This is a genomic window from Photorhabdus luminescens subsp. luminescens, assembly GCF_001083805.1.
Lineage (GTDB): Bacteria > Pseudomonadota > Gammaproteobacteria > Enterobacterales > Enterobacteriaceae > Photorhabdus > Photorhabdus luminescens.
The window spans coordinates 341,428-456,770 of record NZ_JXSK01000003.1; the positions used below are offsets into that span (position 1 = coordinate 341,428).

Annotated in this window: 99 protein-coding genes, 1 tRNA gene and 2 pseudogenes (1 of these 102 running past the window's edge); 65 read left to right on the forward strand and 37 right to left on the reverse strand. The window is 41.8% G+C overall.

Features of this window, described 5'->3' with window-relative positions; all coding sequences use genetic code 11:
- Positions 1 to 101: 101 nt before the first annotated feature.
- The 3 genes from TI10_RS09800 to TI10_RS09810 are packed head-to-tail and all read right to left on the reverse strand — an operon-like array spanning position 102 to position 1,303.
- Entirely contained in the window at positions 102 to 731 is a 630-nt protein-coding gene (locus TI10_RS09800; RefSeq protein ID WP_074525026.1) for a condensation domain-containing protein, read from the reverse strand.
- 25 nt (positions 732 to 756) lie between these two features.
- Entirely contained in the window at positions 757 to 1,104 is a 348-nt protein-coding gene (locus TI10_RS09805; protein ID WP_074525025.1) for a hypothetical protein, read from the reverse strand.
- Positions 1,097 to 1,303 carry a hypothetical protein gene (locus tag TI10_RS09810; protein WP_049583125.1) on the reverse strand — a complete coding sequence of 69 codons (207 nt, stop codon included), beginning with the start codon at positions 1,301 to 1,303 and terminating at the stop codon, positions 1,097 to 1,099. The genes TI10_RS09805 and TI10_RS09810 overlap by 8 nt, the downstream gene beginning before the upstream one ends.
- Positions 1,304 to 1,440: 137 nt before the next feature.
- Here TI10_RS09810 and TI10_RS24975 point away from each other — a divergent pair, with 137 nt between their 5' ends.
- Positions 1,441 to 1,605: a hypothetical protein gene (locus tag TI10_RS24975; protein ID WP_155416474.1), complete on the forward strand. Its 165-nt coding sequence runs from the start codon at positions 1,441 to 1,443 to the stop codon at positions 1,603 to 1,605.
- 79 nt (positions 1,606 to 1,684) lie between these two features.
- Here the strand turns inward: TI10_RS24975 and TI10_RS09815 are convergent, their stop codons facing one another.
- Both TI10_RS09815 and TI10_RS09820 read right to left on the reverse strand, forming a co-directional pair.
- Positions 1,685 to 2,023 (reverse strand): helix-turn-helix domain-containing protein, encoded by a 339-nt coding sequence (locus TI10_RS09815; protein ID WP_049583127.1) that lies wholly within the window; start codon positions 2,021 to 2,023, stop codon positions 1,685 to 1,687.
- Complete coding sequence (locus TI10_RS09820) at positions 2,020 to 2,379, reverse strand: type II toxin-antitoxin system RelE/ParE family toxin (RefSeq protein ID WP_049583128.1); 360 nt, start codon at positions 2,377 to 2,379, stop codon at positions 2,020 to 2,022. Before TI10_RS09820 ends, TI10_RS09815 begins: the two co-directional genes overlap by 4 nt.
- Positions 2,380 to 2,501: 122 nt before the next feature.
- Here TI10_RS09820 and TI10_RS09825 point away from each other — a divergent pair, with 122 nt between their 5' ends.
- Positions 2,502 to 2,825 (forward strand): hypothetical protein, encoded by a 324-nt coding sequence (locus TI10_RS09825; protein WP_036843602.1) that lies wholly within the window; start codon positions 2,502 to 2,504, stop codon positions 2,823 to 2,825.
- 68 nt (positions 2,826 to 2,893) lie between these two features.
- Here the strand turns inward: TI10_RS09825 and TI10_RS09830 are convergent, their stop codons facing one another.
- The 5 genes from TI10_RS09830 to TI10_RS09845 form a co-directional block, all read right to left on the reverse strand.
- Positions 2,894 to 3,232, reverse strand: a complete 339-nt coding sequence (locus TI10_RS09830) for a helix-turn-helix domain-containing protein (protein ID WP_036843600.1) — start codon at positions 3,230 to 3,232, stop codon at positions 2,894 to 2,896.
- Between the two features lie 93 nt (positions 3,233 to 3,325).
- The gene (locus TI10_RS26610; protein ID WP_394298758.1) at positions 3,326 to 3,472 is read right to left on the reverse strand and encodes a type II toxin-antitoxin system RelE/ParE family toxin; all 147 of its coding nucleotides are present in this window, start codon (positions 3,470 to 3,472) and stop codon (positions 3,326 to 3,328) included.
- A gap of 655 nt (positions 3,473 to 4,127) precedes the next feature.
- Entirely contained in the window at positions 4,128 to 5,129 is a 1,002-nt protein-coding gene (locus TI10_RS09835; protein ID WP_049583129.1) for a beta-ketoacyl [acyl carrier protein] synthase domain-containing protein, read from the reverse strand.
- Positions 5,126 to 6,238 (reverse strand): non-ribosomal peptide synthetase, encoded by a 1,113-nt coding sequence (locus tag TI10_RS09840; protein ID WP_049583130.1) that lies wholly within the window; start codon positions 6,236 to 6,238, stop codon positions 5,126 to 5,128. Before TI10_RS09840 ends, TI10_RS09835 begins: the two co-directional genes overlap by 4 nt.
- Before the next feature lie 35 nt (positions 6,239 to 6,273).
- Complete coding sequence (locus TI10_RS09845; RefSeq protein ID WP_080985017.1) at positions 6,274 to 6,807, reverse strand: TauD/TfdA family dioxygenase; 534 nt, start codon at positions 6,805 to 6,807, stop codon at positions 6,274 to 6,276.
- Positions 6,808 to 8,042: 1,235 nt separating this feature from the next.
- Between TI10_RS09845 and TI10_RS26465 the strand changes: the two genes are divergently transcribed.
- The 3 genes from TI10_RS26465 (at position 8,043) to TI10_RS09860 (ending at position 9,305) form a co-directional block, all read left to right on the forward strand.
- Complete coding sequence (locus tag TI10_RS26465) at positions 8,043 to 8,318, forward strand: hypothetical protein (protein WP_049583131.1); 276 nt, start codon at positions 8,043 to 8,045, stop codon at positions 8,316 to 8,318.
- A gap of 389 nt (positions 8,319 to 8,707) precedes the next feature.
- Positions 8,708 to 8,914 carry a hypothetical protein gene (locus TI10_RS26470; RefSeq protein WP_049583133.1) on the forward strand — a complete coding sequence of 69 codons (207 nt, stop codon included), beginning with the start codon at positions 8,708 to 8,710 and terminating at the stop codon, positions 8,912 to 8,914.
- Complete coding sequence (locus TI10_RS09860) at positions 8,904 to 9,305, forward strand: DUF1240 domain-containing protein (RefSeq protein WP_049583134.1); 402 nt, start codon at positions 8,904 to 8,906, stop codon at positions 9,303 to 9,305. Before TI10_RS26470 ends, TI10_RS09860 begins: the two co-directional genes overlap by 11 nt.
- A gap of 249 nt (positions 9,306 to 9,554) precedes the next feature.
- Here the strand turns inward: TI10_RS09860 and nqrM are convergent, their stop codons facing one another.
- The 8 genes from nqrM to TI10_RS09900 form a co-directional block, all read right to left on the reverse strand.
- Positions 9,555 to 9,782 (reverse strand): (Na+)-NQR maturation NqrM, encoded by a 228-nt coding sequence (nqrM, locus tag TI10_RS09865; RefSeq protein WP_049583135.1) that lies wholly within the window; start codon positions 9,780 to 9,782, stop codon positions 9,555 to 9,557.
- 13 nt (positions 9,783 to 9,795) lie between these two features.
- Entirely contained in the window at positions 9,796 to 10,824 is a 1,029-nt protein-coding gene (locus tag TI10_RS09870; RefSeq protein WP_049583136.1) for an FAD:protein FMN transferase, read from the reverse strand.
- 84 nt (positions 10,825 to 10,908) lie between these two features.
- Entirely contained in the window at positions 10,909 to 12,135 is a 1,227-nt protein-coding gene (gene nqrF, locus TI10_RS09875) for an NADH:ubiquinone reductase (Na(+)-transporting) subunit F (RefSeq protein ID WP_049583137.1), read from the reverse strand.
- A gap of 15 nt (positions 12,136 to 12,150) precedes the next feature.
- The gene (gene nqrE / locus TI10_RS09880) at positions 12,151 to 12,747 is read right to left on the reverse strand and encodes an NADH:ubiquinone reductase (Na(+)-transporting) subunit E (protein WP_011145527.1); all 597 of its coding nucleotides are present in this window, start codon (positions 12,745 to 12,747) and stop codon (positions 12,151 to 12,153) included.
- Positions 12,748 to 12,755: 8 nt separating this feature from the next.
- The gene (locus tag TI10_RS09885) at positions 12,756 to 13,385 is read right to left on the reverse strand and encodes an NADH:ubiquinone reductase (Na(+)-transporting) subunit D (RefSeq protein ID WP_049583138.1); all 630 of its coding nucleotides are present in this window, start codon (positions 13,383 to 13,385) and stop codon (positions 12,756 to 12,758) included.
- Positions 13,378 to 14,175, reverse strand: coding sequence for a Na(+)-translocating NADH-quinone reductase subunit C (locus TI10_RS09890; protein ID WP_049583139.1), 798 nt, complete (start codon positions 14,173 to 14,175; stop codon positions 13,378 to 13,380). The genes TI10_RS09885 and TI10_RS09890 overlap by 8 nt, the downstream gene beginning before the upstream one ends.
- Complete coding sequence (locus tag TI10_RS09895) at positions 14,168 to 15,406, reverse strand: NADH:ubiquinone reductase (Na(+)-transporting) subunit B (RefSeq protein ID WP_049583140.1); 1,239 nt, start codon at positions 15,404 to 15,406, stop codon at positions 14,168 to 14,170. The genes TI10_RS09890 and TI10_RS09895 overlap by 8 nt, the downstream gene beginning before the upstream one ends.
- A gap of 4 nt (positions 15,407 to 15,410) precedes the next feature.
- Positions 15,411 to 16,754 carry a Na(+)-translocating NADH-quinone reductase subunit A gene (locus TI10_RS09900; RefSeq protein WP_049583141.1) on the reverse strand — a complete coding sequence of 448 codons (1,344 nt, stop codon included), beginning with the start codon at positions 16,752 to 16,754 and terminating at the stop codon, positions 15,411 to 15,413.
- Positions 16,755 to 17,171: 417 nt separating this feature from the next.
- Here TI10_RS09900 and TI10_RS09905 point away from each other — a divergent pair, with 417 nt between their 5' ends.
- Positions 17,172 to 17,906, forward strand: coding sequence for a L,D-transpeptidase family protein (locus TI10_RS09905; RefSeq protein ID WP_053093439.1), 735 nt, complete (start codon positions 17,172 to 17,174; stop codon positions 17,904 to 17,906).
- On the opposite strand, the gene TI10_RS09910 is transcribed toward TI10_RS09905, so the two are convergent.
- A complete protein-coding gene (locus TI10_RS09910; RefSeq protein WP_049583142.1) occupies positions 17,877 to 18,644 on the reverse strand; it encodes a class II glutamine amidotransferase in 768 nt (255 codons plus the stop codon). The two genes, TI10_RS09905 and TI10_RS09910, sit on opposite strands and share 30 nt — an antisense overlap.
- A 24-nt stretch (positions 18,645 to 18,668) precedes the next feature.
- A complete protein-coding gene (gene lpcA / locus TI10_RS09915; protein ID WP_049583143.1) occupies positions 18,669 to 19,250 on the reverse strand; it encodes a D-sedoheptulose 7-phosphate isomerase in 582 nt (193 codons plus the stop codon).
- Between the two features lie 259 nt (positions 19,251 to 19,509).
- Here lpcA and fadE point away from each other — a divergent pair, with 259 nt between their 5' ends.
- On the forward strand, positions 19,510 to 21,945 hold the full coding sequence (fadE, locus tag TI10_RS09920) for an acyl-CoA dehydrogenase FadE (protein ID WP_049583144.1): 2,436 nt from the start codon (positions 19,510 to 19,512) through the stop codon (positions 21,943 to 21,945).
- Positions 21,946 to 22,018: 73 nt separating this feature from the next.
- Here the strand turns inward: fadE and lysA are convergent, their stop codons facing one another.
- The gene (gene lysA / locus TI10_RS09925) at positions 22,019 to 23,305 is read right to left on the reverse strand and encodes a diaminopimelate decarboxylase (RefSeq protein ID WP_049583145.1); all 1,287 of its coding nucleotides are present in this window, start codon (positions 23,303 to 23,305) and stop codon (positions 22,019 to 22,021) included.
- 124 nt (positions 23,306 to 23,429) lie between these two features.
- On the opposite strand from lysA, the gene TI10_RS09930 reads away from it, so the two are divergent.
- Positions 23,430 to 24,365: a LysR family transcriptional regulator gene (locus tag TI10_RS09930; RefSeq protein WP_049583146.1), complete on the forward strand. Its 936-nt coding sequence runs from the start codon at positions 23,430 to 23,432 to the stop codon at positions 24,363 to 24,365.
- Here the strand turns inward: TI10_RS09930 and TI10_RS09935 are convergent.
- Complete coding sequence (locus TI10_RS09935) at positions 24,348 to 25,262, reverse strand: LysR family transcriptional regulator (protein WP_049583147.1); 915 nt, start codon at positions 25,260 to 25,262, stop codon at positions 24,348 to 24,350. The genes TI10_RS09930 and TI10_RS09935 overlap by 18 nt on opposite strands.
- Positions 25,263 to 25,368: 106 nt before the next feature.
- Between TI10_RS09935 and TI10_RS09940 the strand changes: the two genes are divergently transcribed.
- Positions 25,369 to 26,253 carry an MBL fold metallo-hydrolase gene (locus TI10_RS09940; RefSeq protein ID WP_049583149.1) on the forward strand — a complete coding sequence of 295 codons (885 nt, stop codon included), beginning with the start codon at positions 25,369 to 25,371 and terminating at the stop codon, positions 26,251 to 26,253.
- A gap of 63 nt (positions 26,254 to 26,316) precedes the next feature.
- A complete protein-coding gene (locus TI10_RS09945; protein WP_049583150.1) occupies positions 26,317 to 26,958 on the forward strand; it encodes a DsbA family protein in 642 nt (213 codons plus the stop codon).
- A 34-nt stretch (positions 26,959 to 26,992) separates the two neighbouring features.
- Here the strand turns inward: TI10_RS09945 and TI10_RS09950 are convergent, their stop codons facing one another.
- Positions 26,993 to 27,667 (reverse strand): prepilin peptidase, encoded by a 675-nt coding sequence (locus tag TI10_RS09950; RefSeq protein ID WP_080985018.1) that lies wholly within the window; start codon positions 27,665 to 27,667, stop codon positions 26,993 to 26,995.
- 415 nt (positions 27,668 to 28,082) lie between these two features.
- Here TI10_RS09950 and rsmE point away from each other — a divergent pair, with 415 nt between their 5' ends.
- The 4 genes from rsmE to ruvX all read left to right on the forward strand — a co-directional run bounded on the left by rsmE (position 28,083) and on the right by ruvX (position 30,869).
- Positions 28,083 to 28,814: a 16S rRNA (uracil(1498)-N(3))-methyltransferase gene (gene rsmE, locus TI10_RS09955; RefSeq protein ID WP_049583151.1), complete on the forward strand. Its 732-nt coding sequence runs from the start codon at positions 28,083 to 28,085 to the stop codon at positions 28,812 to 28,814.
- A 9-nt stretch (positions 28,815 to 28,823) separates the two neighbouring features.
- Positions 28,824 to 29,774, forward strand: a complete 951-nt coding sequence (gshB, locus tag TI10_RS09960; RefSeq protein WP_049583152.1) for a glutathione synthase — start codon at positions 28,824 to 28,826, stop codon at positions 29,772 to 29,774.
- Positions 29,775 to 29,882: 108 nt separating this feature from the next.
- Complete coding sequence (locus tag TI10_RS09965; protein WP_036814730.1) at positions 29,883 to 30,446, forward strand: YqgE/AlgH family protein; 564 nt, start codon at positions 29,883 to 29,885, stop codon at positions 30,444 to 30,446.
- Positions 30,447 to 30,869, forward strand: coding sequence for a Holliday junction resolvase RuvX (gene ruvX / locus TI10_RS09970; RefSeq protein WP_049583153.1), 423 nt, complete (start codon positions 30,447 to 30,449; stop codon positions 30,867 to 30,869).
- Positions 30,870 to 31,086: 217 nt separating this feature from the next.
- On the opposite strand, the gene TI10_RS09975 is transcribed toward ruvX, so the two are convergent.
- Positions 31,087 to 32,124, reverse strand: coding sequence for a type IV pilus twitching motility protein PilT (locus TI10_RS09975; protein WP_049583154.1), 1,038 nt, complete (start codon positions 32,122 to 32,124; stop codon positions 31,087 to 31,089).
- Positions 32,125 to 32,145: 21 nt separating this feature from the next.
- Between TI10_RS09975 and TI10_RS09980 the strand changes: the two genes are divergently transcribed.
- The 6 genes from TI10_RS09980 to TI10_RS10005 all read left to right on the forward strand — a co-directional run bounded on the left by TI10_RS09980 (position 32,146) and on the right by TI10_RS10005 (position 37,244).
- Entirely contained in the window at positions 32,146 to 32,841 is a 696-nt protein-coding gene (locus TI10_RS09980) for a YggS family pyridoxal phosphate-dependent enzyme (RefSeq protein ID WP_049583155.1), read from the forward strand.
- A 25-nt stretch (positions 32,842 to 32,866) separates the two neighbouring features.
- The gene (gene proC, locus TI10_RS09985; protein ID WP_049583156.1) at positions 32,867 to 33,688 is read left to right on the forward strand and encodes a pyrroline-5-carboxylate reductase; all 822 of its coding nucleotides are present in this window, start codon (positions 32,867 to 32,869) and stop codon (positions 33,686 to 33,688) included.
- Between the two features lie 18 nt (positions 33,689 to 33,706).
- Complete coding sequence (locus TI10_RS09990; RefSeq protein WP_049583157.1) at positions 33,707 to 34,255, forward strand: YggT family protein; 549 nt, start codon at positions 33,707 to 33,709, stop codon at positions 34,253 to 34,255.
- Between the two features lie 26 nt (positions 34,256 to 34,281).
- Entirely contained in the window at positions 34,282 to 34,875 is a 594-nt protein-coding gene (locus TI10_RS09995) for an XTP/dITP diphosphatase (RefSeq protein WP_049583158.1), read from the forward strand.
- Positions 34,868 to 35,998 carry a radical SAM family heme chaperone HemW gene (hemW, locus tag TI10_RS10000; RefSeq protein WP_049583159.1) on the forward strand — a complete coding sequence of 377 codons (1,131 nt, stop codon included), beginning with the start codon at positions 34,868 to 34,870 and terminating at the stop codon, positions 35,996 to 35,998. Before TI10_RS09995 ends, hemW begins: the two co-directional genes overlap by 8 nt.
- Positions 35,999 to 36,581: 583 nt before the next feature.
- Positions 36,582 to 37,244: a hypothetical protein gene (locus tag TI10_RS10005; protein ID WP_049583160.1), complete on the forward strand. Its 663-nt coding sequence runs from the start codon at positions 36,582 to 36,584 to the stop codon at positions 37,242 to 37,244.
- Positions 37,245 to 37,810: 566 nt separating this feature from the next.
- Here TI10_RS10005 and TI10_RS10010 read toward each other — a convergent pair.
- From TI10_RS10010 to trmB, 5 genes are all read right to left on the reverse strand, one after another.
- The gene (locus tag TI10_RS10010; RefSeq protein ID WP_049583161.1) at positions 37,811 to 38,776 is read right to left on the reverse strand and encodes a siderophore ABC transporter substrate-binding protein; all 966 of its coding nucleotides are present in this window, start codon (positions 38,774 to 38,776) and stop codon (positions 37,811 to 37,813) included.
- Positions 38,777 to 38,893: 117 nt separating this feature from the next.
- The gene (locus TI10_RS10015; RefSeq protein ID WP_049583162.1) at positions 38,894 to 39,616 is read right to left on the reverse strand and encodes a YggN family protein; all 723 of its coding nucleotides are present in this window, start codon (positions 39,614 to 39,616) and stop codon (positions 38,894 to 38,896) included.
- A 28-nt stretch (positions 39,617 to 39,644) separates the two neighbouring features.
- Positions 39,645 to 40,571 carry a glutaminase B gene (glsB, locus tag TI10_RS10020; RefSeq protein ID WP_049583163.1) on the reverse strand — a complete coding sequence of 309 codons (927 nt, stop codon included), beginning with the start codon at positions 40,569 to 40,571 and terminating at the stop codon, positions 39,645 to 39,647.
- A 205-nt stretch (positions 40,572 to 40,776) separates the two neighbouring features.
- Positions 40,777 to 41,103, reverse strand: coding sequence for a YggL family protein (locus TI10_RS10025; protein WP_049583164.1), 327 nt, complete (start codon positions 41,101 to 41,103; stop codon positions 40,777 to 40,779).
- Positions 41,103 to 41,822 carry a tRNA (guanosine(46)-N7)-methyltransferase TrmB gene (gene trmB, locus TI10_RS10030; RefSeq protein ID WP_049583165.1) on the reverse strand — a complete coding sequence of 240 codons (720 nt, stop codon included), beginning with the start codon at positions 41,820 to 41,822 and terminating at the stop codon, positions 41,103 to 41,105. The genes TI10_RS10025 and trmB overlap by 1 nt, the downstream gene beginning before the upstream one ends.
- Before the next feature lie 241 nt (positions 41,823 to 42,063).
- Here trmB and mutY point away from each other — a divergent pair, with 241 nt between their 5' ends.
- From mutY to TI10_RS10055, 4 genes are all read left to right on the forward strand, one after another.
- Positions 42,064 to 43,104, forward strand: a complete 1,041-nt coding sequence (gene mutY, locus TI10_RS10040; protein WP_049583167.1) for an A/G-specific adenine glycosylase — start codon at positions 42,064 to 42,066, stop codon at positions 43,102 to 43,104.
- A 30-nt stretch (positions 43,105 to 43,134) separates the two neighbouring features.
- A complete protein-coding gene (locus TI10_RS10045) occupies positions 43,135 to 43,407 on the forward strand; it encodes an oxidative damage protection protein (protein ID WP_049583168.1) in 273 nt (90 codons plus the stop codon).
- A gap of 63 nt (positions 43,408 to 43,470) precedes the next feature.
- Positions 43,471 to 44,544, forward strand: coding sequence for a membrane-bound lytic murein transglycosylase MltC (gene mltC, locus TI10_RS10050; RefSeq protein ID WP_049583169.1), 1,074 nt, complete (start codon positions 43,471 to 43,473; stop codon positions 44,542 to 44,544).
- Between the two features lie 153 nt (positions 44,545 to 44,697).
- Positions 44,698 to 44,773: transfer RNA gene (locus TI10_RS10055), tRNA-Phe, on the forward strand.
- Positions 44,774 to 45,158: 385 nt separating this feature from the next.
- Here TI10_RS10055 and TI10_RS10060 read toward each other — a convergent pair.
- Positions 45,159 to 45,377 (reverse strand): annotated as a pseudogene (locus tag TI10_RS10060) (tyrosine-type recombinase/integrase); the annotation flags it as partial.
- A gap of 322 nt (positions 45,378 to 45,699) precedes the next feature.
- On the opposite strand from TI10_RS10060, the gene TI10_RS10065 reads away from it, so the two are divergent.
- The 3 genes from TI10_RS10065 (at position 45,700) to TI10_RS10075 (ending at position 48,392) form a co-directional block, all read left to right on the forward strand.
- Entirely contained in the window at positions 45,700 to 46,236 is a 537-nt protein-coding gene (locus TI10_RS10065; protein WP_049583172.1) for a hypothetical protein, read from the forward strand.
- 318 nt (positions 46,237 to 46,554) lie between these two features.
- Positions 46,555 to 47,451 (forward strand): LysR family transcriptional regulator, encoded by an 897-nt coding sequence (locus tag TI10_RS10070; RefSeq protein ID WP_049583173.1) that lies wholly within the window; start codon positions 46,555 to 46,557, stop codon positions 47,449 to 47,451.
- Between the two features lie 203 nt (positions 47,452 to 47,654).
- Complete coding sequence (locus TI10_RS10075) at positions 47,655 to 48,392, forward strand: hypothetical protein (protein ID WP_049583174.1); 738 nt, start codon at positions 47,655 to 47,657, stop codon at positions 48,390 to 48,392.
- Positions 48,393 to 48,494: 102 nt separating this feature from the next.
- Here the strand turns inward: TI10_RS10075 and TI10_RS10080 are convergent, their stop codons facing one another.
- Complete coding sequence (locus TI10_RS10080) at positions 48,495 to 49,253, reverse strand: SDR family NAD(P)-dependent oxidoreductase (RefSeq protein ID WP_208599776.1); 759 nt, start codon at positions 49,251 to 49,253, stop codon at positions 48,495 to 48,497.
- Positions 49,254 to 50,864: 1,611 nt separating this feature from the next.
- Between TI10_RS10080 and TI10_RS10085 the strand changes: the two genes are divergently transcribed.
- From TI10_RS10085 to TI10_RS10110, 6 genes are all read left to right on the forward strand, one after another.
- Complete coding sequence (locus TI10_RS10085; RefSeq protein ID WP_049583175.1) at positions 50,865 to 51,374, forward strand: fimbrial protein; 510 nt, start codon at positions 50,865 to 50,867, stop codon at positions 51,372 to 51,374.
- A gap of 66 nt (positions 51,375 to 51,440) precedes the next feature.
- Positions 51,441 to 52,109: a fimbrial biogenesis chaperone gene (locus TI10_RS10090; RefSeq protein ID WP_049583176.1), complete on the forward strand. Its 669-nt coding sequence runs from the start codon at positions 51,441 to 51,443 to the stop codon at positions 52,107 to 52,109.
- 23 nt (positions 52,110 to 52,132) lie between these two features.
- Positions 52,133 to 54,613 carry a fimbria/pilus outer membrane usher protein gene (locus TI10_RS10095; protein ID WP_244161559.1) on the forward strand — a complete coding sequence of 827 codons (2,481 nt, stop codon included), beginning with the start codon at positions 52,133 to 52,135 and terminating at the stop codon, positions 54,611 to 54,613.
- Between the two features lie 27 nt (positions 54,614 to 54,640).
- Entirely contained in the window at positions 54,641 to 55,597 is a 957-nt protein-coding gene (locus TI10_RS10100; RefSeq protein ID WP_049583178.1) for a fimbrial protein, read from the forward strand.
- A gap of 261 nt (positions 55,598 to 55,858) precedes the next feature.
- Positions 55,859 to 56,887, forward strand: a complete 1,029-nt coding sequence (locus TI10_RS10105; RefSeq protein WP_049583179.1) for a fimbrial protein — start codon at positions 55,859 to 55,861, stop codon at positions 56,885 to 56,887.
- 45 nt (positions 56,888 to 56,932) lie between these two features.
- Complete coding sequence (locus TI10_RS10110) at positions 56,933 to 57,676, forward strand: 4'-phosphopantetheinyl transferase family protein (RefSeq protein WP_049583180.1); 744 nt, start codon at positions 56,933 to 56,935, stop codon at positions 57,674 to 57,676.
- Between the two features lie 201 nt (positions 57,677 to 57,877).
- Here the strand turns inward: TI10_RS10110 and hpaR are convergent, their stop codons facing one another.
- A complete protein-coding gene (hpaR, locus tag TI10_RS10115) occupies positions 57,878 to 58,324 on the reverse strand; it encodes a homoprotocatechuate degradation operon regulator HpaR (protein ID WP_049583181.1) in 447 nt (148 codons plus the stop codon).
- A 512-nt stretch (positions 58,325 to 58,836) separates the two neighbouring features.
- Here hpaR and TI10_RS10120 point away from each other — a divergent pair.
- From TI10_RS10120 to dtpB, 26 genes and pseudogenes are all read left to right on the forward strand, one after another.
- Positions 58,837 to 59,469, forward strand: coding sequence for a fumarylacetoacetate hydrolase family protein (locus TI10_RS10120; protein WP_049583383.1), 633 nt, complete (start codon positions 58,837 to 58,839; stop codon positions 59,467 to 59,469).
- Positions 59,466 to 60,227, forward strand: coding sequence for a fumarylacetoacetate hydrolase family protein (locus TI10_RS10125; RefSeq protein WP_049583182.1), 762 nt, complete (start codon positions 59,466 to 59,468; stop codon positions 60,225 to 60,227). Before TI10_RS10120 ends, TI10_RS10125 begins: the two co-directional genes overlap by 4 nt.
- A complete protein-coding gene (gene hpaE / locus TI10_RS10130) occupies positions 60,227 to 61,693 on the forward strand; it encodes a 5-carboxymethyl-2-hydroxymuconate semialdehyde dehydrogenase (protein WP_049583183.1) in 1,467 nt (488 codons plus the stop codon). The genes TI10_RS10125 and hpaE overlap by 1 nt, the downstream gene beginning before the upstream one ends.
- 64 nt (positions 61,694 to 61,757) lie before the next feature.
- Complete coding sequence (gene hpaD / locus TI10_RS10135) at positions 61,758 to 62,636, forward strand: 3,4-dihydroxyphenylacetate 2,3-dioxygenase (RefSeq protein ID WP_049583184.1); 879 nt, start codon at positions 61,758 to 61,760, stop codon at positions 62,634 to 62,636.
- A 13-nt stretch (positions 62,637 to 62,649) separates the two neighbouring features.
- The gene (locus tag TI10_RS10140; RefSeq protein ID WP_049583185.1) at positions 62,650 to 63,036 is read left to right on the forward strand and encodes a 5-carboxymethyl-2-hydroxymuconate Delta-isomerase; all 387 of its coding nucleotides are present in this window, start codon (positions 62,650 to 62,652) and stop codon (positions 63,034 to 63,036) included.
- A 2-nt stretch (positions 63,037 to 63,038) separates the two neighbouring features.
- Positions 63,039 to 64,268 carry a Bcr/CflA family multidrug efflux MFS transporter gene (locus TI10_RS10145; RefSeq protein ID WP_080985019.1) on the forward strand — a complete coding sequence of 410 codons (1,230 nt, stop codon included), beginning with the start codon at positions 63,039 to 63,041 and terminating at the stop codon, positions 64,266 to 64,268.
- On the forward strand, positions 64,258 to 65,748 hold the full coding sequence (locus TI10_RS10150; protein WP_049583186.1) for an NAD-dependent succinate-semialdehyde dehydrogenase: 1,491 nt from the start codon (positions 64,258 to 64,260) through the stop codon (positions 65,746 to 65,748). Before TI10_RS10145 ends, TI10_RS10150 begins: the two co-directional genes overlap by 11 nt.
- Before the next feature lie 4 nt (positions 65,749 to 65,752).
- A complete protein-coding gene (gene hpaH / locus TI10_RS10155) occupies positions 65,753 to 66,556 on the forward strand; it encodes a 2-oxo-hept-4-ene-1,7-dioate hydratase (RefSeq protein ID WP_049583187.1) in 804 nt (267 codons plus the stop codon).
- A gap of 11 nt (positions 66,557 to 66,567) precedes the next feature.
- Positions 66,568 to 67,373 (forward strand): annotated as a pseudogene (gene hpaI / locus TI10_RS10160) (4-hydroxy-2-oxoheptanedioate aldolase).
- A 96-nt stretch (positions 67,374 to 67,469) separates the two neighbouring features.
- Positions 67,470 to 68,846 (forward strand): 4-hydroxyphenylacetate permease, encoded by a 1,377-nt coding sequence (gene hpaX / locus TI10_RS10165; protein WP_049583188.1) that lies wholly within the window; start codon positions 67,470 to 67,472, stop codon positions 68,844 to 68,846.
- 24 nt (positions 68,847 to 68,870) lie between these two features.
- Positions 68,871 to 69,761: a 4-hydroxyphenylacetate catabolism regulatory protein HpaA gene (gene hpaA, locus TI10_RS10170; RefSeq protein ID WP_049583189.1), complete on the forward strand. Its 891-nt coding sequence runs from the start codon at positions 68,871 to 68,873 to the stop codon at positions 69,759 to 69,761.
- Between the two features lie 313 nt (positions 69,762 to 70,074).
- Complete coding sequence (locus TI10_RS10175) at positions 70,075 to 70,386, forward strand: YjeO family protein (RefSeq protein WP_049583190.1); 312 nt, start codon at positions 70,075 to 70,077, stop codon at positions 70,384 to 70,386.
- Between the two features lie 278 nt (positions 70,387 to 70,664).
- Complete coding sequence (locus tag TI10_RS10180; protein WP_049583191.1) at positions 70,665 to 71,144, forward strand: Hcp family type VI secretion system effector; 480 nt, start codon at positions 70,665 to 70,667, stop codon at positions 71,142 to 71,144.
- 2 nt (positions 71,145 to 71,146) lie between these two features.
- Complete coding sequence (locus TI10_RS10185; RefSeq protein WP_049583192.1) at positions 71,147 to 72,013, forward strand: RNase A-like domain-containing protein; 867 nt, start codon at positions 71,147 to 71,149, stop codon at positions 72,011 to 72,013.
- A 24-nt stretch (positions 72,014 to 72,037) separates the two neighbouring features.
- Positions 72,038 to 72,346 carry a contact-dependent growth inhibition system immunity protein gene (locus tag TI10_RS10190; protein ID WP_049583193.1) on the forward strand — a complete coding sequence of 103 codons (309 nt, stop codon included), beginning with the start codon at positions 72,038 to 72,040 and terminating at the stop codon, positions 72,344 to 72,346.
- Between the two features lie 3 nt (positions 72,347 to 72,349).
- Positions 72,350 to 72,670, forward strand: coding sequence for a contact-dependent growth inhibition system immunity protein (locus TI10_RS10195; protein ID WP_049583194.1), 321 nt, complete (start codon positions 72,350 to 72,352; stop codon positions 72,668 to 72,670).
- Positions 72,671 to 72,761: 91 nt separating this feature from the next.
- Positions 72,762 to 73,055: a contact-dependent growth inhibition system immunity protein gene (locus tag TI10_RS10200; RefSeq protein ID WP_049583195.1), complete on the forward strand. Its 294-nt coding sequence runs from the start codon at positions 72,762 to 72,764 to the stop codon at positions 73,053 to 73,055.
- Between the two features lie 123 nt (positions 73,056 to 73,178).
- Positions 73,179 to 73,487 carry a contact-dependent growth inhibition system immunity protein gene (locus TI10_RS10205; protein ID WP_049583196.1) on the forward strand — a complete coding sequence of 103 codons (309 nt, stop codon included), beginning with the start codon at positions 73,179 to 73,181 and terminating at the stop codon, positions 73,485 to 73,487.
- Between the two features lie 3 nt (positions 73,488 to 73,490).
- The gene (locus TI10_RS10210; protein ID WP_049583197.1) at positions 73,491 to 73,811 is read left to right on the forward strand and encodes a contact-dependent growth inhibition system immunity protein; all 321 of its coding nucleotides are present in this window, start codon (positions 73,491 to 73,493) and stop codon (positions 73,809 to 73,811) included.
- Between the two features lie 46 nt (positions 73,812 to 73,857).
- Entirely contained in the window at positions 73,858 to 74,100 is a 243-nt protein-coding gene (locus TI10_RS26335) for a contact-dependent growth inhibition system immunity protein (protein ID WP_049583198.1), read from the forward strand.
- Positions 74,101 to 74,336: 236 nt separating this feature from the next.
- On the forward strand, positions 74,337 to 74,651 hold the full coding sequence (locus TI10_RS10225; RefSeq protein WP_049583200.1) for a hypothetical protein: 315 nt from the start codon (positions 74,337 to 74,339) through the stop codon (positions 74,649 to 74,651).
- Positions 74,652 to 74,763: 112 nt separating this feature from the next.
- The gene (locus tag TI10_RS10230) at positions 74,764 to 75,510 is read left to right on the forward strand and encodes an SDR family oxidoreductase (RefSeq protein ID WP_049583201.1); all 747 of its coding nucleotides are present in this window, start codon (positions 74,764 to 74,766) and stop codon (positions 75,508 to 75,510) included.
- Between the two features lie 259 nt (positions 75,511 to 75,769).
- Entirely contained in the window at positions 75,770 to 78,667 is a 2,898-nt protein-coding gene (locus TI10_RS10235; protein WP_387555000.1) for an RHS repeat domain-containing protein, read from the forward strand.
- A 315-nt stretch (positions 78,668 to 78,982) separates the two neighbouring features.
- On the forward strand, positions 78,983 to 80,545 hold the full coding sequence (hpaB, locus tag TI10_RS10240; RefSeq protein WP_049583202.1) for a 4-hydroxyphenylacetate 3-monooxygenase, oxygenase component: 1,563 nt from the start codon (positions 78,983 to 78,985) through the stop codon (positions 80,543 to 80,545).
- Positions 80,546 to 80,564: 19 nt separating this feature from the next.
- Complete coding sequence (hpaC, locus tag TI10_RS10245) at positions 80,565 to 81,083, forward strand: 4-hydroxyphenylacetate 3-monooxygenase, reductase component (RefSeq protein WP_049583203.1); 519 nt, start codon at positions 80,565 to 80,567, stop codon at positions 81,081 to 81,083.
- Between the two features lie 332 nt (positions 81,084 to 81,415).
- The gene (gene dtpB, locus TI10_RS10250; RefSeq protein WP_049583204.1) at positions 81,416 to 82,885 is read left to right on the forward strand and encodes a dipeptide/tripeptide permease DtpB; all 1,470 of its coding nucleotides are present in this window, start codon (positions 81,416 to 81,418) and stop codon (positions 82,883 to 82,885) included.
- A gap of 462 nt (positions 82,886 to 83,347) precedes the next feature.
- On the opposite strand, the gene TI10_RS10255 is transcribed toward dtpB, so the two are convergent.
- Positions 83,348 to 84,067: a class I SAM-dependent methyltransferase gene (locus tag TI10_RS10255; RefSeq protein ID WP_049583205.1), complete on the reverse strand. Its 720-nt coding sequence runs from the start codon at positions 84,065 to 84,067 to the stop codon at positions 83,348 to 83,350.
- A gap of 876 nt (positions 84,068 to 84,943) precedes the next feature.
- On the opposite strand from TI10_RS10255, the gene TI10_RS24435 reads away from it, so the two are divergent.
- From TI10_RS24435 to TI10_RS10285, 5 genes are all read left to right on the forward strand, one after another.
- Entirely contained in the window at positions 84,944 to 91,852 is a 6,909-nt protein-coding gene (locus TI10_RS24435; protein WP_080985020.1) for a Tc toxin subunit A-related protein, read from the forward strand.
- Between the two features lie 480 nt (positions 91,853 to 92,332).
- Positions 92,333 to 99,826 carry a Tc toxin subunit A-related protein gene (locus tag TI10_RS10270; protein ID WP_049583207.1) on the forward strand — a complete coding sequence of 2,498 codons (7,494 nt, stop codon included), beginning with the start codon at positions 92,333 to 92,335 and terminating at the stop codon, positions 99,824 to 99,826.
- A 56-nt stretch (positions 99,827 to 99,882) separates the two neighbouring features.
- Positions 99,883 to 104,550, forward strand: a complete 4,668-nt coding sequence (locus TI10_RS10275) for a SpvB/TcaC N-terminal domain-containing protein (protein WP_049583208.1) — start codon at positions 99,883 to 99,885, stop codon at positions 104,548 to 104,550.
- Positions 104,551 to 104,615: 65 nt separating this feature from the next.
- Entirely contained in the window at positions 104,616 to 104,924 is a 309-nt protein-coding gene (locus tag TI10_RS10280; protein WP_074525063.1) for a phage holin family protein, read from the forward strand.
- Positions 104,925 to 105,087: 163 nt separating this feature from the next.
- On the forward strand, positions 105,088 to 107,952 hold the full coding sequence (locus tag TI10_RS10285) for an RHS repeat domain-containing protein (RefSeq protein WP_387554464.1): 2,865 nt from the start codon (positions 105,088 to 105,090) through the stop codon (positions 107,950 to 107,952).
- Positions 107,953 to 108,151: 199 nt separating this feature from the next.
- On the opposite strand, the gene TI10_RS10290 is transcribed toward TI10_RS10285, so the two are convergent.
- The 4 genes from TI10_RS10290 to TI10_RS10305 all read right to left on the reverse strand — a co-directional run bounded on the left by TI10_RS10290 (position 108,152) and on the right by TI10_RS10305 (position 113,003).
- Complete coding sequence (locus tag TI10_RS10290; protein WP_279615319.1) at positions 108,152 to 109,084, reverse strand: helix-turn-helix domain-containing protein; 933 nt, start codon at positions 109,082 to 109,084, stop codon at positions 108,152 to 108,154.
- 217 nt (positions 109,085 to 109,301) lie between these two features.
- Entirely contained in the window at positions 109,302 to 110,033 is a 732-nt protein-coding gene (locus tag TI10_RS10295; RefSeq protein ID WP_049583212.1) for a hypothetical protein, read from the reverse strand.
- A gap of 100 nt (positions 110,034 to 110,133) precedes the next feature.
- On the reverse strand, positions 110,134 to 110,880 hold the full coding sequence (locus TI10_RS10300) for a hypothetical protein (protein WP_049583213.1): 747 nt from the start codon (positions 110,878 to 110,880) through the stop codon (positions 110,134 to 110,136).
- Between the two features lie 1,208 nt (positions 110,881 to 112,088).
- Positions 112,089 to 113,003, reverse strand: a complete 915-nt coding sequence (locus tag TI10_RS10305) for a LysR family transcriptional regulator (protein ID WP_074525062.1) — start codon at positions 113,001 to 113,003, stop codon at positions 112,089 to 112,091.
- A gap of 702 nt (positions 113,004 to 113,705) precedes the next feature.
- Here TI10_RS10305 and TI10_RS10310 point away from each other — a divergent pair.
- Positions 113,706 to 115,343: the 5' portion of a Tc toxin subunit A-related protein gene (locus TI10_RS10310; protein WP_049583215.1), read on the forward strand. It continues 5,910 nt past the right edge of the window; 1,638 of the gene's 7,548 nt are visible here — the first part of the coding sequence; the start codon lies at positions 113,706 to 113,708; its stop codon lies off the right edge, out of view.

Consider the following 115,343-nt stretch of genomic DNA (forward strand, 5'->3'; position numbering starts at 1 on the left):
TCGTCGAATAGGTCTTCTCGACCATGCCCTCCCAACTCAATAAGGATATTGTTGGCACTGGAAGGAAAATGGCTTTCTAAAGACCGTGAAAGCAGAGTCAGTTATCGGGCAAGTACGGGAAGTTGACTGCGCTCAGATGGTTTTAAAAACTGCTGAGTCTGTACTTCATCAAATACCGTTGTTTGTTCAACCATATTCGCCTCAATGCCAATAGCATCCGTACTTACTAACTGCTGTGCCTGTTCATAAGGTTGTGAAAGCCAGTAATGAACACCAAACAACTCTGGCTCATCCTGCACCAATCGGTGTAAACGCCTAGCCCAAGCGAGATACGAAGTTGTCGGAATATCTAATTCATGGGCTTCAGCTCCTTCAAGCAACGCCGCTAAATCCTCTGTAAGTAAATCCCAGGAATAAGGATCGACCACCAAGTGATGAACTATCATCAACAACTTGTCCGGCAAATTATGAGCCGTTCGATAAAGTTGTATGCGACAGATTGGCCCATTCAGCAGATCTAACGACTCATGACCCATATTCGCTAACTCAGTAATTTTCTGCGATAAGCTATGTGGGGCTATCTGCTGCAATTCAAATTGTTCGATGGCGATACGGGCTTGCGGGTTAATTCCTTGCCACCTCCCCAATGCAGTAACCATAAAACTGACTCCCAAAATAGGGAATCGGGCTAATAGCGCTGATGCCGCCTGTTCAACAGTCGCCAATGACAAAGTGAGCGTTTAGACTATTTCAGAGTTAAAGGTTGCGTAGCTGAGTTTCTTTATTGGCTTTCTGATACAGAGTAAACAACATCGGCAATAGTGAGCTGATAGCAACCAGACAATGGCCTAACTGGCAAAGACTTTCTGGGGTGGATTCCACCACGTCATTAGCGGCAAAAGTGACAAGAGTATCTCCCAAAAAATGTAACCCGTGGCAGAGCCCAGCACTGTTAGCTTCGCAGGCTTCTTCCAGTAGTTCAATATTTTGTTCACTCATATCCGCCGTATCCAGTACTGATACAACACTCGCCATATCGGAATAGAAGATATCACAGTAGTTTTCAATATCTTCAGTACTCTTAATATTCTTAGTATTAAACATGGTTCAGTTCCCCCAGTGGTTTGCATGAGGCAAATACCAAAGGAAAGCCTGCTAGCAGAGTACAAGCTTCTATTTCCGTAGTAGCTAATATTGAAATCATGCGTAATGGGGGAAGTTTGATTATCAGTCGGTTAGAACGGGCGTTAATAAATATATAGGGCTTTAAATGTGCGCGTATGTTACTATTAGCGTTAGCCATAGCATTAGCTCCAATAATGTTGTGGTCAGAAGCCCGGTTAGTGGTGAGACACTACCGGGCTCCGTTGTTTTTGAAACCCTTTGAATATACACTGGTGTATACAATATACATTAAATCATGGGGTATATACCTTGTCAATGCCAAATAAAAGATCTCCTCAATTTCCGATGAGATTAACAGAGGAATTTCGTCTCCAGCTTGAAGCGGAAATGAGGAAAGATGGTGATACGTCTTTGGCAACATGGATAAAACGAATTTTGCGTAAAGAGCTGCTGGCACGTGGTATTGAACCGAAAGGTTGAAGCATTTTGAAATACCAAGAGGCACCCATTCTAAGTGCCTCTTATTTTAAATTATCCTAATAACTTTAATATGCGTGTCTTAACCTACCGTAATCTGAACAGGTTTCCCTATACGGGTTAACATATTAACCAATGCGTCAATGGTGAATTTATTTACTTTTTTATTCACAACATCAGATACTCTTGGACGAGAAATGTGTAACACTGTTGCTACATCAGTTTGTTTTATTTTTTCATCTACAATCCATAGGGTAATTTCTCCTATTAACCGTTCTTTGATTTGCAGTGTGTTTTCTATTTCTCGTAAAGAGGTTGTATGAAGTTGCTGAGCTTCTTGCTCAGTAAAACCTAATTCAGAAAATATATTATGTCCGGCTGGAGTTGCCCTACGAATTTCAGTGTCAATTTTAGTGGTCATTTGATATTTCTCCGTTGCTGGATAACTGCGTTGTATCGCACTTTAGCGATATCCTTGTCCTGTTTATTCGTTTGTTGAGTTTTCTTCTGAAAACTATGTAATACGTAAATAGCTTCATCAAATTTAGCAACATACATAATACGATAAATACCTGTACTGTCTCTTAGCCGTATTTCTTTTACGCCAGAACCGATGTCAGAAAAGGGTTTCCAGTCTTCAGGATCTATTCCACACTGTATTCTGTGAAGCTGATAGCCTGCGTCTTTACGTGTGTCTATAGGAAAGGCTAACAAGTCTTCATAAGAAGAACCAATCCAGGCAATTTCTTTCTCTGTACCGCTCCTGATTTTCGTCATAGTTTTCCTTCCTTATTTATTTAATTGTATGCAATGCTAAAATCATGTGTAATGGGCGAGGTTCGATTATCAATCGATAAGAAAGGTACGTTATAAATGTATAGCGTTTTGAATGCGTGCGTATGTTACTATTAGCGTTAGCCATAGCATTAGCTCCAATAATGTTGTGGTTAGAAACCCGATTAGTGGTGAGACACTACCAAGCTCCGTTGTTTTTGAAACTCTTTGAATATACACTGGTATATACAGTAGCATTAAATCATAGGGTATATACCTTGTCAATACAAAATAAAAGATCTCCTCAATTTCCTATGAGGTTAACAGAGGAATTTCGTCTCCAGCTTGAAGCAGAAATGAAGAAAGATGGTGATACATCTTTAGCAACATGGATAAAACGAATTTTGCGCAAAGAGCTGCTGGCACGTGGTATTGAACCGAAAGGTTGAATCATTTTGAAATACCAAGAGGCACCTATTCTAAGTGCCTCCTATTTTGAATTGTTAATATATGTGCTTTAACCCACCGTAATCTGAACAGGTTTCCCTATACGGATTAACATATTAACCAATGCGTCAATGGTGAATTTATTTACTTTTTTATTCACAACGTCAGACACTCTTGGACGAGAAATGTGTAACATCTCTGCTACTTCAGCTTGTTTCATTTTTTCATCCACAATCCATAAAGTAATTTCTTCCATTAACCGTTCTTTAATTTGCAGTGTGTTTTCTATTTCTTGTAAAGAAGTTGTATGAAGTTGTTGAGCCTCTTGCTCAGTAAAACCTAATTCAGAAAATATATTACGTCCGGCTGGAGTTACCCTACGAATTTCAGTGTCAATTTTAGTGGTCATTTAATATTTCCCCGATGCTAGATAACTGCGTTGTATCGCACTTTAGCGATATCCTTGTCCTGTTTATTCGTTTGTTAAGTTTTCTTCTAAAAACTATGTAATATGTAAAATAGCTTCATCAAATTTAACAACATACATAATGCGATAAATACCTGTACTGTCTCTTAGCCGCATTCCTTTTACACCAGAACCGATGCCAAAAAAGGGTTTCCAGTCTTCAGGATTTATTTCATGCTGTATTCTATGAAACTGATAGCCTGCGTCTTTACGTGCGTTCTACGTAGGAAAGGCTAACAAATCTTCAGTAAGAAGAGCCAACCCAGGCAATTTCTTTCTCTAATACCGCTCCTGATTTTTATCATAGTTTCCTTCCTTATTTGACTGTATAAAATTTTATACCATCCCGCAAAAAATTGCAAATGTAGAATTGAAGGAATTTGAAGCCTTACGAGGAAAAAATGTACGATAGGTATGTTTCAGGCCGCTGACAAGCCTCTCTATATCAAACGAAGCCCTATGTTGCCCAAGCCATACGCAGACACTATAAATAGTTCATGTCACAACAGCATGAAAGAATCGAGAGTCCAAGGCAAAGGCGGTCCAATCCAAGCATTGCAAGAACGATCAACCAAATACTGGCGAATGAAGAGCCCAAAGTTGTTACCAATCCACGGTTTCTGACATGGAGAAGCCTTGGTCGCGGTTTGAAACTGTTTTTCCTCAAACATTATGTTGAGGCGACTGGTAGTAAGTTGTGTCTCGATATCAAGTTGCCCTACAGGCTCGTACTACAGATTCAAGAGAAAAATGGGTAAACTGGATAAACTACAGTCATATCTATGACGGTTAGTTATGTAAAAACTTTTCAATAGATGAAACGCAATTACTGCTTCATTTATTGCGCGAGTGAGGGAAATTTATCGCGCGTGGCATCAATCGGATCACCAATTTTAGTCCCCGTACCATGAGCTTCTATGTAACCAATGTCAGTAGCTGTGACCCCTGCCTGATACCATGCTGCCGTAATCACCTCGGTTTGTGCGATGCTGCTAGGTGCAGTGATACCATTGCTACGGCCACCGTCATGATTAATCGCACTCCCTCGTATGACAGCATGGATAACATCATTATCTTGATGCGCACGACTCAACCGTTTAAGCAGGACAAAACCTCCTCCTTCACCAAATCCAGCACCATCAGCCATTGCGTCGAAAGGACGGCATCGATCTGTCGTTGACTCAACCCCTAACCCACCTGAGTTCTCACTACGCTGAGGCAAAGCGCCTAAAACAAGTTCACAACCTCCTACCAGAGCAAAATCAGCCTCCCCAGTCAGAATTTTGTTCCGTGCTTCATGAAGTGCGACCAAAAATGATGAACATCCCGTATCTATGGCATAAACTGGGCCACGCAGATCAAGCAAATACGCAATACGACCCGCTGAAAAAGCATGTAAGCTGCCGATAAAAGCAAACGGATTGGCTTTCCCCTGTACCGATAACGACTGAAAAAGATCTGGATGCGGCCCGCCATGCGCAGCAACAAGTACTGCTGTACGCGCATTTGATAAGTCTTTCAGAATGTATCCCGCATTAACAATCGCCTCAGTAGCCAGTTGAAGCCCTATGCGTTGTCTGGGATCGATATATTCAGCTTCACTTAGTGCAATACCAAAATAATGGTGATCGAACCCTGTAATTTCATCAAGCCATCCCCCCTCTTTTTCATTGCCTGTAAGAACCTGCCCCGTATTAGCTACCCGACTTTCAGGTATTGGGCGAATGCAGTCCCGACCGTCAACCAGAATATCAATCAACTCACACCAATTTGAACATTGTGGTAATCGAAAAGAAACGCCAATTATGGCGACCGCATCATCTGAATATAGTGTCGTCACAACTGTACCACCTTAGTTTTATTGGGAGCTGTACTCTCGCCACCGAGCATTTTGGCTAAAGACTCAATGGATGGATATTTAAATAGTTGGGCAATAGTGAGATTTGGAAAGTGGCGACGTAATCGCCCAAAAACCACTAACGACTTGAATGAATCACCTCCTAATTCTAGGAATTTAGCCTGCATATCAATATCATCACGCTTAAGCACTTCACGCCAAATATCTAAGATAAGCTTTTCTATGTCATTATGAGGAACAGTAACATCAGAAGAAATCGATTTAACAGTATTAACAGAGGCCTGCAAACGCGCTATATCAAGCTTTCCATTAGCATTAACAAGGATTTTATCAATATTGTAGATTCTGGACGGAATATGACTGGCCGGTAATCGGGTAGCTAAGTTTGCAAATAGTTCATTTTCTCTCGCAGTACCCACAACATAAGCAACCAGTTCGTCAATCTGGTGAAACTCAGATTTTACACTTGTAACAACAACCTGCTTAATCCCAGGTTCAGCAAGCAAAGCATTCTCAATCTCTTTAGGTTGGATTCGATATCCACGAATTTTGAGCTGGCGATCCACGCGCCCGATAAATAAATAGTTGCCTTGCTCGTTTTGTTTAACCAAATCACCACTGGCATAAAATCTACGCCCAGAGATATCGACAAAGTGAGTTTCTGTCAGATCTTTATCCCCATGATATTCTCTGGCCAACGCACGCCCCCCTATATATAGTTGCCCCACTTCCCCGGGGGAAACTGGTCGCTTGGTGTCGTCCAGCACAGCTATTTCAACGCCATTTAAGGGCTTACCGATTGGAATTGTGTCGTTGCCTAGGGGTGTTCCATTCAGCTGATGCATTAATACACCAATAGTCGTTTCCGAAGGACCATAGTGATTAAATATTCTCAGATTGGGGTTTGCTGCAAATAAAGTTTTAGCAAGTGCCGAAGTTAGTTCTTCCCCGCCAATAATAAGTACTTTTTCAGGTAGTAATTCCGCAAGATTACCTTCCCTGGATAACATCTCTAGTTGCGAAGGCGTGCATTTCAACATTTCAATTGAAAATTTACTTATATGCTTAGCGAGCGTGATTGGGTCCAGCATCATTTCTCGATTGATAAGCTCAAGGGTACGACCTGTTAGCAGAGCACCGAAAATAGACGTATTACCAAATTAGTCTGAAATACTTGCTGCCAAGTTAAGTCAAACCCAGTGTTATAACGTCGTTCATATAAAACGCCTTTACTTTTAAATTCTTCACGGGTTTTATTCGAGAGGCGTTGGAGCACTTTTCTATAGTCTGCCAATGTTGTCTGACCACCAGAATCAGCAGCTTTTTGTGACCACAGCCATAAATATTTTGGCCAAGTACGTCGGTAAGACATTTCATTATGCAAAGGTATTCGTTGATCAGCAGGGTACTCTGTAGAAGTGAATACCCGATCATTGACTTTAGTACGTGGTGTTGATGGTTCTTCATAATCCAATATTTCAGGAGTTGCACTTAGTGCTGCTTCTCTGAATGCAATAACATCTTCAATGTTGAACCCACGAAAAAGTAAGGCACCATGATTATTAAGCTTTTTTTTACACTCGTTCCAGTTATTACTAAGCCAGGAATGCAGTGTGATACCACTATTTGGAGAGTAAATCGTGTAAGGTAGCATTATCATATTAATCCTATTTAAAATGGATTAGCTAAACTGCCTACATCATTCATTTTCCAAAGTTATTGATTAAGTAAATTACCAAAACTAAAAAGAGCAGTAGGAATTTGAAATATATGAAACTATTTCAACATCCTTGAAATATATATCCAAATTATTTGGATATGTAGGTTTTAGAATTCGTAAACGGTTAGTAATCCCAAACGCTAGCTAGTGAACGCTAATACTCTGGTGAAATTACATTTAATAAGTTGATCCATTGCTGTTATGAATATCTTATTACATAAATCAGAAAGACTCAATACTCCAACGAAATTGAGATGGATAAAATTGCCGTTTGTCTCAGTCGCTTTATCCTGAATTTTTCTTATAAGAGTAAGTATGTTAAATTAAATAGTTAATAATCTGTATAGTTTTATAGGTTGAAAAACTATTACCGACATTATTGTCAGATTTATTTTCCATATTTTAAAAAGAGACAGCGTGACTGAAAACGTTTTTTTAGCACCTTTAATGCATTTATATAACCAACCTAACAATTTAAAACCACTAATATAAAGAGATTAAAATTTCATATAAAAGGCAGATTTAAATCAATAAATACATTTTTCAGAAAAATAGTAAATTGCATTTAATAGAAATCTCTTAAACATTAAATGAGAGTCGAGAATAAATCATAGATAAAAATAATATAATCTAAATAAGCTCATATTAAAGTGTTTTCTCGCCGTTATTTTACGAATAAAACCATGAAAAAATAGGCGTTTCTCTCCGAAAAAAGGATAAATGAAAATTTTAATGATTTTAATACTGAATTTCTTTCCTAAAACATGGGGATTTTATTTACCTGTTAGAGTTAATAGTTTCACTTATTAGAGGTGGTTGGGATGACAGAATTTAAAGCATGTATTTCTTCACTTTCACACTTATATTCATCCTCATCTTGTCAAGTTAAATCAGATTTGGGTATGGGGCTTCGTTCTGTTACTCAGTTTTAAGCATTATAAAAATCCGAGCCTTTAAAGGGCTTAAGTCTATGGTGTTATCCCATCAGAGATGATTTTAGCCATTATGATGCAGGAATATAATGGCTGATGCGTTGCTCTTATCCAACATTTTGCTATTATGCAACTGATGTGGCTTTTTTTTACACAATGATGTTATACTCAAGTTGGAAACTCTGTCCGTTAAATACCGATGTAACAATTTTTTATTTTAAGAATATTAAAGGAAATTTCACGATGACACATAAAAGATACAAGCCCTCTTGGGAAGGCTATATGGGGGATTTTCTAACAGGTAATGTTGGGATTAATCAGTTAAAATCTGAACACCAGTCCTTTGATGCTATTGGTCTTGAGAAACAGTTAAACGAGAATACAACGCATATTGCGTTACTATCCTTAGAGGAAGCGAAAAATGTTTTAGAGGATATTGATTCTCCAAAACCAAAAAGCCCATTTATAAAGGAAGTGTTTTCGATTACCGATCCTATATCTATCACCCTATGCAGGTAATATACATGATGCTTCTGACTTTATAAATGTAGTAGGAGAATTTAAAAAATTAGGGATTAAAGCCACAGAGTATGTTGGTAAAAATGGGCAAAGATATATTAAAATCTCAGGTCATTCAGGGCTTAGAAAAATCATCACCGCTTCAAGATACAGTGCTTCTAACATGAAGATGATCTCTATGGGGATAGGGCAACAGGGAATAAATAGTGGCATAGTTAAGGGAATTAAATTCAATATCTTATTCTCAGCAGCTTATCGAGCGGTTGAATATATGTTTAAGGATGAATACACACTGGCTGATTTCTTAGGCAATATTGCAGTAGATATGGCTAAGGCGGCTGGCGGCTTTTGCTTCTTGGGTTACAGGTGCTTTTCTTTCAGCTTTATTTGTGGCAGGTGCCAGTGTAATTGTTGTAGCTGGTGCAATGCTTATTGTAGGTATTTTAACGACAGACATACTTGATACGGTAGATAAAAAATTTAAAATTAGTGAAACTGTGATTAATCGGATCAAAAAAGAAATGGAGAGAAAATCAAGAACACCAGAAGCTAATTTCAATCAACTTCTTCATAACTGGGGGAGTTATGGTAAATAAAAAAAAGATTATGCACATCATCGGCGCTTTTGCTATTTTTATTTTAGCGCTATCAGGTTTCTTTTTAACTGGGGAAAATCTAATTTCTTTAATCAAAATGGATGAGAAAATAACATTCTCAGGTCCTGTTTATATAATATTTTTTTCTTTTCCTTTTCTTTCATATCTTATAGTTTCTGTTATCTTCCTTAATATAAAAAATCGTTGTCCAAAATATCACGATAATTTTATTAACTGTTTTGGGATGATAGCTATTATTTCATTTTTTTTAAGCTTCCCCCTATCTTTCTATGTGGATTATAAATTAAAAAGTGAGAATTATTTGGTATGTAAAAGAATATCCTGGACATCACCTAATACCTATGTAAAAGATATTAAGCTATGTAATTAATATTATTTTTTAATTTATTCATAACTGGGGAAATTATGGTAAACAAAAGAAGAAACTGAACACTCCAAATTAAACTTACTTTACACTGTTTTAATCGGTCTGGTTTACGAAATGTAGCCTGATACTAAAATCAATGGCAACAACCTGACAGCCCTTTGAACTGTTTGCTCTCCATCTCCCCCCAATACTAAAAGTTCTCTTTACTCTCAATTAGTATTCAGGAAGGAGAATTCCGCAGATTTGTTAAACTCAGATAATCCGATGTTTCTCTAATTGAACCTGCCGCGCAGCCTCACGAGCTATACGTCTCTTACGTGCATCACAAGGTTCTGGACAATCACATACTTTCTCCACACCAATACTGCTTAAACCACCACAGCTCCCTTGTATGCTCTTACGTTTAATCATATAGCCCAACGACATTCCCGCAAAAGCCAGCAGGAAAAAGACGAAGGCTGCAATAAATACTTTCAGCACTGTCTTCCCCTTCTCATTGATTTTTCTGTAGGTATGGCTCAAAGGCTTTACTGTAACGCTCTTCAAAACCATTTTTCGTTTTTATAATCATAAAAACCGGGATACTCAGATTTTCCGCCACTTCCATTCCTTTTTCCGGCCCTAAAACATTCAGTCCAGTAGAAAGCCCATCAGCACTCATACAAGCTGGAGCAATCACCGTAATGGAAACTAAATTATGAGAAATAGGGTTCCCCGTTTTTGGATCAATCGTATGTGAATAGCGCACACCATCTTGTTCAAAGTAATTACGGTAATCGCCAGAAGTCGCTATCGACATATTTCCAGGCATTATGACTTCTTGAGCATTTTGTGCCATGCCAGTATCAGATGGCTTTTCAATCGCAATCCGCCACGGCAGATCTTTACCATTATTACCTGATGTACGAACTTCACCGCCAATATCAACCATATAATCTCTGATATTCTGCGACTCCAGATATTCAGCAACAACATCTACGCCATAACCTTTAGCAATAGACGATAAATCGACATACAGCTCTGGAACAGTTTTAATCAGGTTATTACCTTCTACCACCAGTTTATCAATCCCAGTCCATTCACGACGTTTTTCCAGTTCACTTGCAGAAGGCGCTTTCGTCACGTGCCCCTCAGGACCAAACCCCCATAAATTAACCAATGGGCCAACCGTCACATCCAACGCGCCATCCGTCAATTTATTAATATAGATCGCCTCTTTAACTACTTTGGCTGTCGCAGGTGATACAGGGAATGGCCGATCAATTTGGCGACTTTGATTAAAACGACTCAATTCAGAATCAGGGCGATATGTGGACATCTGGTCGTTAATCTCCTCCAGCAAACGATCAATCTCTTTTTGCAGAGCTTCTGGCAAAGGAGCCGACGAACCTGTGACAAATTTAATGGAATAGTAAGTCCCCATCGTTTGCCCACGAATATTTTTCTGCTCCAGACCATCGCATGCCGCCAGCAGCAGTACTGCAAATATTAACGCTATCCAGCTACTTATCTTTTTACGCACAGTTAATTACTCTATTCCGAATTGTTAGCGCCCACAAAGTTGTGGGCGCCAGCCAGTCATTAAAATCAAACTATTTATGGCCTATCAGCCGCCGAAATCATCCAACATGATGTTTTCATCCTCAACACCAAGATCTTTCAGCATCTTGATAACCGCGGCATTCATGACCGGAGGCCCACACATGTAGAACTCACAATCTTCAGGAGCTGGATGATCCCTCAAATAGTTCTCATACAGAACATTATGGATAAAACCAGTATAACCATCCCAGTTGTCTTCAGGCAGCGCATCGGATAGGGCTACATTCCAGGTAAAGTTTTCATTTTCAGCCGCTAGCTGATCAAAATCCTCGGTATAGAACATTTCACGTTTAGAACGGGCGCCATACCAGAAGCTAATCTTACGTTTGGAATTCAATCGCTTAAGCTGGTCAAAAATATGAGAGCGCATTGGCGCCATACCTGCGCCACCACCAATGAAGATCATTTCCGCATCAGTATCTTTCGCGAAAAATTCACCGAACGGGCCAGAAATAGTCACTTTATCACCGGGTTTCAGTGACCAAATATAAGAAGACATAATTCCAGGAGGCGCTTCCGAATTTCTTGGCGGCGGCGTCGCAATACGAACGTTAAGCATGATAATACCGTGCTCTTCTGGGTAGTTCGCCATTGAGTAAGCACGAACTGTTGGCTCTTTCACCTCAGAAACAAAGCGGAATAAATTAAATTTATCCCAGTCCTCACGGTATTCCTCCGGCACATCATAATCCGCATAACGAGCAGTATGTGGCTGAGATTCAATCTGAATATAGCCGCCGGCACGGAAAGGCACGACTTCTCCATCAGGGATCTTCAATTTCAGCTCTTTAATGAAAGTTGCTTTGTTATCGTTGGAAATAACTTCACATTCCCATTTCTTAACACCGAATATCTCTTCCGGTAGCTTAATTTTCAGGTCCTGTTTTACGTTGACCTGACAAGCCAGACGGCAACCCTCTTTCGCTTCACGCTTACTAATGTGAGAAAGTTCTGTTGGCAGAATGTCGCCACCGCCATCTTTAATCTTTACGCGGCACTGACCACAAGAGCCGCCGCCGCCACAAGCAGAAGAGACAAAAATACCCTGGCTTGACAACATATTTAGTAATTTATCACCGGCAGGAGCAGTAAAGCTCTTTTCCGGATCGCCATTAACTTCAACCCTAATATCCCCAGTGTTAACTAACTTCGATTTTGCGAACAAAATCAGCGCCGTCAGTACCAACACAATTAGGGTAAACATCACTACGCCTAAAATTATTATATCCATGAACGCTTCTCGCCTTTATAACTGCACACCAGAGAAGGACATAAAGCCCAATGCCATCAAACCCGTAGTGACAAAGGTGATCCCCAATCCTTTCAGACCTGCCGGAACATCAGCATATTTCATTTTTTCACGGATAGAAGCCAGCAGAACAATTGCCAACATCCAACCTATACCTGAACCAAAACCATATACGATGGATTCGGAAAAGTTATAGTCACGCTGCGCCATGAAAGAAACGCCGCCAAAAATCGCACAGTTAACGGTAATCAATGGTAAAAAAATGCCGAGCGCGTTATAGAGTGAAGGGAAATAACGATCAAGGATCATTTCAAGAATCTGCACCAACGCAGCAATCACGCCAATAAACGTAATAAAGTTCAGGAAACTGAGATCAACCCCTTCAACCAATGCACCGTCACGCAGCACCAAGTTATACACAAGGTTATTAGCAGGAACCGAGATCCCTAAAACCACCGTGACGGCAATACCCAGACCAAACGCAGTTGTGACATTTTTCGATACTGCCAAAAAAGTGCACATACCGAGGAAGAAAGCCAACGCCATATTCTCAATAAAGACAGCGCGGACAAACAGGCTTATAAAATGTTCCATGTTGTCAGTTACTCCTTATCAACCTGCGCCGGTTTCAACGTCCTCAGACCCCAAATCAGCATACCAATAATGAAAAACGCGCTAGGTGCTAGCAGGAACAAACCATTAGGCTGATACCAACCACCATTTTGTACCGATTCCATCACAGTAATTCCGAACAGTTTGCCGGAACCAAACAACTCACGCAGGAAACCAACCATGACCAGAATAACGCCGTAACCCAGACCATTACCGATACCATCCATAAAGCTCTCAATAGGTGGAGACTTCATCGCATAGGCTTCCGCTCGCCCCATCACGATACAGTTAGTAATGATAAGGCCAACAAATACAGACAATTGCTTGGAAATTTCATAAGCATAAGCCTGCAAAATCTGATCTACCACGATAACCAGTGATGCAATAATAGCCATCTGGACAATGATTCGCACACTGCCAGGGATGTAATGACGGATCAGCGAGATAAAAAAGCTGGAAAAGGCAGTAACCAATGTTACCGCGATTGTCATTACCAATGCGGTTTCCAGCTTGGTTGTTACCGCCAATGCTGAACAGATCCCCAGAACCTGCAATGCGATCGGGTTGTTATCCAAGAGCGGCCCAAGAAGGACTCTCTTTATTTCTTTACTATCAGCCATCTTTCAACGCTCCTTCGCGTACTTTTTTCAGGAACGGACCAAAACCGTTATCCCCTAACCAGAAATTAAACATATTCTGGACACCGGCAGAGGTGAGAGTCGCACCAGACAAGCCATCAACACCATAAACGTCATCGGCAGCAGCGCCGCCACGAACAATTCTGATCGCCGGATTGCCTTCATCGTTATACAGTTTTTTACCTATCCACTTTTTACGCCATTGTGGGTTATCCACTTCTCCCCCCAACCCCGGTGTTTCACCGTGCGAATAATAAGTGATGCCACGGGCCGTTTTGCCGTCTACATCAACGGAGATGAAAGCATACATGACAGACCACAGGCCAGAACCATAAATAGGCAGCACGATTTCGCGCGTTTTACCCTGCTCATTCTTCACCAGATAGATTTCAGCCACATTGGCGCGACGGCGGATTTTCGCCAAATCCTTTTCAGGCGGTAATGCAATACTGGTATCATCACTGCGCAACGCATCGTTCAGGTTAAACTTGCCCTGACTGCTTTCAAGCGTTGCAGTATCCAGGTTCAACAACTCAGTTTTAATACGGCTTTTAAACGTTTCTTTAACTTCATCGGCACTCATCTGGGGATTGAGTAGTCCAGCAACATCGAGGATATTACGCTGTTTATCCATCAATTTTTGTTCTTGTTGCTGAGATTTCAGCCCTACCGCAGAACCTGCTACAACAATTGAACAAACCAGACATAGCACAAAAACAACGATAAATGTTCTGCCGACGCTGTCATTATTTTTGGGTTTATCATTAGCCACGGGCTTTTCTCCGCTTAATATTGGCTTGCACTACCAGATAATCAAACAATGGCGCAAACAGGTTTGCGAACAGAATCGCCAACATCATACCTTCTGGGTATGCCGGGTTAACCACCCTGATCAGAACACACATCACACCAATCAGAATGCCGTACCACCATTTACCTTTATTAGTAAATGAAGCGGATACCGGATCTGTCGCCATAAAGAGCATACCAAAAGCGAAACCACCCAGAACCATATGCCAATACCAAGGCATAGCAAACAATGGGTTAGTCGCTGAACCGATAACATTAAATAGGTAGGAAGTTGCAACCATACCCAACATTACCCCGGCGACAATGCGCCATGAAGCAATACGGGTAAACAGAATAATTGCACCACCGATGAAAATCATCAGCGTAGAGACTTCACCAATCGAACCAGGAATATTGCCAATGAAAGCATCCATCCAAGTAACAGGCTGGCCGGTAACGGTATTCACCAATCCCTGACTACCACCAGCCGCCCATTGAGACAACGGGGTCGCGCCAGAGAAGCCATCAGCCGCAGTCCATACCAAGTCACCTGAAATTTGCGCCGGATAAGCAAAGAACAGAAAAGCGCGGCCTGCCAGTGCCGGGTTCAGGAAGTTACGGCCTGTACCACCGAAAACCTCTTTCGCAATTACAACACCGAATGTAATGCCCAGCGCCGCTTGCCACAGAGGAATAGTTGGCGGAACAATCAACGCAAACAAAATAGAAGTAACAAAAAAACCTTCGTTAATTTCATGTTTACGGATAATGGCAAACAGTACTTCCCAGAAGCCGCCAACCACAAATACAACGATGTAAATAGGTAAAAAGTAAGTTGCGCCAAGCAACATTTCGCTACACCAGCTAGCGCCTGGCGTCAGTGATGCACCGAAAAACTGAGCAACACGATAGTGCCAATCAGATGCCAGAATTTGCTGTAATTCTGCGCCACTGTATAAATGGTACAACGCAGGGATCGCCTGCTGACCAACGTTATACATTCCCCAGAACATTGCCGGAAATACCGCCAGCCATACCATGATCATCATACGCTTTAGATCGATGGCATCACGGACATGGGCACGGCCGGAAGTGACTGTACCTGGTGTATAGAAAATCGTCGTTACCGCTTCGTACAGCGGATAATATTTTTCTAATTTGCCCCCAGGCTCAAAGTGGCGCTCAATTTTTTCAAAATAGTTTTTCAGGCCCATGAAATCATCCTTCCTGCTCAATCTTAGTCAGCACTTCACGCAGTACCGGACCATATTCATATTTGCCAGGACAGACATAGGTACAAAGCGCCAAGTCTTCCTCATCTAACTCCAGACAACCCAGTGCCTGAGCGCTATCGGTATCTCCCGCCAGCAGATCTCGCAGCAAATGCGTTGCCATGATGTCCAAAGGCATAACACGCTCATAGTTACCAATTGGCACCATAGAACGTTCACCGCCATTCATTGCCGTTGAAAAAGCAAAACGCTTATTTTTCAGGAAATGACCAATGGTGGTGCGGGTAATGGAAAATTTATCGATACCCGGCATAATCCAACCAAATAGCTCTTTTTCGCGACCTTCACACAAAACAGAGACCAAAGTGTGGAAACGACCAAGATAGTGATGAACTTCATCCGACTGAGTACCGCACAATACGGAACCTGAAATAATACGGTTTTCACCCTCTTTAAGCTGCTCCTGAGTTAACTCAAGCAGATCAGCCCCCAAGCAGGTACGTATAAGACGTGGTTTCTCAACCTGTGGACCGGCCAACGCAATGACCCGATCCGTATAAAGTGTACCGGTAGTGAATAATTTACCGATAGCAATCACATCCTGATATCCCAAATGCCATACCGTTTTTGTCGCACTCGCGGGTTCAATAAAGTGAATGTGAGTGCCAACTAATCCCGCAGGATGCGGACCAGAGAACTGATTATAAGTGATTTGTGCATTATTCCCGACATTCGGCAAGCTCCCTGCACTATGGCAAACATGGACTTTACCTTCGGTTAATTTAGTCAGCACATTCAGACCATCAACAAAAGCCTCCTCCTCAGTAGCAATAATAACCTGTGGATTTGCAGCCAGAGGCTGAGTATCCATAGCAGTTACAAAAATTGCTTTTGGCGAGGAGCCGGGAGCAGGACTTCGGCTGTAAGGGCGGGTACGCAGTGCAGTCCATAACCCGGAATCGATCAGATTCTTTTCCACTTGTTCTCGGGATAACTGAGAAAGTTGGGAACGATCATAACGGTCAAAATCAACCTGTTCGTCTCCCGTTATCTCAATCACAATTGACTGCAAAATACGTTGTTCACCACGATTAATCGCCACAACCTGCCCACAGGCCGGACTGGTGAAAACCACACCTGGATTCTTTTTATCTTCAAAAAGAATCTGGCCCTTCTTAACATGCTCACCTTCCTTAACCAACATAGAAGGACGCATTCCAACATACTCTTCACCCAACAATGCTACATGGCGAATCGTCGGACCGTCTTCTATTACTTGAGCAGGCGCTCCTGCAATCGGGAGGTCGAGTCCTTTTTTAATTTTAATCATAAGATTTGCACAAGTTTATCAATTAAATCATATGCTACAGATTACCTGGCGGTAACATAGCCACTCTATAAAAAAACCCTTAAGTCACGAATCGCGCCCAGGTTATAATTCTCCGATAATTGTTACGATTTTCTTTAATCTCCGAGCGGTAATTTTAACATCTCCCTTCTTGAACTGTCTGACTAATCAAGTGATTTAGTTCAAGCAAACAGGAATAATTTTGGCGCTGAACCATTAACAGTTCGCAAAAAACGAATTATTATATCACCTTTACCGACAATCGATTATATTTTAACCTAATAATCATTTTGTAGGGCAAAGTTATCATCGTCATTCTTTATTCACAAAGTCGATGACTCATGGCAATCTTAAGCTAAATTTTTAGTCAGCCCGCTACATCGCTATTATGGTAGTCACATGAAAAAAACTGCGGCTTTTCCTGCAATAATATTGTTGTTATTGAGTTCATTCACTCCTATCTATGCTCAGGATACTTTAGTTCAATTGACGCAAAATTCTCCTTCGCAGACCGGCTCTCCTGTCTTTATCCAAATATTCAAAGAAGAGCGGATACTGGAGCTTTATACTAAAAATAGTCATGGAAGCTACCAACTATCCAAAAGCTACCCCATCTGTAATTACTCTGGCGGCCTTGGTCCCAAAACCACAGAAGGCGACCTGAAAAGCCCTGAAGGCTTCTATCGTGTAAAAACCCATCAACTCAATCCAAATAGTCGGTATTACCGATCTATTAATCTCGGATTTCCAAATGAATACGATAAATTCAGAGGCTATTCCGGCAATTATTTAATGATCCACGGAGAGTGTAAGTCTGTCGGTTGCTACGCTATGACTAATGGTTACATGGATGAGATCTACTATTATGTAGAAAGTGCATTATTGCGCGGGCAATATGAAATTAATATCAGTATTTATCCATTCAAAATGACACCACAGAATATGCTACGCCACCGTTCATCCTCCCATTATATGTTTTGGCTACAATTACAACCGGCCTATGAGTATTTTGCAAAAAATCATCGGCCAGCAACGATCAACGTCATTAACGGTCAATATGTAATTAATGCTACACCTGACAAATCACCACTTTTGCAACATCAATCACAATACGCGTTCACCAAGATGAAATAGCGCATAGCAACCCGGCTCAATACGATTCCAGGCTTCATTACCAGTTAACGGTTGGGTCACAATAACAGAAACAACATCGTCCGGCTGTGTATGCTGTTGAAAATCAATTTCAACATCCTGATCCAGAAGTTTTGCTTTTCCAAACGGCGCCCGACGGGTGATCCAATAGAGGTTGGTTGAGCAATATGCCATCACAAAACGCCCATCTGACAGCAACATATTGAATACGCCTTTTTTGCTAAGTTCGTCTGCTAGTGAGGCGATAAAACGAAAAACCTGAGGCCAGTTGGAGGGAGTTCTTGGATATTTTTGTGAAAGTTGATGTAAAATCCAGCAAAAAGCATGTTCACTATCCGTTTGCCCAACGGGACGATACTGACCAGTTTCAAGCTGCCGATAGCCTCTAAGCTGCCCATTATGGGCATAAGTCCAGTTACGTCCCCACATCTCGCGAATGAAAGGATGAGTATTTTCCAACGCAACATTACCGCGGTTAGCCTGTCGAATATGAGAAACCACCACTCTGGATTTAATCGGGTACTCTTGTACGAAGCGAGCAACGGGCGAATTGTAACTTGGTTGATGATCTTTAAATGTGCGACAGCCCCGCCCCTCATAAAATGTGATCCCCCATCCATCCTTATGGGGCCCGGTATGACCACCCCGTTGAATCAGACCACCTAAACTAAAGCAGATATCTGTTGGCACATTTGCACTCATGCCAAGTAACTCACACATTGCCCACCTCTGTAGCCTATAAAATCAGGCTTTAACCATCTCTTTTTCGATAAGTTGAATCAGGATATGAATAACTTTGATATGAATTTCCTGAATACGATCTGCATAACCAAAATGCGGAACACGGATTTCCACATCAGCGGTTCCTGCCATTTTACCGCCATCCTTGCCTGTCAACGTAATAACTTTCATGCCTTTTAAACGGGCAGCTTCAACGGCTTTAATAATATTACCGGAATTACCGGAAGTAGAGAGACCCAATAATACATCTCCCTCTTTCCCAACGGCTTCCACATAACGCGAAAAAACAAATTCATACCCGAAATCATTACTGACGCAGGAAAGGTGGCTGACATCAGAAATCGCAATCGCCGGATAGCCAGGACGATTTTCGCGGTAACGGCCTGTCAATTCTTCTGCAAAATGCATCGCATCACAATGCGAACCCCCATTACCGCAGGACAGTACCTTGCCACCCGCTTTAAATGAATCAGCCAGTAATACTGCTGCTTTTTGAATTGCTTCAATATTTGCATCGTCGCTTAAAAACTTTGCCAGCGTATCCGCGGCTTCATTCAATTCACTACGGATCAGGTCTTGATACATAGGCTCCTCACTTCGGTCAGGTAATCTTTAATGTTGTGCCGGATGGCAGTTTACCGGATCAAGAGAATTGAAAGAAGACAACATCTCGTTTCTGGAGATTTAATCCGCTGCCGATCACCACGAGTTTGTGAGCTACATTGTAATTAAGATGTAAAGATATTGCTAAAAACGATTTCCTGGTCTAAAAAGAGAAGAACACCACAACAGGTCCGACCTCTGATGACTTACCTGACCCTGAGATTAACCAGGAGCTTTTATTATGACCACATTGAGTATTATTCTATTCTTAGTATTGATTGGGATACTTTGCTATCACAAAGTCAATCTCAGTCTCAGCAGCCTACTGCTCCTTGTCTATACCGTCTTGATGGGCGCTATTGATGCATGGAGCTACTGGATGTTGTTACCAATGGCCATTATTCTGTTCCCACTGAATTTTGCGCCAATGCGCCACTCCTTACTGACTGTTCCGGCCCTAAAAGCCTTCCGTAAGGTGATGCCAAGTCTATCTCGCACGGAAAAAGAAGCTCTTGACGCAGGTACTACCTGGTGGGAAGGTGAACTGTTCCGCGGTAAACCCGACTGGAAAAAACTACATGATTATCCAAAGCCTCAGTTAACCGCCGAAGAACAAGCATTTCTGGATGGCCCGGTAGAAGAAGCTTGCCGTATGACCAATGATTTCCAGATAAGCCATGAACTTGCTGATTTACCGCCTGAGTTATGGCGTTACCTGAAAGAGCACCGTTTCTTTGCCATGATCATTAAAAAAGAGTATGGCGGTCTGGAATTCTCAGCCTATGCACAGGCACGAGTGCTGCAAAAATTGGCGGGAACATCCGGCATTCTGGCAATCACCGTAGGTGTACCTAACTCTCTCGGCCCTGGTGAATTGTTACAGCATTATGGCACCGAAGAGCAGAAGAACCGCTATCTACCTGGGCTTGCCCGTGGTGAAGAGATCCCATGTTTCGCATTGACCAGCCCGGAAGCTGGCTCTGATGCCGGATCAATCCCTGATACAGGCGTAGTCTGTATGGGAGAATGGCAAGGTGAGCAAATTCTGGGTATGCGCCTGACCTGGAACAAACGCTATATCACACTTGCACCTATCGCGACCGTACTCGGTCTGGCTTTCAAACTGTCTGACCCTGACCGTTTATTGGGCGACAAAGAAGAATTGGGTATTACCTGTGCATTGATTCCAACCAATGTACCGGGAGTAGAAATTGGTCACCGTCATTTCCCACTGAACGTTCCGTTCCAGAATGGCCCAACTCGCGGTAAAGATATCTTTGTCCCCATCGACTATATCATTGGCGGGCCCAAAATGGCCGGACAAGGCTGGCGTATGCTGGTTGAGTGTCTGTCTGTCGGCCGTGGTATCACTCTGCCGTCAAATGCAACCGGCGGTTTGAAAAGTGTTGCGATGGCGATTGGCGCATACTCTTATATCCGTCGCCAATTCAAAATGCCAATCGGTAAAATGGAAGGGATTGAAGAACCGCTGGCACGCATTGCCGGTAACGCCTATTTGATGGATGCCGCTGCAACGCTTGCAACAACCGGTATTATGCTAGGTGAAAAACCCTCTGTGTTATCCGCTATCGTGAAATATCACTGTACTCACCGAGGCCAACGCTCAATTATTGACGCAATGGACATTGCCGGTGGTAAAGGTATTTGCCTTGGTCCATCCAACTTCCTTGCTCGCGCTTATCAAGGCGCGCCTATCGCTATTACCGTTGAAGGCGCCAATATTCTGACCCGTAACATGATTATCTACGGTCAGGGAGCTATCCGCTGCCATCCTTATGTCCTTGATGAAATGGCTGCGGCGGAAAATAACCGTATTAAAGACTTTGATAAGGCACTGTTTAGTCATCTTGGTCACGTCGCTAGCAACATGTTACGCAGCTTCTGGCTTGGCTTAACCAATGGCCGAACCAGCAGCACGCCGGTCAATGATGCAACACGCCGTTACTATCAGCAATTAAACCGCCTGAGTGCCAACCTTGCGCTATTATCAGATGTGGCAATGGGTGTATTAGGTGGTAGCCTGAAACGTCGTGAACGTGTCTCAGCCCGTCTTGGAGATGTTCTGAGTCAAACTTATCTGGCTTCCGCGACGTTGAAACGCTATGAAGATGAAGGTCGTCAAAAAGAAGATTTGCCGCTAGTTCAGTGGGCCGTTCAAGATAGTTTGTATCAGGCAGAGCAGGCGATAGATAATTTACTGAGTAACTTCCCGAATCGTCTGGTTGCCGGTCTGATGCGTGCTATTGTTTTCCCTCTAGGACGTGTACATTCAGCGCCATCCGACCATCTGGATCACAAACTGGCCCAGATCTTACAACAACCGTCTGCTACCCGTGATCGCATTGGCCGAGGTCAATATCTGACACCAAGCGAGCACAATCCTCACGGACTATTGGAAGAAGCGCTGCACGATATTATCGCCGCAGAACCGATCCATGCCCGTTTGAGTCGCGAAGCAGGTAAACGCCTCGGCTTTACTCGCCTAGATAAGCTGGCAGAACGCGCACTCGCAGAACGTAAGATCACGCCAGACGAGGCCGCAATTCTAAAACGCGCTGAAGCAAGCCGTCTACGTTCTATTAATGTCGATGAGTTTGAACCAGAAGCATTGGCTGTTCCTGCCCACATTGAAAAGCGGAGAACAGAAGCCGCTTAAAACTAATGATTTAAAGAGAGTTAAACACTAAATTAATCATGGGGCGATATCTTAACAAATATCGCCCCGTATTTTATGACTTAGATGTAGAAGCAAAGGATACCTCTTCCAATGCTAACAACTCTTCAATTGTTTGACGGCGGCGAATTAATTGAGGGTGACCATTAACAAACAACACTTCAGAGATCAACGGACGACTATTGTAATTGGAGGACATTGACGCACCATAGGCGCCAGTATCATGAAAAACTAAATAGTCGCCAATTTGAACAGGCGGCAACGCCCTTGGAGCAATCCCCCCGCCCTCAACCTGCGTAAAGATATCACCGGATTCACATAACGGCCCCGCAACTAACGTTTCCCGCAATGGCAATTGCTCAATCTTACGTCCATCAGCAGGCAAAACTGAGATATGGTGATAACTGCCATACATTACTGGACGCATTAGGTCATTAAACCCCGCATCCACCAGAACATAATTACGATTCCCCATCTGTTTAATCGCCCGAACTTCTGTCATCAGAACGCCAGATTCCGCCACCAAAAAACGCCCCGGCTCAATTTCTAACTCAACTTTATGACCTAAATGCTGCTCAATTCTTTTACGAGCATCATTCCACAACCCAAAATAATGAGCGATATTGATTCGCTCATCTCCCTGATGATAAGGAGTCGATAAACCACCGCCGGCTGAAATTGCCTGAATATCTTCGCCACAAAGAATAACCTGTTCAACCATCGCATTGCACACACTGGCAAGGTGATGATAATCAACACCAGAACCGATATGCATATGTAAACCAAGCAATTTCAATCCATAGTGGCGGATTTTCTCAATTGCCTGCGGCAGATCCTGATACCAAATACCATGTTTACTGTTTTCCCCTCCTGTATTCGTCTTCTGGCTATGACCATGACCAAACCCAGGATTAATCCGCAACCATACCGGATGCCCTTGTTTACATTGACCAATCTGTTCCAACATATCGATAGAACCCGCATTAACCGGAATATCCAATTCGGTTACTCTTTGCAACGTCGGCCCATCGATTAAATCAGCAGTGAAAACAATATCTGCTATTTCTTGCCCTGGACAAAATCCAGCCCGCAAAGCACGCTCAATTTCCCCGAGCGAAACGGCATCAACTTTCACACCATACTCACGCATCAGCCGCAAAATATGAATATTAGAACAAGCCTTCTGAGCAAACCTAATTACATCAAATTGATATAATGATTTGATTTTTTGAATAATTGTTTCACTATCGTAAACCCATAATGGAGTACCATATGTCTCTGGTAGGAGACTCAAATTCTCTGGTATCAAATTAGGACAATTATTGCGGGTAAAAGCGCTCATCAGGGTTCCTCTCACAAAGTCGGCAAATAACCCATTATTGGCAGTAAAAAGCAGGAATAAAAATATCCATTTCGTTATAGTCTATTCATCTGTGATATAGAATTATCATTTGAAGGAACAATTTATGTCTTCTTGTTCATGGCGCCATATTGAAATCTTCCATGCGGTAATGACGACAAAAAACCTGACAGAAGCGGCTATTTTATTACAAACATCACAACCAACCGTCAGTCGTGAATTAGCCCGATTCGAGCATCTAATAAAATTCAAACTATTTGACCGAGTAAAAGGTCGCCTACATCCGACAGCACAGGGATTGCGCCTTTTTGAAGAAGTTCAGCGCTCTTATTATGGACTTGAAAGAATAATGAATGCGGCTGATAACATACGTAAGTTTCAACATGCTCAGCTTTCCATCGCCTGCCTGCCGGTATTTTCTCAATCGCTGTTACCGAAAGTTTGCCGCCACTTCACCCGTCAATACCCTGATACTAATTTAACAATCATTCCACAGGAATCACCGCTACTGGAAGAGTGGCTCTCCGCTCAACGCCATGATCTAGGTCTAACAGAGCATTTGCAGACACCACCGGGTACACGGAGAGAAACACTAATCACGCTAAATGAAATTTGCGTATTACCCGCCGCTCATCCTCTCAGTCATAAACCGTTATTGACTCCCGAAGATTTCAGCGAACAAAACTTTATTAGCCTTTCGATAACGGATAGCTATCGTCAACTCATTGATGGAATATTCGCAGAACACCGTATTCGCCGCCGCATGATTATGGAAACTCACAGTGCGGCATCAGTATGTGCAATGGTGCGCGAAGGCATTGGTGTCTCTATTGTCAACCCACTGACCGTACTTGATTATCTGGACAGCCACGGCAAATCTGAAATATGCGCTCGCCCATTCAGTCTCAACATTCCCTTTACTGTCAGCCTGATAAAGCCCATTCACCGCCCTTCTTCTGCCCCAGTGGATACTTTTATTGAACACTTAAAAGCACAAATTGCCCTGTTTCCTCAAAAACTAAAGTCAGCTTTTCAGCATTAACGCTTGCCAGTATGGAGAAGAAGCAAACCATTGCACCAGGAAATCCAGTAATGCCCTCAGCGTTGCTGGCATATTTTGACGGCTGGCATAAATACCATAAATTCCCATAGCCTGAGGTCGATATTCTGGCAACAACTGAATCAATTTTCCTGATGCTAAGTGTGAAGCAACAGAATAATAGGGTTGCATGGCAATTCCCGCGCCTTGTAATGTTGCTTCCATTAACACCATCGATTCATTAGCACTCAAAGTACCACTAACAGGAACAGAATATTTTTCCCCTCGACGTTCGAATAACCAAAGACTTTTGCCAAAAAAGTTATAAGTCATACAGTTATGCAGGGCTAAATCAGCAGGCTTTTGAGGGAGCATTTTTCCCATCAGGTAAGAAGGGGCAGCGCAAACCACAGAATGACATGTCGATAACGGTCTGGCGATCAAATTCGGTTCTAGGTTATTCGTAATGCGTAACGCTAAATCTATCCGCTCCTCGACCAAATTTATTGCCTTATTGCTCATTTGCATATCAATGGCTATCTGAGGATAAAGCTGCATAAATTCAGGAATCGCCACAGACAATGCGCTCACCGCCAAAGATTGAGAACTGCTTATTCGCAGAAGACCACTCAGCTCCTGCGCTGCTACTGGTTGATGAACCGGAATCTCTTCCGCCAATTGCAATAATTTACGACTGCGCTGATAGGCGATCTCTCCTGCCGATGTCAGGCTGATCTTTCTCGTTGTACGATGTAACAGACGTACTCCCGCCCATTTTTCCATTTCAGCCAGATATCGGGATACCATTGCCCGCGACATATCTAACCGTTCCGATGCGGCAATCATGCTGCCTTGTTCTACAATTATAGTGAACACTTGCGCAGCAGTGACTCTATCCATCAATTAGCTCGATTTATGCAACAAATAATTGCCAATTATGCGGTTTTTTCATCGAAAAACGCAACTTATTATGAACCTTGCTATACACAACATCAGGAATTCAATCATGACTCGCAAAACAACATTAAATATTGCGCTGGCAGGTATCCTTTCCTTGGGTACTATTTCTCTGGCACAAGCCGTAAACCTAAAACTGGATGTTTTCAATCCAGGTGAAAGAAGCGTATTTCCCGTCTCTTCTGAGCTCATCATCGGTGATAGAGAAGTTGTACTGATCGATGCTCAGTTCCAAAAAAATGACGCTGAAGCACTGGCCAGAAGGATTAAGTATACCGGCAAAAAACTGACAACTATCTATATCAGTCAGTCTGATCCTGATTTCTATTTTGGCCTTGATACACTGACCAAAGCGTTCCCTAACGCAAAAGTCATTGCATCACCAGAAACCATTAAAGAAATCAAAAAGACCAAAGATGGCAAACTGGCTTATTGGGGAGGTGTTCTGAAAGAACAGGCCCCAAAAAAAGTTATCGTGCCGCAACCACTGGAATGTAACACTTTTACAGTTGACGGTGAAAAGCTGATCGTCGAAGGTCTTGATGGCCCTGCGGCTGACCGCACTTTCGTTTGGATACCTAAACTAAAAGCGGTAGTCGGCGGCGTCACTGTTTCAAGTAACATTCATGTCTGGATGGCAGATACACAATCTAAAGCATCCCGTAAAAATTGGATGCAGACATTAGATCGTATAAAAGAGCTGAAACCGACAACTGTAGTTCCGGGACATTTCATTGGTAACACCCCAATGACGTTGGAATCCGTTCATTTCACGCAAGAATACCTGACTATTTTTGAGAAAGAGCTGGCAAAAGCGAAAGATTCAAAAGCGCTAATAGCCGCAATGGAAAAGCACTATCCAAAACTTGGAGACAAATCCAGCCTTGAATTAAGTGCTAAGGTGCTGAAAGGCGAAATGAAGTGGCCCCAGTAAATAAATTAACTCTTTTTTAGGAATGAGTATTTTTAGGAACAAGTATTTTTAGGAATAAGTAATATGCCCGGAATGACTCTGCATTATATCTATGATCCACTATGTGGCTGGTGTTATGGCGTTTCCTCTCTGATACAAGCAGCAAAAGAGGTCGCAAATGTAAAAATTGAATTGCATGGCGGCGGAATGCTGACGGGAGATAACAGACGCCAAATAGACAGCACATGGCGTGATTACGTTCTTAGTCAGGATAAACGGATCGCAAGCCTTACCGGGCAAACTTTCAGTGAGCAATATGTCGCACTGTTAAATGATAAATCACTGATTATGGATTCATTGCCACCAATATCAGCCATTATTGCAGCAGAAAAATTGGCTGGTAAAAGTGTCGAAATGTTACTGGCAGTACAAAAAGCGCATTATGTTCGTGGATTAAAAATCAGCAAAACTGAAACATTATTGAATTTAGCAAATGAATTGCAGCTTGATTCAGAACTGTTTCAGCAAGAGCTGAAATTGAATAATGAATCAGAAAGTCTCCAACACATTAGGAAAAGCCGTGAACTATTGGCAGCAGTTGGCGGCTCAGGCTTCCCTACGTTTATTCTGGAAAATAACAGAAACGAGCTATCTATTATTTCTCTTGATAAATACTTGGGACAACCCAAACGTTGGCAAGATGCGTTGATTCACGATCAGTTTTAATACCACAATTTTAACTACTGGCGCCCATACATTTTCAGCTATCGGGCGCCATCCACGACACCCCATCCACTCCCAATAAATGCATATAGATCATGATGGCCGCAGAAATGGCTATATATGGGCCAAAAGCAACAGACTCTTGGTAATTTTTTCGTATTCTCCACATGCAAAAGTACCCAATCAGACCAAACAATGAGGACAAAAACATTAATAAAGGAATGGCGCCAATCCCCAACCAAGCACTAACCGCCGCCATTAACTTAAAATCACCATAGCCTAATCCTTCTTTATGACAAATTATTCTGAATAACCAATAGAGCGACCATAAAATTAAATACCCCGCAATCGCACCTGTCACAGCTTGTTCGATAGGCACAAAAGTTTGATTCAAATTCAGTAATAACCCCAACCATAAAAACAGATAATTTATTATATCTGGCAATAATTTAATTTTTATATCAATAAAAGACAATATAATTAGCATCCAAACAAATATCAAAGCAACATATAAATTAAAATTCCATGGAAAATAAATCATAAAGAAAGCCGTTGTAAACAACGTCACTAGTTCAACCTGAAAACAACTAAAAACTATTTTCTCATATCCATAAATAATTTTAATAAATACAAATATCACTTTATTCAAAGTTATTCCAGACACTATTCCAATAAAAATAGCTAAAACAATCACCTCAACATTAATATCCATTTAATAAAACATCTCCAAATTAATTATATACCCTTCATCTTTCAAGCTGCTGCTTTGTTGGCTGCTTTCACTCACCCCAGTCACATAGTTATCTATGCTCCTGGGGATTCGTTCACTTGCCGCCGCGCTGCAACTCGAAATCTATTAGGTATATAATGAATATTTTAATTAAGTAAAAAAACAAATATTCATTATGTTTTTGGCATAAAAAGATAATAATAAACAACACTATTTTAAAACAACAAAATAAATATAAAACAGTCAAATTAAATATAAATATGCGAGCAGACTCGCAACATTTATTCAGAGATAACAATCTGTATCGAGATAGCTTGATAATTGGATTAAGCCTCCCTTATCATACCCTCCATTATTTATTGCTTTATGTATATACCCGCAGGAAGGAAAGAAAAACATGCGCATACCCCGCATATATCACCCGGAATTACTCTCATCGAACACTGAAATTTATCTGAGTGATGAGGCGGCTAACCATGTTGGGCGGGTACTCAGAATGAGTCATGGTCAACAGTTGCAACTGTTTGACGGCAGCAATCAGATCTTCAACGCTCAGATTACCGAAGCTAGCAAAAAATCTATCAAAGTACATATCAGCAATAGCGAACTTGCCGATAATGAATCACCACTTCATCTCCATTTGGGGCAAGTCATATCCCGCGGTGAAAAAATGGAATTCACCATTCAAAAATCTGTAGAACTAGGGGTAAATGTTATTACGCCTTTAATTTCTGAACGTTGCGGAGTAAAGCTGGATGGAGAACGGCTGGCTAAAAAACTTCAACAGTGGCAGAAAATTGCTATTGCTGCCTGTGAGCAATGCTATCGCAACCGTATACCTGAAATTCGCCCAGTGATGCAACTCGAACGCTGGTGTGCAGAAGATGATGGCAGTTTAAAATTAAATCTACATCCACGAGCCAGCCAAAGCATCAATACCCTACCTTCACCTGTAAAAAAAGTGCGTTTACTGATTGGCCCGGAAGGTGGATTATCGATAGATGAAATTGCTATGACAACTAATTACCAATTTACTGATATCCTGTTAGGGCCACGGGTATTGAGAACAGAAACGACAGCGCTCACCGCAATTACCGCATTACAAGTGCGTTTCGGCGATTTGGGTTAAGGAGAAAGAATGATCAAAATCGGCATCGTGATGGACCCCATTTCATCCATCAACATCAAGAAAGACACCAGTTTTGCCATGCTATTGGAAGCACAACGCCGCGGCTGGGAACTCCATTATATGGAGATGAGCGATCTCTATCTGCACCAAGGGGAAGCACGCGCACGTACCCGCCTATTACAGGTAGAAAACCGTCCACAGCAATGGTATCAATTCGATAAAGAACAAGATCTGGCACTGGAAACATTGGATGTCATCTTGATGCGTAAAGATCCTCCATTTGATACTGAATACATTTACGCCACTTATATTCTGGAGCGAGCAGAAGAGAAAGGCGCTCTTATTGTCAATAAACCGCAAAGCCTGCGCGATTGTAACGAAAAACTATTCACAGCCTGGTTCCCTGATTTAACACCAGATACCTTAGTGACTCGCAATGCCGTTCAATTGCGTGAATTCCACCTGAAACATGGTGATGTCATCTTTAAACCACTAGATGGTATGGGCGGTGCATCAATATTCCGCCTGAAAAAAGATGACCCAAACGTTGGCGTAATTATTGAAACCCTGACGGAACATGGCGATCGCTTCTGTATGGCGCAGAATTTCCTACCAGCGATAAAAGAGGGTGATAAACGGGTATTAATTGTCGATGGCGAACCCATTCCTTATTGCCTGGCTCGCATCCCTGCCCAAGGTGAAACTCGTGGTAATCTTGCTGCGGGCGGCCGTGGTGAAGCTCGTCCGCTTTCAGAAAGCGATTGGGCTATCGCCAAAGCAGTTGCTCCGACTTTAAAAGAAAAAGGGTTAATTTTTGTCGGTCTGGACATCATTGGTGACAAACTAACTGAAATTAATGTCACCAGTCCAACCTGTGCACGCGAGATAGAAGCCGCTTTCCCTGATATTTCAATCATTGGCATGTTAATGAATGCGATTGAAGAACGGTTAGAGAAATAAAAAATTCTTTTTGCGAATTTGCCTGTCAGGGTTTGTCATTTATACTTTTAGCCCACATACTGTGGGCTAAAGAATCCTTACATAGCCAGGTTAATTACTAGAAACAAAATGAATCTACAGCACCATTTTCTTATCGCCATGCCCTCATTATCTGATCCCTATTTCAAACGCTCAGTTGTTTACATTTGTGAACACAACGAAAATGGGGCAATGGGATTGGTGATAAATAAACCCATTGAGCAAATCTCTGTTCGGAAAGTTTTACAAAAGCTGAAAATATCACCAGAAGATCGGGATGAAAGCATCAGTCTAAACAAACCTGTCATGACTGGCGGCCCACTGGCTGAAGATCATGGTTTTATATTGCACACTCCCAGACCCGGTTTCAGTTCAAGCATTAAAATTTCCGATGACACAATGATCACCACATCCAAAGATGTCCTGGAAACCTTGGGTACACCACGCCAACCAAAACAGATATTGGTCACGTTGGGGTATGCCAGTTGGGAAAAAGGCCAGCTTGAAAAAGAGATAATGGAGAATAGCTGGCTAACAGCAAACGCTGATCCACATATTATTTTCAACTCACCCATTGCGGACCGCTGGCGTGAAGCAGCCTCTTTGCTTGGTATCAATATCTACAATATTGCGCCACAAGCAGGACATGCATAGATGAGTAACCGTACAATAATGGCTTTCGATTTTGGCACCCGCAGCATCGGCGCAGCCATCGGACAAGAAATCACGGGTACCGCCAGAGCATTAACCTCGTTTAAAGCCACAGAGGGTATCCCCAATTGGCAGCAAATCGAAAAATTGCTTAAAGAGTGGCAACCCGATCTGGTTATCGTTGGTCTTCCCCTCAATATGGATGGCACTGAGCAATTAGTCACAGTACAAGCACGTAAATTTGCAAACCGGCTACATGGCCGGTTTGGAGTACAAGTCCAACTCCAGGATGAACGCCTGACAACTGTTGAAGCCCGCGCTAATCTGTTCGACCGAGGTGGTTATAAAGCCTTAAGTAAAGGAAAAGTAGATGCTACTTCCGCTGTTATCATTCTGGAAAGCTGGTTTGAACAGCACTATTTATAACGTAATAGCTAATATACCCTATGAATTTCAAGATGCATCGCGACGGCAAGGGAGCGAATCCCCGGAAGCATAGCTAACTATGTGACCGGGTTGTGTGAGTGCAACCAACAAAGGGGCAACTTGAAAGATAACGGGTAGATAACGGATATAGTGCAATAACGATCAACTCACAGTAACAGCGATCAATTAACAGCAACCGTATAACCACGACTCACGATTAACTGATAGCATTTTCGTTAATCTTCCTCTCCGTTTGCTCTGCCAGTAATCCCTGCAATTTACGCTGCTGCAAGCCCTGCTCATAGGTTTGCATCCCACTGGCAGCGCCCGTCTGCATAAGCGTTGTTATTTGATGATTTTTTCCTTCTCGTATCAGATGACTCACCGCCTGATTAACCACCAATACTTCATATACAGCGACTCGCCCACCTCCCTGTGCGGAGACTAATTGCTGTGCTATCACAGCTTTCAAACTGCCTGCTAGCTGACTACGTACCCACCCTTTTTCTTCAGCAGAGAAAATATCTACCAACCGGTCAATTGCTTGTACAGCACCTCTGGTATGCAAAGTCGACAATACCAGATGCCCAGTCTCTGCCGCAGTTAACGCCAAGCGTATTGTCTCCTTATCCCGCAGCTCACCCAACAACAATACATCAGGATCTTGCCGGAGAGCCCCTTTCAGCGCGTCCTGATAACTGGGCGAATCCAATCCAATTTGTCGCTGTTGTATCAGACAATTGCGGCTATGGTGGATAAATTCCACGGGATCTTCCAATGTAATAATATGCTGACAACTGTGGCTGTTCAGCATATCCACAATGGCCGTTAACGTTGTCGACTTCCCGCTGCCTGTAGCGCCAGTCACCAGAATCAACCCACTTTCTTCCCGCAAAGCCATTTCACGGATAATTTCAGGTGCTTTTAGCTGTTCCAGAGTTGAACACTGAGAGTGAATTAAACGCAAAACGGCTGACAACCCAGAGTGCTGACGAAAGATATTGCCTCTCAATCGTTGGCCATTTTCTGTCTCCAGCGCAAAATCCACATGTCCGCCAGTTAATAACTGTTGTCGTTGATTCTCTGATAAACACTGTCTACTCCACTCCTCCAATAATAGATTATTTACCGATGGCAGTTGAGTTTGCGGGCAAAGCACTCCATTTATACGTAATACAGGAACTTGTCCAATACAAAGATGCAGATCTGAAGCATTATGTTTTACACTAAGGGCCACTAGCTTATCCATATTCATTTTTTAATCTCCTGAGTCACCATGAACAATATTGAACAAAACTTACAAGATGTCAGGACCCACATAGCCATTGCCGCACAGAAATGCGAACGTGCTCCAGAAGAAATTACCTTGCTTGCAGTCAGTAAAACCAAACCTGTGGAAGATATCGAAAAAGCAATCGCTGCCGGGCAACACCAGTTTGGTGAAAATTATGTGCAGGAAGGTCTGGAAAAAATTGCCTATTTTGCAAATCGTAATGATTTGATATGGCACTTTATCGGCCCGTTACAGTCTAATAAAAGCCGTTTGGTGGCAGAAAATTTTAACTGGTGCCACACCGTTGACCGCCTCAAAATAGCACAACGCCTGAGCGAACAACGCCCGGAAGGAATGGAACCGTTGAATATTCTTATTCAAATAAATATCAGTGATGAACAGAGCAAATCAGGTATTCGACTTGATGAATTATCAACGCTGGCAGCCGAAGTGAACAAACTGCCGAATGTAAAGCTCCGCGGTTTAATGGCAATTCCAGCGCCAGAACCTGACTATGAACGGCAATTAGCGGTCTTCAGGAAAATGGAACAAGTCTTCCTTAACTTGAAAACTAAATATTCTCAAATAGATACCCTCTCAATGGGGATGACTGATGATATGGCTGCTGCCATTAATTGTGGTTCCACATTAGTACGAATTGGAACAGCAATTTTTGGTGCGCGTCAGTATCACAATTAACCATTTCAACGCTACGAGGTATTTAATGGAAAAACGTAAAATTACCTTTATTGGTGCAGGTAATATGGCTCACGCCATCATAGCCGGATTAGTAAAAGGAGGGTACTCTGCTGAGTTAATCAATGTCTGCGCACCAAGTCATACTCGCCGTGATGCACTAGCAAAAGAGTATGGCATTAACAGCGGTAGTGATAATATTCGCTACGCACAAGAAGCCGACGTTATCGTTCTAGCGGTAAAACCGCAAGTGATGGCAGAGGTTTGTCAGCCTCTGAAAGAAAACGTAGATTTCAGTAACAAACTGGTTCTGTCTATCGCCTCAGGTATTTCCGTTGCACGTTTCGGTGCATTATTACAAGACAAACTCAATATTGTCCGTATCATGCCAAACACACCGGCATTAATTGGTCAGGGGTTGAGTGGATTATTCGCATCTGAACAAGTCAGCCAGTCTGACCGCGATTTCACTCAAGCATTAATGAACAGCGTCAGTAAAACCTGCTGGTTAAAAGATGAAAACGGCATCAATAACATTCTCGCCGTAGCAAGCAGCGCACCCGCTTATTTCTTCCTATTTATGGAGTCAATGCAACAGGAAGCAGAACGTTTAGGTTTTGATAGCCAAACAGCCCGTGAAATTGTTTTGCAAACGGCAATAGGTTCTGCGGCACTGGCCGCATCAAATGTAGATCTCCCTTTTGCAACCCTGCGTGAACAGGTAACATCTAAAGGCGGTACTACTGCGGAAGCACTACGTATCTTTTATGAAGGCAAATTGCCGGAAACCGTATCCAACGCTATGCAAGCGGCTATTCGCCGGGCACAGGAAATGGAAAAACAATTTTAATTTTATCAAGGCTGCTAAATGCAATTTCTAACCTTTATTCTGTTCACAGTTCTGGATTTATACATCGCTGTTTTATTACTTCGTATATGGATGCAATGGGCTCGTTGTGATTTTTATAACCCATTTGCCCAATTTATTGTGAAAATGACGCAACCGATCGTTCGGCCATTACGCCGAGTTATACCAGCTATTGGCTCGCTCGATACTGCCTCCATTGTTATCGCTTACGTTCTGGTATTGTTTAAATTAACCATGCAACTTTGGTTCAGTACCGGTACAGTTGCTTTCCTCACACTTTTCATCCCTATCGGGTTAATCGAATTGCTGACAGCAGCAGGTAAACTAGTATTTTGGTTAGTGCTGGCACGTGCTTTACTAAGCTGGATAAGCCAGGGGCGCAATCCGATTGACTATGTTCTGATGCAACTGACAGAACCGTTGATGGCGCCTATCCGCCGTATAATCCCAACAATGGGCGGCCTTGATTTTTCAGCCATGATCGTCATTTTGATCCTCTACGCACTGAACTATCTTCGCGCTGATGTTCTTTCATGGCTAATACAGTAAATAAGAATTAAATTGGATTCAAAATAATGCAAAAAGTCGTTCTGGCAACCGGTAATCCCGGAAAAGTTCGTGAACTGGCACAATTACTGGCTGATTTTGGTCTGGATATTGTTGCTCAAACTGAATTAGGCGTAGATTCAGCCGAAGAGACCGGGCTAACATTTATTGAAAATGCCATTCTTAAAGCCCGTCACGCCGCACAAATTACCGGCCTACCGGCGATTGCCGATGACTCTGGTCTATCCGTAGACATCCTTGGCGGCGCTCCGGGTATCTATTCAGCCCGCTATGCAGGTGAGAATGCCACCGACCAGCAAAATTTGGAAAAATTGCTGGATACGATGAAAGATGTTCCTGACGATCAACGTCAAGCACAGTTTAACTGTGTGTTGGTTTATATGCGCCACGCGGAAGATCCAACTCCTTTGGTATTTCATGGCCGCTGGCCGGGAATTATCGCTCGTAAACCTGCCGGTAATGGTGGATTTGGTTATGATCCCATCTTCTACATACCCGAATTAGGCTGTACTGCGGCTGAATTAGCTGGTGAACAAAAAAATGCCGTTTCGCACCGTGGTCAGGCACTAAAGATGATGTTGGATACACTAGGTAATGCTTAAACTTCCACCATTGAGCCTTTACATCCATATTCCTTGGTGTGTGCAAAAGTGTCCTTACTGTGATTTCAACTCTCACGCTTTGAGAGGCGACGTTCCGCATCAGGAATATGTTGACCATTTATTGGCAGATCTGAAAACGGATCTGCCAATGGTCAATGATCGGGAAGTTACCACTATCTTTATTGGTGGTGGAACCCCTAGCCTGCTTAGCTCACAGGCAATGCAACAATTGCTGGATGGTGTCCGTGCTCTCCTACCGGTATCGCCGCAAGCTGAAATTACTATGGAAGCCAATCCGGGTACTGTGGAAGCCGACCGTTTTAGTGGTTATCAGCAAGCGGGTATTAACCGAATATCCATTGGCGTGCAAAGTTTCAGCCCGGATAAACTGGCACGCCTTGGACGTATTCACGGACCGGATGAAGCCAAACGGGCAGCGCATTTAGCCGCTAATCTGGGGCTACGCAGTTTTAATCTGGATTTAATGCATGGTTTACCGAACCAAAGCCTTGATGAGGCACTGGATGATTTGCGTCAGGCAATCGCGTTATCACCACCACATCTTTCATGGTATCAGTTGACTATCGAGCCTAATACCAGCTTTGGCTCTCGCCCTCCCGTTCTGCCTGACGATGATGCTTTATGGGATATCTTTTCACAAGGTCACCAATTACTGACAGCAGCAGGTTATCAGCAATACGAAACTTCTGCTTACGCCAAACCAGGCTATCAATGCCAGCATAATCTCAACTACTGGCGCTTTGGGGATTACCTTGGTATTGGCTGTGGCGCTCATGGGAAAATCACATTTGAAAATGGCCGTATTCTGCGTACAGTGAAAACCAAACATCCCCGCGGATATATGCAAGGACGCTATCTGGACAAACAGAATCAAGTAGAAAATGAAGATCGGCCATTTGAATTTTTTATGAACCGATTCCGTCTACTGGAAATGATGCCCAAACAAGATTTCAGTAATTTCACCGGGTTATCTGAGACCTCAATCCGTGCTCAAATTGAGCAAGCCTTAGCAGCAGGTTATCTCTCTGAAACAGCAACACACTGGCAAATTACGCAAAAAGGTAAACTGTTCCTAAATTCATTATTGGAACTATTTCTCTAGTACAAGAATTGCTTTCGGAAAATCCATGTTTCACAAAGATCATCTCGTGCATAAACTTGTATACCGCCATTGGTTTTGAGTTTATTTATAACACATTGCCCCTTACTGAACTTCAGTAAGGGCTCCTAGCGACTAATTGTCCAGTGTCGAATTCCTTCGCCTTTCGGCGGGCTAGTTATCCCCCCAAATTTAAACAATATGTAAATTACAAATTAACCAAGGTATTAATATTGAAATAATAATTCACAATTTAATTTTTAATAAGAAAATTCAATGTGTATAAAAACAAATCAACAAATATAATATAAAAACAATAATATAAATATTTATGAATCTTTCCTATAAATATATTTACTCATATAGATAGTAGTTAATATCGATCATCAACAAGCGAATTAATTAAAATTTAATAAAAAAACATTCCACATAATATTAATTTTTAATATATGTGAATTACGACACAATAATATCATTTAAATTTCCTCAAATACGACTATATTTAATTTGTGCTTGATTGAATTTCTATTTATAAGCACGAACATTTAAAAAATTATTTTTAATTTCACTTTGATTGGGGTAAAAAATGAACATTGAAAATAAAGAAATGTTATATACTTTATCCAAAGAAGACCTAGCTACAGCACTGACTCCATATTATAAAGATTTTTATGATCAACTTTCTGACCATCAAAAAGAAAATATTAGTTTTGACATGGTTGTAAATGATGCTTACAAGAGATTGCATTTTAATAATTCAGCACCAACTAACACTGATAGAATATTAAAACCAATAGAGTATGCAGGTGTATCTCAATGCATTCTTGCAATTGGTACAGTTGTCGCTGGCGCTTTTAGTCTTGCATTCAAATTCATGGGCATACATGAATCTGAAAGGCATTCAGCTACGCAAGTATTATTGAAAAAATTAGGTCATGATGCTATACATGAATTACTTACTATAGTTAAAGACCTTAAAAACTCTCCTTCTATTATTGATAAATCAAAAAATACTTGGTCATTAATTTCTGAAGTTAAGAATGATATAGGTATTTCTGGAATAATTAACTCCTTAAAGGAGTCAATGCATTGGTACGACTGGGTTATTACTGGGATAACCGCCATAGCACAACTAACTATATGGTTTGCTACAGGTGGAGTTGCATTTATTGCAGAAATAGCACTGGAAGGTCCTGCTATAGCCACATTGGTACTTGACTCTGTAAACGCAGTTGATATTTGTCTGTAAGACCTTTATCTGCAATCCAATCAAATTATCAAGGAACTTATTATTTATTATAAGTTCCTTTCAATATAAATATCATTCTTCATATTATAAACTCAAATAAATCAGCTACTAAAATATAAAACAAATAACGTTTTTACCTTGTAGATTCAATATAATAATTACCATTAGCATCTACAAATAATTTTTCTGTTCAATTATATATAGCACAAATATATTTATCATTTATTAATAATTGAATTATTTCCACACCATATATTATAACAGATTAAAGTTTTATTTTATAAATAAATAAGACATTATTTCGAGCAGAAAAAATTTATCTATATTTTTAATTTTTAATGCTGGAAATACGAATAATAAGCTAATTACTCATAGAATAATACACCCATCGGGTAAGATGTAAACACAATAACCAAACGACAAATCATTGTTGTACGATATTAAACCAAAAATCTGACAGCCACCAGCATAAAACAACCGATAACTGTCAGACCAAACCTAGAACAATCCATTGTGGAACTGCAATCACTATTTACTATTCAAATTCAAAATGGCACATGACCTGATTAAAGTGCATCAGCTACAGCATTAACTTGCGCAGTTAAGCTTTCCAAACCACCACCCGATAAATACCACAAATCAGATTTCAGGTAAGTGATTTTGCCATTCTTATACGCTGAAGTAGATTTTATTTTATCATCTTCGAATTTTTCTTTGTTCAGCTTACCTGCACCAATTGCTTCACTACGGTCAATAATGAGAATCACATCAGGATTAGCTTTAGCAATCATCTCAGGAGTCACTACAACGAATTTATTTTTATCTTCACCAGCAGGAATAGATAATTCCGCTTTCTGTGCCTTAACCACGTCATACACTACGCTCTGGTCGTTCAGCACTAATTTACCTGCGTTATGCAGCAATACTAAAACTTTTGCATCAGCAGATTTAGCTTTATCCTGAGCTTTCGCAATGGTTTTTTCCAGTTCAACAAGCTGATCTTTAACTTCACTCTGTTTATTAAACAATTCACCTAATAACGTTATGTTATTTTCAACTGAAACCAGATAATTTTTGCTATCAATACCCAAATTAATTGTCGGGGCTATTTTTGACAGCTTTTCATAGAAAGGAGTTTGACGCCCGCTAATAACGATTAAATCAGGTTTAAGCTGAACCAATTTTTCCAGATTTGGCTCTTTCATACCCCCCGCATTTTCTACCCCTTTAGGTAAGCTATTACGGAGATATTCAGGCGTATTACCAGTAGGTAATGCAACAACCCTATCTGATAAACCTAATTTAACTAATGAATCATAAATACCGAAATCAAATGAAACAACTTTCTGAGGATTCTTTTTGACCTCAGTTTCACCGGAAAGATGCTTAACTGTAATCTTATCATTAGCCTGAGCTGTAACTACATTTGGTGTAGCTACATCTGGTGTAACTACAGCAGATTTCTGACTAAATGCGGAATGGCTTGCAATGGCAAATAACGATACCAGAACGACAGGGATTATCTTTTTCATATATCGCACTCCAAGAAAGGATATTTAGTAAACATTTGCATTCTAGGTAGCGAAAAAAATATGTCAATCTAAATAAGAATCAATTTGAAATTGATTCTTATTTGTAATTATTAGCAATTATTTAATAGAATTCAGTAACTCAATTCTTTGTTGCTCAAGGCCACTGACCTTACCACAAACCTCTTTGCCAAAACGCTGGAAATCTTCTTCCTGAACCCGCCATTCAGCTTTCAAATTATTCTGCAATCCACCCAAACTACCAAGCAACGATTGTAATGCCTGATTATTATCACCATTCAGACTAAATTGTTTATTGCCAATCTCATTAATACTATCCTGCAAAACCCCACCAAGACTTTGCTCAATTAAGCTACGGCCATCTTTTTCAACTTGCTTAATCGCTTGATGGTGGAATGCCATACCATCAGAACGAGTTTCAATAATTCGGTTTATTTGCTGATTAAGCTCTGATTCAAGATCAGACAACCGATTACGCACATTGCTATCCTTACCGATAGTATCTACTACCACTTTATCCAAGGATTTACGTGCCGTTATCAGATGTTTTCCGGTTTCTTGTTTAATCCAAGGCAAATCCTGCCGCAAAGCCTGCTGATAACGTTGTGCTTTCTGACGCTGTTCAGTATTTAAATTTAAGTTCTTACCATCTCGAATTACTGAACCATCAGGTGAAATCTGGAGATTGCCACTTGCCCCCACAACCTGAACTGATTGAGAAGTAATAATAATGTCATTCTGTGGATTTACCTGGCATTCATAACCTGCCTGAGTCTGAGCAACAAATAGCAAAGATGCAACAATGATAATTTTGCGTAACATGTTTTCTCCTAAAAAAATCACCTGAGAGTTAAAAAACGGATCGCCCAACACGATCGGCTAACAATTCTAGGGCAGCGCACCCCGCTAAAGAGTTCCCCGATCGATCCAACTCCGGTGACCAGACAGCAACTGTAAACTCTCCCGGTACGACACATACGATCCCACCGCCAACGCCAGATTTTCCCGGCATACCGATTCTGAATGCAAATTCACCGGAACCATCATACATACCACAAGTCATCATCAGCGCATTTATCTGCCGAGCCTGACGAGGACTCAGGATTTGCTGCGCAGAACCTATCGTACTCCCCTGATTCGCCAAATAAATGAAACATTTAGCAAGCTCAATGCAGTTCATTTTCAAAGCGCAATAATGAAAATAAGTTTGCAGTACCGCGAGCACATCATTATCGAAATTACCGAAGGATTTCATTAGATAGGCAATCGCCGCATTGCGGTGAGAATGTTCCATTTCAGAACGAGCAACTTTGCTGTCGTAACAAATATCAGGACAACCAGCAAGTTTGCGCACTACTTCCAACATACGCTGTTTAGGCGCACTCAATCGCGACTGCAACATGTCACATACAATTAATGCACCCGCGTTAATAAAAGGGTTACGGGGTTTGCCTTTTTCCAGTTCCAACTGAACTAACGAGTTAAACGGCTGACCAGAGGGTTCCTGCCCAACCCGTTGCCAGATCTCTTGTTCCTGATAGCGCGTCATGGCTAAAGTCAGGCTTAATACCTTAGAAATAGATTGAATCGAAAAACGCTTCTCAGCATCTCCAGCATGAAATATCCGCCCATCGATGGTACAGATAGCTATTGCCAGGTTATCAGCAGGAACTTCCGCCAGTGCAGGAATATAATTTGCCACTTTCCCTTGGCCAATCAGGGGACGAACTTGTCGCAAAATATCCGACAATAACGCATTAGAGAACGTTGTACTCACTGATTTTACTCCAGACAGGGGCACTCATTAATCACCAGCGCCCCTGTTATGATTCATGCAAGATATTTTATAGCGATATACCCGCTATCTTTCAAGTTGCCTCTTTGTTGGCTGCGCTCGCTCACCCCGGTCACATAGTTAGTATGCTCCTGGGGATTCGCTCTCTTGCCGTCTCAATGCATCTTGAAATCAGGATATAAATTAATCAATCCCACCAAACATCAAACAATTCAGAGGTCATGACATCTTCCATACCGCGATCCTTCAACCACTTTTCAACCAATTGGCGATGCTCTTCTGTACACATACCAATTTTTTGCAAACAGATTAAGCCTTCCCAATGCAGATAACCGCTGGCATCTAGTGCTAAACCATTAGATTCAATCAACTCATCAATAAACGCATCGACAGTGCTATCGATAATATCTACAGGTGTATTAGATGGGAAACTCCACTTAACAGAAAAACCCAATTCCTTAAATTCATCAATATGCATCTTTTTACGCAAACGACGACTGCGGTTTTTAGCCATTACTTAATCCTCTTAAACATTATGTCCCACACGCCATGCCCCAACCGCTGACCGCGCAATTCAAATTTCGTTATCGGGCGTGAAGATGGACGCGGTACATAATCACCATTTTCAGACAAATTAAGGTAATTATCTACGCCATTCATCACTTCCAACATATGCTCAGCATATGGCTGCCAGTCAGTCGCCATATGGAATACGCCACCCACTTTCAACTTGCTTCTTATCAGTTCAGCAAATGGTGGTTGTACAATCCTTCGTTTATTATGACGTACTTTATGCCACGGATCTGGAAAGAAAAGCTGTACCATTTCCAAACTATTATCCGGGATCATGTTTTCCAGCACTTCAATCGCATCATGGCACATCACCCGCAAGTTACCGATATTTTCATCTTCTGCGGAAGCCAGACAAGCGCCGACGCCAGGTCCATGAACTTCAATCCCAATAAAATCTTTTTCTGGATTCTGACTTGCCATTGTGACAAGCGATGCCCCCATGCCAAAGCCAATTTCCAGCACCACAGGCACTTCTCGCCCAAAAAGCGCTGCCAGCTCCAACTTTTCAGCCTGATATTCAACACCTATTTTTGGCCAGAGATTATCAAGCGCTTGTTGCTGACGATTAGTTAACCGGCCCTGACGACGAACAAAACTTCTAACACGGCGCAACGCCCTGCCATTTTCATCAAACTCCGGCGAAATTACGTTATTTATCATGGTATTTCTGTCAGTTTCAAAGGCATTTATTCAGCCGTTTATGGCTGCTTTACCAGCAAACCACCTAAAGAGAGCGCATTATCCAAAGATGGGCGATTTTAGCAAGTCCGATCGTGACAAGTACAATTTTAATACGAAATTGCGTAGCGCTACGAAAACAAAGTTCCGGTTTACAGCGAGGTTACACTATGTTGCAATCCTATTCACGAAACACTGATTTTCCCTAAAGACAATTATCCCAATGATGGAAGCAAAGCAATTCTCCGCAGTGGTACTGGATTGGTACCATCGTTATGGTCGCAAAACCCTGCCCTGGCAACTGGAAAAGACCTCTTATCACGTCTGGCTTTCAGAAGTGATGTTGCAACAAACTCAGGTTGCGACGGTCATTCCCTATTTTCAGCGCTTTATTTCACGTTTTCCCGATGTGACTTCACTTGCCGCAGCCCCCCTTGATGAAGTCCTTCATTTATGGACCGGCCTGGGTTACTACGCTCGTGCTCGTAATTTACATAAATCAGCACAGCAGGTTGTGGAGTTGCATCAAGGTAAATTCCCGACAACTTTTGAAGATGTTGTCGCCTTACCTGGTGTTGGCCGTTCAACAGCAGGCGCAATCCTTTCACTTTCTCAAGGTAAACATTTCCCAATTCTTGATGGCAATGTTAAACGGGTATTGGCCCGCTGTTATGCCGTGGAAGGTTGGCCCGGTAAAAAAGAGGTTGAAAGCAGCCTCTGGCAAATCAGCACCAATGTAACGCCGGCACAAGAAGTGGAATATTTTAATCAGGCGATGATGGACTTAGGTGCAATGGTTTGCACTCGCAGCAAGCCGAAATGTGAAATCTGCCCATTAAATCAAGGATGTATTGCTTACGCTAACCATAGCTGGACAAAATATCCAGGTAAAAAACCTAAACAGAGCATTCCCGAGAAAACAGCCTATTTCCTGCTGATGCAGAATCATAATTCCGTCTGGTTAGAACAGCGCCCACCAACGGGAATCTGGGGTGGTTTGTTTGCGTTTCCTCAGTTTGAAAGCATGGATTTACTAAATGGCTGGTTAGAACAATCCGGTATTTCTCACAGCAAACATGAACAACTCACCGCATTCCGCCATACATTTAGCCATTTTCATCTAGATATTGTGCCGATAAAAATAAATATTTTATCCTTCACTACCTGCATGGATGAAAATACAGGACTTTGGTATAACTTACAGCAACCCGCAACTGTTGGGCTGGCAGCGCCAGTTGAATATTTATTACAGCAACTGAGCTGAATCCCATATCCGCTATTTTGAGGATTTATTATGAGCAGAACTGTTTTTTGTACTTTCTTACAACGTGAAGCCGAAGGACTGGATTTTCAGCTTTATCCGGGCGAATTGGGCAAACGCATTTTCAATGAAATTTCCAAAGAAGCGTGGGGACAATGGATGAGCAAACAAACCATGCTGATCAATGAGAAAAAACTCAGCACCATGAACCCGGAAGATCGTAAATTGCTTGAACAGGAAATGACTAAATTCCTGTTCGAAGGTCATGATATTCAAATTGATGGATATACCCCGCCAGAAAAATAATATTTAGCTTTCATCAGAGCCAACGGCTCTGATGTTGTATTCAACACCAAATGGCAATGTAAGATGAAAAAACTGTTAGCGCTGTTTGTTATTGCCCCAATTCTTGTTTCCTGTACCAGCCACAAAAATCGTGAATACCGTGAAGAATATATAAAAGATACCAATGGTTTTGATATTTTGATGGGCCAGTTTGCTCATAACATTGAGAACATTTGGGGCTTGCATGAAGTATTAATTGCCGGTCCAAAAGATTACGTAAAATATACCGATCAATACCAGACTCGCAGCCATATCAATTTTGAAGCTGGAACGATCACGATTGAGACAATTTCGCCAACTGACCCTACAACCTATTTACGTAAGGCCATTATCACGACCTTATTAATGGGTGATGATCCAGGCTCAGTTGATCTTTACTCTGATACTAACGATATTCAGATCAGTAAAGAACCCTTTCTTTACGGACAAGTTACGGACAATAACGGCCAACCGATTCGTTGGGAATGGCGAGCAACACACTTTGCAGATTATCTGATTGCCAACAAATTACAAAAACGCCAATCTGGTTTACATGTCATTTGGTCTGTCACTATGCAACTGGTACCAAACCATTTGGACAAACGTGCTCATAAATACCTGCCGCTGATTCGTCAAGCTTCCATTAAATATGGCATAGATGAATCGCTGATTTTGGCAATTATGCAAATAGAATCCAGCTTCAACCCCTATGCAATCAGCCGTTCTGATGCACTTGGATTGATGCAAGTTATACAACATACTGCTGGCCGTGATGTCTTTAAGCTGAAAGGTAAATCAGGGCAACCAAGCCGTAGTTATCTATTTGATCCAGAAAATAACATTGATGCCGGCACAGCATATTTATCGATATTACAGAACAATTATCTGGGTGACATCACTAACGCAACATCTCGCCGTTACGCGGTAATAACGGCTTACAATGGTGGTGCAGGTAGTGTATTACGGGTATTTTCTAGCGATAAGAAAAAAGCGGCTCAAATTATTAATAAAATGGCGCCGGGTGATGTTTATGAAACCCTGACAACTAAACATCCATCGGCAGAATCACGTCGTTACCTGATGAAAGTCAATACTGCCCAGAAAAGCTATCATCATTAAAATATTAAGAAAATAACGGAGAGCAATTTTTTCTACTCTCCGTTATTGTTTTGCCTATATTTCTAGCTAGTCGAATAATTTCAAAGCACAAATCACTATTTCCAAAGAAATCTATTGACGAGCTCTACCGAATACGGTTTAATGCGCCCCGTTGCCCGGATAGCTCAGTCGGTAGAGCAGAGGATTGAAAATCCTCGTGTCGGTGGTTCGATTCCGCCTCCGGGCACCATATCAAAGAGCGTTGGTTGAGAGATGAGAAGACTCAACGGGCGTTCGATATCGGAACCTAAAAGTGCATAATTGTAGATTGATCAGTCTTGCGCTACTTAGATATAAGTATAAAGGTTCTAAGATTAGGATATCTGAGAAATCAGATGTCCTTTTTTCGTTCGAGAGAGATATTTACAAGTTCTATTGCAACTGTCAAGCAGCCCAAACCAAAATCAATGAATTAATTAACACGATGTTGTATATCGGTTGTTAAGATTTCCTGATTGGTTAGAAGAAGGTTAATTCTGGGAGACTGCATCAGTTCAAAAAAATTCCCCATCTTGCAACAGGGAATTATTTATGTAGAAAAAGGCAAATTCAGACAACAGCGAGAATATTCTGTTTTATCCGATTAGCATTTCGCCTCTTTCTGGCTCAACATCAATATACAGCATCAACTCTCGCTCCAGCGCGCGCCCGGCAATATCCAGATTGATATCAATATATTCCATCGTAGTCGTAATACTGCGATGCCCCAGTAATCCGCGCACCATTTGCAAATTACGATCAGGCGCTTTCATCAGTTCAGTTGCCAAAGTATGCCGGAAACGGTGGGGGCCCACCGCTTAATCATCGCCAATACGGCGCGGCCGGTATGCTTACGTCAAATAAATATATTATAAGCATTGACGTATTTTATCTTTAACCCTATACCTTTTGTAATGTTATACAAGACCTGAAATAGGGCACAGCCATTCCCTTGCAAAGTGGTAAAACCTTTTTCTATGGGCATTTACCAGCCTAACACCAACAGCAAATAGGGAGGGGAAACAATCCGAAAGAGAGATATCGACGACAAAAAATATTAATAATAGTTAACATTTAAACCACTAACACAACTAAAGTCCATTTCATGGACAAGACAGATACAATCAGGAAACAGTCATGTCACTAACACGCATAGAAGCTAAGTACATATTTGATAATAATCTCGGGTGCCGCTATGGTACTGCGACTGGGGGAGCGGCCTACGCCTTCATGGACATTGAAGGAGAAGGCAAAGATGGAGGCGCACTGATCCCGCCAACGTCGGTAATCCTGAATTGGCTTAGAGATCCTAGCCAGCCCGCTTATGAGCCCCGCTGGCATAACCGACTGTGGAACTCATGTGGATTAATCGTCTCATTGAGCGCCGCGGGTACAGTGCTCCTGGTGACGAAAGCGCCGCCCACCGCTGAACGGTACCCGTTCGATAATAAGGCGGCACGAGGTGATCACTATACGTTTCGCAAATGCAACCGTCTTTCACCGGACAGTAAAATTGTAGCAACAATCCATTATGGCGGGGGAAAAGGAGAGCTGGAAGACGGAAAGATCGCTTCCCCTGTCAACGCTGCGCTGGTTAATATTGCTACCGTCGAGCAGTTGTATAACGCGATTCTTGCAGAGTTGAAGAAACTTGCAGGCAACGCAGCAAATTGATCGCTTAGCAGCCAACACTGGCAACGTGACGCAAAAGCAATGGCTGTGAGAAATCACAGCCATTCAGACCGCCGACAAACCTCGCTAAAGAGGTTTGTTTTTTTCATGATGAAGAATTATGCAATCCATTTTCCTCATTAATCCGGTTTTATCACCTAGCAGGGTAATTTGATTAGCTGTATTTACCCGATCATATGCTTTAAATGTTGCCGCATGAGTTTCATTATCACTAAAATAAAATAACATATGGTCAAATATAATTTTTTATCTCAGTTTATTAATACACCTATCAGTTAAACTCATCCAATAGTGGTGCTTATGGACAAGTTAAGAGCAATCAGCGTTTTCCGACGTGTTGTGGAACTAGGCAGCTTTAAAGCCGCCGCCCAGGATCTAGGCTTATCCAAGGCTGCTATCAGTAAGAATATCAATGAGCTTGAAGCGCATCTTAAAAGCCCCCTAATTAACCGAACAACCCGAAGCATGCACATAACCGCAAGCGGCAAGAATTACTATCATCAGGTGTGCAACATCCTGGATGAGCTTGAGAATGCTGACTTATCAGTGATGGAAACTTCTCACGCTTTGACAGGCTCGATAAAAGTGAGTATTCCAATGTCGATAGGGCTAAAGGAATTAAATCCACTGATATGCCAGTTTATGCATGCTCACCCCGGTATTTCGGTCGAAGTTGTTATGATTGATAAATATATCGATCTTATTGAGCATGGAATAGATGTTGCGATACGTGGGGGAGGTGAATTAAGCGACTCCAGCCTTCGCTCCAGGAAGCTGATAAAAGTGCCCCGAGTCTTATGTGCCTCACCAACATATATTGAGGCTTCTGAAAAAATACTCATCCCTGAAAATCTCGCTTCTCATAACTGTCTTATCTACAGTTTATCTTCTTCTCCACGACGCTGGATGTTTCACAATCAAAATGATGTGAAAGTCGTTGACCTTAAGCCCGGAACCTATGTGGTGAATAACGGACTTGCGCTCAAACAGGCAGCCCTTGCCGGACATGGCGTGGTTTTACTACCTGAATTACTGGTCATTGATGAGCTACAGTCAGGGGAACTTGTCAGACTGCTTCCTGAATGGGAAGCAGACACGCAGGCACTTTATGCCATACAACCTTTTCATAAAGAACGTTCTATCAAGGCTAGGGCTTTTATCGATTTCCTTGTCAATGCGCTGGACGAAACCTGCTAATATCTCGTGATTTTAACGGACGCTCTATTACAGAATCACAGCCCTCGCCTTGCATAATGGTTATATCAGAGAGGGGATTAAAATTGTTTACTATCAGTGCATAATATTTTCACATAATAGACATTTTAATAAACTATTCATCTCCCTATACTCGGTTTTGCAAATGAATTTACCGGTTACATCAAAATTGAGAAGGTGTAAATATGAACAATTCCGTTATTTCAACATCAGAAAATCTTGTCCTGTCTTATCTTGATGGACGTCAGCCGACCATTGGCATTGAGAACGTCAACAAAATTTTATTTTCCATCGGCGTCCGGGTCAGTACAACACCGATCCCCGAAGAAGCCAAACCTATTCTTGAAGCATCAAAAACGCGCGCGATCACTGGGGAAGAGAGCGAGAAGCTGATTTCGCTATTCCCTTTACACCGCGGAGAACTCCTGGAGCAAATCCGACTGGCTGGTCGTCAACCGGAAGCTCACCGCGGCGGTTTTCTATCGACGTCGGAAGTAGGTGTTGCCCCTTATCCCAAAGTCTACGATATGAAAGCAATTACGGTTGAAGCCAGAAAAACCGTTCTCGAAAAATTCGGCAGACTGCACGTAAACAGCTCTGAAGACGGGATGGGTATTGATGAAGTCATGACGGTTGTAGCTGGCGGTCCGTGGACCTGGTTCTTCCGTCTACCGGACGGCGTAATTGCAAAACTATCGATAGGACGCGTGGAAGCGGGTGATCCTGCTTGGCGTCTCAGCTATCCCGGACTCGGAATGCACGCTGGGTTCCTGGATGCTAAGGATGGATTGACCGTGGCATTTGCCCACGGGCCGAAGCATTTCGTTATGCGCTATGACGAACCAAGTGTTGATGGCGCAGAGATGCTGGGCACCAACCCGTGGGTTGATTTCAGTGGTGATATGCCGAAATTAGTCAAATAAAAGCTCATTTTCCGGCTGGCGCTTCATGCGCAGCCGGTTTGTTACTTCTGAAATGATTTGTTACTTCTGAAATAATGTAACTATAGTGGATCGACAATATCTTCAATTAAAATGGGGCTGACCATTTGATGCGGTAACCCCACCGTCTATCGGTAAGTTCACCCCATTAATGAAGCTGGCATCTTCGCTCGCTAAAAATGTAATGGCTGCCGCAACTTCGGCCGGCGTTGCTGCCCTTTGCAACGGAATTCGATCGTTGAACTGATGCAAGATCTCATCGCCAAAACGTTCAGTCATCGACGTAAGCACCAGACTGGGGCAAACAGAATTGACACGAATACCTCGTGAACCATAATCCAGCGCCATAGCACGAGTCAGGTTAACCACTGCACCTTTTGCCACGCAATAATGTAAACCTGCCCAATCAGCGCCTAGCCCCGACACAGACGCATTATTGACAATACATCCTTTGCTTTTCAGCAAATAAGGCAAAGCAAAATAGCTACAGTTGGTTACCCCATTGAGATTAATGGCCAGCACCTGATCTCCCTCCTCCAACGAGAGGCTTAATAAATCACCAGCACGGTACATACCTGCATTATTCACCAGAATATCTATTCCGCCAAAATGCCTGACGGTTTCATCAACCATATTCTTGGTCGATTCTCGATCTGTAACATCTGTCTGAATAACCAATGCCTTACTGGATGGCAATTCACTGCATACACGCTTGAGCTTGTCAGTGTTCCGCCCTGTCAATACAACAATGGCCCCTTCTTGTGAAAAACGTTTTGCTGTGGCTTCCCCAATACCGCTTCCTGCACCGGTAACAATGACAACTTTATCTTCAAATCGAATCATATTATTACCCTCATTGATGTATCTTCAAAATTCGTCACAAATCCAGATACGCGGGGAAAAGCTGCGTAAATACCTCCCCCATACTCCACCAGATTTGACTGTGGGAAATAGCGTTATGTCGTTATCACTATTTCATATGGATAACAAACAGGCCCCGATGATATTTCAGCAATTAGGATAATCGTCGTGTAGTGAAAAAATAATATCCGTTGAAATAACAACATTGCCGCTGAAAGAAACTAGCAAAAAATATGTCCATTGTCAGCCGTATGACCAAAATAGGTTTTCCACCAAAAGATGCGAGATTTATTATCTCCACTCTTCGACATGACAGATCAAATGCTGAGAAACTATCTGCAATGACAGGAGGTCGAACTCAAATAGTAGAATGTCAATCATTACAGTCTTTTTTGTCACTTCTCAACATTGCACATGACCTAATTTTTCATTACGTAACTTACTGGCTATTTCGACGTCGCTTAATCAGATAAAACTACTAAACGCACACATCAGATAACACAGATTAACCGCTGTTAACACAGTGGTTCCGGCCCAATTAATTTCTTCTATGACTAAAACTGTGATTAATGATTTTGACGATGAAATATACAACCACATCGATAACAATAGAATATCCGAATTAATAATAAGACAAAAATGAATCAATTTGTCTAATTTATATCATGATGAAAAATAAGACATTAAATAAACATCATTATTATTTCTTGATTAAATTAACTCAATCAATCGATTAATTTAATTTTATAACACAATGAAATAAAAAGAAATTTTAATTAATTGCAAAAAAAATACTATTTTTTTGTTTAACTTGTTGAAAAAGATCATATTTTAGTTAATACTGTTTTCCGTCGAGTGAGAATAGACCTAAAGCAAAGACGAAACTCTGAATTGGAAATCAACTTAAAATCCTAAGAAAAATAAGAAGAAATTTTCGTTATCTTAATCACAGTTAAGATGGCAATTTATCCGATCGTATTAATATCGTTGATACGATGACATTACGTATTACGGTTTGCCCAATCGGAATATTCACTTTCTTTGAGTAAGATACTAGTGCGTTGAGTAGCTATAGATTACTTTTGTTAATATCGCTATGGAATCTCCATTTCAATAAAAATAGTGAAGATAAGTTTATCCATATGTGCTATACACCTTGCCTAATAAGAACTTTTCACTACGTTATTAGCAATCCTTTACAAGAATTTTGCTATCAATATGGTACTTATCATGCTGTGGGATTTTAGGCATCTTAATAAAAATAAGAATCATTATTAATAACACGAATAAGTTTACAGTAATAGATGATATCTCAGAGAAAAAATCATTCTTTTCTATAAAAAAATCAATATCAAAAATTTATTATCAACAATATGAACATAAATATACAGACTATAACATGGTGAGAAATGATGACTAAATCAGGATAAATTAAAGATATATGTAAAAAATGGTTAAAAGTGCGATTGCATTATATACCGTGATGAAAATGACTTTAATGATATCATCAACCATTAAACTACAATAATGGTTAGATGTATATTTCTATTGTACAAACAGGACTAAAACACGTATTTATTAAGGTATTTTTAAATGAAAAAGAATTTTATTTTGGTTTCTTTAGTGGCAATATTAGGGATTTTTAGTAGTTTCAATGCGTTATCTTATGATGGAACAATTAAATTTAGAGGTACTATTCTTGAGAGCGGCTGTACTATTAGCAGTGGTAGTAGCGGAATTCAAGAAGTTAATTTTGGTAAAATACCAAAAGAAAGATTTAAGGGCACAAAAGGAACCATAGCTGCCTCTCAATCATTTACAATTAATTTAACTAATTGCCCCGGTTCAACTATAGGTATCAAGTTTTTTGGAGCGACAGATTCTAATGATAGTACTTTGTATTCTAGCAATGTTTCTGGGGTTGGTATTGAACTGACTAAAGATAGTAAAGAGAAAATAGACGCCAATGCAGAAGTATCAGGTTATTCAATTGCAAAAAAAAATGCTAATATCCCTCTTATAGCAAATTTAAAATCAACCCATGCTACTGTCGGTAATGGTGATATTAGGTCAGACGTAAACTTCACACTTATATACCCATAAAACCAGTTAAATAATTTATCAAAGCTAACTTATAAAAAAATATTATTTATAACTAAAGGAGTAAAAATGCTTCGCTTTATTACTCCCTTTTTGCTTGTCTTTTTCATGGGACAAGTACAAGCAGGGATTACTTTAGGTGGAACTCGCCTGATCTATAATGGCTCACAAAAAGAAGCCACAATTTCCATCACCAATTCGGATACAGAAAGACCTTATCTTGTACAATCGTGGGTAGATAATATCGATAACCGTCAAAATAAAGTACCGTTCGTTATTACACCACCATTGTTTAAAATGTCGAAAGAGAGCGAACACCAGATTCGAGTTTCATATATCGGCAATCAACTGCCAGCAGATCGGGAATCGATATTTTTACTTAATGTCAATGCGATTCCGGCGGTTGAAAAAAATGACAATAGCAAGATGATCATCACGATAAAAAACATTATCAAATTGATTTATCGCCCATCAGGGTTATCTGATAACGATGCTAATGATGCCATTAATCGTTTGGAAGCATCACGTCATGCCAATGGTGTTCAACTAACTAACCCCACGGCTTATTACATTAATCTTAATGAGATGAAAATTGACGGAACATTAATACCTAGACCCGGATTTATTCCCCCTTTTAGTCAAAAGGTATTTTCAGCCAAAAATGGCATAAAAAACGTGACTCTGACTGCTATCAACGATTACGGTGGCACAACAGAAGAGCGCCAGTTTAATTTCTGATAATATTGTCTGATGAGTGTATTGTGAAAAGAGTAATCAGTTTTGCTTTAATGATTTGTTGTTTATCGTTGCCAGCATATGCAGATCTGTATTTCGATATAAATGCATTACAATTATCAGATGAAGACAGAGAAAATATTAATCTGGAAAGTCTGGCAAAAACAGATTCCTACATTCCAGGTGTCTATAAAGTTAACGTTATCGTCAATAAAAAGGATATTGGCATTAAAAGCCTATCCTTTATTGACTGTAGTGAGAAACTTTGCCCTGAATTATCTATCAGTTTGCTGAAAGAAATCGGGGTAAAAATAGCAAGCTTCCCTGAATTAGCATCCCTTGCTGAACAAGAAATCATTTCTCAACCAGAGAAATATATTAAACAGGCGTCAGCAGAACTGGATTTAAGTCAACTTACTTTGAACCTGAATTTTCCCCAGGCTGCCATGCAATCGCAAATCAGGGGAGATATCTCTCCTGATCAATGGGATGATGGCTTGCCGATGTTTTTCACCAATTATCATCTGACAGGAATGCAATCCTGGAATAAAAATCAAACTGAACAGAATCAATATCTGAATTTACGTAGCGGCTTTAATTTAGGTCCGTGGCGAATTCGTCATAATAGTTACTACAACCATACGGGTACAACATCTGAATGGAAATCACTTAAAGCCTATGCTGAACGGGATATTCGTCCATTAAAATCCCGTCTGGTATTAGGAGAAACAACCACCGATAGCATGGTATTCGATAGTTTCACTTTTAATGGCATTAAATTGATGTCTGATAGCCAAATGTTGCCGGATAGTCAGCAAGGGTTTGCGCCTGTCGTCCGTGGTATTGCTATGACTCACGCAAGAATAGAAGTGCACCAGAAAGATAATATTATTTATCAAACTTTTGTTCCACCCGGTGCCTTTGAAATTACCGATATTTACCCCAGTAATCTAAATGGTGATCTGGAAATATCTATTTATGAAGAAAATGGTAAAGTCAGAAGATTTACTCAGCCTTTTGCTGCCTCACCATTAATGATCCGTGCCGGCCAAATGAAGTATTTTGCTAATATTGGTAAATTCAGCGGTGGCAAACAAGCCAGTAAAAAAAGATTTATCCAGACAGAAGCTATTTACGGGTTATGGGATAGCACTACAATTTATGGTGGAATCATTGTTTCTCCCGACTATCAAAGCCATGCATTAGGTTTAGGGCATAATCTGGGAAAAATTGGCGCGGTATCAATCGATGTCACCAACGCAGCAACCCATCTCCCAAACGGAGAAAAGAAAACCGGACAATCTTATCAGATACGCTACAGTAAAGGTTTTACTGAAACCAATACAACGGTGACATTAGCGGGTTATCGCTACAATACCAACGGTTATTACAGCTTTAGCGATGCCAATAATAACCCCCAATTTGCTGATAATAACAGAAATAGCGCGCCTAAAAACCGGATGCAAATAACGATGGGCCAAAGCTTAGGACAATATGGCAGTCTTTCATTATCGGCCTGGCAGCAAGATTACTGGCAAGATAAAACCAGTAAGAATCAGTCATATTCTATGTCCTATAATACCAATATTCGTGATATCTCTTTGTCATTGAGCTACAATTACCACCGTAATCGCTCAAGCATTAATAACGATCAAGTGTTTTCATTCAATATCAGTATTCCTCTGGATAAATGGCTGCCATCAAACAATCACAGTGCATCGGTAGATTATGATACCTCTTATAACACCCGCGGTAGCAGCCAGCATTCAATGACATTATCCGGCTCCTTACTGGAACAACAGAATCTGAACTATACCATTTCTCAAAATTACAGCTACGAAAAATCAGAGAAAGAAAAAGAATCTGGTAATGCCGCCAGTTTATATTACAGAGGCTCATATGGTTCAATGAATGTAGGTTACACCACTGATCATAGAAAAAATCAGCGGGTTAATTATGGATTAGAGGGAGCGATTATTGCCCATCCCTATGGGGTTACCTTGGCGCAAAATATTAGCGAAAGCGGCGCCAGCGCCTTAATTCGTGCCCCTGGGGCAACCAATGCCAAAGTACTGAATAATACATCTATCAGTACAGATTGGCGAGGATATACCGTCGTGCCTTATATATCGCAATATCGGGAAAATATGTTATCTCTTGATACCAATACATTCGGTGATGACGTAGATATTGATAATCCAACCACTAAGGTCATTCCAACCAAAGGGGCATTGGTGCTGGCAGATTATTCTATTCGTGTTGGTCATCGAGTATTTTTAACTTTACGACATAACGATAAAAAACTCCCATTCGGCACAATAATCACTGGCCCAAATGGTGTTAATGGTATGGTGAATGAAAGGGGAGAAGTCTTCCTGAGTGGCGTGAGTGACACTGCAAAATTAGCAGCCGATTTAGGCGATAAACAAAGCTGTCATATTAAATTCGATAGTAAATTATATCAAAAAATTAATGGTATTATTCTGACCTCATTACGTTGTCAGTGATTAAAATAGTATTTATCTAGGGAAAGCATGAAAAATAAGTTAATGATATTAGCAACATTATTACTAACACTACTCAATATTAAAAAATCAATTGCCTCATGTAAATTAAGCAATGAATTTAAAGCAATTGATTTAAATGTTGAGATAAATGAAATTATCAATGCAGACTATAATATTCGAAGACATATTACCATCGCTGAATACGGTCCTATGGAACTGGCTAACAAAATAGGGATTAAAGCCGATTCAACCATTGCTATCTGTGATAATAATGAAAATATCTCTTTCGAAACAACATCAGGTAGAATAGGACTCTCCAAAGAGAGTGATTGGATAAAAACCAGTGTAGAGAATTTATATTTTTCCGTATCTTATGATGGAGATGGGAAGGGTGGCATCAATAGAAAAATAACTTTAAGAGATATCGGTAAAATAACAATTAATCTTATTCAAACAAATGATATCAAATCAGGCTCCATACTAAAAAGAGGGTTGATATCTTCTTTATCAACAAGTGATGGTAAAAAATTAATAAATATCAAATATAATAAGGACAATATAATTGGCAGTCAAAGCTGTATGACATCCACACCCTATAAAGAAATAAAACTTGGAAGGATTAATACTTCTTCATTTAAAGGAAGAGGCTCTACTGCTGGTCGTAATAACTTTCATATTCTCATTCAATGTAAAGATAAAAATATCCCCACTATTAGGTTCACAGGAGAAGTAGTGAGTCCAAGTCTAAATAGCATTGTTAAACTACATCAATACAGCGAGGGAAAAACAGCCAAAGGTATTGGTGTTCAATTGTTACATAACCATAATCCTGTTTATATGGATACATCTCTTGCTATCACTGAATGGAGAGGTGAAAAAGATCTTTACTATTTACCGCTTACTGCCCATTATTACCAAATAGATGATAAAGTAACCGGCGGAAAAGCTAACGCAACAATACACTTTACAATTGAATACAAATAGCTTTACAAACCATCCAATTTAACTTAAATTATTAACATCACATTAACATGAGAAAAAAGAGAAATTTTCCTCCGTGATGTTAATAATACCGCAGAATTAAAACCTGATTTAGACGATAAATAAATCTGCCCTATTAATTTCACTAATAAACTATACCGGGAAGATAATGGCACTACTCTTGCTTCATTATGTTATTAATAAATGGTGTTATTAGTAAATTTTGTTGTCAGTAATTAAGAGTAAATCTCAACAGGCATAGATATGAAATCTTATTTACGGTTATTAATTTCTGCTGTTTTAATGTTCAATATCAATAAAATACATGCTGCTTGTATTTTAGAATCCACAACGAGTAACAGCACTGTCTATTTTGATTTAAATTCACTTAAATTAGACTTAAATACATCAGACACTAAAAGTATTCATGTCGCCAGATTCAGTACTGAACAATTAGCTAGCAGTATGGGGCTAAATATAAATGACCCTATTTTTTCATGTGATGACAACGGATATTTGGTTTTTGGTGAAAGTATCTATCTTGGCATGGCAGGTAATACGGAGCATGGGACAGGAAAATTAACAACAGGCATAGAGAATCTCTATTTATATTTTGTTGCTCCTACCGGGAACCTAAATAATATGAGATATCCCACAGCGGATGGCAGAAGTTATATATATTACCCGCCAGAAAAGAAAAAAATCACCTGGAAAGATATCGGCGATATTGATGTTTATCTCTATAAAGAAGGTGAAATTAAATCGGGGAGATCATTGCATGCTGGAATAATTTCCATATTACAAACATCGAACGGCATCCGCCTATTAACAATAAGAAACAAAACAAGATATCATGTTACTGCTCAAGGTTGCATGGCTCTATCTGGCGATCAAACCGTTAAATTTCATGATGTTTATAGTTCTTCGTTTAAAGGAATAGGAACAACCGCTGGTCATGCTGATTTTAATATCGGCATTGAATGTACAGAAAAAATCAAACCTACAATTACATTTTCAGCAAGAACAATCAATGGCGCACCAGATAGTATTATTCAATTAGACAGAGATAATACAACAAATACAGCAAATACAGCAAATACAGCAAAAGGAGTTGGTGTACAAATCTTATATATGGGAACTCCCATTCCTATTGGAAAGCCATTTGTTGTAGGTTATTCTGACAGAAATTCTCGTTATAATTTACCTTTCACTGCCCGTTATTACCAGACCGATGATCGAATAACAGGTGGAAAAGCTAACGCAATAGCACATTTTACCGTTCAATATGAGTGATATTAAGTATAAACTATCTAGTATTTTCTTATCTGGATAATCAACATGGAACAAACAGTTATACACACTAAACAAGCACCGCTGCCAAAAGATGGCAGTGGATTTATCACTCAAATCGAGTATGGAACGGTTGTTAAACACCCCCAAGTGCATTTCTGGCAAACTCACTTTGAACTTTCACATTATCACGATGAATTGTTCAATCAATTCAATCTCCCCTTCCCTGACACATTAACTAAAGCCGTCAAGAAACGGCGGGCTGAATATCTGGCAGCACGTTATTGCGCCAGACAACTTTTAGCGCAATTAGGGCAACCCGAATTTAATTTGATCTCTGGTAATGATCGCGCGCCAATCTGGCCGGAAGGTATTTGCGGTTCTGTTTCTCATTCAACTTATTGTGCAATTGTGCTGGCTGCGCCGCAAATTAATAACAGATTAATTGGTGTCGATGTAGAAGCTATCGTTGATCGTCAAAATATAGATGAAATCACAAAAATGATTGTGAATGACAGAGAAATTCAACTTCTGAAACATTATCATTTACCATTTGAACAAGCGTTTACTCTTGCCTTTTCAGTAAAAGAGAGCTTATATAAAGCACTTTATCCACAAGTAAAACGATTCTTTGGTTTTGAAGCGGCTGAAATTACTGCCCTATCCCTCGAAAATAATGAAATAACGTTGGTGTTGCGGGAAACTCTCACCCATCATTACCCAACAGGTACAATATTTCGTGGGCAATTTATTATCTACCCACAGGAAATATTAACGCTAATTATTCAATAGTTATACCCTATGGATTTCAAGATGCATCGCGACGGCAAGGGAGAGAATCCTCGGGAGCATAGCGAACTATGTGACCGGGGTGACCGAGCGCAGCCAACAAAGAGGCAACTTGAAAGATAACGGGTATAAAACTGATAATTGCTGATTATACTCACCAATTTCACTATTATTCATTACCATCATTTTCAATAAAGATTCTATTTATTTAATATCCTTTTCTGTATTTATCAGCGAGTTATTGCCCACAGCAATTAATTCTTCCAACAAAGCTGAAAGCTGAACCAATTTTTCCGGCGAAAAGGCTTTTTCAATCGCCTGATATCCCTGTTCCACCTGCTCTTTCGCCTTGTCATAAAGTTTCTGACCATCCGGCGTTAAAGAAACATAAAGTTTGCGCTGGTCATTCATCGGTTTAAGACGAAAGATCAAGCCATCACGCTCCATGCGAGTCAATATCCCAGTCAAACTTGGGCGAAGAATACAGGTCTGGCAAGATAAATCATAAAAATCAATCGACCGATTATCAGACAGTACACGAATAATACGCCACTGCTGTTCAGTCAAATTATGACTCTTAAGGATTGGGCGAAAAAAACCCATCGCGGTTTCTCGCGCCTGAAGTAGTGCAATTGTCAGAGATTCATGCATGGGTAATGAAGGCTCTTATCTTAGTTAATCACTGATTTACTCTCTGTCGAGAGTGCTATCTCACTCTATAACTACAATAAAAAGACTAGCACGTCCCCCAATCAACCACAAAGAAAAAATCATAAAAATATTAATAAGTAAATAAAAATAAACTCAGAAAATCAAGTTAATAAAAGGTTAATGTAGAATCAATCGCTTTATCCAAAAAAATATTAATACGTTGATTAATAAAGATAAAAAATAAATTTAGTAGAGATATTGTTACTGAGATCACAATTAAAATTAACAAACACATTAACATATTGCAACAATGCGTCTTGTGGTTTATTAATATATTAATAAATGCATCTTATACCTAATAGATTTCGAGTTGCAGCGCGGCGGCAAGTGAACGAATCCCCAGGAGCATAGATAACTATGTGACTGGGGTGAGTGAAAGCAGCCAACAAAGCAGCAGCTTGAAAGATGAAGGGTATAAAACCACCCGTTTAAGTTTTCATGAGGAATCGTTAATGAAAGGCACTGTCTTCGCCGTAGCCCTCAACCATCAGAGCCAAATAGATTTCTGGCATGACTCATTTCAGCAAGCACCTTATAACACTTTACCTAAGACACCAGTGTGGTTTATTAAACCACGGAATACCGTTATCACCTCCGGTGAAGCGATTCCCCATCCTGTCGGTGAAGAGGTTCAAAGCGGTGCGACGCTGGCATTAATAATAGGTAAAACCGCCCGCAAAGTTGCTATTGAAAACGCAGCCGAATATATCGCAGGTTATGCATTAGCGAATGAAGTCAGCCTGCCTGAAACCGCTTTCTATCGTCCGGCAATAAAAGCTAAGTGCCGCGATGGTTTTTGCCCTATAGGCCAAATGACCAATCCTGAATCAATTGATGCGTTAGATATTATTACCGAAATCAATGGTCAGGAAGTTGATCGCTGGTCAACAGCCGATCTGGTGCGTTCAGCCACGGAATTAGTTGCAGCATTGAGTGATTTCGCAACCCTTAAAGAGGGGGATGTGATCCTGCTTGGAACGCCACACCAACGCGTGGCTATCAAACCGGGCGACAAAGTTGTTATTCGGGCAGCGGGTTTCCCATCACTGGAAAATCAGGTTGTGCAAGTGGGAGAAAAAGCATGAAACACGCAAGAGTTCACTATCAAGGCCGCGATTTGCTTGTTACCGTCGATGAACAGGAAAATGTCTGTCTGCCTGATGGCAGTAAAATCACCGGCGAATCCGTTCAATGGCTGCCACCCGCAAACGGTACCCTGTTTGCCCTCGGTTTGAATTATGCAGATCACGCCACTGAGCTGGAATTTAAGCCCCCCAAAGAACCGCTGGTTTTTATCAAGGCCGCCAATACGCTAACCGGTCATCGTCAGGTTTCTGTTCGCCCTGATAATGTGGAATACATGCATTATGAGGCTGAGCTGGTTGTTGTCATCGGCAAAACCGCCCACAAAGTCGCTAAAGAACACGCTATGGATTACGTTGCCGGATACACCGTCTGTAACGATTACGCAATCCGTGACTATCTGGAAAATTACTATCGCCCTAACCTTCGGGTAAAAAGCCGCGATACATTGACCCCCATCGGTCCGTGGTTCGTTGATAAAGAAGATGTGCCCGATCCGCATAATCTGACATTAAGCACCTGGGTTAATGGTGAATTGCGTCAACGCGGCACAACGGCTGATCTGATTTTCAATATCCCATTCTTGATCGCTTATCTAAGCGACTTTATGACGCTGCAACCGGGAGACATGATCGCCACCGGCACGCCAAAAGGATTATCCGATGTGGCGCCAGGAGATGAAGTTATTGTTGAAGTTGAAGGTGTAGGGCGTCTGGTCAACCGTATTGTCAGCCAGCAAGAGTATGAGGAGAATCTGTAATGACCGTAATTAACCATTGGGTCAACGGCAAAAACGTCAGCAGTAAAACCTATTTTGAAACTACCAATCCTGCTACCGGCGAAGTGCTGGCTGAAGTCGCTGCCGGCGGGCAAGAAGAGATTGATCAAGCCGTCGCCGCCGCAAAGGAAGCCTTCCCTAAATGGGCCGATCTGCCGATGAAAGAACGTGCACGTCTGATGCGCCGTTTGGGTGAGTTGATTGATGAGAATGTGCCTGAAATCGCCGCAATGGAAACCAAAGATACCGGTCTTCCCATTCATCAAACACAAAATATTCTGATCCCACGCGCTTCTCACAACTTCAACTTCTTTGCTGAAATTTGTCAGCAAATGAACGGCCATACCTATCCCGTTGATGACAAGATGCTCAACTATACGCTGGTGCAACCCGTTGGCGTTTGTGCGCTGATTTCTCCGTGGAACGTGCCATTTATGACCGCAACCTGGAAAGTTGCACCCTGTCTGGCGCTAGGTAACACCGCAGTGCTGAAAATGTCAGAACTTTCCCCATTAACGGCAAACCGTTTAGGAGAATTGGCTTTGGAAGCCGGTATCCCTGCCGGTGTGCTGAATGTGGTTCAGGGATATGGCGCTACCGCCGGTGACGCGCTGGTGAAACATCACGATGTACGGGCGGTTTCGTTTACCGGCGGCACCGTAACCGGTCGTCAGATTATAAAAAATGCCGGCCTGAAAAAATATTCAATGGAACTAGGAGGGAAATCTCCGGTTCTAATCTTCGAAGATGCGGATATTGAGCGGGCACTGGATGCCGCCCTGTTCACCATTTTTTCTATCAATGGTGAACGTTGTACCGCAGGCTCACGTATTTTCATTCAGGAAAGCATCTATCCTGAGTTTATTAAACGTTTTGCTGAACGCGCTAATCGTTTACGGGTTGGCGATCCTCAAGATCCAAATACTCAGATCGGCGCACTTATCAGCAAACCACACTGGGAAAAAGTCTCCGGTTACATCCGTCTGGGAGTAGAAGAAGGCGCAACCCTGCTGGCCGGCGGCCCCGATAAACCGATTGATTTGCCGGCACACCTGAAAGACGGCAATTTCCTACGCCCAACGGTGCTGGCGGATGTTGATAACCGGATGCGAGTTGCTCAGGAGGAGATCTTCGGCCCTGTCGCCTGCCTGCTGCCATTCAAAGATGAAGCAGAAGGTCTGCGCCTGGCAAATGACGTGGAGTATGGTCTGGCTTCTTACATCTGGACGCAGGATGTCAGCAAAGTCTTACGTCTGGCCCGTAATATCGAGGCCGGCATGGTATTCGTCAACACCCAAAACGTCCGTGACCTGCGTCAGCCATTCGGCGGCGTGAAAGCCTCCGGCACCGGCCGTGAAGGCGGCGAATACAGTTTTGAAGTATTTGCTGAGATGAAAAACGTCTGTATCTCGATGGGGGATCATCCAATCCCGCGTTGGGGGGTATAACCGTTTCATCAGCGTTAACCACGGCGAATTTCGGTTCGCCGTCCTGATATCAAATGAGGATTTTATGGGTAAGTTAGCGTTAGCAGCCAAAATTACACATGTACCATCCATGTATCTGTCTGAACTACCGGGGAAGCATCACGGTTGCCGTCAGGGAGCTATTGACGGTCACAAAGAGATCAGTCGCCGTTGCCGTAAAATGGGGGTCGATACCATCATTGTGTTTGATACGCACTGGTTAGTGAACAGTGCCTATCACATCAATTGCGCCGACCATTTCTCCGGCATTTACACCAGTAATGAATTACCCCACTTCATCCGGGATATGAGTTACGAATATGACGGCAATCCTGAATTGGGGCAAATAATCGCAGAAGAGGCGCGCAATCTCGGCGTGCGTGCTCAGGCGCATGAAATCCCAAGCCTGAAACTGGAGTACGGCACGCTGGTGCCGATGCGTTACATGAACAGCGACCGGCATTTTAAAGTCGTCTCTGTCTCCGCATTCTGCACGGTCCACGCTTTTGAAGATAGCCGTCGTCTTGGGGAAGCGATTCTGAAAGCGATTGAGAAATATGACGGCACCGTTGCGGTCCTCGCCAGCGGTTCCCTTTCTCATCGTTTTATTGACGATCAACGCGCTGAAGAGGGCATGAACAGCTACACCCGAGAATTCGACGAACAGATGGATCATCGGGTGGTTCAGCTCTGGAAAGAGGGCAAATTCAAAGAGTTTTGCAAGATGCTGCCGGAATATGCAGATTATTGTTATGGCGAAGGCAATATGCACGACACCGTGATGCTATTAGGTCTACTCGGTTGGGATAAATATGACGGTAAAGTGGAATTTCTGACTGAACTGTTTGCCAGTTCCGGCACCGGACAAGTCAACGCCGTATTCCCGCTGCCTGACTACATCGCCAATAAACCCGCTATCGCCTGATTAGGAGCAACCTATGCCACATTTTTATGCTGAATGTACAGAAAATATCCGTGAACAAGCCAACTTGCCAGAATTGTTTGCCAAAGTGAATCAGGCGCTGGCGGATACTGGCATTTTCCCATTAGCCGGCATACGCAGCCGCGCTATTTGGCTGGACACTTGGCAAATGGCCGATGGTCAACATGATTACGCCTTTGTCCATATGACGCTGAAAATCGGCGCAGGACGCAGCCTTGAAAGCCGCCAACAGGTTGGTGAGATACTGTTTCCCCTGATCAAACAACATTTTGCCTCGCTGATGGCGCAACGTTACCTTGCTCTTTCTTTTACAATGGAAGAATTAGATCCGGTATTGAACTACAAACAAAACAACGTCCATGCCCTGTTTCGTAAGGAGTAGTGATGCCGAAGCCTTTTCATCAGCATCCTCCTCGTTGGTTAATCCCTTTATTAGGCGCATTGGTGGCCTTCGGGCCTCTGTCGATTGATATGTACCTGCCAGCCTTGCCGGAAATGGCAAGGCAATTACAGGCGACACAAGGGCAAATGCAACATACCTTAGGCGTATTTTTCGCCGGTTTTTGTATTGGCATGCTGTTATACGGCCCACTGAGCGACCATTTAGGGCGCAGAAAACTGCTGCTCAGCGGTATCGCATTATTCGTCGTTGCCAGTGCATTGTGTACATTGGCGACACAAGTTGAACACCTGATTTTACTACGCGCATTACAAGCATTTGGCAGCGGGGCCGCCGTGGTCATGGGCCGAGCGATCGCCCGTGATATTTATAGCCCACAGCAATTACCACGCGTGCTATCACTCATGACTTTAGTGACCATGATAGCGCCGCTTATCGCCCCATTACTTGGCGGCTTACTGTTAACCTATTTCAATTGGCAGGCCATATTTACGCTATTGAGCCTGTTCGGTTGTATCAGTGGGATATTATTACTATTTTTATTGCCAGAAACGCTGCCCGCTCAGAGTAACAATGGAAAACTTATCACTGCTTTTAAAAATTACGGCAAGTTACTGACTGACGGCGAAGCTATGGCAACTATCGGCACATTGGCATTCACTTGTGCCGCCATGTTCGCATTTATCAGTGGTTCCCCTTTCGTTTATATCAATTACTTTCAGGTTCCAGCGAATTACTACGGCTTACTGTTCGCCTGTAATGCGCTAGGCATGATAGCAATCGTGCTACTCAATGTCCGTTTGCTAAAAGTCTACGATCTTTCTCGTCTGTTATTTATCCAAACCAGTATTCAATTACTGTTCGGCATCTTACTGGTTATCTTTTATCAGCAAAGTCTGACTGTAATCGTCATTTTGGTCGTACTGTTTATCTCGCTGGTTAATGCCATTGGCACTAACAGCCTCTCTTTATTACTTCAACATCGCGGTCAACTTGCCGGTAGCGCCAGCGCGCTCGCTATTTCCGCGCAATTCGCTATGGCAGCATTCGCCAGTGTCGCCGTCTCTTTACTACAAGATGAAACCCCTTTTGCTATGGCCCTTGTGATGGCAGTTTGCGCTGGATTATGTTGGTTATGCCAACAGCTAGCCACGTTCTACCAGCGAAAACCACTCACCCAAGCGTCTTCAGGAGAAAAAAATTATGACAAATAATGTAAATACAGAACTTAATGTAAATATAGAATTATTACGTCAACAAGCTTATATCAACGGGCAGTGGGTTGATGCCGACAACCAAGCAACTTTTAAGGTGACTAACCCAGCAAATGGTGAAGTTATCGCACACGTCAGTAATGTAGGCGCCGCTGAAACAGAACGCGCAATTGCCGCCGCTCAACAAGCCCTGCCTGCCTGGAGAGCAATGACAGCCAAACAACGCAGCCAGATCCTGCAACGTTGGTTTCAGTTAATGATGGCAAATCAACAGGCACTAGCTGAATTGTTAAGCCGGGAGCAAGGAAAATCGCAAGCAGAAGCAATGGGCGAGATCGCTTATGGCGCCAGCTTTATCGAATGGTTTGCGGAAGAAGGTAAACGCACCTACGGTGAAACTATTCCAAGCCCGATGCCAGGTCGACGGATCGTCACGATCAAACAACCTATTGGCGTTGTGGCCGCCATCACACCGTGGAACTTCCCCAATGCCATGATCACGCGCAAGGTTGGCCCTGCGCTGGCCGCTGGCTGTACAGTGATCCTAAAACCTGCCTCAGAAACCCCGCTTTCCGCTCTGGCGCTGGCCGCGCTGGCGGAACAAGCTGGCGTTCCCGCTGGCGTATTCAACGTGGTGACTGGCATTGATGCGAAAACCATCGGCGGAGTTCTGACCCAAAGCCCGATTGTCCGCAAACTCTCTTTTACTGGTTCAACCCGTATCGGCAAGCTATTGATGGCACAAAGTGCCGACACCGTGAAAAAGCTATCGCTGGAATTAGGCGGCAATGCGCCATTTATCGTTTTTGATGATGCCGATATTGATGCCGCTGTACAGGGGGCGTTAATAGCTAAATTCCGCAACAGCGGTCAAACCTGTGTTTGCGCTAACCGAATTTTGGTGCAGGAAACCATTTATGACATTTTCGCCGAACGTCTGGCGCAAGCCGTTAATCGGTTGCAGGTTGGCCCGGCCAGCGACGCCAAATCACAACAAGGCCCCCTGATCAATCAAGCCGCCGTCGATAAAGTAGAGGAACACATCAATGATGCCATTTCCCACGGCGCACGCATATTGGCAGGGGGTAAACCACACGCTCTGGGCGGTCTATTCTTCGAACCTACCGTACTGGCTGATGTCAATGAATCCATGCTTATCTCCCAAGAAGAAACATTCGGGCCTATTGCCCCACTCTTCAAATTCCGTGATGAGGCAGAAGCCATCCGTCTGGCAAATGATACTGAATTTGGTCTGGCGGCTTATTTTTATTCCCGCGACATCGGTCGGATCTACCGTGTGGCAGAAGCGCTGGAAAGCGGCATGGTCGGGATCAATGAAGGTTTGATTTCTAATGAAGTTGCCCCATTCGGCGGCATTAAACAATCGGGCCTGGGACGTGAAGGTTCACGTTACGGCATCGAAGATTATCTGGAAGTGAAATACCTCTGCTTTGGCGGCATTGAGGACACAGGAGTTTAACCGCATGTTACAGAAAGAAGTCGTATCACAGGTTGCGCATCGTCTGCATCAGGCAGAAAAAAGCCGTGAACAAATACGCCAGATCTCATTGGATTACCCTGAAATCACCATCGATGATGCTTATGCCATTCAGCGTCACTGGGTGGAGTTGAAAATTGCCGAAGGTCGTGTACTCAAAGGTCATAAAATTGGCCTGACCTCAAAAGCTATGCAAGCCAGTTCACAAATCAGTGAACCGGACTACGGCGCTCTGCTGGATGATATGTTTTTCCCTGATGGCAGTGATATTCCATGCGATCGCTTTATTGTGCCTCGTATTGAGGTTGAACTGGCATTCATTCTGGCAAAACCTTTACGTGGCCCGAACTGCACGCTATTTGATGTTTACAATGCGACCGATTACATCATTCCAGCGTTGGAATTGATCGACGCCCGTTGCCATAACATCGATCCGGAAACTAAACGTCCACGCAAGGTGTTCGATACGATTTCTGACAATGCCGCCAACGGCGGCGTCATTATGGGCGGGCGGCCGATAAAACCTGACGAGTTTGATTTACGCTGGATCAGCGCCCTGCTCTATCGCAATGGCGTGATTGAAGAATCCGGCGTCGCGGCTGCGGTACTTAATCATCCGGCTAACGGTGTCGCATGGTTAGCTAACAAACTGGCCCCACATGGCGTTCAACTTGAAGCGGGACAAATCATTCTCAGTGGATCTTTTACCCGCCCGGTTCCAGCCAATAAAGGGGATACCTTCCATGTGGATTATGGCCCCATCGGCGCTATCAGTTGCCGTTTTGTTTAAGGAGGAAAAATATGGATCGGTTAACCAACACATTTAAACAGGCGTTAAAAGCAGGCCGCCCACAAATCGGCCTATGGTTGGGGCTTTGCAGCCCTATAGTGCTGAATTAGTGGCCGGAGCCGGTTTCGACTGGCTGCTTATCGATGGCGAACACGCACCGAACGATGTTCAGACGATTCTAAGCCAATTACAAGCCATCGCCCCTTATCCAAGCCATCCCATTGTGCGCCCACCCTGGAATGATCTGGTCATCATCAAGCAGCTACTGGATATCGGCGCCCAAACGTTATTAATCCCCATGATACAAAACGCCGAGCAGGCTTATGAAGCTGTCCGCGCAACCCGCTATCCACCGGAGGGTATCCGTGGTGTGGGTAGCGCTCTGGCAAGAGCTTCCCACTGGAACAGAATTCCTGATTATCTACATCGCGCCAACGATGAAATCTGCGTTCTGCTTCAAGTGGAAACCCGTGAAGCACTCCGTAACCTACCGGAGATCCTCGAAGTAGACGGTGTGGATGGCGTCTTTATCGGCCCGGCGGATCTGAGCTCCGATATGGGCTTTATCAATAATCCGCAACATCCTGAAGTGAAAGCCGCAATTGAGCAGGCAATCGCTCAAATCAAAGCGGCGGGTAAAGCGCCGGGCATTCTGATGTCAGCACCCAATGTTGCCGAGCATTACCTGAAACTCGGCGCTCTATTCGTTGCTGTCGGTATTGATACAACTTTACTGGCTCGGACAGCGGAAGCGCTGGCGGCACGATTTATTGCGGACAAAGAATTGCCGGCAACACCTTCACCCGGTGTTTATTAATCTTAGCAATCACCATTTAACAATCGATTTATTCAACAAGCTTTTAATTTCCTAAACAACGTAATACATATAAAACAGTAATTAAGGAAAATAACAATGAGCGATTCATCAACTGCTGTGCAACAGCCGGATCTCCCGACTGGTCAACATAAACCGCTAACGGCACAACAGCAATCCGTCATTAACAAGTTATTCCGTCGCCTGATTATTTTCCTATTCGTCTTATTTGTATTCTCGTTTTTGGATCGAATTAATATTGGGTTTGCCGGCCTGACAATGGGTAAAGATCTTGGATTGAACGCCACAATGTTCGGTCTGGCGGCAACGCTGTTCTATGTCACTTATGTCATTTTCGGCATTCCTAGCAATATCATGCTCAGCATTGTCGGAGCGCGACGCTGGATAGCCGCGATCATGGCGCTCTGGGGGATCGCCTCCACCGCCACCATGTTCGCTACCGGACCAACCAGTCTGTATATCTTGCGTATGCTGGTCGGTATCGCCGAAGCAGGTTTCGTGCCGGGTATCCTGTTGTATCTGACTTACTGGTTTCCAGCTTACTATCGCGCCCGCGCCAATGCGCTGTTTATGGTGGCAATGCCGGTGACGATGGCGTTTGGTTCTCTGGCTTCCGGTTATATTCTGGAAATGGATGGCCTCCTGAACCTTCACGGCTGGCAATGGTTATTTTTGCTGGAAGGTTTTCCTTCGGTATTATTGGGAATTGTCGTTTGGTTCTATCTTGATGATTCACCCAAACGCGCTAACTGGCTGACAGATGAAGACAAAAAATGCTTACAAGAGATGATGGATAACGACCAGTCCGTTCAAGTTCAACCGGCAAGTTCATCAACTCATCAGGCAATGCAAAAACGCGGCATATGGAGTGAGATTTTCGCGCCGATCATGCTGATGTATACCTTGGCCTACTTCTGTCTAACCAATACTCTGAGTGCGATTAATATCTGGACGCCACAGATTGTGCAAAGCTTCAATCAAGGCAGCAGTAACATCATGATCGGCATTCTGACCGCCATTCCTCAATTTTGCACCATCATCGGGATGGTTTACTGGAGTCGCCGTTCAGACCGATTACAAGAACGTAAAATGCATACGGCTCTACCCTATTTGTTCGCCGCCGTGGGCTGGATATTAACCTCATTGACCAACCATAGCGTCATTCAGCTCATTGGAATTATTATGGCTTCAACCGGTTCATTTACCGCAATGGCGGTCTTCTGGACCACGCCGGATCAAGCTATTAGCTTACGGGCAAGAGCAATCGGCATTGCGGTTATTAGCGCTACAGGTAATATAGGTTCAGCCCTCAGTCCGTTGTTAATCGGCTGGCTGAAAGATCAAACAGGAAGCTTTAATACCGGTCTCTATTTTGTTGCCGGGTTACTGGTCATTGGCGCAGCCATTATCTGGCTAATTCCGATGAAACACGCCAGACAGAGAATAGCGCAGTAATTTCAATAAAAAGGAAAAACCATCATGACCGAGCCTATCATTGCCAATATTGATATCAGCAAGGATTATGATGAAACCCAAGGCACTGATGATGTGCATTATCAGACCTTTGGTCGGATGGCGGCATTTTTTGGTCGTAATATGCAAGCTCATCGTCACGATGGTTTCTTCCAACTTCATTTTTTGATCACCGGCCACATTGAATTACAGTTGGATGCTCAACATTATTCTGTACAAGCGCCGCTGTTTATCCTGACTCCTCCCTCTGTTCCTCACGCTTTTTTCACTCAAGATGATAGTGACGGATATGTCCTTACCGTGCGGCAAGATCTGATATTACCGTTATTAGAATCTCTCTATCCGGCTAATAAAGATATTCTTGATATTCCGGCTATTTGCCTATCCGTTGCTGATAAACCGGAAGAGCTAGCCGCTTTTAATCACTATTGGGCGTTAATCGCCCGTGAATCATTTAATAACTTTATCGGTCGAGAGCAATCGCTGACATTTTTAGCGCAAGCCATATTTACCCTGTTATTGCGTAATATTCCTCTTGATGATCACCCGACAAATGGCGTGCGAGGAGAAATTAAATTGTTTCAGCGCTTTAACCAATTAATAGACAATCATTATCATCATCATCTTTCCGTACCGGAATATGCCCATAAGTTAGGTATTACAGAATCGCGATTAAAAGATATGTGCCGTCGGTTTACCAATCGTCCGCCGAAACGACTCATCTTCGATCGTCAACTGCGTGAAGCCAAACGACTATTATTATTCAGTGATTGCCCAGTATTTGAAGTTGCTTATCAGCTCGGATTTAAAGATCCCGCCTATTTTGCCCGCTTCTTTAATCGATTAGTCGGCAGCTCGCCTAGTTATTGGCGAGAAAGAAATATTCACGAAAAATAAATATCCATGCTAATTATACCAAGCCCGGCATTTTATTCTGCTTGTTCAGCAAATCTCGTGCTATTAATTCGTGCTAAACTTACTCATTTTTATTACGAAATCACTTCCAAGAATTAAAATTCTGAATATACTGAGACTCTGTAACTCACTGGAACTTTTTGAAGGATAAATGATGGCAACCGGAGTGCCGATATAAATAAATTTATTTAAGAAAAGGAAACACAACATATGCAAAATCCTTACTATATGGCAGTCGAATTCGGATTCCCACTTTCTGATGTCATAGACTTCATATAATCATGAGAATTCAAGCATGAGCAAATCAGCCATAGTTTTAAATATCACTTATGCTATCTTTTGTGCATTATTTATATATATGATGTCATATTTAGAAGAAGAGCATTATATCGGTGGTCAGGATATAGATAATCTCTGTATTGTCTACAGAGAGCTGATAGATGATAATCGTGATGTATTTGCTCCAACATGTTTACTGATTATGTCCCCCCTAATTTACGCAACTGTGAAGAAAAGATTCAAATCACTTTCTCTTAATGTTATTACATTTGCTTTGCTAGGATACTGGGTGTGGCGGTTCTTTATCAGATTCATCGTATGCGTTTAGAATAGTTTCAAATATTCAGGTAACAGTTACTGGGCGTTACCTGAATGTCAACTCACACTATATCAACTCACGCTATGTGATCGTCACAAACATACCATCTTGATAGTCCAGATCTTTAAGTCCCTCTTAATACTTTGATACCACATATCTAAGTATTCCGGTTTTATTAATTTATTCCTCTTACAAATGTAAATTATCTTAAATTTATAAATTTTTGATTGCTTTTTACACACACCCTACAGCAGGATAAAAAAAGCACATTAAGAGGAGCAACCAGTATGGCAAATATCATTTATCTAACATTGAAAGGCAAAAAACAGGGGTTGATCTCCGCTGGCTGCGGTTCCTTAAACTCTATAGGAAATAATTACCAGCACGGCCATGAGAATGAGATTTTTATTTACTCTCTTCAACATTTAATGACGAGGGAACAACACGTATCCCATCATCCGGTTATGGTAATAAAACCTGTCGATAAATCTTCGCCTTTACTGACGCGAAGCTTCGATGAAAATGAAGAGCTAGAATGCCTGTTTGAGAATTATCGAACATCACCAACCGGAGGATTAGAAAAAAATTACTCCATCAGGCTAGGCCACGCCTTTATCTCCAGCATAAAATGCCATTTTCCGCATTCCAGAGATAATAATGCCGGCGTACCACAAGAAATTATCTGCTTCACTTATAAAAATATCACGTGGAACAATCTGGCCTGCTCCACCGGTTCTTATAGCTTCTGGGATGACAGGGTTTATTGACGATGAATAATGCCGCTTATTTAACTGATACCCCTGTTGATTCAGAGTCTGAGAATGGGTTACGCATTGTTTTATCACCTGTGCAACTTGCGGCGATCCTGTCGGATAATACCATTACCGAGGAAGAGACTTGGAGTAACAGAATATTAGGTGGGGCAAGTTTAGCAGCGGGAGTCGTTGAACTGATTGGCGCTGGCGCTCTTTGTCTGGCGCCTGATCCTTCAACGCTAACTAAAGCTGCCTGCGTTATTATCGGCGCGCACAGTCTTGATGTAATGAATGCTTCTGCCAGTCAAATAATTACCGGCAGAGAAACCTCGACGGAAACTTATCAAGAGGCGGTAAATTTAGCAAAAGAATTTGGAGCTGATGATTACACCGCTTCTGAAATAGGGCTTACCGTCGATATCGCTGTGCCATTGTCATTTGCTTCAATAGCAGGCGCTGTTAGAGTTGCTTCTGTACGGGTAGGCAGGATTAAGTTAATTGAACATGAATCGCCTACAGGGTTAAAACCGGGTGGGCATACTTTGCTTAAACATGTTGGGTTATCTGAGCAGGAGTTGAGAGCGAGGTTTTTAATATCTAAAACAATGAAAGAATCAAGTTGTTTTTATGATATAAAAATAGCAGAGAAAGTGATTTCAAATACCATCAAAAATAATCAGGCAAAAATAACCAACTGGACGAAATATGCTTTTGGAGGTAGCAGGTTAACTATAGATGATGTTTCAAAAGTACCAGTTGGCATCGGCATTACCAAAGGTGTTGAAGGAGTAGACCAATTATATAAAGTGAGAGTTGTTTTATATTACTCTGAATTCAATGGTAAGCCGTACTATATATTAACCGCCTTTCCTAAATATTAATCATATATAAAGAGGGTCAATGCAATGAAAAGAAAAAAAGAAACACAACACTTAGATAATTTTATCGGGGCTTATTTTAACCAAGATTGTGACATATTTGGCGAAACAACAATAGATGAGGTAATAACTGAATATTTAAATAGCGAACCTCCCATATTTATGAAAGGATTAATAGAGGACATTGATTACTTTATTAGTAACTCAAAAGATGTAGAAAAAGATTTTGATAATTTGGGTCATGAATTCTATCCAGAGTTATGGGAAACTACTGCATTAGATTTTCTAAATCATGTATCCAAAAGAGTACGGGATTATCTAAAAAAGGAGGTTTAGCTTATGACCGGACAATATCCATTTCTAGATATTCTAATGCATGGCTACTTTAATCAGGACTTCGATATAATATCAGGCCCCGAGCTTGATGATGTTATCAATGATTTTCTTCATGTCGCAACTCAGGGAATGAGAAAAGGGTTAATAGAAGAAATCAATGATCTTATTGACATTTCCGAAGATGTAGAGAGCACATTTGATTATCATTACCATGATGCTGACGTTCTCCCAGAATGGTGGGGACTCACAGCACTTGAATTTTTAGAGCATGTATCAAAAAAAGCACAGGATTTTTTAAACGAGCATACTGAAAAAGATGAGTAATTAAGGCATTCTGAATTTAACGGTAAACAATACTATATAACTATATACTAACAGCATTCCCAAAATTTAATTAAAATTTATGGAGAAGAAGATGGAACTAAATCTCTTAATGTTTGCTTATTTCAATCAAGACTATGACATAATATCTGGCCCTGAGCTTGATGATGTCATAAATGACTATCTTGATACCACGAATGAAGCAATGAAGAAAGAGCTAATAGAGGAAATAGAGTCTTTTATCCATAATTCAGAAAATATAGAGAAAGACTTTCAAACTCTCTATCATAGTTCTAGCTTTTGCCCTAAATTATGGGAAACCACAGCATTTGAATTTCTACAATATGTATCAAAAAGAGCAAAAGATTATCTGGATAAAAATGAGTAATTAAACGTTTTTTCAGACAACAAACAAGGAAATTTAATCAATAAGAATGGCTTATATATTTCAAGAAATTCTATTGATTTTGATTACCAAGAGATCGCAATAATATGAAAGGCCCCAATTAAAATGACCGGACAATATCCATTTTTAGACATCTTAGTAGGCGCTTATTTTTGTCAAGATTATGACTTATTGTATGGAGAAACTATGGATGAAGTCAAAGATTGCTTTCTTAATGTTGCAACTCAGGAAATGATAAAAAAATTAATAGAAGAGATTGACTCTTTTATTAGCACTTCAGAAGATATAGAAAAAGATTTTGACGCTCTCTATTATAGTGACTTTGACCCAGACTTTTGGGATACTGCTACAGCACTTGGCTTTTTAAACTATGTATCCAAAAGAGCACGCGATTATCTAAAAAAGGAGGTTTAGCTTATGAACAGACAATATCCACTTTTGGATAATTTAATGTACGCTTATTTTAATCAGGACTATGAAATAATATCTGGCCCTGAGCTTGATGATGTTATAGATGATTTTTTTAGTAACACAAGCAATAGAATGAAAAGAGAAGTCATAAAAGAAATTAATACTTTTATATGTAATTCCAAAGATATAGAGAAAGAATTTTACTTCATCTATTCTGATGCTGACGTTTTCCCCGAAATATGGCACCTAACAGCACTTGAATTTTTAGAACACGTATCAAAAAAGGCACAAAATTTTTTAAACGAGCATACTGAACAAGATGAATAATTAAAGTATTCTTAACTGAAAAAAATAAATAAAGAGGTTTAATTCAATGGAAAGAGAAATAGAAAGAAAATATATAGATGATTTAATGATTACTTATTTTTATCAAGATTGTCAGTTATTTGGCGAAACAATAGATGAAATAGTAACTGACTATCTAAACCATCAATATCCAATAACTATACCCGTTATCTTTCAAGTTGCCTCTTTGTTGGCTGCACTCGCTCACCCCGGTCACATAGTTATCTATGCTCCCGGGGATTCGCTCCCTTGCCGCCGCGATGCACCTTGAAATCCATAGGGTATATAATAAGTTTAATAAGAGAAATTAATATTTTCATCCGTAATTCTGATGATGTAGAAAAAGACTTTCATAATTTGAATTACGATGAATTTGTTCCTGAATTATGGGAAACCACTGCGTTAGATTTTCTAAATCATGTATCAAAATTAGCACAAGAATATTTGGATAAAGATGACTAATCACAGTCATTTTTAATGTAATAGTAAACAAAGAGGTAAAATATAATGGAAATGAGAGAAAAATTGCAGTACATAGATAAGCTTACAAATGCTGTTGATAGGAATGATTTTGAATCATTTCACAAAATACTCAATGAGTTGCAAGGAAATTATCTTAATGTCGCACCGCTAATGTTATTAGAAAATATTAATCATCTTATCTATGCCGCCCAAAATATAAAAGGATGTTTTAGCATCCGTCATTCTGATGAAGCTGATCCAAAGTTATGGGAAACTATTTCCGCCGTATTAGAACATCTGAATCAGTCATCAAAAATAATGCAAAGTTATATAAATAAACAACATGAAAAGGACAAATAAATCAACTTTGTATCCATGAAATTTTCAAGTAAAAAACGCTTTTGAAGGTAATTAATTATATATTATATTTCAAAAGCGTCATTCAAAAATAACGGCTCCAAATGAGAAAACTATGCAGAAAATCACATTAATTACGGGCGGATCTCGCGGCATTGGTCGCGCAACAGCGCTTTATCTGGCAGAAAAAGGACATCATATTGGAATTGGTTACCTCTCTAATCAAGCTCAAGCGCTGGAAGTCACAGAAATTATCCATAAAATGGGCGGTAAGGCTATCGCCATTCAGGTCAATGTCGTCGATGAAAAACAAGTTGTAGAATTCTTCCAAAGAATTGATAAAGAACTCGGATGTATAACCGGTTTGGTGAACAATGCCGGTATTCTCAAACCACAAGCATCAATTGAACAACTCACCGCTGACCGCCTGAATGATATTTTTGCCGTCAATGTTGTAGGCAGTTTTCTCTGTGCACGGGAAGCAGTTAAAAGAATGTCTTTCCGACATGGTGGACAAGGCGGCTCAATTGTCAATGTTTCATCCGCAGCATCCCGACTGGGATCGCCGCACGAATATATAGATTACGCCGCATCGAAAGGTGCAATCGATACTTTGACTATCGGCCTGTCTCTGGAAGTAGCCGATCAGGGAATTCGGGTAAATGCCGTTCGTCCCGGATTTATCTATACCAATATGCACGCCGATGGCGGCGAACCAAATCGCGTTGAGCGGGTGAAAAATTCCTTACCAATGAAACGCGGCGGGCAACCGAAAGAAGTTGCACAGGCTATAGCCTGGTTGCTGTCAGATGAAGCTTCATACGTAACCGGGAATTTTATTGATCTGGCTGGAGGGAAATAGTACTTAAAAACAAGTATAGATTGAGCTGAATTTATCAATATTATGGATACATGGGAAAGAAACCAGAAAATGAAAGATAACCCATATTTTCAATCACACTAAATCAATATTTAGGATGTATTCTTAATTAGCACGGGCTGACATATTGATAACAGAATTCATTGCTATTTTCTGAAAATAATATGCCCAAACGCCCATCTCACTGAATGCAGATAAATCTGCAACGATCAAAATCCTTAATACAACCAAGAGGTAAATCATGGAAAACATTGATCCAAAACTTTATCAACATACGCCCACAGTTAGCGTCTACGATAATCGTGGCCTTACCATCCGCAATATCGATTTTCACCGCTCTACCGCGGGAGGAGATACGGATATTCGTATTACCCGCCACCAATATGATGCCAGAGGACACCTGAGCCAAAGCATTGATCCGCGTTTGTACGACGCCAAACAGACCGATAATTCGATAAATCCCAACTTCCTCTGGCAATACAATCTGACCGGCGATACTTTGCGAACAGAAAGCGCCGATGCCGGCCGTATCGTTGCCCTCAATGATATTGAAGGTCGTCAAGTCTTGATCGTAACTGCAACTGGCGTCACTCAGACCCGACAATATGAAGCTAACACTCTGCCCGGCCGCCTATTATCCGTAAGCGAACAAGCTCCCGAAGAAAAGGCGCCCCGTGTTACTGAGTATCTTATTTGGGCAGGCAATACACAGACAGAAAAAGATCATAATCTTGCCGGCCAGTACGTGCGCCACTACGACACAGCCGGGGTAACGCAACTGAAAAGCCTGTCATTGACTGAAAATATCTTATCTCAGTCCTGCAAGTTGTTGGCCGATGGTCAGGAAGCAGATTGGATGGGTAACGATGAAACCCTCTGGCAGACCAAATTCAATAACGAAACTTACACGACACAAAGCACCTTTGATGCTACCGGCGCGTTGCTGACTCAAACCGATGCAACAGGCAACATACAGCGTTTGGCTTACAATGTAGCCGGGCAGTTAAAAGGTAGCTGGCTGACATTGAAAAACCAAAGTGAGCAAGTCATTATCAAATCCCTAACCTACTCCGCCGCAGGCCAGAAACTGCGTGAAGAACACGGCAACGGCGTTATCACCGAATACCGCTATGAACCAGAAACCCTACGATTGATTAGCACGACGACCCGCCGTCAATCAGATAACAAGGTGTTACAAGATCTACGCTATGAACATGATCCGGTCGGGAACATTATCAGTGTTCGTAATGATGCAGAGGCCACCCGCTTCTGGCGCAATCAGAAAATAGTCCCTGAAAACGTCTACACCTACGATTCCCTGTATCAGCTCATCAGTGCAACAGGCCGCGAGATGGCTAATATCGGCCAGCAAAGCAACCAACTTCCTTCACCAATTATCCCTCTGCCTACTGATGACAGCTCATATACCAACTACACTCGCAGCTATAATTACGACCGCGGCGGCAATCTGATGCAAATCCGACACAGTTCACCCGCTACCCAAAATAACTACACCACAGATATAACCGTCTCGAATCGCAGTAATCGAGCAGTGCTGAGTTCACTTGCCACAGATTCAACACAGGTAGATGCGTTGTTTGATGCCGGTGGTCACCAAAGAAAACTACTACCGGGGCAAGATCTGAGCTGGAATGCCCGGGGCGAACTACAACAGGTGACGCCAGTGAGCCGCGAAAATGCCAGTGATCGGGAGTGGTATCGTTATGGCAACGACGGCATGCGACAGTTAAAAGTCAGTGAACAACAGACAGGCAACAGTACGCAGCAACAACGAGTGACTTATCTTCCCGGATTGGAGCTACGTACAACGCAAAGTGGAACCTCGATATCGGAAGACCTGCATGTTATTACTGTGGGGGCAGCAGGTCACGCACAGGTACGGGTTCTTCACTGGGAAACCATACCACCAGCCGGTATCAGCAATAATCAGCTCCGTTATAGCTATGATAATTTGATTGGTTCCAGTCAACTTGAACTGGATAACGAAGGACAAATTATCAGTCAGGAAGAGTATTATCCATTTGGCGGCACAGCGTTATGGGCAGCAAGAAATCAAATAGAAGCCAGCTACAAAATTCTTCGTTATTCAGGTAAAGAGCGAGATGCGACCGGGCTTTACTATTACGGCTATCGTTATTATCAACCGTGGGTGGGTAGATGGTTAAGCGCCGATCCGGCGGGAACAGTTGATGGACTTAATTTATATCGGATGGTGAGAAATAATCCTATCGTCAATCATGATAATCGTGGTCTATGGACAGAAGAGGAATGGCAACAAGGTCTGAGCCGTTTTACTCACGCATTGAATTCGCCAATAAGGCCGTTAGGATTTAATAGAGCATATGGATTTAACGGTTTTCAGCAAGGACGGCAACTTTCAGAAGTTAATCCTTACAGCCTCAATCAGAATTGCTATTACTGCACAGTTTCAGCTCTCTCAAATACAACAACAAATGAACTTGTTAGCAAAACAGAAATTATGCAACAGGATACGGCTGACTTGACTGAGATTGAAAGTTTATTTAGAGCAGCAGGAACCAACCCAATTCGAACAGACTCCAATCATCCGGATGCTCAGATCCGCTGGCATGAAGCATTTAATTTTATGAGAAATAGTTTGCAACCCGGTCAATTCGCAGGTCTTGCTTATACTCGGCCGCCATCTCAACAACAAAATGGTTTATTTTCTCCTGGTGGCGGCCATATGGTCGTTGTCGGACGTAACCAACCCCAACATTCATCTGAATTAACGATTCTTGATTATCAAAGTGGGCAAATAACCGAGTTACATGCAAACTTTCCACCAGAAGGCCAATGGCACGAAAGCTACCATATATTTAACAGAGGTCCTACCCAAATATCAGGAGATAACTGGAGGGAATTATATTCAAGGCTTATTTCAACCACTGATCAAACACAAAATAATACCGGAGTTCTCGGTTTTGAACGTAATGGAGAAATGATTTTGCAAACATTTTCTCTGACATATTCTAATCTAAACACCTACTACGAAGGGAATAATACCGGAATCCATCCAAGACGCGCTCAACTAGGCGGACTTACTGAACCTCAAGGTTCAAATCGCAGACAATCTTATCTGGCATGGCTTTTGGAATAAAAAAATGAAAATACCTACAGGTCAACAACTGTTGCTCTGTAGGTATAAAATCTCCAACTCATCTTCATTAACCCCACCAGCAAAAAACAGACCTTGAAATAACAGTCACAAAAATATCGCCCAGATCACACTTTAAATAACAAAACCTCCTTCCCAACGAAAAGTACCAGCGAACCTTCCGAAAATCTATTCAAGAAACGCCGTTCTAAAGCTTCAATTAAGAAACACAAAACAAACATTAAATTAACATTTCCGTGCCAATATTGATTATATTATATCAAGACAGGCGCTTTTTATGACGACTGTGAGGTAGACATGAAACCAGAAGATTTTCGCGCCGACAAAAAACGTCCTTTCACCGGTGAAGAGTACCTGAAAAGCCTTCAAGATGGCCGCGAAATTTACATTTATGGCGAACGCGTAAAAGATGTCACTACACATCCTGCATTCCGCAATTCTGCTGCTTCAATCGGTCAGTTGTACGATGCCCTGCACGCCCCGGAAACCCATGATACCCTGTGCTGGAATACCGATACCGGCAATGGCGGGTATACTCACAAATTCTTCCGCTTTGCTACCAGTGTGGATGATCTGCGTCAACAACGTGATGCTATCGCTGAATGGTCACGTCAAACTTATGGCTGGATGGGCCGATCGCCTGATTATAAAGCGGCCTTCGGCAACGTACTCGGCGCATTCCCTGAATATTATGGTCAATTCGCTGATAACGCTCGTACTTGGTATAAACGTATTCAAGAAACGGGCGTTTACTTTAACCACGCCATTGTCAATCCACCCATCGATCGCCATAAACCCGCCGATCAGACACGCGATGTCTATATTAAACTAGAAAAAGAAACGGATGCCGGTATTATCGTCAGCGGCGCAAAAGTGGTAGCAACTAACTCAGCCCTGACTCACTATAACTTTATCGGTTTTGGTTCCGCACAAGTCATGGGAGATAACCCTGATTTTGCCTTGATGTTTGTCGCGCCAATGGATGCGGAAGGCGTGAAATTGATCTCCCGCGGCTCCTATGAATTGGTAGCAGGCGCAACAGGTTCCCCATTCGATTATCCTTTATCCAGCCGTTTCGATGAAAACGATGCGATTCTGGTGATGGATAAGGTACTTATTCCTTGGGAAAATGTCCTGATTTACCGTGATTTTGACCGCGCGCGTAATTGGGCAATTCAAGCGGGTTTCACCAGCCTGTTCCCATTACAGGCTTGTGTACGGCTAGCGGTGAAGCTGGATTTCATTACCGCCCTGCTACAAAGGAGCCTGGAGTGTACCGGCGTAATCGAATTCCGTGGTGTTCAGGCTAACCTAGGTGAAGTGGTTGCCTGGCGTAACCTGTTTTGGTCACTGAGCGACGCGATGTGGGCAGAAGCCAAACCGTGGAAAAGCGGCGCTTATCTGCCGGATACTCAAGCAATACAAACTTATCGCGTTATGGCGCCAACGGCCTACACTAAGATTAAGAATATTATTGAAAGTAACGTCACCAGTGGCCTAATTTATCTACCATCCAGTGTACGTGATATGAATAACCCAGAAATTGATAAATATCTGGCCCGGTATGTTCGGGGTTCCAATGGTATCGATCACATTGAACGTATTAAGATTTTAAAACTGATGTGGGACGCCATTGGCAGTGAGTTTGGCGGCCGTCACGAGTTGTACGAAATCAACTATGCCGGTAGCCAGGATGAAATTCGGATGCAATGTCTGCGCCATGCTCATGGCTCTGGCAATATGAAAAAAATGATGGATATGGTTGATCGCTGCCTTGCCGATTATGATCAACATGGCTGGCGCAGACCACATTTATACAATAATAGCGATATTAACCAGTTAGATAAGCTGCTGAAATAATCGGTAGCAGGAGGCCAATATGTCTGTAGAAAATGAACATCGCCAGCACTTCAGAGATGCGATGGCGAGTCTGTCAGCAGCGGTGAATATCGTCACCACCGATGGCCATGCCGGATGCTGTGGCATCACTGCCACCGCGGTATGCTCAATCACCGATACGCCACCCACGCTGATGGTATGCATTAACCGAAGCAGTGCTATGAATACCGTTTTTCAGGAAAATGGCCGCCTGTGCGTAAATATTTTAAACCACGAACAAGAACTGATGGCACGCCACTTTGCCGGTATGACCGGCGTCAGCATGGAAGAGCGTTTTCGCTGGAATATCTGGCAGACAGGGCCATTAGGCCAACCAGTGTTAACCGGTACCCTTGCAAGCCTTGAAGGTGAAATCGAACAGGTTCAAGAAGTGGGGACGCATAACGTGTATCTGGTTCAGATTAAACATATCACGGTAAGCGAACAAGGCCACGGCCTCATCTATTTCAAGCGTAATTTCCGTCCAGTCATGTTGGAAATTGAAGCCGCCGCAGTTTAACTGCCCCTCCATTAGGCAGTGATTGTTCTTCCACTATTCGGGCCCTGAGCGGCCTGAATAGCATTTCTTTGTCAACGCCTCTATTCAGCCCTTTTCCTAATCATTTTTGGCATTCACCTGATGAATATACTATTAAATTCAATACTAATATCTTTATGTTAGTGTGATCACTAACTAGGAACATATTTTAACCATATAATAATCTACTGCCCTCCGATCACTTGAATAAAGTACATAAAAAAACCACTTTAGCGACAGATCATGTCACTGAATGTCACTGTACATTTCCAAGTGTATTTCAATCAATAATGACCAATCAGAGGCAATTAACTATGAATAAACCCGCATCCATCGGTTTATTACAACAACCCAAGCCGTTCTTTATGATTTTCTTCGTCGAGCTTTGGGAGCGATTCGGCTACTACGGCGTACAAGGCGTTCTCGCGGTCTACTTTGTACAAAAATTGGGATTTTCCCAGGAACAAGCGTTTATTACCTTCGGTGCATTTGCTGCGTTGGTTTTTGGTTTGATCTCTATTGGCGGCTATATAGGCGACCACTTACTGGGAACTAAACGAACCATTGTGTTGGGCGCCATTGTGCTGGCAATTGGCTACTTTATGACAGGCCTTTCTATCCTACACCCTGATTTAATTTTCTACGCATTGGGAACCATCGCCGTTGGTAACGGCCTGTTCAAAGCCAACCCAGCCAGCCTGCTGTCTAAATGCTATCCACCCAAAGATCCTCGTCTGGATGGGGCTTTTACCCTATTTTATATGTCAATCAACCTCGGATCGCTATTCTCACTCGCTCTCGCTCCCGTTGTTGCGGAAAAATTTAGCTATGCCGTTACCTACAATATTTGTGGTATTGGTCTGATTATCGCGTTGTTGGTCTATATTTTTTGTCGCAATACCGTGCGTAATATTGGTTCTGAACCCGACCATCAACCAATCAACTATAAAAACCTATTTCTGGTCGTAGCAGGAAGCGTTGCGATGGTTTATGTCTGCGCATGGCTGATGCACAACGTAAAAATAGCAAATATTATGCTGATTACCCTCTCTGTCATCGTGGTGTTTATCTTCTTCCGGGAAGCATTAAAACAGGACAAAGCAGGCCGTAACAAAATGTTTGTTGCCTTCATTTTGATGCTGCAAGCGATTGTGTTCTTCATCCTGTATGCCCAGATGCCAACTTCGCTAAACTTCTTCGCCATCCATAACGTTCACCATCAGTTGCTTGGTTTTAATATCAATCCGGTCAGTTTCCAGGCGCTTAACCCATTCTGGATTGTTGTTGCCAGCCCAATACTCGCCGTACTATACACTCACTGGGGCGCTAAAGGTAAAGACCTGACCATGCCAGCCAAATTTGCGGTTGGTATGTTCCTGTGCTCTTTAGGTTTCCTCACTGCCGCCGCTGCCGGTTTGTGGTTTGCAGATGAACAAGGTTTGACCTCTGCTTGGTTTATTGTTCTGGTTTATCTGTTCCAGGGCGTCGGAGAATTAATGATCAGCGCATTGGGCCTAGCGATGATTGCGGCCCTTGTTCCTCAGTATCTGATGGGTTTTATTCTGGGGATGTGGTATTTAACTCAAGCAACTTCCTCCTTACTCGGCGGCTATGTCGCAGCCCTTACGGCCGCACCGAAAGGTATTACTGACCCATTGCAAACATTACCAGTCTATACCAGCGTATTCGGCAAAATTGGGATTGCCACCTTTATCGTCGCTATCATCATGGCGGTCACCGTGCCGTGGCTGAACCGTATGATGAATGAAAAACAAAAAATATGATTTGATCTAAAATAAAAAACCTCGCCACAGGAGGAAATACCGCTCATGTAACCTGCTCCCACAACTCAATCACCAGTGATAGTGGGGGCTTCTTATGACCTCGATTAGCCGTCGCTAATCGCTTCCGTGTCAGCGGGATCTGGCAAACCGATAGCCTGCCTGACCAGCAGTACTTCTTTGCTCAAGGTGCAATGGCTTTTGATGTTCTAGGTACAGAACCAAGCACAACTGTATGGCATCTGATACAGGAAGTGTAAAACAGAGAAGATTAAAAGGACGAAAAACATTATTACATTCTCCCTTTCCAATCGTTTGCTTCACTCATCACAAAATATTAATCATCTTACTTTTCATAAAATACCATTCAAAACAATATTAAATTGCCTTCAAAACTAGTCATATGGAATCCCTCACCGGCATTTTTATAATAAGCAAGGAATTCCATTAGTCAAATATGAACATCTAGAATTTAGTAGCTTTGAACATTACGAAAGGCGGGTAATATCGTAGACTTTCAGTATCCTTTGAAACATCAGCGTCACTGTGTTCAAAAAGCTCAATAGTTTTGAACCCGGCCTCGTTCAAAGTTTTGTAATATGTCTCTTTATGCCAATGCGTATCTGAAATCTTAAAAATACTTCCATTTGGCATATCTAAATACACTGGCTTGCTTTCCCCATCACTATATTTTTTATTTAGATCACCGCTCATAAAAGAACTGAACTTAATCCCAACGGAATCCGGATTGGTATCCAATACGTAAAAAATTCCGCCAGGTTTTAATGTCCTGTGAACTTCCTTAGCGATTTTCAAAAGATCAGACTTTTTACTGTTAGTAACGAACACGTAACAGCATATAGCTGCGTCGAAAGTATTATCATCGAAGTTAAGGACATCAGTTGTGATTTGATGATAAAAACTATTGCCACGATTGATGTTGCTGGAGGCTTTGTCCACCATAGTTTGTGAAATATCCACTCCCGTTACCATCTTTATGCCTCCAGCAATTAGCCGACGTGACACTTTCCCACCACCACAACCATAATCAAGAACCGATACGTTTTGTCCCAAACTCTCCTTAAGGTTCTCAATCAACGGCGTGTACCCAAGTCTTTCCTCCAAATAATCATCATATTGATCGAATAAGTTTGAAGCCTCTTCATTCATCCAGTCAGTATTCATTTGTCATCTCATATTCATTTATGTGTAGTAATAACCAAAAAAGGTCTAGATTTACCTATTTCAGCCCATTCATATTGAGTTCAGTCACAATATTCTCTTTTTTACAGGAGGTTTATCGTATATATAACCAATCAACTTCAACCCTGCATCTTCAAGTTAATTAGGTATATTACCACTCCAAAAATAGTTTTTAAAAAAACAATAACTATATTCATTAAAAATCATTACTTCATATAGAATGATATATAGTCGAGATAATTACTATACCCGTTATCTTTCAAGTTGCCTCTTTGTTGGCTGCGCTCACTCACCCCGGTCACATAGTTCTCTATGCTCCCGGGGATTCGCTCCTTTGCCGTCGCGATGCATCTTGAAATCCATAGGGTATATAATAATAACCAAAAAAATTTCCTACAGCCTTCATTGCTTCAAACCCAAAAGAAAAAATGTTCATTGAATGCTATCTGACAATTGCTTAGAACAGGCCAGAAAACAGTCGAAATAATATCTTTTCTAATTTTCCTCTTCGCTTATCACAAAATATTAATCATTTTACTTTTCATAAAACACCATTAAAAATAACAGTAATTATTTCATAACTTTATCACTAAAAAAGTAATTTTTATAAGTGTGATTATAAATTTTGTTATTGCATTGCCGCAGCAATTTAAATAAACAATATATAATAACGTTATGAAATAATTAATGTGAGAATAATACCATTTTACTATCCACTATTTTCAACTTATTTCAGTCCGTTATCAGACATCATATTTGCTGCCTTATTTTAATGAATATCAATAACTTTTCTATTGTATTCATAATACGCAAGGCAACATAAATGTTTTATTTACTTAACATTTAGAAGGAATAATCATGAGCACACTCACTCCCGAACTGACGCAACAGGAACAACAGGCACAAAAAGCTAACCGACTGCATGAGGCAAGTATCCTCAAACGTGCTAATCCCCAATTACAAAATGCGATACATCTTGCTATTACAGAGCCTCATGCTGATCAGCAAGGTTATAACAGTAAATTCGGCGGCCGCGCCAGCCAGTATGTCGCCCCCGGCTCAGTTGCTTCTATGTTCTCTCCCGCCGCTTATCTGACTGAACTTTATCGGCAGGCGCGCGGTTTACATGCAGATAATTCCGATTATCATCTGGATAAACGCCGCCCGGATTTAAAATTACTGACACTCAGCCAGCAAAATATGGATGATGAAGTTTCTACACTTTCTCTATCTAATAAGGTGTTGCTGGAGGGGATTAAGACTCTGAACGGGTTGGAAGGCCATACTAGTGTGATGAAAGCGCTATCAACCTTTCGCTATTCTGGTTCGATGCCGTATCACGATGCTTATGAAAATATATGCAAAGCTATTCAATTACAGGCTCCGATATTCGACCAATTTAATCCATCCCCAGAAACAGATATCTCTAGACTGAAATATCAAACTTCCCTGTTGGGAGTTAATGCTTCTGTCTCACCTGAATTGTTTAATATTCTGACAGAGGAAATTACCGAAGAAAATGCAAATGAGAAGTTTGAGAAAAATTTTGGGGATAGAGAGCCATCAGAATTTCTTACCCTGGATGCCTTGAAACACTATTACAATTTAACCAATGAAGAATTAGAACAATTTTTAAATCACGTATTAATAGAAAATAATTCTACTTATACAAATAACCAGCTTATTAATATAAGCATTAACACATCAGGTACAATACAATTGAGTCGCATAACACGAACACCTGGTTCAAATTATAATAACCTCAATTACATGAATTTATACCCAATTCAAAATAGGCATTTTTATGTTGATATTAGCTATAAGAAAAAAGCTGGACAAGTTAGTATTAGACTTAACTCTCCCCGGTCTGAATATCTCACAGGTATATATAAAACGACCATAGAAAACACAAATTATTCTTCCCCAATATTTAAATTAACCGACAAAGACATTCAAAAAGAATTTATTCTTTTAAGTTATCGTTATAAAGAAAATAGTGATTCGGATATATCTGACGCATCTTATGCCAAGTTCCAAATTCAGGATTATTCACCTGCAATTTTTCTGTTAAAACTTAATAAAACCATTCGTTTGTCCCATGCAACAAAACTTCTTCCAACAGTACTGAAACAAATTGTCTCCAATATCAATCAAAAACTAGATATCAATACAAAGGTATTAGAGGAAGTCTTTCGCGTCAAATACTATATGCAACGTTACGGTATTGATTCTGAGGCAGCATTGGTACTGTGCAATGCGCCTATTTCTCAACGTTCATATAATAATCAACCTAGCCAATTTGATCGCCTGTTCAATATACCATTATTGAATGGCCAATATTTCTCCACCGAAGATGAAGAAATTGATTTAAATCCAAGTAGTACTGGAGATTGGCGTAAGTCTGTGATTAAACGTGCATTTAATATCGATGATATTTCTCTCTACCGCCTGCTTAAAATTACCAATCATAATAATCAAGAAGGAAAGATTAAAAATAATCTAGAAAATCTTTCTAACTTATATCTTGGGAAATTACTGGCGGAAATTCATCAATTAACCATTGATGAATTGGATTTATTGCTGGTTGCCGTGGGTGAAGGAGAAACTAATTTATCCGCTATCAGTGATGCAACATTGGCTACACTGATCAGAAAACTCAATACCATTACCGGTTGGTTACAGACACAGAAGTGGAGTGTGTTCCAATTATTTGTTATGACCTCCACCAGCTATAACAAAACGCTAACGCCTGAAATTAAGAATCTGCTGGATACCGCCTACCAAGGTTTACAAGGCTTTGATAAAGACAAGGCAGATTTACTGCATGTTATGGCGCCCTATATTGCGGCCACCTTACAATTATCATCGGAAAATGTCGCCCATTCCGTGCTGCTTTGGGCAGATAAGTTACAGCCCGGCGACGGCGCAATGACAGCAGAAAAATTCTGGGACTGGTTGAATACTCAATATACGCCGGGTTCATGGGAAGCAATAGAAACACAGGAACACATCGTTCAGTATTGTCAAGCGTTGGCACAATTGGAAATGGTTTACCACTCCACCGGCATCAACGAAAACGCTTTCCGCCTGTTTGTGACAAAACCGGAAATGTTTAGCACTTCTACTGGGTCAGCACCTACGCACGATGCGCTTTCATTGATCATGCTGACGCGTTTTGCGGATTGGGTTAACGCGCTAGGAGAAAAAGCTTCTTCCGTGTTAGCAGCATTTGAAGGTAAGACCTTAACAGCAGAACAACTGGCTGATGCCATGAATCTTGATAAAAATCTACTGGAGCAAGCCAAGACTCAAGCCAAAGTTAATTTCTCCAACTGGACATCTATCGACGCCATCCTGCAATGGGTTAATATCGCGCGTCAACTGAACATTTCTCCGCAGAGCGTTTCAGACCTGGTTAAATTATTAACCGCAACCCTCCCCCAGACCTATGACAAGTGGGAAAACGTCGCTGCGATATTAACCGCAGGACTAGACACCCAAAAGGCCGATGCCCTGCATATTTTTCTGGATGAGTCTCGTAGCGCCGCATTGAGTAAATACTATATCGGTCAAGTTGCTAGTCAAAATCCAGCGATTAAAAACCGTGATGATCTGTACCAGTATTTATTGATTGATAACCAAGTTTCCGCCGCCATCAAAACCACCCCGATTGCGGAAGCTATCGCCAGCATCCAACTGTATGTCAACCGGGCATTGAAAAATATGGAAGGTAATACAGTCACAAGTGTCATCAGCCATCCGTTCTTTACCCATTGGGATAAATACAATAAACGCTACAGCACCTGGGCCGGAGTCTCTCAGCTCGTTTACTACCCTGAAAATTACATCGATCCGACGATACGTATCGGGCGAACAAAAATGATGGATACGTTGCTGCAATCCATCAGCCAGAGTCAATTAAATACCGACACGGTAGAAGACGCCTTTATGTCTTATCTGACGTCGTTCGAACAGGTAGCTAATCTGGAAGTCGTCAGCGCCTATCATGACAATGCCAGCAGTGATCAAGGATTAACCTATTTTATCGGACACAGTAAAACCGAAGTTAATCAATATTACTGGCGTAACGTGGATCACAATAAATTCAGTGATGGTAAGTTTCCTGCTAACGCCTGGAGTGAATGGCACAAAATTGATTGTCCAATAAATCCCTATAAAAGCACTATTCGCCCGGTAATTTTCCAATCCCGCCTGCATCTGATCTGGCTGGAACAGAAGAAAATTGCTAAACAAACAGAAAATAATCACCAAACCGTCGAAGATTATCACTATGAACTAAAACTAGCACATATCCGTTATGACGGTACTTGGAATACACCAATAACCTTTGATGTCAGTGACAAAGTATCTGCTGTTTTGAATACACCGAATTTATTAAGAATATTGAAAGAATTGACAAAATCGAGAGAATACCATAAACAATTAGAAGAAAGCCTGAAGCAATATAATGATAGAAATAATCCGCAATATCAAATTGACCTAAATATAAAACAAGCAAAAGAAGAGAGGATACAAAGGCTACAGGAGCAACTAGAGCTGGAGCTAATGAAACAACAATTAGGGTTCTACTGTACAAATCATCAAGATAATAAATTGCTGGTAATGTTTTATCGCAAACGAGATGAACTGGATGAGTATAAGAGAAAAGTAGAAGAATTAGTAGAAGCAGAAAGAAAGGTAAAAGAAATAGCAGAAAAATCTAGTAGAGAAGATGGAATATCATTACCTGAATATCAAGAAAAACAAAAAGCACAAAAAGAATTAGAAGAACTAATACAAGAATTAATGCAAGAGTTAATGCAAGAACTGTATATCTCCGCCAATATGTTACTTGAAAATATAGAGCCTAAACAGCGCAAAACTATTTATGAACTCACCTATAGTCAATTTGACACTAACAATGCCATAAGGGTGAATAACCCCCATGAAATTAAAAACAATAATATCCTGACCCTTCACAATGATACAAACGGGGCGCAATATATGCAATGGGGAGCCTATCGTATCCGCCTTAATACGCTGTTCGCCCGTAAATTAATTAGCCGCGCCACGGCCGGGATCGATACTATTTTAAGTATGGAAACACAGAAATTGCCAGAACCTCAGTTAGGAAAAGGATTTTTTGCTAATTTTACTCTTCCTAAATATGATCAAAACGTACATGGCAATGAGCGTTGGTTTAAAATTCACATAAGAAACGATAATGGATTGATGAATTTATACTACAAGGGAATATTAACTGATACCGAAACTAGCATCACTCTTTTTATCCCTTGGTCTAATACACAATCGCGTGTCGAAATAGCCGTAGAATATAAAGGTAAATTTTATCAGGATCAACAAAAATGGGAAACCGCTTTATTTAATTTTGATGAAACTAATAATAAATTTGTGTTGGTTAATGATGTTGATAATAAGAAATTTGTGATAAACGATATTGAAGCGACCGTCAATAAATATAAAGGTTTTCTTGATGTTTCTATTCTTATCGATCAAAACACAGAACCAATGGATTTCAACGGAGCTAACAGCCTCTATTTTTGGGAGCTGTTCTATTATGCTCCGATGTTAATTGCTCAACGTTTGCTACACGAGCAAAACTTCGATGAAGCTAATCGCTGGCTGAAATATATCTGGAACCCGTCTGGCTATATTAAACATGGTCAGATTCAGCATTACCACTGGAATGTTCGCCCATTATTGGAAGATACCAGTTGGAACGATGATCCATTAAATTCCGTCGATCCCGATGCTATAGCGCAATATGATCCCATGCACTACAAAGTCGTTACTTTTATGCGCACCCTAGATCTGTTGCTGGACCGTGGAGATTATGCCTATCGTCAGTTAGAACGAGACACGCTCAATGAAGCCAAGATGTGGTATATGCAAGCACTGCATCTGTTAGGCGATAAACCTCATCTATCGTTCAGTTCAGAGTGGAGCAAACCGAGTTTAGGCGACGCTGCCGGAACGGAAAGACAAAAGCAACACGCCCAAGCAATGGCCGCTCTGCGACAAGGTGATGTTAGTCGGCACAACAACCCGACAGATCTTTTCTTGCCACAGGTCAATGAAGTGATGCAAAACTATTGGCAAAAATTGGAACAACGGCTGTATAACCTGCGTCATAACCTCACTATTGACGGCCAACCGCTACATCTGCCTATTTACGCTACACCGGCAGATCCAAAAGCATTACTTAGCGCCGCTGTCGCTAGCTCCGAAGGTGGGGTAGCTCTCTCACAGCCATTTATGTCACTGTGGCGTTTCCCACACATGCTGGAAAACGCGCGTGGTATGGTCAGTCAGCTCACTCAATTCGGCTCTACGCTACAAAATATTATCGAACGTCAGGATGCGGAAGCTTTAAACACGCTCTTGCAGAATCAAGCAGCAGAACTGATATTGACTCATCTCAGCATACAGGACAAAACCATCGCAGAGCTGGATGCGGAAAAAATCGTACTGGAAAAATCCAAAGCCGGGGCGCAATCACGCTTTGACAGCTACAAAAAGTTATACGACGAAAATATCAATGCGGGTGAAAACCGGGCTATAGCATTGCATGCCTCCGTTGCTGGCCTCAGCACTGCCCTGCAAGCATCACGTCTGGCGGGCGCTGCGCTTGATCTGGCGCCCAACATTTTCGGTCTCGCTGATGGCGGTAGCCGTTGGGGAGCGATTGCCGAAGCGACAGGTAATGTTATGGAATTCTCCGCCAGTGTGATGAACACCGAAGCGGATAAAATCAGCCAGTCAGAAGCCTATCGCCGTCGCCGTCAGGAATGGGAAATCCAGCGTAATCATGCCGAAGCAGAGATAAAACAGATCGATGCTCAACTTCAATCACTGGCAGTACGCCGTGAAGCCGCGGTATTGCAGAAAGCCAGCCTAAAAACCCAACAGGAACAGACTCATGCTCAATTGACTTTCCTGCAACGTAAATTCAGTAATCAAGCGTTGTACTACTGGCTACGCGGTCGGCTAGCTGCTATTTACTTCCAATTTTACGATTTGGCCGTAGCGCGTTGTCTGATGGCTGAAATGGCTTATCGTTGGGAGACTAATGAGACCGCGGCAAGCTTTATCAAACCCGGCGCCTGGCAGGGAACCCATGCGGGTTTACTGGCTGGTGAAACCTTGATGCTGAATCTGGCGCAAATGGAAGATGCCCATTTGAGGTGGGATCAACGCGCTCTGGAAGTGGAACGGACCATTTCATTGACGCAACACTATGGAGCACTGCCAGAAAAATCGTTTAATTTAGCCACACGGATTTCTACCCTGCTAGCAGGTGGTACAACTGACTCCATTGATGATCATCCCGTTACATTAGAAAACGACCAACTTAGTGCCAAAATCTCTCTGTCAGGTCTGTCATTAGATAATGACTACCCAGATGGCAACGGCGTAGGCAACATTCGACGCATTAAACAAATCAGTGTCACCTTGCCAGCCCTGTTAGGACCATATCAGGATGTACAAGCTATTCTGTCCTACGGAGGAAGTGAAATCGGATTAGCTGAAAGCTGTAAATCACTGGCGATCTCTCATGGGATCAATGACAGTGGTCAATTCCAGTTGGATTTTAACAATGGTAAGTTCCTGCCGTTTGAAGGGATTGCGATTAACGATACTGGCACATTGACACTCAGTTTCCCCAATGCGACTGTCAAACAAGAAAACATGTTGCAGACTTTGAGTGATATTATTCTGCATATTCGCTATACCATCCGCCAATAACCACCTCAATTAAATACCAAAAACAGGCTCCTAAACGGGGCCTGAACTTTTCACGAATATATACCACTCACAGTCTGCTCTCTTTACCTGTCTGACGCTCGTTATAACAGAGATATTTCCTTTTCTCGTGAGTCCCATCACCTACTATAAAATATCAACCCTCTTCTTTTTCATAATATGCAATATGTAACAAATGCAATTATTTCATTTAGTTATTGTTAACTAGTTATATTACTTATGATGTAATTATAAATTTTGTTATTGCATCACAATAGCCATTTAAATAAATAATAACGTTGTGAAATAGTTGATAGTTAAATGGTGTTTTTATTTAGCCGTTATTTTCAACCCAATTTCAGACCGCTATCAGACGTTACCTGTGTTGCCTTTGTTTTGATAGATATAAATAACCTTATTTATATCCACGGTACTCAGACCAGCATAAATGTTTTATTTACCTAACATTTAAAAGGAATAAACATGAACACACTCAAATCCGAATATGAAAACGCGTTAGTAGCAGGTTTTAATAATCTAACCGATATTTGTCATCTCTCTTTTGACGAACTTCGCAAAAAAGTGAAGGACAAACTCTCATGGTCACAGACCCAAAGCTTATATCTTGAAGCACAGCAAGTGCAAAAGGACAATCTCCTGCATGAAGCCCATATTCTGAAACGCGCCAATCCTCATTTACAAAGTGCGGTCCATCTTGCCCTGACAACACCTCATGCTGACCAGCAAGGTTATAATAGCAGATTTGGCAATCGCGCCAGCAAATATACAGCCCCAGGCGCAATTTCTTCCATGTTTTCTCCTGCGGCTTATTTAGCTGAACTTTATCGTCAGGCACGGAATTTACATGATGAAAATTCTATTTATCATTTGGATACACGGCGTCCGGATCTAAAATCATTGGTGCTCAGCCAGAAAAATATGGATACGGAGATTTCCACACTTTCTCTGTCTAATGACATGTTGCTAGAGGGTATTAAAACTCTGTTCAAGGACAAGCTGCTGGAGGCTCTGAAGAATATTAAATCTCTGTCCAAGGACGAGCTGCTGGAGGCTTTGAAGAATATTAAACCTCTGTCCAAGGACGATCTGCTGGAGGCTTTGAAGAATATTAAACCTCTGTCCAAGGACGATCTGCTGGAGGCTTTGAAGAATATTAAACCTCTGTCCAAGGACGATCTGCTGGAGGCTTTGAAGAATATTAAACCTCTGTCCAAGGACGATCTGCTGGAGGCTTTGAAGAATATTAAACCTCTGTCCAAGGACGATCTGCTGGAGGCTTTGAAGAATATTAAACCTCTGTCCAAGGACGATCTGCTGGAGGCTTTGAAGAATATTAAACCTCTGTCCAAGGACGATCTACAGGAATGTATTGAAATTCTATTCAATCTGGACAGCCACACTAAAGTAATGAAAGCGTTATCCAATTTCCGCGTTTCTGGCATGATGCCATATCACGATGCTTATGAAAGCGTGCGTAAGGTTGTTCAATTACAGGCTCCGGTGTTTGAACACGTTGTTAGTACATCACTAGAAACGACTATCGATGAACTAAAATATCAAGCTTCTTTGTTGGAAATTAATTCTTCTGTCTCGCCTAAATTATTTACTATCTTGACTGAAGAAATTACTACAATCAATGCAAGAAGTCTCTATGAGGAAAATTTTGGTAATATTAAACCTTCTCTAATAGGAAAACCGGAATATCTGAAAAGTTATTACAATCTGAGTGATGAAGAGTTTAGCGATTTCATTAAAATAAGAACTATACTTCTTCCAGAAGAAGAAATAGCAATTACTGATCTTGCATCGCGTACTACTAGTACACAACAGACTATCGAAAATCCTGATTATCGTGCTCTATTGAAAATTAATAAGTTTATTCGTCTATTCAAAGCTATAAACTTATCACCGACGGTATTAAGTGGAATCCTCCGCAGCATCAGCACAGAATTCAATATCAATAAAGAAATATTACAAAAAATCTTTCGTGTTAAATACTATATGCAACGTTATGGTATTGACACTGAGACTGCATTAATACTATGCAAGGTACCAATTTCACAATATATCAATGACGGACATCTAAGTCAGTTTGATCGTTTATTTAATTCCCCCAAACTGAATGGTCAAGATTTTTCCGTCAATGGTACTCAGAATATTGATTTAACCCTAAGCAGTACCAACAACTGGAATAAAACAGTACTTAAACGTGCTTTTAACCTCGATGATATCTCATTAAATCGACTACTAAAAATTACCAATCCGGTCAATACTACCGAAATGATAACTAATGATATAGAGAATCTTTCTCATCTCTATAGGACAAAATTACTGGCAGATATCCATCAGTTAACTATTGATGAACTGGGGTTACTGTTGGAAGCCATAGGTAAAGGAACAACCAATTTATCTGAGATTACTCCTGACAATCTGGTTACTCTAATTAACAAACTCTATGCTGTCACTAGCTGGCTACGTACACAAAAGTGGAGTGTCTATCAGTTGTTTATGATGACTACTGATAAATATAACAAAACCCTAACCCCGGAAATACGGAATTTACTGGATACCGTCTACAATGGCTTGCAAGATTTTAATAAGAAGATGTTGAAAGCTGAAGAAGATCTAGAGAAAACCAAAAAGAAATTGCAGAGCGCCAAGGAAAATCTGGAAAAATTCCCGGAAAACCAGCCACAACTCCAAGAAGACAGGAAAAAAGCCCAGAGAAGACTGAATAAAGCTGAAGAGACCCACGAAAAAGCCGAGAAAAACCTAGATGAGGTCAGGAAAAATCTGCCAAAAGCCATATCTCCTTATATCGCCGCCGCTCTGCAATTACCATCTGAACATGCGGCATATTCCATACTCATCTGGGCAGATAATCTGGAACCCGGCATAGGAAAAATGACAGCGGAAAAATTATGGAACTGGTTGCGGAAAAATCCCGTTACGGCTCAACCTGAATTCCAAAAACAAGCTGAACCTGTGGTCCAGTATTGCCAGCGCCTGGCACAACTAGCGTTGATTTACCGTTCTACCGGCCTTAACGAAAACACCTTAAGTCTGTTTGTGACAAAGCCGCAACACTTTGTTATTAAAACCAAAGCACCCGAAACAACTGAAACAACACCAGCACATGACGTATCAACACTAATGTCACTAACGCGTTTTACTGACTGGGTTAACTCACTAGGTGAAAACGCCTCTTCTGTACTAACCGAATTTAAAAAAGGAACATTAACAGCAGAACTATTGGCTAAGGCTATGAATCTTGATAAAAATCTACTGGAGCAAGCCAAGATTCAGGCAAAAACTGATTTGTCCAACTGGCCATCTATCGACAACCTATTGCAGTGGATTAACATCTCACGTCAATTGAACATCTCTCCACAAGGCATTTCCACACTGACTCAAGTATTGACCGCAGAACCTCCCGCTAACTATACCCAATGGGAAAACGCCGCTGCGATATTAACCGCCGGGCTGGACACCCAAAAGACTAACGCCCTACATGCGTTTCTGGATGAGTCTCGCAGTGCTGCGTTAAGCACATACTATATTTATTCTCATAACCAAAAAGATCGAGAAGCAAGAAAACATACAGTAATTAAAAACCGTGATGATCTATATCAATACCTATTGATCGATAACCAAGTTTCCGCCGACATTAAAACTACAGAGATCGCTGAAGCTATCGCTAGTATCCAACTGTATATTAACCGCGCGTTGAAAAATATGGAGGGAGATACTGTCACAAGTGTCACCAGCCGCTCATTCTTCACCAACTGGGATAAATACAATAAACGCTACAGCACTTGGGCCGGTATGGCTAAACTCCTTTACTATCCAGAGAATTACATCGATCCGACGCTACGTATTGGGCAGACAAAAATGATGGATACGTTGCTGCAATCCATCAGCCAAAGCCAATTAAATATCGATACCGTAGAAGATGCCTTTAAATCTTACCTAACATCATTCGAACAGGTGGCTAATCTGGAAATCCTCAGCGCCTACCATGACAACATTAATAATGATCAAGGATTAACTTACTTTATCGGACGTAGTAAAACAGAAGTGAATCAATATTATTGGCGCAGTGTGGATCACAATAAATCCAGCGAAGGTAAATTCCCCGCTAATGCCTGGAGTGAGTGGTACAAAATTGATTGTCCAATTAACCCCTACAAAGATACTATTCACCCGGTAATTTTCCAATCTCGCCTGTATCTTATCTGGCTGGAACAAAAAAAGGCGACTAAACAGGAAGGTGATAAAACCGCCTCGGGTTATTATTATGAACTGAAATTAGCGCATATCCGTTATGACGGCACCTGGAATACACCAGTCACCTTTGATGTAAACCAAAAAATATCCGATTTAAATCTGGGAAATAAAACACCTGGACTTTACTGCTCAAGCTTTCAAGGCAGAGATGAATTGCTGGTGATGTTTTATAAAAAACAAGATCAATTAAATCAATACACAAACACAGTACCAATAAAAGGACTATATATCACTTCCAATATGTCTTCTAAGGAAATGACACCTGAAAATCACAAACCTAACGCTTATAAACAGTTTGATACTAATAGTATTATTGGTGTCAATAATCGCTATGCAGAAAGCTACGAAATCCCTTCATCAGTAAATAGTAATAACGGTTATGATTGGGGAGATGGCTATCTGAGTATGGTGTATGGCGGAAATATTTCAGCCATCAAACTGGAGTCCTCATCAGATAAGTTAAAACTCTCACCAAGGTTAAGAATTATTCATAATGGACTTGTAGGCCGACAACGCAACCAATGCAACCTGATGAAGAAATACGGTCAGCTTGGTGATAAATTTATTATTTATACTACTCTAGGTATTAACCCCAATAATTTGTCGAATAAAAAATTCATTTACCCTGTTTATCAGTATAGTGGGAACACTACCAATAATGAGAAAGGACGTCTGCTGTTTTATCGAGAAAGTACTACTAACTTTGTAAGAGCCTGGTTCCCTAACCTTCCCTCTGGCTCTCAAGAAATGTCCACAACCACTGGCGGTGACATTAGTGGTAACTATGGTTATATTGATAACAAACATAGTGACGATGTTCCATTTAAACAATATTTCTATATGGATGACCACGGTGGTATTGACACTGATGTTTCAGGGATATTATCTATTAATACGAACATTAATCATTCAAAAGTTAAAGTAATAGTGAAAGCCGAAGGTATCACAGAGCAAACTTTTGTAGCGAGCGAAAACAGTAATGTCCCCACCAATCCGTCCCGCTTCGAAGAAATGAATTATCAGTTTAAAGAGCTTGAAATAGATATCTCCACACTGACATTTCATAATAATGAAGCAAGTATTGATATCACCTTTATCGCATTTGCTGAGAAATTTGACGATAATAGTAATGATCGTAACTTAGGCGAAGAACATTTCAGTATTCGTATTATCAAAAAAGCGGAAACTGATAATGCCCTGACCCTGCACCATAATGCAAACGGGGCGCAATATATGCAGTGGGGAAACTCTTGTATTCGCCTTAATACGCTATTTGCCCGTCAATTAATTAGCCGAGCCAACGCGGGGATAGATACTATTTTGAGCATGGACACTCAGAATATTCAGGAACCTAAATTAGGAGAAGATTCTCCTGATGCTATGGAACCAATGGACTTCAACGGCGCCAACAGCCTCTATTTCTGGGAACTGTTCTACTACACCCCGATGCTGATTGCTCAACGTTTGCTGCACGAACAAAACTTCGATGAGGCTAACCGTTGGCTGAAATATGTCTGGAACCCATCCGGTTATATTGTCAATGGTCAAATGCAACATTACCGCTGGAATGTTCGCCCATTACAAGAAGACACTAGTTGGAACGATGATCCGTTGGATTCATTTGATCCTGATACCATAGCTCAACATGATCCAATGCACTACAAAGTCGCCACCTTTATGCGCACCCTAGATCTGTTGATCGAACGGGGAGATTACGCCTATCGCCAATTGGAGCGGGACACACTCGCTGAAGCCAAAATGTGGTATATGCAGGCACTGCATCTATTGGGTGATAAACCTCATCTACCACTCAGTTCAGCATGGAATGATCCAGAGCTAGAAGAGGCCGCAGCTCTTGAAAAACAACAGGCACATGCCAAAGAAATAGCAGATTTACGACAAGGACTTCCTACATCCACAGGGTCTAAAGATGAAATCAAAACAGATCTTTTCCTGCCGCAAGTCAACGAAGTGATGCTGAGCTACTGGCAGAAACTAGAACAACGGTTGTATAACCTGCGCCATAACCTCTCTATTGATGGTCAACCTTTACATTTGCCTATTTTCGCAACACCAGCAGATCCAAAAGCGCTGCTCAGCGCCGCTGTCGCCAGTTCACAAGGTGGAAGTAATCTTCCATCAGAATTTATATCAGTGTGGCGTTTCCCTCATATGCTGGAAAACGCCCGTAGTATGGTCAGTCAGCTAACCCAATTCGGCTCCACATTGCAAAATATTATCGAACGTCAAGATGCGGAGGCATTAAACACGCTGTTGCAAAATCAGGCGGCAGAACTGATATTGACCAATCTCAGCATACAGGACAAAACCATCCAAGAGCTGGATGCTGAAAAAACTGTGCTAGAAAAAAACCGCGCCGGAACCCAGTCGCGTTTTGATAGCTACAGCAAATTCTACGATGAAGACATCAACGCGGGTGAAAAACAGGCAATGGCGTTGCGTGCTTCCGTCGCTGGCATCTCTACAGCCCTTCAAGCATCACATCTGGCGGGCGCAGCACTTGATCTGGCGCCCAACATCTTCGGCTTCGCTGATGGTGGCAGCCGTTGGGGGGCGATCGCCCAAGCCACAGGTAATGTCATGGAGTTCTCCGCCAGTGTTATGAACACCGAAGCGGATAAAATCAGCCAATCTGAAGCCTACCGTCGGCGTCGTCAGGAATGGGAAATTCAGCGTAATAACGCCGAGGCAGAGCTGAAACAAATCGATGCTCAACTTGGTTCGCTGGCAGTGCGCCGTGAAGCCGCAGTATTGCAGAAAACCAGCCTAAAAACCCAACAAGAGCAGACTCATGCACAACTGACCTTCCTGCAACATAAGTTCAGTAATCAGGCGCTGTACAACTGGCTGCGTGGTCGATTGTCCGCCATTTACTTCCAGTTCTATGATTTAACGGTAGCTCGCTGTTTGATGGCGGAAATGGCCTATCGCTGGGAGACTAACGATACCGCATCACGCTTTATCAAACCCGGCGCCTGGCAGGGAACCCATGCCGGTTTGCTCGCGGGTGAAACCTTAATGCTGAATCTGGCACAGATGGAAGATGCCCACCTGAAACAGGATAAACGCGTACTGGAGGTAGAACGTACCGTTTCGCTGGCCGAAGTCTATGCCAAATTACCGCAAGATAAATTTATCCTGACTCAGGAAATAGAGAAGTTGGTGAGTAAAGGTTCAGGCAGGGCCGGCAAGGACAATAATAAGCTGGCGTTTAGTACCAATACCAATACCTCTCTAGAAGCGTCCATTTCGTTATCTACCTTGAACATTAGCAGCGATTATCCTGATTCTATTGGTAAAACCCGTCGTATTAAACAGATCAGCGTTACCCTGCCAGCACTGCTAGGACCCTATCAGGATGTGCAAGCAATTCTGTCTTACAGCGGAAAAGCCTCTGAATTGGCTGAAAGTTGCAAATCATTAGCGGTTTCTCATGGGATGAATGACAGCGGTCAGTTCCAACTGGATTTCAACGATGGCAAATTCCTGCCGTTCGAAGGAATCAAAATCGATGAAGGTACGCTGACATTGAGCTTCCCAAATGCAATTAGTAAAGAAGACAAAAAAGACGAAAAAGGCAAACAACAAGCCATGCTGGAGAGTCTGAACGACATCATTCTGCATATTCGCTACACCATTCGCCAATAACGATTTTAATTAAGTGCTAAAACAGGCCCCTAAGCGGGGCCTGCAAGGAGTCTTTCATGCAAAATTCACAAGATTTCAGTATTACAGAACTATCATTGCCCAAAGGAGGAGGCGCTATCACGGGAATGGGGGAAGCTTTAACCCCCACCGGGCCGGATGGGATGGCCGCGCTGTCTCTGCCGTTGCCTATCTCTGCCGGGCGCGGTTATGCTCCGTCACTCGCCTTAAACTACAACAGCGGCGCCGGTAACAGCCCATTTGGTCTGGGCTGGGATTGCAACGTTATGACCATCCGCCGCCGCACCCATTTTGGCGTTCCACATTATGATGAAACCGATACCTTTCTGGGGCCAGATGGCGAGGTACTGGTGGTAGCGGATCAATCCCGCGACGAATCGACATTACAGGGTATCAACTTAGGCACCGCCTTTACCGTTACCGGATACCGTTCCCGTCTGGAGAGTCATTTCAGCCGATTGGAATATTGGCAACCCAAGGCAACACCCAAGACAACTGGCAAAACAGATTTTTGGCTGATATATAGCCCAGATGGACAAGTACATTTACTGGGTAAATCACCACAAGCCCGGATCAGCAACCCGTCAGACATCACTCAAACAGCACAATGGTTGCTAGAAGCCTCTGTGTCACCACATGGTGAACAAATTTATTATCAATATCGGGCCGAGGATAACACCGGTTGCGAAGCTGATGAAATTACTCTCCATCCACAGGCCGCCGCGCAACGTTATCTACACACAGTGTATTACGGCAACCGGACAGCCAGCAAAACGTTACCCGGTCTGGATGGCAGCGCCCCACCACAAGCAGACTGGTTATTCTATCTGGTATTTGATTACGGCGAACGCAGTAACAACCTGAGAACGCCGCCAGCATTTTCGACTACAGGTAGCTGGCTTTGTCGCCAGGACCGTTTTTCCCGTTATGAATATGGTTTTGAGATTCGTACCCGCCGCTTATGCCGTCAGGTATTGATGTATCACCACCTGCAAGCTCTGGATAGCGAGATAAAAGAACACAACGGACCAACGCTGGTTTCACGCCTGATACTCAATTATGACGAAAGCGCAATCGCCAGCACGCTGGTATTCGTTCGTCGAGTAGGCCACGAGCAAGACGGTACTGCCGTCACCCTGCCGCCATTAGAATTGGCGTATCAGGATTTTTCACCGCAACATAACGCTCGCTGGCAATCGATGAATGTGCTGGCAAACTTCAATGCCATTCAGCGCTGGCAACTAGTTGATCTAAAAGGCGAAGGATTCCCCGGTCTGCTATATCAAGATAAAGGCGCCTGGTGGTACCGCTCCGCACAACGTTTTGGCAAAATTGGCTCAGATGCCGTCACTTGGGAAAAAATGCAACCTTTGTCGGTTATCCCTTCCTTGCAAAGTAATGCCTCGCTGGTGGATATCAATGGAGACGGCCAACTTGACTGGGTTATCACCGGACCGGGATTACGGGGATATCATAGTCAGCATCCAGATGGCAGTTGGACACGTTTTACCCCGCTCAACGCTCTGCCAGTGGAATATACTCATCCACGCGCGCAACTCGCCGATTTAATGGGAGCTGGACTTTCTGATTTAGTACTGATCGGCCCTAAGAGTGTACGTTTATATGCCAATACCCGCGACGGCTTTGCCAAAGGAAAAGATGTAGTGCAATCCGGTGATATCACACTGCCAGTACCGGGCGCCGATCCGTGTAAGTTGGTGGCATTTAGTGATGTATTGGGTTCCGGTCAGGCACATCTGGTTGAAGTGAGCGCGACTAAAGTCACCTGCTGGCCTAATCTGGGGCACGGACGTTTTGGTCAACCAATTACTCTTCCGGGATTTAGCCAACCAGAAGCGACGTTTAATCCTGCTCAAGTTTATCTGGCCGATCTAGATGGCAGCGGCCCGACTGATCTGATTTATGTTCACACAGATCGTCTGGATATCTTCCTGAATAAAAGCGGCAACGGCTTCGCCGCACCAGTAACTCTCCCCTTCCCAGCCGGAGTGCGTTTTGATCATACCTGTCAGTTACAAGTGGCCGATGTACAAGGGTTAGGCGTCGCCAGCCTGATATTAAGTGTGCCGCATATGACTCCCCATCACTGGCGTTGCGATCTGACCAACACAAAACCGTGGTTACTCAGTGAAATGAACAACAATATGGGGGCTCATCACACCCTGCGTTACCGTAGTTCCGCCCAGTTCTGGCTGGATGAAAAAGCCACGGCACTGGATGCCGGACAAATACCAGTTTGTTATCTACCCTTCCCGGTACACACCCTATGGCAAACGGAAATAGAGGATGAAATCAGCGGCAACAAATTAGTCACAATACTACGTTATGCACATGGCGCCTGGGATGGACGTGAGCGAGAATTTCGCGGATTTGGTTATGTTGAACAGAAAGACAGCCATCAACTGGCCCAAGGCAGTGCGCCAGAATGCACACCACCTGCACTGACCCAAGGCAACGCGCCTGAACTCACATCACCCGCGCTGACCCAAGGCAACGCTCCAGAACTCACACCACCTGCGATGACCCAAAGCAACGCGCCTGAACTCACATCACCCGCGCTGACCCAAGGCAACGCGCCAGAATTCACATCACCCGCGCTGGCCCAAGGCAATGCGCCAGAACTCACACCACCTGCGATGACCAAAAACTGGTATGCCACCGGAATACCCATGATAGATAACACATTATCGACAGAGTATTGGCATGGTGATCACCAAGCTTTTGCCGGTTTTTCACCACGCTTTACGACCTGGCAAGATGGTCAAGATATTCTGCTCACACCGGAAAATGATAACAGTCAGTACTGGCTAAACCGGGCACTGAAAGGTCAACTGCTACGCAGTGAACTGTACGGCGAGGATGGCAGTACACAGGAAAAAATTCCCTACACAGTCACTGAATTTCGCCCACAGGTACGTCGGTTACAGCATACCGATAGCCGATACCTTGTGCTTTGGTCATCTGTAGTTGAAAGCCGCAACTATCATTACGAACGTATCGCCAGCGATCCTCAATGCAGCCAAAAGATTACGCTATCCAGCGATCTATTTGGTCAACCGCTAAAACAGGTTTCGGTACAGTATCCACGCCGCCAGCAACCGGCAAGCAGTCCGTATCCTGATACGTTGCCTGATAAGTTATTTGCTAACAGCTATGATGACCAGCAACACAAATTACGGCTCACCTATCAACAGTTCAGTTGGCATCATCTGACCGACAATACCATTCTGATGTTAGGATTACCGGATAGTACCCGCAGCGATATCTTTGCTTATAGCGCTGAACATGTCCCTACTGGTGGTCTAAATCTGGAAATCCTAAATGATAAAAATAGTCTGATTGCGGAGAATAAACCTCGTGAATACCTCGGCCAGCAAAAAACCGTTTATACCGACGGGCAAAATGCAACGCCATCGCAAACGCCAACACGACAAGCGCTGATTGCCTTCACCGAGACAACAGTATTTAATCAATCCACACTATCAGCGTTTGATGGGAGTATCTCATCTGCTCAATTGTCAACGACGCTGGAACAAGCCGGATACCAGCAAACAGATTATCTATTCCCGCGCACTGGAGAAGATAAAGTCTGGGCAGCTCGTCGTGGCTATACTGATTACGGCACAGCCGAACAGTTCTGGCGGCCGCAAAAACAGAGCAACACTCAACTCACGGGCAAAATCACGCTCACTTGGGATGCAAACTATTGCGTCGTCACACAAACCCGGGATGCGGCTGGACTGACAACCTCAGCCAGATATGATTGGCGTTTTCTGACCCCCGTTCAACTCACGGATATCAACGACAATCAGCACCTTACCACGCTGGATGCACTGGGCCGACCAATCACACTGCGCTTTTGGGGAACCGAAAACGGTAAGATGACTGGTTATTCTTCACCGGAAAAAATATCGTTTTCTCCACCATCTGATGTTGACGCCGCGATTAAGTTAACAACGCCAATCCCTGTAGCACAGTGTCAGGTCTACGCACCCGAAAGCTGGATGCCCATATTAAAGAAAACCCTCAATAACCTGGCAGAGCAAGAGCGGAAAGAGTTATATAACACCCGAATCATCACCGAAGACGGACGCATCTGTACCCTAGCTCACCGCCGCTGGGTAAAAAGCCAAAGTGCAGTCACCCAGCCAATCAATCTGTCAAACGGCAGTCCCCGTTTACCCCCTCATAGCCTCACATTGACTACGGATCGTTATGACCGCGATCTTAAGCAACAGATTCGTCAACAAGTAGTATTCAGTGATGGCTTTGGCCGTTTACTGCAAGCATCTGTACGACATGAAGCAGGCGAAGCCTGGCAACGTAACCAAGACGGCGCTCTGGTGACAAAAATGGAAGATACCAAAACGCGCTGGGCGGTTACGGGACGCACTGAATATGACAATAAGGGACAACCGATACGCACCTATCAACCCTATTTCCTCAACGACTGGCAATACGTCAGTAATGACAGTGCCCGGCGGACAGAAGAAGCCTATGCAGATACCCATGTCTATGATCCCATTGGTCGAGAAATCAAGGTCACTACCGCAAAAGGCTGGTTCCGTCGAACCTTGTTCACTCCTTGGTTTACTGTCAATGAAGATGAAAATGACACAGCTACTGAGGTGAAGGTAAAGAAGAAAGAATGTAAAGAAGGTAAAGAAGGTAAAGATGTAATTTGATCAATCCCGCCCGGTTGAAGGGCGGGAAACATAACATAATATAGAGGTGAAACGTGTCATTCATAATGCCGTCAGATACTCAACTTATGAGTTGGTTGATCATTGGTTTTATTGCGGCCTGGGGCGGATTAGTAAGGTACCTCATTGATATACAAAACAAACAATGTAAATGGAATTGGATCAACGTACTCTGTCAACTCATTATCTCCTGTTTTACCGGTATATTGGGAGGACTGCTGAGTTTTGAAAGCGGCGGCAGCCCCTATATGACTTTTGCGATTGCCGGGCTATTTGGCACCACGGGAAGTTCTGGATTGAACTGGATCTGGCGTCGCCTTTTTATGCATTATCGCGATGATGGAGGAAAGCAATAAGGCATTCCCACTGCCGCAAAAACCATCTGTCTCCGGCAGTTAAACCGGGAAATTACCTACTACAACTATTGTAAGAAAACGAATATATAGAAAAACTAACATGCAGATAAAAACTGCGATTGCAGAACAGATGACACACAACGCCCCAACAACGAGGTAAATCATGAAAAACATCGATCCTAAACTTTATCAAAAGACCCCTGTCGTCAACATCTACGATAACCGAGGTCTAACGATCCGTAACATCGACTTTCACCGTACCACCGCAAACGGCGATACCGATATCCGTATTACTCGCCATCAATATGACTCCCTTGGGCACCTAAGCCAAAGCACCGATCCGCGTCTATATGAAGCCAAACAAAAATCTAACTTTCTCTGGCAGTATGATTTGACCGGTAATATTTTGTGTACAGAAAGCGTCGATGCTGGTCGCACTGTCACCTTGAATGATATTGAAGGCCGTCCGCTACTGACAGTAACTGCAACAGGTGTCATACAAACCCGACAATATGAAACGTCTTCCCTACCCGGTCGTCTGTTGTCTGTTACCGAACAAATACCAGAAAAAACATCCCGTATCACCGAACGCCTGATTTGGGCTGGCAATAGCGAAGCAGAGAAAAACCATAATCTTGCCAGCCAGTGCGTGCGCCACTATGACACGGCGGGAGTCACCCGATTAGAGAGTTTGTCACTGACCGGTACTGTTTTATCTCAATCCAGCCAACTATTGAGCGACACTCAAGAAGCTAGCTGGACAGGTGATAATGAAACCGTCTGGCAAAACATGCTGGCTGATGACATCTACACAACCCTGAGCGCCTTTGATGCCACCGGCGCTTTACTCACTCAGACCGATGCGAAAGGGAACATTCAGAGGCTAACCTATGATGTGGCCGGGCAGCTAAACGGGAGCTGGTTAACCTTAAAAGACCAACCGGAACAAGTGATTATCAGATCCCTGACCTATTCCGCCGCCGGACAAAAATTACGCGAGGAACACGGCAATGGTGTTATCACCGAATACAGTTATGAACCGGAAACCCAACAGCTTATCGGTACCAAAACCCACCGTCCGTCAGATGCCAAAGTGTTGCAAGATCTACGTTATGAGTATGACCCGGTAGGCAATGTCATCAGTATCCGTAATGACGCAGAAGCCACCCGCTTCTGGCACAATCAGAAAGTGGCGCCGGAAAACACTTATACCTACGACTCCTTGTATCAGCTTATCAGCGCAACCGGGCGCGAGATGGCGAATATAGGTCAGCAAAGTAACCAACTTCCCTCCCTCACCCTACCTTCTGATAACAACACCTACACCAACTATACCCGTACTTATACTTATGACCGTGGCGGCAATTTGACTAAAATCCAGCACAGTTCACCGGCGACGCAAAACAACTACACCACAAACATCACGGTTTCTAACCGGAGCAATCGCGCAGTACTCAGCACTCTGACCGAAGATCCGGCGCAAGTAGATGCTTTATTTGATGCAGGCGGACATCAGAACACGTTGATATCAGGACAAAACCTGAACTGGAATACACGCGGTGAACTACAACATGTGACATTGGTGAAACGGGACAAGGGCGCCAATGATGATCGGGAATGGTATCGCTATAGTAGTGACGGGAGAAGGATATTAAAAATCAATGAACAGCAGACCAGCAGCAACTCTCAAACACAGAGAATAACTTATTTGCCGAGCTTAGAACTTCGTCTAACACAAAACAGCACGATCACAACCGAAGATTTGCAAGTTATCACAGTAGGAGAAGCGGGTCGGGCACAGGTACGAGTATTACATTGGGATAGCGGTCAACCGGAAGATATCGACAATAATCAGCTACGTTATAGCTACGATAATCTTATCGGTTCCAGTCAACTTGAATTAGACAGCAAAGGAGAAATTATTAGTGAGGAAGAGTACTATCCCTATGGCGGCACGGCATTATGGGCAACAAGGAAGCGGACAGAAGCCAGTTATAAAACCATCCGTTATTCAGGTAAAGAGCGGGATGCCACCGGACTATATTATTACGGTTACCGATATTATCAGCCTTGGGTAGGACGATGGTTAAGTGCCGATCCGGCAGGAACAGTAGATGGGTTGAATTTATATCGGATGGTAAGGAATAATCCGGTTACTCTGCTTGATCCTGATGGATTAATGCCAACAATTGCAGAACGCATAGCAGCACTGCAAAAAAATAAAGTAGCAGATTCAGCGCCTTCGCCAACAAATGCCACAAACGTAGCGATAAACATCCGCCCGCCCGTAGCACCAAAACCTACCTTACCCAAAGCATCAACGAGTAGCCAATCAACTACATACCCCATCAAATCTGCAAGCATAAAACCAACGACGTCGGGATCATCCATTACTGCTCCACTGAGTCCAGTAGGAAATAAATCTACTCCTGAAATATCTCTTCCAGAAAGCACTCAAAGCAATTCTTCAAGCGCTATTTCAACAAATCTACAGAAAAAGTCATTTACTTTATATAGAGCGGATAATAGATCCTTTGAAGACATGCAGAGTAAATTCCCTGAAGGATTTAAAGCCTGGACTCCTCTAGATACTAAGATGGCAAGGCAGTTTGCTAGTGTCTTTATTGGTCAGAAAGATACTTCTAATTTACCTAAAGAAACAGTCAAGAATATAAACACATGGGGAACAAAACCAAAATTAAATGATCTCTCAACTTACATAAAATATACCAAGGACAAATCTACAGTATGGGTCTCTACTGCAATTAATACTGAAGCAGGTGGACAAAGTTCAGGGGCTCCACTCCATGAAATTAATATGGATCTTTATGAGTTTACCATTGACGGACAAAAGCTAAATCCACTACCAAGGGGAAGATCTAAAGACAGGGTGCCTTCACTATTACTTGACACACCAGAAATAGAAACAGCATCCATAATTGCACTTAATCATGGACCGGTAAATGATGCAGAAGTTTCATTCCTAACAACAATTCCGCTTAAAAATGTAAAACCTTATAAGAGATAACGAAAAATTAATATTCTTTATCTACTTTTAATAGCCCTCTTGAACTTACACTCAAGGGGGGGAAACCAAATAAGAAACCATCTTTAATAACAAGCCATGAAAGAATATTTATTTCATGGCTTGATTACTTTTAACATTCAATATTAAATAATTAAAACAATATCTAACCAATTAAAATAACAATACCTTATTTATCATATTAAAATATCAAATCAGAAATTAATGAATTTAAGGGTTCTTTATATTTATTTCTGAGAGCATAGGCACAATACCTTACCGATGGCGCTGGACGTGATTCAAAATCCAGAAATGCTATATTTTCATCAATATGGGCAGAATAGCGCATTTCATTGGGAGTCATTAAACTTATCGCGACACCCGCTTTTACCAGATCCAATCTATTAGTAAAATCAGGGACCGTCAATAACGCTAAATTTTGGTATTCAGGGAGATAATTCAATGGCATAAAATTATTGCATTGTTTTAAAAAAGCACTATTATGCTGAACAAAAGGAAAACTAGATATTATTTCATCAGCGTGACTTTCTGGTTCTAAAATATCATGGGATACAGCAAGAGACAGCATTTGATAAGCACCATCTATCCTGATGATATCATCATTATCTGGATAACATTCAGTCGTCACATAAACTGTTATATCCCCTTTCATTAAGGAAGAAAATACCGCATCTTGCCTTATTAAATCATCAATTAGAAAATTGTTGATTATACAAATATCGCGATAATGATAACGTTGCACCGCTCTTTTTACGACCGTAGATATTTTATTAACATATTCTCCACTTGTGCCAATAACCAGTTTGTCTCTGTTTGATAATTTATAATTTCTACGACAATTCCAATTATTCTCAACTTTCAGGATCCTTTCATAACACGGCAGCAACTCTTGATATAGTGCCTTTCCCTCTTCTGTGAGCTTGGTTTTTCCCGGTAGTCGCTCAAACAATTGACACCCCACACGCTGTTCCAGTTGATATACGAGCCTGCTAAGTGGAGAAGGGGTAATACAAAGCGTATCCGCCGCTAACGTGAATGACTCTTTCTTAGCTGATTCCATAAAATACTTTAGTTGCTTTGAACAAAATATCATCACATACCCTCTTGTTTTCATTCCAGAAATAGAATATTAACCATAGAACATGACAACGATGTTTCTACTTTGCATTCTTTTACATTAGGACATGCGTTAATGGACATTGAATTTCACTACATCAATTGTTAATATTTATTTAATACTTGCACAATAATTATAAAATAAATATAACTTAGTTAATTATTTCTTGATATTGATCATGGTAAGTTTTCCTCAATACCTACAGAAGTAGATATTATTTTATCTTCCAGTAATCTATCGTTTGGCGACGGAGGTCGATTCTTCCATTGGGATATTCAACCCATTCGCCGCCTTTCTTATTAATTACAGTGATTTTTGGCATTTTGGTTTCATCCAACTTAGGTTTATAGGTGATTTTCCATTTAGCACCCGGTGTTAACTTCAACCTAAAGGGATACATACCAACTTCACCTTGTAAGAATATTCTGTTTGGTCTACCTTCAACGACTTTCAAAATGGGGTAAATAACCGGGCTAAAATCAATCGTATCCAATGCATCAATTTCGCTGATATTTGTCCGGGCTGCATCATTGATAAATGCGATTAAATCGGTTGCTGAATACGGAATAGCATCTTTCACTAGATGACGGACATCGGTATAACTCACTGACACAAAGGCTCGGTCAATCTTCCACTTACATCGACCGCCACCATTAAAAGGTAGTTTTGCCTGAAAGTAACCGGTTTTCGGATCAGCTTTTACATCCAGACGTAATCCGTTATAAGTTGGTACCTTAAAAGGCGACATATTGGAATCTAAACGATATTTAAGGCAATCTTTTGAGATATACACAGCGGATACATGCGGCTGTGTGTATTTAGGTGCGACTCCTTCTACAGTAATCCACTGATTCTCTTTGGGAGGAGAGAGCGGCTCATTTGGGTCAGCACAGCCTGATATTAAAATCACGGATAAGACAGATAAGTATTTCTTGATATTTATCATGGTAAGTTTTCCTCAACTCCTACAGCGTTATCTGCATGTGTGTCCAATTCCAGATCTTCCTGTTTATCTATTTAGAAATAAATAAGCTACGCTGATAGCATTACTTCATATTTCCATACATGAATCGAAAATCGACTTCTTGAGTGCCGTTATCAATTTTGCCGCCCGGATATTCAACCCACTCGCCGCCTTTCTTATTAGTCACCGTGACCTTCGCCATTTTGGTTTCATCCAGCTTAGGCTTAAAAATAATTTTCCATTTAGCTCCTGGAGTTAACGTGAGTTGAAAAGGACGCATTTTTAATACTTCACCTTGTAAGAATATTCTGTTCGGGCGACCTTCAACGACTTTCAAAACAGGGTAAATAACCGGGCTAAAATCAATCGTATTCAATGTCGAGATTTTGCTAATATTCATCTGGACTATGCCATTGATAGATGCGATTAAACCGGTTGCTGAATACGGAATAGCATCTTTCACCAGATGGCTGACATCAGTATAACTCACCGATACAAAGGCCCGGTTAATTTTCCATTTACATCGTCCCCCTCCATTAAAAGGTAGTTTTGCTTGAAAATAACCGGTTTGTGGATCGGCCTTCACTTTCAGACGAAGCCCATTATAGGTCGGCACTTTAAAAGGCGACATATTGGAATCCAGACGATACTCAAGGCAATCCTTTGATATGTATTCTGCGGATACATGTGGTTCGGTATATTTCGGCGCTACCCCTTCTACCGTGATCCATTGATTTTCTTTAGGAGGGGAAAGCGGCTCATTTGGGTCAGCACAGCCTGATATTAAAATCACTGACAAGACAAATAAGTATTTTTTAACATTTATCATGGTAAGTTTTCCTCAATTCCTACAGCATTATCCGCATAAATATCCTGTCAAGAATAGCGTTCATTGATTTCGTCACCAAAGAAACAAGATAGTAAAAATCCTATTACCACAGATAAAAAACACCGCTTATGCCGTGAGTAATAGTGAGTTGAGCGACAGGGATACAGCAGTGCATCCCCATCAATTAGTCCCTTTGAATAAAGGGAACAGAATTTGAAATTTCCGTCATACCGTCCATATTACGGAACTTAGATTATGATTATTAAATCACCACCAAATGGCAAGAAAAATTTTCATTTTTTAATTTACGAAGAATGAATTTGTAAGAAAGTGTTACAAACTTAATAGAAATTAATTTACTGTTAATCTAATGAAGGATGAAATTATAAAAATAACCCATTTCTCAGGGACAACAATCCACAATATATAGAACCACTGGTCCTCACTTAATTTCCTGTCAGGAGTAGAAATATCCTGATGACTCAGTCGATGACATACAGCAATGTCATTGGTATTGAGACTACCGACTGTTTAATAAATTTCTTTTGTCTTTAATGGCGAGATACAAGTGATTCACTATTTAAGCACTATCGATAAATAAGATTCCAAAATAGCGCCATATCTTACACCACTCATAATTCTATGTATAACAATTGGTTAAATAGGATCATGTGTAACAGGATTATGAAACGTTATTTATATCAAATCTATCAATTATTTTATATATAGTTTCACAGTCACACTCGCTATCTGGTACCTTCATAACCAACTGCCCTCCCTGCGCTACCTTCTGATAACAACAGCTACACTAACTATACCCGCGCCTATAATTATGACCGTGTGAAAATTCAGCGTAGTTCACCGGCCACGCAAAATAACTACACGAAATATTGCTCCCCAGAGAAACACCGTTCGAGGTTGTTTCAATGAAACATCAAGGTAGAGACACCTATGTATTATTACAAGATATTAAACCCTCTGCGATTACTCATAGGAATGTACGTAATACTTATACAGGCAACTTCACGTCATCCAGAGAAAATTAAGTTGTACAAAATAGACATCAACTAATATAGTAATAGAAAATCCCCTGAAAATAGATTCAGGGGATTTAATAAATTAACCAAAAATCATAATAAAAATTTATTTCATTATTTTAGGATAAATATTTAATTAGCCTAATAATGAATTATTACTTAAAGTAATTCCTAAACAATCAAATCGGAAATTAATAAATTCAATGGTTCTTGATATTTATGCCTGAGAGTATAAGCACAATATTTCACTGAGGGTGTCGGATGCGATTTAAAATTCAAAAAGGTAATGCCTTTATGAAGGTCAGCAGAACAGAGCACTTCATTCGGTGTCATTAAACTTATCGCGATACCTGATTTCACTAAGTCCAACCGATTAGTAAAATCAGGCACAGTTAGCAAAGTTAAATTCTGGTATTCAGGTAGACAATTCAGTGAAATAAAATTGCCGCACTGTTTAAAGAAAGCACTATTATGCTGAGCCAAAGGCAATGTATATATAATATTATCAGCGTTACTTTCCGATCCTAAAATATCATTAGCTACAGCAAGGCGCAAAGTCTGATAAGTTCCATCCACTCTGATAATATCATCGTTGTCAGGATAATGTTCAGTCGTCACATAGACGGTTATATCTTCCTTCATTAAAGAAGAAAATATTGTCTCTTTTCTTGCCGAATCATCAACCAGAAAATTGTTTTTTATGTAAATATCACGATAATGATAACGTTGTACCGCTCTTTTTATCACTGCCGAAATTTTATTAATATATTCTCCACTTGTCCCGATGACCAGTTTGCCGGTGTTTGCTAATTTTCCGCTTCTACGATAATGCCAATTATCCTCAACTCGCTGAATTCTCTCATAACACGGCAATAGCTCCTGATATAATGCCTTCCCCTCTTCAGTGAGTTTGGTCCTTCCCGGTAGTCGTTCAAATAGTTGACAGCCCACACGTTGTTCCAGTTGATATATGATCCTACTTAGAGGAGAGGGAGTAATACAAAGCGTATCCGCGGCTAAAGTAAATGACTCTTTTTTCGCTGACTCCATAAAATATTTCAAGCTCTTTGAACAAAATAGCATCATATATCCTTCTTATTTTAATTCATTGTTCCATCCGAAATAGAATGGAATGTTAACAAGAAAACATTACAACTACTTTTCTTCTTTGCATTATTTAACATCAAAGTATGCATTAACTGAGATTGAGTTTTATCATCTTTATTCTTAACAGTTATCAAACAATTTTCATTATTATTGCAAAATAAATACAACCCCTTCTTATGTTACAATAATGATTATAAAGAAATTTCACATATTATCATTAAGTAATAATGGGCACAATTAACCATTTAATTAAACATTTCAATTGGTTGACAAAGACTCATTATGTTCAACATGTAATGAGCGCAATTTTAACATTAAATAAATTACATAGTTCATATTCATTATCACTGAGATCAGCTTTTTTCGTATAGTACATCATGTGAACAATACCGTGCCATTTCCTGCCAAATCTTATTAAAAAGTCAGTTGCAAATTTTGCATCTGCTTTTTTTGCAACAGCTATTTAAAGAAAACAGTGAGATAGTGATTATCCGAGAGATCAAGATATGTCTGCTCTTTACGCACAAACTGCAAACCATTTCTATGCATATCTCAGCTATTTCTCAAAACCTGTATTTAATCATCTCTTATTCCGATGGAACGGAATCATTCTCTGATTGATTCATGATGTAAAGACAATATGGATGTTTCATTTACTTTATGATTTTAAAAGGAATAAATATGAATTCGCCTGTAAAAGAGATACCTGATGTATTAAAAATCCAGTGTGGTTTTCAGTGTCTGACAGATATTAGCCACAGCTCTTTTAACGAATTTCACCAGCAAGTATCCGAACACCTCTCCTGGTCCGAAGCACACGACTTATATCATGATGCACAACAGGCCCAAAAGGATAATCGGCTGTATGAAGCGCGTATTCTTAAACGCACGAATCCTCAATTACAAAATGCTGTACATCTTGCCATCGTAGCGCCTAATGCTGAACTGATAGGCTATAACAACCAATTTAGCGGCAGGGCCAGTCAATATGTCGCGCCGGGTACCGTTTCCTCCATGTTCTCCCCCGCCGCTTATTTGACTGAGCTTTATCGTGAAGCACGCAATTTACACGCCAGCGATTCCGTTTATCGCCTGGATACTCGCCGCCCAGATCTCAAATCAATGGCGCTCAGTCAACAAAATATGGATACGGAACTTTCCACTCTCTCTTTATCCAATGAGCTATTATTGGAAAGCATTAAAACTGAGTCTAAGCTGGATAATTATACTCAAGTGATGGAAATGCTCTCCGCTTTCCGTCCTTCCGGCGCGACGCCTTATCACGATGCTTACGAAAATGTGCGTAAAGTTATCCAGCTACAAGATCCTGGGCTTGAGCAATTAAATGCTTCACCAGCCATTGCCGGGCTGATGCATCAAGCTTCCCTATTAGGTATTAACGCTTCAATCTCACCTGAGTTGTTTAATATTCTGACGGAGGAGATTACTGAAGGTAATGCTGAGGAACTTTATAAGAAAAATTTTGGTAATATCGAACCGGCTTCACTGGCTATGCCGGAATACCTTAGACGTTATTACAATTTAAGTGATGAAGAACTCAGCCAGTTTATTGGTAAAGCCAGCAATTTCGGCCAACAAGAATATAGTAATAACCAACTCATTACTCCGATAGTCAACAGCAATGATGGCACAGTCAAGGTATATCGAATTACCCGCGAATATACAACAAATGCCAATCAAGTAGACGTGGAGCTGTTTCCCTACGGTGGAGAAAATTATCAGTTAAATTACAAATTCAAAGATTCTCGTCAGGATGTCTCCTATTTATCCATCAAATTAAATGACAAAAGAGAACTTATCCGAATTGAAGGAGCGCCTCAGGTCAACATCGAATATTCAGAACATATCACATTAAGTACAACTGATATCAGTCAACCTTTTGAAATCGGCCTAACACGAGTATATCCTTCTAGTTCTTGGGCATATGCAGCCGCAAAATTTACCATTGAGGAATATAACCAATACTCTTTCCTGTTAAAACTCAATAAAGCTATTCGTCTATCTCGTGCGACAGAATTATCACCCACCATTCTGGAAAGTATTGTGCGTAGTGTTAATCAGCAACTGGATATCAACGCAGAAGTATTAGGTAAAGTTTTTCTGACTAAATATTATATGCAACGTTATGCTATTAATGCTGAAACTGCCCTAATACTATGCAATGCACTTATTTCACAACGTTCATATGATAATCAACCTAGCCAATTTGATCGCCTGTTTAATACGCCATTACTGAACGGCCAATATTTTTCTACCGGAGATGAAGAGATTGATTTAAATCCAGGTAGTACTGGCGAT

What these genes read in the sequence shown, in the direction of transcription:
- TI10_RS09910 (WP_049583142.1), bottom strand. Translation starts at nt 18,644, where the DNA reads ATGTGTGAGTTACTTGGCATGAGTGCAAATGTGCCAACAGATATCTGC.
- TI10_RS10285 (WP_387554464.1), top strand. Translation starts at nt 105,088, where the DNA reads ATGAAAAACATCGATCCTAAACTTTATCAAAAGACCCCTGTCGTCAAC.
- TI10_RS10080 (WP_208599776.1), bottom strand. Translation starts at nt 49,253, where the DNA reads ATGATTCGATTTGAAGATAAAGTTGTCATTGTTACCGGTGCAGGAAGC.
- TI10_RS10205 (WP_049583196.1), top strand. Translation starts at nt 73,179, where the DNA reads ATGACCGGACAATATCCATTTTTAGACATCTTAGTAGGCGCTTATTTT.
- TI10_RS09840 (WP_049583130.1), bottom strand. Translation starts at nt 6,238, where the DNA reads ATGCTGGACCCAATCACGCTCGCTAAGCATATAAGTAAATTTTCAATT.
- TI10_RS10195 (WP_049583194.1), top strand. Translation starts at nt 72,350, where the DNA reads ATGACCGGACAATATCCATTTCTAGATATTCTAATGCATGGCTACTTT.
- hpaD (WP_049583184.1), top strand. Translation starts at nt 61,758, where the DNA reads ATGGGTAAGTTAGCGTTAGCAGCCAAAATTACACATGTACCATCCATG.
- nqrE (WP_011145527.1), bottom strand. Translation starts at nt 12,747, where the DNA reads ATGGAACATTTTATAAGCCTGTTTGTCCGCGCTGTCTTTATTGAGAAT.
- TI10_RS09895 (WP_049583140.1), bottom strand. Translation starts at nt 15,406, where the DNA reads ATGGGCCTGAAAAACTATTTTGAAAAAATTGAGCGCCACTTTGAGCCT.
- TI10_RS10295 (WP_049583212.1), bottom strand. Translation starts at nt 110,033, where the DNA reads ATGATAAATATCAAGAAATACTTATCTGTCTTATCCGTGATTTTAATA.
- rsmE (WP_049583151.1), top strand. Translation starts at nt 28,083, where the DNA reads ATGCGCATACCCCGCATATATCACCCGGAATTACTCTCATCGAACACT.
- TI10_RS10070 (WP_049583173.1), top strand. Translation starts at nt 46,555, where the DNA reads ATGGACAAGTTAAGAGCAATCAGCGTTTTCCGACGTGTTGTGGAACTA.
- gshB (WP_049583152.1), top strand. Translation starts at nt 28,824, where the DNA reads ATGATCAAAATCGGCATCGTGATGGACCCCATTTCATCCATCAACATC.
- TI10_RS10105 (WP_049583179.1), top strand. Translation starts at nt 55,859, where the DNA reads ATGAAATCTTATTTACGGTTATTAATTTCTGCTGTTTTAATGTTCAAT.
- TI10_RS10145 (WP_080985019.1), top strand. Translation starts at nt 63,039, where the DNA reads ATGCCGAAGCCTTTTCATCAGCATCCTCCTCGTTGGTTAATCCCTTTA.
- TI10_RS10010 (WP_049583161.1), bottom strand. Translation starts at nt 38,776, where the DNA reads ATGAAAAAGATAATCCCTGTCGTTCTGGTATCGTTATTTGCCATTGCA.
- TI10_RS10255 (WP_049583205.1), bottom strand. Translation starts at nt 84,067, where the DNA reads ATGAATACTGACTGGATGAATGAAGAGGCTTCAAACTTATTCGATCAA.
- TI10_RS10025 (WP_049583164.1), bottom strand. Translation starts at nt 41,103, where the DNA reads ATGGCTAAAAACCGCAGTCGTCGTTTGCGTAAAAAGATGCATATTGAT.
- TI10_RS09950 (WP_080985018.1), bottom strand. Translation starts at nt 27,667, where the DNA reads ATGGATATTAATGTTGAGGTGATTGTTTTAGCTATTTTTATTGGAATA.
- hemW (WP_049583159.1), top strand. Translation starts at nt 34,868, where the DNA reads ATGCTTAAACTTCCACCATTGAGCCTTTACATCCATATTCCTTGGTGT.
- TI10_RS09830 (WP_036843600.1), bottom strand. Translation starts at nt 3,232, where the DNA reads ATGACCACTAAAATTGACACTGAAATTCGTAGGGTAACTCCAGCCGGA.
- TI10_RS10005 (WP_049583160.1), top strand. Translation starts at nt 36,582, where the DNA reads ATGAACATTGAAAATAAAGAAATGTTATATACTTTATCCAAAGAAGAC.
- TI10_RS09990 (WP_049583157.1), top strand. Translation starts at nt 33,707, where the DNA reads ATGCAATTTCTAACCTTTATTCTGTTCACAGTTCTGGATTTATACATC.
- TI10_RS10210 (WP_049583197.1), top strand. Translation starts at nt 73,491, where the DNA reads ATGAACAGACAATATCCACTTTTGGATAATTTAATGTACGCTTATTTT.
- TI10_RS10275 (WP_049583208.1), top strand. Translation starts at nt 99,883, where the DNA reads ATGCAAAATTCACAAGATTTCAGTATTACAGAACTATCATTGCCCAAA.
- TI10_RS26335 (WP_049583198.1), top strand. Translation starts at nt 73,858, where the DNA reads ATGGAAAGAGAAATAGAAAGAAAATATATAGATGATTTAATGATTACT.
- hpaB (WP_049583202.1), top strand. Translation starts at nt 78,983, where the DNA reads ATGAAACCAGAAGATTTTCGCGCCGACAAAAAACGTCCTTTCACCGGT.
- TI10_RS09935 (WP_049583147.1), bottom strand. Translation starts at nt 25,262, where the DNA reads ATGGATAGAGTCACTGCTGCGCAAGTGTTCACTATAATTGTAGAACAA.
- TI10_RS09945 (WP_049583150.1), top strand. Translation starts at nt 26,317, where the DNA reads ATGCCCGGAATGACTCTGCATTATATCTATGATCCACTATGTGGCTGG.
- TI10_RS10065 (WP_049583172.1), top strand. Translation starts at nt 45,700, where the DNA reads ATGTCACTAACACGCATAGAAGCTAAGTACATATTTGATAATAATCTC.
- TI10_RS10230 (WP_049583201.1), top strand. Translation starts at nt 74,764, where the DNA reads ATGCAGAAAATCACATTAATTACGGGCGGATCTCGCGGCATTGGTCGC.
- TI10_RS10075 (WP_049583174.1), top strand. Translation starts at nt 47,655, where the DNA reads ATGAACAATTCCGTTATTTCAACATCAGAAAATCTTGTCCTGTCTTAT.
- TI10_RS09995 (WP_049583158.1), top strand. Translation starts at nt 34,282, where the DNA reads ATGCAAAAAGTCGTTCTGGCAACCGGTAATCCCGGAAAAGTTCGTGAA.
- TI10_RS10270 (WP_049583207.1), top strand. Translation starts at nt 92,333, where the DNA reads ATGAACACACTCAAATCCGAATATGAAAACGCGTTAGTAGCAGGTTTT.
- TI10_RS26465 (WP_049583131.1), top strand. Translation starts at nt 8,043, where the DNA reads ATGACACATAAAAGATACAAGCCCTCTTGGGAAGGCTATATGGGGGAT.
- TI10_RS09860 (WP_049583134.1), top strand. Translation starts at nt 8,904, where the DNA reads ATGGTAAATAAAAAAAAGATTATGCACATCATCGGCGCTTTTGCTATT.
- TI10_RS09965 (WP_036814730.1), top strand. Translation starts at nt 29,883, where the DNA reads ATGAATCTACAGCACCATTTTCTTATCGCCATGCCCTCATTATCTGAT.
- TI10_RS10180 (WP_049583191.1), top strand. Translation starts at nt 70,665, where the DNA reads ATGGCAAATATCATTTATCTAACATTGAAAGGCAAAAAACAGGGGTTG.
- TI10_RS09805 (WP_074525025.1), bottom strand. Translation starts at nt 1,104, where the DNA reads ATGTTTAATACTAAGAATATTAAGAGTACTGAAGATATTGAAAACTAC.
- hpaR (WP_049583181.1), bottom strand. Translation starts at nt 58,324, where the DNA reads ATGCATGAATCTCTGACAATTGCACTACTTCAGGCGCGAGAAACCGCG.
- TI10_RS09845 (WP_080985017.1), bottom strand. Translation starts at nt 6,807, where the DNA reads ATGATAATGCTACCTTACACGATTTACTCTCCAAATAGTGGTATCACA.
- TI10_RS10280 (WP_074525063.1), top strand. Translation starts at nt 104,616, where the DNA reads ATGCCGTCAGATACTCAACTTATGAGTTGGTTGATCATTGGTTTTATT.
- TI10_RS10300 (WP_049583213.1), bottom strand. Translation starts at nt 110,880, where the DNA reads ATGATAAATGTTAAAAAATACTTATTTGTCTTGTCAGTGATTTTAATA.
- TI10_RS10305 (WP_074525062.1), bottom strand. Translation starts at nt 113,003, where the DNA reads ATGATGCTATTTTGTTCAAAGAGCTTGAAATATTTTATGGAGTCAGCG.
- hpaH (WP_049583187.1), top strand. Translation starts at nt 65,753, where the DNA reads ATGTTACAGAAAGAAGTCGTATCACAGGTTGCGCATCGTCTGCATCAG.
- TI10_RS10015 (WP_049583162.1), bottom strand. Translation starts at nt 39,616, where the DNA reads ATGTTACGCAAAATTATCATTGTTGCATCTTTGCTATTTGTTGCTCAG.
- TI10_RS10235 (WP_387555000.1), top strand. Translation starts at nt 75,770, where the DNA reads ATGGAAAACATTGATCCAAAACTTTATCAACATACGCCCACAGTTAGC.
- TI10_RS09930 (WP_049583146.1), top strand. Translation starts at nt 23,430, where the DNA reads ATGTCTTCTTGTTCATGGCGCCATATTGAAATCTTCCATGCGGTAATG.
- TI10_RS09975 (WP_049583154.1), bottom strand. Translation starts at nt 32,124, where the DNA reads ATGAATATGGATAAGCTAGTGGCCCTTAGTGTAAAACATAATGCTTCA.
- mltC (WP_049583169.1), top strand. Translation starts at nt 43,471, where the DNA reads ATGAAAAAACTGTTAGCGCTGTTTGTTATTGCCCCAATTCTTGTTTCC.
- TI10_RS09815 (WP_049583127.1), bottom strand. Translation starts at nt 2,023, where the DNA reads ATGACCACTAAAATTGACACTGAAATTCGTAGGGCAACTCCAGCCGGA.
- fadE (WP_049583144.1), top strand. Translation starts at nt 19,510, where the DNA reads ATGACCACATTGAGTATTATTCTATTCTTAGTATTGATTGGGATACTT.
- TI10_RS10100 (WP_049583178.1), top strand. Translation starts at nt 54,641, where the DNA reads ATGAAAAATAAGTTAATGATATTAGCAACATTATTACTAACACTACTC.
- TI10_RS10190 (WP_049583193.1), top strand. Translation starts at nt 72,038, where the DNA reads ATGAAAAGAAAAAAAGAAACACAACACTTAGATAATTTTATCGGGGCT.
- TI10_RS09825 (WP_036843602.1), top strand. Translation starts at nt 2,502, where the DNA reads ATGTTACTATTAGCGTTAGCCATAGCATTAGCTCCAATAATGTTGTGG.
- TI10_RS10110 (WP_049583180.1), top strand. Translation starts at nt 56,933, where the DNA reads ATGGAACAAACAGTTATACACACTAAACAAGCACCGCTGCCAAAAGAT.
- TI10_RS09810 (WP_049583125.1), bottom strand. Translation starts at nt 1,303, where the DNA reads ATGGCTAACGCTAATAGTAACATACGCGCACATTTAAAGCCCTATATA.
- dtpB (WP_049583204.1), top strand. Translation starts at nt 81,416, where the DNA reads ATGAATAAACCCGCATCCATCGGTTTATTACAACAACCCAAGCCGTTC.
- TI10_RS10125 (WP_049583182.1), top strand. Translation starts at nt 59,466, where the DNA reads ATGAAACACGCAAGAGTTCACTATCAAGGCCGCGATTTGCTTGTTACC.
- hpaX (WP_049583188.1), top strand. Translation starts at nt 67,470, where the DNA reads ATGAGCGATTCATCAACTGCTGTGCAACAGCCGGATCTCCCGACTGGT.
- TI10_RS10175 (WP_049583190.1), top strand. Translation starts at nt 70,075, where the DNA reads ATGAGCAAATCAGCCATAGTTTTAAATATCACTTATGCTATCTTTTGT.
- TI10_RS09940 (WP_049583149.1), top strand. Translation starts at nt 25,369, where the DNA reads ATGACTCGCAAAACAACATTAAATATTGCGCTGGCAGGTATCCTTTCC.
- TI10_RS10045 (WP_049583168.1), top strand. Translation starts at nt 43,135, where the DNA reads ATGAGCAGAACTGTTTTTTGTACTTTCTTACAACGTGAAGCCGAAGGA.
- TI10_RS09900 (WP_049583141.1), bottom strand. Translation starts at nt 16,754, where the DNA reads ATGATTAAAATTAAAAAAGGACTCGACCTCCCGATTGCAGGAGCGCCT.
- TI10_RS09905 (WP_053093439.1), top strand. Translation starts at nt 17,172, where the DNA reads ATGAAAAAAACTGCGGCTTTTCCTGCAATAATATTGTTGTTATTGAGT.
- TI10_RS09820 (WP_049583128.1), bottom strand. Translation starts at nt 2,379, where the DNA reads ATGACGAAAATCAGGAGCGGTACAGAGAAAGAAATTGCCTGGATTGGT.
- TI10_RS10290 (WP_279615319.1), bottom strand. Translation starts at nt 109,084, where the DNA reads ATGAAAACAAGAGGGTATGTGATGATATTTTGTTCAAAGCAACTAAAG.
- TI10_RS09980 (WP_049583155.1), top strand. Translation starts at nt 32,146, where the DNA reads ATGAACAATATTGAACAAAACTTACAAGATGTCAGGACCCACATAGCC.
- TI10_RS10185 (WP_049583192.1), top strand. Translation starts at nt 71,147, where the DNA reads ATGAATAATGCCGCTTATTTAACTGATACCCCTGTTGATTCAGAGTCT.
- TI10_RS10120 (WP_049583383.1), top strand. Translation starts at nt 58,837, where the DNA reads ATGAAAGGCACTGTCTTCGCCGTAGCCCTCAACCATCAGAGCCAAATA.
- TI10_RS10200 (WP_049583195.1), top strand. Translation starts at nt 72,762, where the DNA reads ATGGAACTAAATCTCTTAATGTTTGCTTATTTCAATCAAGACTATGAC.
- TI10_RS24975 (WP_155416474.1), top strand. Translation starts at nt 1,441, where the DNA reads ATGCCAAATAAAAGATCTCCTCAATTTCCGATGAGATTAACAGAGGAA.
- TI10_RS10150 (WP_049583186.1), top strand. Translation starts at nt 64,258, where the DNA reads ATGACAAATAATGTAAATACAGAACTTAATGTAAATATAGAATTATTA.
- hpaA (WP_049583189.1), top strand. Translation starts at nt 68,871, where the DNA reads ATGACCGAGCCTATCATTGCCAATATTGATATCAGCAAGGATTATGAT.
- TI10_RS24435 (WP_080985020.1), top strand. Translation starts at nt 84,944, where the DNA reads ATGAGCACACTCACTCCCGAACTGACGCAACAGGAACAACAGGCACAA.
- mutY (WP_049583167.1), top strand. Translation starts at nt 42,064, where the DNA reads ATGATGGAAGCAAAGCAATTCTCCGCAGTGGTACTGGATTGGTACCAT.
- trmB (WP_049583165.1), bottom strand. Translation starts at nt 41,822, where the DNA reads ATGATAAATAACGTAATTTCGCCGGAGTTTGATGAAAATGGCAGGGCG.
- TI10_RS10140 (WP_049583185.1), top strand. Translation starts at nt 62,650, where the DNA reads ATGCCACATTTTTATGCTGAATGTACAGAAAATATCCGTGAACAAGCC.
- lysA (WP_049583145.1), bottom strand. Translation starts at nt 23,305, where the DNA reads ATGAGCGCTTTTACCCGCAATAATTGTCCTAATTTGATACCAGAGAAT.
- lpcA (WP_049583143.1), bottom strand. Translation starts at nt 19,250, where the DNA reads ATGTATCAAGACCTGATCCGTAGTGAATTGAATGAAGCCGCGGATACG.
- ruvX (WP_049583153.1), top strand. Translation starts at nt 30,447, where the DNA reads ATGAGTAACCGTACAATAATGGCTTTCGATTTTGGCACCCGCAGCATC.
- TI10_RS10085 (WP_049583175.1), top strand. Translation starts at nt 50,865, where the DNA reads ATGAAAAAGAATTTTATTTTGGTTTCTTTAGTGGCAATATTAGGGATT.
- TI10_RS10090 (WP_049583176.1), top strand. Translation starts at nt 51,441, where the DNA reads ATGCTTCGCTTTATTACTCCCTTTTTGCTTGTCTTTTTCATGGGACAA.
- TI10_RS09885 (WP_049583138.1), bottom strand. Translation starts at nt 13,385, where the DNA reads ATGGCTGATAGTAAAGAAATAAAGAGAGTCCTTCTTGGGCCGCTCTTG.
- hpaE (WP_049583183.1), top strand. Translation starts at nt 60,227, where the DNA reads ATGACCGTAATTAACCATTGGGTCAACGGCAAAAACGTCAGCAGTAAA.
- hpaC (WP_049583203.1), top strand. Translation starts at nt 80,565, where the DNA reads ATGTCTGTAGAAAATGAACATCGCCAGCACTTCAGAGATGCGATGGCG.
- proC (WP_049583156.1), top strand. Translation starts at nt 32,867, where the DNA reads ATGGAAAAACGTAAAATTACCTTTATTGGTGCAGGTAATATGGCTCAC.
- TI10_RS10225 (WP_049583200.1), top strand. Translation starts at nt 74,337, where the DNA reads ATGGAAATGAGAGAAAAATTGCAGTACATAGATAAGCTTACAAATGCT.
- nqrF (WP_049583137.1), bottom strand. Translation starts at nt 12,135, where the DNA reads ATGGATATAATAATTTTAGGCGTAGTGATGTTTACCCTAATTGTGTTG.